General features: G+C 70.6%; 104 protein-coding genes (1 of these 104 only partly in view). 35 read left to right on the top strand and 69 right to left on the bottom strand.

Annotation, left to right across the window (positions count from 1 at the left end):
* Positions 1-179: 179 nt before the first annotated feature.
* From M2283_RS36815 to M2283_RS36840, 7 genes are all read right to left on the bottom strand, one after another.
* Positions 180-1,802, bottom strand: a complete 1,623-nt coding sequence (locus M2283_RS36815) for an ABC transporter ATP-binding protein (protein WP_348538951.1) — start codon at positions 1,800-1,802, stop codon at positions 180-182.
* On the bottom strand, positions 1,799-2,797 hold the full coding sequence (locus M2283_RS36820; RefSeq protein WP_280880841.1) for an ABC transporter permease: 999 nt from the start codon (positions 2,795-2,797) through the stop codon (positions 1,799-1,801). Before M2283_RS36820 ends, M2283_RS36815 begins: the two co-directional genes overlap by 4 nt.
* The gene (locus M2283_RS36825) at positions 2,794-3,891 is read right to left on the bottom strand and encodes an ABC transporter permease (RefSeq protein WP_280880842.1); all 1,098 of its coding nucleotides are present in this window, start codon (positions 3,889-3,891) and stop codon (positions 2,794-2,796) included. The genes M2283_RS36820 and M2283_RS36825 overlap by 4 nt, the downstream gene beginning before the upstream one ends.
* Positions 3,892-3,895: 4 nt before the next feature.
* Positions 3,896-5,614 (bottom strand): ABC transporter substrate-binding protein, encoded by a 1,719-nt coding sequence (locus tag M2283_RS36830; protein WP_280880843.1) that lies wholly within the window; start codon positions 5,612-5,614, stop codon positions 3,896-3,898.
* Between the two features lie 172 nt (positions 5,615-5,786).
* Entirely contained in the window at positions 5,787-5,882 is a 96-nt protein-coding gene (locus tag M2283_RS51750; RefSeq protein WP_348538952.1) for an Ms4533A family Cys-rich leader peptide, read from the bottom strand.
* Between the two features lie 68 nt (positions 5,883-5,950).
* Positions 5,951-7,279 (bottom strand): DUF3152 domain-containing protein, encoded by a 1,329-nt coding sequence (locus M2283_RS36835; RefSeq protein ID WP_280880844.1) that lies wholly within the window; start codon positions 7,277-7,279, stop codon positions 5,951-5,953.
* Between the two features lie 419 nt (positions 7,280-7,698).
* Complete coding sequence (locus tag M2283_RS36840) at positions 7,699-8,880, bottom strand: alpha/beta fold hydrolase (RefSeq protein WP_280880845.1); 1,182 nt, start codon at positions 8,878-8,880, stop codon at positions 7,699-7,701.
* 165 nt (positions 8,881-9,045) lie between these two features.
* On the opposite strand from M2283_RS36840, the gene M2283_RS36845 reads away from it, so the two are divergent.
* The 4 genes from M2283_RS36845 to M2283_RS36860 all read left to right on the top strand — a co-directional run bounded on the left by M2283_RS36845 (position 9,046) and on the right by M2283_RS36860 (position 10,930).
* Positions 9,046-9,270, top strand: coding sequence for a hypothetical protein (locus tag M2283_RS36845; protein WP_280880846.1), 225 nt, complete (start codon positions 9,046-9,048; stop codon positions 9,268-9,270).
* A gap of 171 nt (positions 9,271-9,441) precedes the next feature.
* The gene (locus tag M2283_RS36850) at positions 9,442-10,086 is read left to right on the top strand and encodes a TetR/AcrR family transcriptional regulator (protein WP_123997902.1); all 645 of its coding nucleotides are present in this window, start codon (positions 9,442-9,444) and stop codon (positions 10,084-10,086) included.
* A gap of 153 nt (positions 10,087-10,239) precedes the next feature.
* Positions 10,240-10,467 carry a DUF3107 domain-containing protein gene (locus tag M2283_RS36855; protein ID WP_123997903.1) on the top strand — a complete coding sequence of 76 codons (228 nt, stop codon included), beginning with the start codon at positions 10,240-10,242 and terminating at the stop codon, positions 10,465-10,467.
* 196 nt (positions 10,468-10,663) lie between these two features.
* The gene (locus M2283_RS36860) at positions 10,664-10,930 is read left to right on the top strand and encodes a hypothetical protein (protein ID WP_280880847.1); all 267 of its coding nucleotides are present in this window, start codon (positions 10,664-10,666) and stop codon (positions 10,928-10,930) included.
* A gap of 105 nt (positions 10,931-11,035) precedes the next feature.
* On the opposite strand, the gene M2283_RS36865 is transcribed toward M2283_RS36860, so the two are convergent.
* Positions 11,036-11,803, bottom strand: coding sequence for a ferritin-like fold-containing protein (locus M2283_RS36865; RefSeq protein ID WP_280881045.1), 768 nt, complete (start codon positions 11,801-11,803; stop codon positions 11,036-11,038).
* Positions 11,804-12,287: 484 nt separating this feature from the next.
* Here M2283_RS36865 and M2283_RS36870 point away from each other — a divergent pair, with 484 nt between their 5' ends.
* The 3 genes from M2283_RS36870 to M2283_RS36880 all read left to right on the top strand — a co-directional run bounded on the left by M2283_RS36870 (position 12,288) and on the right by M2283_RS36880 (position 15,931).
* Positions 12,288-14,744, top strand: coding sequence for a DEAD/DEAH box helicase (locus M2283_RS36870; protein WP_280880848.1), 2,457 nt, complete (start codon positions 12,288-12,290; stop codon positions 14,742-14,744).
* Positions 14,745-14,916: 172 nt separating this feature from the next.
* Positions 14,917-15,828, top strand: a complete 912-nt coding sequence (locus tag M2283_RS36875; protein ID WP_280880849.1) for an alpha/beta fold hydrolase — start codon at positions 14,917-14,919, stop codon at positions 15,826-15,828.
* Positions 15,815-15,931: a MerR family DNA-binding transcriptional regulator gene (locus M2283_RS36880; protein WP_432423177.1), complete on the top strand. Its 117-nt coding sequence runs from the start codon at positions 15,815-15,817 to the stop codon at positions 15,929-15,931. Before M2283_RS36875 ends, M2283_RS36880 begins: the two co-directional genes overlap by 14 nt.
* Before the next feature lie 187 nt (positions 15,932-16,118).
* Here M2283_RS36880 and M2283_RS36885 read toward each other — a convergent pair whose 3' ends face one another.
* Positions 16,119-17,024, bottom strand: coding sequence for an NYN domain-containing protein (locus tag M2283_RS36885; RefSeq protein WP_280881046.1), 906 nt, complete (start codon positions 17,022-17,024; stop codon positions 16,119-16,121).
* Between the two features lie 197 nt (positions 17,025-17,221).
* Between M2283_RS36885 and M2283_RS36890 the strand changes: the two genes are divergently transcribed.
* Entirely contained in the window at positions 17,222-17,374 is a 153-nt protein-coding gene (locus M2283_RS36890; RefSeq protein WP_019058373.1) for a hypothetical protein, read from the top strand.
* Between the two features lie 99 nt (positions 17,375-17,473).
* Here the strand turns inward: M2283_RS36890 and M2283_RS36895 are convergent, their stop codons facing one another.
* The 3 genes from M2283_RS36895 to M2283_RS36905 form a co-directional block, all read right to left on the bottom strand.
* Complete coding sequence (locus M2283_RS36895) at positions 17,474-18,079, bottom strand: MarC family protein (RefSeq protein ID WP_280880850.1); 606 nt, start codon at positions 18,077-18,079, stop codon at positions 17,474-17,476.
* 55 nt (positions 18,080-18,134) lie between these two features.
* Complete coding sequence (locus M2283_RS36900) at positions 18,135-18,992, bottom strand: PHP domain-containing protein (RefSeq protein WP_280880851.1); 858 nt, start codon at positions 18,990-18,992, stop codon at positions 18,135-18,137.
* A gap of 147 nt (positions 18,993-19,139) precedes the next feature.
* Entirely contained in the window at positions 19,140-19,781 is a 642-nt protein-coding gene (locus tag M2283_RS36905) for a DUF6758 family protein (protein WP_280880852.1), read from the bottom strand.
* A 148-nt stretch (positions 19,782-19,929) separates the two neighbouring features.
* Between M2283_RS36905 and M2283_RS36910 the strand changes: the two genes are divergently transcribed.
* Positions 19,930-21,162 carry an MFS transporter gene (locus M2283_RS36910; protein WP_280880853.1) on the top strand — a complete coding sequence of 411 codons (1,233 nt, stop codon included), beginning with the start codon at positions 19,930-19,932 and terminating at the stop codon, positions 21,160-21,162.
* Positions 21,163-21,192: 30 nt separating this feature from the next.
* On the opposite strand, the gene M2283_RS36915 is transcribed toward M2283_RS36910, so the two are convergent.
* Positions 21,193-21,777, bottom strand: coding sequence for a suppressor of fused domain protein (locus M2283_RS36915; RefSeq protein ID WP_280880854.1), 585 nt, complete (start codon positions 21,775-21,777; stop codon positions 21,193-21,195).
* Between the two features lie 489 nt (positions 21,778-22,266).
* Here M2283_RS36915 and M2283_RS36920 point away from each other — a divergent pair, with 489 nt between their 5' ends.
* Together M2283_RS36920 and M2283_RS36925 are read left to right on the top strand one after the other, a co-directional pair.
* A complete protein-coding gene (locus tag M2283_RS36920) occupies positions 22,267-23,382 on the top strand; it encodes a magnesium and cobalt transport protein CorA (RefSeq protein ID WP_280880855.1) in 1,116 nt (371 codons plus the stop codon).
* A gap of 34 nt (positions 23,383-23,416) precedes the next feature.
* The gene (locus M2283_RS36925; RefSeq protein ID WP_280880856.1) at positions 23,417-23,929 is read left to right on the top strand and encodes a hypothetical protein; all 513 of its coding nucleotides are present in this window, start codon (positions 23,417-23,419) and stop codon (positions 23,927-23,929) included.
* 27 nt (positions 23,930-23,956) lie between these two features.
* Here the strand turns inward: M2283_RS36925 and M2283_RS36930 are convergent, their stop codons facing one another.
* Positions 23,957-24,700 (bottom strand): hypothetical protein, encoded by a 744-nt coding sequence (locus M2283_RS36930; protein ID WP_280880857.1) that lies wholly within the window; start codon positions 24,698-24,700, stop codon positions 23,957-23,959.
* Positions 24,701-24,912: 212 nt separating this feature from the next.
* Between M2283_RS36930 and M2283_RS36935 the strand changes: the two genes are divergently transcribed.
* Genes M2283_RS36935 through M2283_RS36945 form a run of 3 tightly spaced genes read left to right on the top strand, consistent with a single transcriptional unit; the run spans position 24,913 to position 27,989 of the window.
* A complete protein-coding gene (locus tag M2283_RS36935) occupies positions 24,913-26,238 on the top strand; it encodes a magnesium transporter MgtE N-terminal domain-containing protein (RefSeq protein WP_280880858.1) in 1,326 nt (441 codons plus the stop codon).
* Positions 26,231-26,812 carry a DUF1003 domain-containing protein gene (locus M2283_RS36940; RefSeq protein WP_280880859.1) on the top strand — a complete coding sequence of 194 codons (582 nt, stop codon included), beginning with the start codon at positions 26,231-26,233 and terminating at the stop codon, positions 26,810-26,812. The genes M2283_RS36935 and M2283_RS36940 overlap by 8 nt, the downstream gene beginning before the upstream one ends.
* A 43-nt stretch (positions 26,813-26,855) precedes the next feature.
* Positions 26,856-27,989, top strand: coding sequence for an Mrp/NBP35 family ATP-binding protein (locus M2283_RS36945; protein WP_280880860.1), 1,134 nt, complete (start codon positions 26,856-26,858; stop codon positions 27,987-27,989).
* Between the two features lie 60 nt (positions 27,990-28,049).
* On the opposite strand, the gene M2283_RS36950 is transcribed toward M2283_RS36945, so the two are convergent.
* The 5 genes from M2283_RS36950 to sigE form a co-directional block, all read right to left on the bottom strand.
* Positions 28,050-28,721, bottom strand: a complete 672-nt coding sequence (locus M2283_RS36950) for a hypothetical protein (RefSeq protein ID WP_280880861.1) — start codon at positions 28,719-28,721, stop codon at positions 28,050-28,052.
* A gap of 236 nt (positions 28,722-28,957) precedes the next feature.
* Positions 28,958-29,416, bottom strand: coding sequence for a sec-independent translocase (locus M2283_RS36955; protein WP_280880862.1), 459 nt, complete (start codon positions 29,414-29,416; stop codon positions 28,958-28,960).
* A 187-nt stretch (positions 29,417-29,603) separates the two neighbouring features.
* Entirely contained in the window at positions 29,604-31,841 is a 2,238-nt protein-coding gene (locus tag M2283_RS36960; protein WP_280880863.1) for a S1C family serine protease, read from the bottom strand.
* Between the two features lie 134 nt (positions 31,842-31,975).
* Positions 31,976-33,013 (bottom strand): anti-sigma factor family protein, encoded by a 1,038-nt coding sequence (locus M2283_RS36965; protein ID WP_280880864.1) that lies wholly within the window; start codon positions 33,011-33,013, stop codon positions 31,976-31,978.
* Positions 33,010-33,717: an RNA polymerase sigma factor SigE gene (sigE, locus tag M2283_RS36970; RefSeq protein WP_280881047.1), complete on the bottom strand. Its 708-nt coding sequence runs from the start codon at positions 33,715-33,717 to the stop codon at positions 33,010-33,012. The genes M2283_RS36965 and sigE overlap by 4 nt, the downstream gene beginning before the upstream one ends.
* A 313-nt stretch (positions 33,718-34,030) precedes the next feature.
* On the opposite strand from sigE, the gene M2283_RS36975 reads away from it, so the two are divergent.
* Complete coding sequence (locus tag M2283_RS36975; protein ID WP_280881048.1) at positions 34,031-34,663, top strand: O-methyltransferase; 633 nt, start codon at positions 34,031-34,033, stop codon at positions 34,661-34,663.
* A 69-nt stretch (positions 34,664-34,732) separates the two neighbouring features.
* Here the strand turns inward: M2283_RS36975 and M2283_RS36980 are convergent, their stop codons facing one another.
* Positions 34,733-34,900 carry a DUF3117 domain-containing protein gene (locus M2283_RS36980; RefSeq protein ID WP_003966491.1) on the bottom strand — a complete coding sequence of 56 codons (168 nt, stop codon included), beginning with the start codon at positions 34,898-34,900 and terminating at the stop codon, positions 34,733-34,735.
* A 383-nt stretch (positions 34,901-35,283) separates the two neighbouring features.
* Here M2283_RS36980 and M2283_RS36985 point away from each other — a divergent pair, with 383 nt between their 5' ends.
* Entirely contained in the window at positions 35,284-36,087 is an 804-nt protein-coding gene (locus tag M2283_RS36985; RefSeq protein ID WP_280880865.1) for an enoyl-CoA hydratase/isomerase family protein, read from the top strand.
* Positions 36,088-36,153: 66 nt separating this feature from the next.
* On the opposite strand, the gene M2283_RS36990 is transcribed toward M2283_RS36985, so the two are convergent.
* Positions 36,154-36,741: a DNA-3-methyladenine glycosylase I gene (locus M2283_RS36990; RefSeq protein ID WP_280880866.1), complete on the bottom strand. Its 588-nt coding sequence runs from the start codon at positions 36,739-36,741 to the stop codon at positions 36,154-36,156.
* A complete protein-coding gene (locus M2283_RS36995) occupies positions 36,738-37,091 on the bottom strand; it encodes a DivIVA domain-containing protein (RefSeq protein WP_280881049.1) in 354 nt (117 codons plus the stop codon). The genes M2283_RS36990 and M2283_RS36995 overlap by 4 nt, the downstream gene beginning before the upstream one ends.
* A gap of 131 nt (positions 37,092-37,222) precedes the next feature.
* On the opposite strand from M2283_RS36995, the gene folP reads away from it, so the two are divergent.
* Positions 37,223-38,083, top strand: a complete 861-nt coding sequence (folP, locus tag M2283_RS37000) for a dihydropteroate synthase (protein ID WP_280880867.1) — start codon at positions 37,223-37,225, stop codon at positions 38,081-38,083.
* A 226-nt stretch (positions 38,084-38,309) separates the two neighbouring features.
* On the opposite strand, the gene M2283_RS37005 is transcribed toward folP, so the two are convergent.
* Positions 38,310-39,068: a TIGR00730 family Rossman fold protein gene (locus M2283_RS37005; protein WP_280880868.1), complete on the bottom strand. Its 759-nt coding sequence runs from the start codon at positions 39,066-39,068 to the stop codon at positions 38,310-38,312.
* Positions 39,069-39,203: 135 nt separating this feature from the next.
* Positions 39,204-40,283: a succinyl-diaminopimelate desuccinylase gene (dapE, locus tag M2283_RS37010; RefSeq protein ID WP_280880869.1), complete on the bottom strand. Its 1,080-nt coding sequence runs from the start codon at positions 40,281-40,283 to the stop codon at positions 39,204-39,206.
* Positions 40,284-40,366: 83 nt separating this feature from the next.
* Here dapE and M2283_RS37015 point away from each other — a divergent pair, with 83 nt between their 5' ends.
* A complete protein-coding gene (locus M2283_RS37015) occupies positions 40,367-41,356 on the top strand; it encodes a heavy metal transporter (RefSeq protein ID WP_280880870.1) in 990 nt (329 codons plus the stop codon).
* Between the two features lie 277 nt (positions 41,357-41,633).
* The gene (locus M2283_RS37020) at positions 41,634-42,089 is read left to right on the top strand and encodes an ATP-binding protein (protein ID WP_280880871.1); all 456 of its coding nucleotides are present in this window, start codon (positions 41,634-41,636) and stop codon (positions 42,087-42,089) included.
* A gap of 70 nt (positions 42,090-42,159) precedes the next feature.
* On the opposite strand, the gene M2283_RS37025 is transcribed toward M2283_RS37020, so the two are convergent.
* Both M2283_RS37025 and fdxA read right to left on the bottom strand, forming a co-directional pair.
* Positions 42,160-43,302 (bottom strand): bifunctional succinyldiaminopimelate transaminase/glutamate-prephenate aminotransferase, encoded by a 1,143-nt coding sequence (locus M2283_RS37025; RefSeq protein ID WP_280880872.1) that lies wholly within the window; start codon positions 43,300-43,302, stop codon positions 42,160-42,162.
* 113 nt (positions 43,303-43,415) lie between these two features.
* The gene (gene fdxA / locus M2283_RS37030; RefSeq protein ID WP_007495984.1) at positions 43,416-43,736 is read right to left on the bottom strand and encodes a ferredoxin; all 321 of its coding nucleotides are present in this window, start codon (positions 43,734-43,736) and stop codon (positions 43,416-43,418) included.
* Positions 43,737-43,876: 140 nt separating this feature from the next.
* Between fdxA and M2283_RS37035 the strand changes: the two genes are divergently transcribed.
* The gene (locus M2283_RS37035) at positions 43,877-44,896 is read left to right on the top strand and encodes a GNAT family N-acetyltransferase (RefSeq protein WP_280881050.1); all 1,020 of its coding nucleotides are present in this window, start codon (positions 43,877-43,879) and stop codon (positions 44,894-44,896) included.
* Between the two features lie 29 nt (positions 44,897-44,925).
* Positions 44,926-45,777, top strand: a complete 852-nt coding sequence (locus M2283_RS37040; protein ID WP_280880873.1) for a transglutaminase-like domain-containing protein — start codon at positions 44,926-44,928, stop codon at positions 45,775-45,777.
* Positions 45,778-45,883: 106 nt separating this feature from the next.
* Here the strand turns inward: M2283_RS37040 and M2283_RS37045 are convergent, their stop codons facing one another.
* From M2283_RS37045 to M2283_RS37080, 8 genes are all read right to left on the bottom strand, one after another.
* Positions 45,884-46,498: a response regulator transcription factor gene (locus tag M2283_RS37045; protein WP_280880874.1), complete on the bottom strand. Its 615-nt coding sequence runs from the start codon at positions 46,496-46,498 to the stop codon at positions 45,884-45,886.
* Positions 46,495-47,700 (bottom strand): sensor histidine kinase, encoded by a 1,206-nt coding sequence (locus tag M2283_RS37050; RefSeq protein WP_280881051.1) that lies wholly within the window; start codon positions 47,698-47,700, stop codon positions 46,495-46,497. The genes M2283_RS37045 and M2283_RS37050 overlap by 4 nt, the downstream gene beginning before the upstream one ends.
* A 5-nt stretch (positions 47,701-47,705) precedes the next feature.
* Positions 47,706-48,446 carry an ABC transporter permease gene (locus M2283_RS37055; RefSeq protein WP_280880875.1) on the bottom strand — a complete coding sequence of 247 codons (741 nt, stop codon included), beginning with the start codon at positions 48,444-48,446 and terminating at the stop codon, positions 47,706-47,708.
* On the bottom strand, positions 48,443-49,366 hold the full coding sequence (locus tag M2283_RS37060; protein WP_280880876.1) for an ABC transporter ATP-binding protein: 924 nt from the start codon (positions 49,364-49,366) through the stop codon (positions 48,443-48,445). The genes M2283_RS37055 and M2283_RS37060 overlap by 4 nt, the downstream gene beginning before the upstream one ends.
* A 163-nt stretch (positions 49,367-49,529) precedes the next feature.
* The gene (locus tag M2283_RS37065; RefSeq protein ID WP_280880877.1) at positions 49,530-51,872 is read right to left on the bottom strand and encodes a hypothetical protein; all 2,343 of its coding nucleotides are present in this window, start codon (positions 51,870-51,872) and stop codon (positions 49,530-49,532) included.
* Positions 51,873-52,027: 155 nt separating this feature from the next.
* Entirely contained in the window at positions 52,028-52,438 is a 411-nt protein-coding gene (locus tag M2283_RS37070) for a DUF6113 family protein (RefSeq protein ID WP_280880878.1), read from the bottom strand.
* Entirely contained in the window at positions 52,435-53,346 is a 912-nt protein-coding gene (mshB, locus tag M2283_RS37075; protein WP_280880879.1) for an N-acetyl-1-D-myo-inositol-2-amino-2-deoxy-alpha-D-glucopyranoside deacetylase, read from the bottom strand. The genes M2283_RS37070 and mshB overlap by 4 nt, the downstream gene beginning before the upstream one ends.
* Before the next feature lie 45 nt (positions 53,347-53,391).
* Positions 53,392-53,586: a hypothetical protein gene (locus M2283_RS37080; protein ID WP_123997939.1), complete on the bottom strand. Its 195-nt coding sequence runs from the start codon at positions 53,584-53,586 to the stop codon at positions 53,392-53,394.
* A 188-nt stretch (positions 53,587-53,774) separates the two neighbouring features.
* Between M2283_RS37080 and M2283_RS37085 the strand changes: the two genes are divergently transcribed.
* The gene (locus M2283_RS37085) at positions 53,775-55,889 is read left to right on the top strand and encodes a S9 family peptidase (protein ID WP_280880880.1); all 2,115 of its coding nucleotides are present in this window, start codon (positions 53,775-53,777) and stop codon (positions 55,887-55,889) included.
* A gap of 128 nt (positions 55,890-56,017) precedes the next feature.
* Here M2283_RS37085 and M2283_RS37090 read toward each other — a convergent pair whose 3' ends face one another.
* From M2283_RS37090 to M2283_RS37110, 5 genes are read right to left on the bottom strand one after another with little or no spacing between them, the layout of a single operon-like run.
* Complete coding sequence (locus M2283_RS37090; RefSeq protein ID WP_280880881.1) at positions 56,018-57,097, bottom strand: ABC transporter ATP-binding protein; 1,080 nt, start codon at positions 57,095-57,097, stop codon at positions 56,018-56,020.
* Entirely contained in the window at positions 57,090-58,064 is a 975-nt protein-coding gene (locus M2283_RS37095) for an ABC transporter ATP-binding protein (RefSeq protein WP_280880882.1), read from the bottom strand. Before M2283_RS37095 ends, M2283_RS37090 begins: the two co-directional genes overlap by 8 nt.
* 9 nt (positions 58,065-58,073) lie before the next feature.
* Entirely contained in the window at positions 58,074-59,051 is a 978-nt protein-coding gene (locus M2283_RS37100) for an ABC transporter permease (protein ID WP_280880883.1), read from the bottom strand.
* Entirely contained in the window at positions 59,044-59,967 is a 924-nt protein-coding gene (locus M2283_RS37105) for an ABC transporter permease (RefSeq protein ID WP_280880884.1), read from the bottom strand. The genes M2283_RS37100 and M2283_RS37105 overlap by 8 nt, the downstream gene beginning before the upstream one ends.
* 6 nt (positions 59,968-59,973) lie before the next feature.
* Positions 59,974-61,608 (bottom strand): peptide ABC transporter substrate-binding protein, encoded by a 1,635-nt coding sequence (locus M2283_RS37110; protein ID WP_280880885.1) that lies wholly within the window; start codon positions 61,606-61,608, stop codon positions 59,974-59,976.
* Between the two features lie 451 nt (positions 61,609-62,059).
* Here M2283_RS37110 and M2283_RS37115 point away from each other — a divergent pair, with 451 nt between their 5' ends.
* The 5 genes from M2283_RS37115 to M2283_RS37135 all read left to right on the top strand — a co-directional run bounded on the left by M2283_RS37115 (position 62,060) and on the right by M2283_RS37135 (position 68,171).
* A complete protein-coding gene (locus M2283_RS37115; RefSeq protein ID WP_280880886.1) occupies positions 62,060-63,088 on the top strand; it encodes an ABC transporter permease in 1,029 nt (342 codons plus the stop codon).
* A gap of 79 nt (positions 63,089-63,167) precedes the next feature.
* Positions 63,168-64,928: an ABC transporter substrate-binding protein gene (locus M2283_RS37120; protein WP_280880887.1), complete on the top strand. Its 1,761-nt coding sequence runs from the start codon at positions 63,168-63,170 to the stop codon at positions 64,926-64,928.
* A 96-nt stretch (positions 64,929-65,024) separates the two neighbouring features.
* Positions 65,025-66,005: an ABC transporter permease gene (locus M2283_RS37125; protein ID WP_280880888.1), complete on the top strand. Its 981-nt coding sequence runs from the start codon at positions 65,025-65,027 to the stop codon at positions 66,003-66,005.
* A gap of 55 nt (positions 66,006-66,060) precedes the next feature.
* Complete coding sequence (locus M2283_RS37130; protein ID WP_280880889.1) at positions 66,061-67,098, top strand: ABC transporter ATP-binding protein; 1,038 nt, start codon at positions 66,061-66,063, stop codon at positions 67,096-67,098.
* A gap of 26 nt (positions 67,099-67,124) precedes the next feature.
* Positions 67,125-68,171 (top strand): ABC transporter ATP-binding protein, encoded by a 1,047-nt coding sequence (locus tag M2283_RS37135; RefSeq protein ID WP_280880890.1) that lies wholly within the window; start codon positions 67,125-67,127, stop codon positions 68,169-68,171.
* Between the two features lie 871 nt (positions 68,172-69,042).
* Here M2283_RS37135 and M2283_RS37140 read toward each other — a convergent pair.
* On the bottom strand, positions 69,043-70,356 hold the full coding sequence (locus tag M2283_RS37140) for an MFS transporter (protein WP_280880891.1): 1,314 nt from the start codon (positions 70,354-70,356) through the stop codon (positions 69,043-69,045).
* A 138-nt stretch (positions 70,357-70,494) separates the two neighbouring features.
* Between M2283_RS37140 and M2283_RS37145 the strand changes: the two genes are divergently transcribed.
* Positions 70,495-71,235 carry a class I SAM-dependent methyltransferase gene (locus tag M2283_RS37145; protein WP_280880892.1) on the top strand — a complete coding sequence of 247 codons (741 nt, stop codon included), beginning with the start codon at positions 70,495-70,497 and terminating at the stop codon, positions 71,233-71,235.
* Here the strand turns inward: M2283_RS37145 and M2283_RS37150 are convergent.
* The 7 genes from M2283_RS37150 to M2283_RS37180 form a co-directional block, all read right to left on the bottom strand.
* Positions 71,229-72,356, bottom strand: coding sequence for an ABC transporter ATP-binding protein (locus M2283_RS37150; protein ID WP_280880893.1), 1,128 nt, complete (start codon positions 72,354-72,356; stop codon positions 71,229-71,231). The two genes, M2283_RS37145 and M2283_RS37150, sit on opposite strands and share 7 nt — an antisense overlap.
* 11 nt (positions 72,357-72,367) lie before the next feature.
* Positions 72,368-73,429 carry an ABC transporter ATP-binding protein gene (locus M2283_RS37155; protein WP_280880894.1) on the bottom strand — a complete coding sequence of 354 codons (1,062 nt, stop codon included), beginning with the start codon at positions 73,427-73,429 and terminating at the stop codon, positions 72,368-72,370.
* 22 nt (positions 73,430-73,451) lie between these two features.
* Complete coding sequence (locus M2283_RS37160) at positions 73,452-74,432, bottom strand: ABC transporter permease (RefSeq protein WP_280880895.1); 981 nt, start codon at positions 74,430-74,432, stop codon at positions 73,452-73,454.
* 90 nt (positions 74,433-74,522) lie between these two features.
* Entirely contained in the window at positions 74,523-76,331 is a 1,809-nt protein-coding gene (locus tag M2283_RS37165) for an ABC transporter substrate-binding protein (protein ID WP_280880896.1), read from the bottom strand.
* A gap of 87 nt (positions 76,332-76,418) precedes the next feature.
* Positions 76,419-77,456, bottom strand: a complete 1,038-nt coding sequence (locus M2283_RS37170; protein ID WP_280880897.1) for an ABC transporter permease — start codon at positions 77,454-77,456, stop codon at positions 76,419-76,421.
* A 655-nt stretch (positions 77,457-78,111) separates the two neighbouring features.
* Positions 78,112-80,019, bottom strand: a complete 1,908-nt coding sequence (gene typA, locus M2283_RS37175; protein ID WP_280880898.1) for a translational GTPase TypA — start codon at positions 80,017-80,019, stop codon at positions 78,112-78,114.
* Positions 80,020-80,404: 385 nt separating this feature from the next.
* On the bottom strand, positions 80,405-82,588 hold the full coding sequence (locus M2283_RS37180; protein WP_280880899.1) for an ABC transporter family substrate-binding protein: 2,184 nt from the start codon (positions 82,586-82,588) through the stop codon (positions 80,405-80,407).
* 426 nt (positions 82,589-83,014) lie between these two features.
* On the opposite strand from M2283_RS37180, the gene M2283_RS37185 reads away from it, so the two are divergent.
* Genes M2283_RS37185 through M2283_RS37200 form a run of 4 tightly spaced genes read left to right on the top strand, consistent with a single transcriptional unit; the run spans position 83,015 to position 86,862 of the window.
* Positions 83,015-83,305: a hypothetical protein gene (locus M2283_RS37185; protein WP_280880900.1), complete on the top strand. Its 291-nt coding sequence runs from the start codon at positions 83,015-83,017 to the stop codon at positions 83,303-83,305.
* Between the two features lie 19 nt (positions 83,306-83,324).
* A complete protein-coding gene (locus M2283_RS37190; RefSeq protein WP_280880901.1) occupies positions 83,325-84,146 on the top strand; it encodes a hypothetical protein in 822 nt (273 codons plus the stop codon).
* Positions 84,146-86,089, top strand: a complete 1,944-nt coding sequence (locus M2283_RS37195) for a fumarate reductase/succinate dehydrogenase flavoprotein subunit (RefSeq protein ID WP_280880902.1) — start codon at positions 84,146-84,148, stop codon at positions 86,087-86,089. Before M2283_RS37190 ends, M2283_RS37195 begins: the two co-directional genes overlap by 1 nt.
* Positions 86,086-86,862, top strand: coding sequence for a succinate dehydrogenase/fumarate reductase iron-sulfur subunit (locus M2283_RS37200; protein ID WP_280880903.1), 777 nt, complete (start codon positions 86,086-86,088; stop codon positions 86,860-86,862). The genes M2283_RS37195 and M2283_RS37200 overlap by 4 nt, the downstream gene beginning before the upstream one ends.
* On the opposite strand, the gene M2283_RS37205 is transcribed toward M2283_RS37200, so the two are convergent.
* Together M2283_RS37205 and M2283_RS37210 are read right to left on the bottom strand one after the other, a co-directional pair.
* Positions 86,837-87,856 (bottom strand): phosphotransferase family protein, encoded by a 1,020-nt coding sequence (locus M2283_RS37205; protein WP_280880904.1) that lies wholly within the window; start codon positions 87,854-87,856, stop codon positions 86,837-86,839. The genes M2283_RS37200 and M2283_RS37205 overlap by 26 nt on opposite strands.
* Positions 87,853-88,986 (bottom strand): hypothetical protein, encoded by a 1,134-nt coding sequence (locus tag M2283_RS37210; RefSeq protein WP_280880905.1) that lies wholly within the window; start codon positions 88,984-88,986, stop codon positions 87,853-87,855. The genes M2283_RS37205 and M2283_RS37210 overlap by 4 nt, the downstream gene beginning before the upstream one ends.
* Before the next feature lie 146 nt (positions 88,987-89,132).
* Between M2283_RS37210 and M2283_RS37215 the strand changes: the two genes are divergently transcribed.
* Positions 89,133-90,680, top strand: coding sequence for a hypothetical protein (locus M2283_RS37215; protein ID WP_348538953.1), 1,548 nt, complete (start codon positions 89,133-89,135; stop codon positions 90,678-90,680).
* A 55-nt stretch (positions 90,681-90,735) separates the two neighbouring features.
* Here M2283_RS37215 and M2283_RS37220 read toward each other — a convergent pair whose 3' ends face one another.
* The 8 genes from M2283_RS37220 to M2283_RS37255 all read right to left on the bottom strand — a co-directional run bounded on the left by M2283_RS37220 (position 90,736) and on the right by M2283_RS37255 (position 100,915).
* A complete protein-coding gene (locus tag M2283_RS37220) occupies positions 90,736-93,438 on the bottom strand; it encodes a SpoIIE family protein phosphatase (protein WP_280880906.1) in 2,703 nt (900 codons plus the stop codon).
* A 330-nt stretch (positions 93,439-93,768) separates the two neighbouring features.
* Positions 93,769-94,230 (bottom strand): ATP-binding protein, encoded by a 462-nt coding sequence (locus tag M2283_RS37225; RefSeq protein WP_432423178.1) that lies wholly within the window; start codon positions 94,228-94,230, stop codon positions 93,769-93,771.
* Between the two features lie 124 nt (positions 94,231-94,354).
* Positions 94,355-94,768, bottom strand: a complete 414-nt coding sequence (locus tag M2283_RS37230) for a (deoxy)nucleoside triphosphate pyrophosphohydrolase (RefSeq protein WP_280880908.1) — start codon at positions 94,766-94,768, stop codon at positions 94,355-94,357.
* 63 nt (positions 94,769-94,831) lie between these two features.
* Positions 94,832-95,032 (bottom strand): SPOR domain-containing protein, encoded by a 201-nt coding sequence (locus M2283_RS37235; RefSeq protein WP_280880909.1) that lies wholly within the window; start codon positions 95,030-95,032, stop codon positions 94,832-94,834.
* Positions 95,033-95,381: 349 nt separating this feature from the next.
* Positions 95,382-96,134 (bottom strand): GntR family transcriptional regulator, encoded by a 753-nt coding sequence (locus M2283_RS37240; protein ID WP_280880910.1) that lies wholly within the window; start codon positions 96,132-96,134, stop codon positions 95,382-95,384.
* A gap of 147 nt (positions 96,135-96,281) precedes the next feature.
* Positions 96,282-97,508 (bottom strand): DUF4190 domain-containing protein, encoded by a 1,227-nt coding sequence (locus M2283_RS37245; RefSeq protein WP_280880911.1) that lies wholly within the window; start codon positions 97,506-97,508, stop codon positions 96,282-96,284.
* Between the two features lie 137 nt (positions 97,509-97,645).
* Positions 97,646-99,862 carry a DEAD/DEAH box helicase gene (locus M2283_RS37250; protein ID WP_280880912.1) on the bottom strand — a complete coding sequence of 739 codons (2,217 nt, stop codon included), beginning with the start codon at positions 99,860-99,862 and terminating at the stop codon, positions 97,646-97,648.
* A 228-nt stretch (positions 99,863-100,090) separates the two neighbouring features.
* A complete protein-coding gene (locus M2283_RS37255) occupies positions 100,091-100,915 on the bottom strand; it encodes an SDR family NAD(P)-dependent oxidoreductase (protein ID WP_280880913.1) in 825 nt (274 codons plus the stop codon).
* Between the two features lie 81 nt (positions 100,916-100,996).
* Here M2283_RS37255 and M2283_RS37260 point away from each other — a divergent pair, with 81 nt between their 5' ends.
* Positions 100,997-101,905, top strand: a complete 909-nt coding sequence (locus M2283_RS37260) for a LysR family transcriptional regulator (protein ID WP_280880914.1) — start codon at positions 100,997-100,999, stop codon at positions 101,903-101,905.
* Positions 101,906-101,912: 7 nt separating this feature from the next.
* Here M2283_RS37260 and M2283_RS37265 read toward each other — a convergent pair whose 3' ends face one another.
* The 4 genes from M2283_RS37265 to M2283_RS37280 are packed head-to-tail and all read right to left on the bottom strand — an operon-like array spanning position 101,913 to position 105,733.
* Positions 101,913-102,581, bottom strand: coding sequence for a response regulator transcription factor (locus M2283_RS37265; RefSeq protein WP_280880915.1), 669 nt, complete (start codon positions 102,579-102,581; stop codon positions 101,913-101,915).
* A complete protein-coding gene (locus M2283_RS37270) occupies positions 102,578-103,933 on the bottom strand; it encodes a sensor histidine kinase (RefSeq protein WP_280880916.1) in 1,356 nt (451 codons plus the stop codon). Before M2283_RS37270 ends, M2283_RS37265 begins: the two co-directional genes overlap by 4 nt.
* Before the next feature lie 22 nt (positions 103,934-103,955).
* Positions 103,956-104,804: an ABC transporter permease gene (locus tag M2283_RS37275; protein WP_280881053.1), complete on the bottom strand. Its 849-nt coding sequence runs from the start codon at positions 104,802-104,804 to the stop codon at positions 103,956-103,958.
* Positions 104,804-105,733 carry an ABC transporter ATP-binding protein gene (locus M2283_RS37280; RefSeq protein WP_280880917.1) on the bottom strand — a complete coding sequence of 310 codons (930 nt, stop codon included), beginning with the start codon at positions 105,731-105,733 and terminating at the stop codon, positions 104,804-104,806. The genes M2283_RS37275 and M2283_RS37280 overlap by 1 nt, the downstream gene beginning before the upstream one ends.
* Positions 105,734-106,006: 273 nt before the next feature.
* Here M2283_RS37280 and M2283_RS37285 point away from each other — a divergent pair, with 273 nt between their 5' ends.
* Positions 106,007-106,819, top strand: coding sequence for an SDR family oxidoreductase (locus tag M2283_RS37285; protein ID WP_280880918.1), 813 nt, complete (start codon positions 106,007-106,009; stop codon positions 106,817-106,819).
* A gap of 134 nt (positions 106,820-106,953) precedes the next feature.
* Here the strand turns inward: M2283_RS37285 and M2283_RS37290 are convergent, their stop codons facing one another.
* The 8 genes in view from M2283_RS37290 to M2283_RS37325 are tightly spaced (at most 56 nt apart) and all read right to left on the bottom strand, a layout consistent with a single transcriptional unit that may run on beyond the window.
* Positions 106,954-107,844, bottom strand: a complete 891-nt coding sequence (locus M2283_RS37290) for a 4'-phosphopantetheinyl transferase family protein (protein WP_280880919.1) — start codon at positions 107,842-107,844, stop codon at positions 106,954-106,956.
* A complete protein-coding gene (locus M2283_RS37295) occupies positions 107,841-108,032 on the bottom strand; it encodes a hypothetical protein (protein ID WP_280880920.1) in 192 nt (63 codons plus the stop codon). The genes M2283_RS37290 and M2283_RS37295 overlap by 4 nt, the downstream gene beginning before the upstream one ends.
* A 46-nt stretch (positions 108,033-108,078) precedes the next feature.
* Positions 108,079-108,987, bottom strand: a complete 909-nt coding sequence (locus tag M2283_RS37300) for an alpha/beta hydrolase (protein WP_280880921.1) — start codon at positions 108,985-108,987, stop codon at positions 108,079-108,081.
* On the bottom strand, positions 108,984-109,949 hold the full coding sequence (locus M2283_RS37305) for an aromatase/cyclase (RefSeq protein WP_280880922.1): 966 nt from the start codon (positions 109,947-109,949) through the stop codon (positions 108,984-108,986). The genes M2283_RS37300 and M2283_RS37305 overlap by 4 nt, the downstream gene beginning before the upstream one ends.
* A gap of 34 nt (positions 109,950-109,983) precedes the next feature.
* Entirely contained in the window at positions 109,984-110,769 is a 786-nt protein-coding gene (gene fabG / locus M2283_RS37310) for a 3-oxoacyl-ACP reductase FabG (RefSeq protein WP_280880923.1), read from the bottom strand.
* 15 nt (positions 110,770-110,784) lie between these two features.
* The gene (locus tag M2283_RS37315; protein ID WP_280880924.1) at positions 110,785-111,051 is read right to left on the bottom strand and encodes an acyl carrier protein; all 267 of its coding nucleotides are present in this window, start codon (positions 111,049-111,051) and stop codon (positions 110,785-110,787) included.
* 56 nt (positions 111,052-111,107) lie between these two features.
* On the bottom strand, positions 111,108-112,301 hold the full coding sequence (locus M2283_RS37320) for a ketosynthase chain-length factor (protein ID WP_280880925.1): 1,194 nt from the start codon (positions 112,299-112,301) through the stop codon (positions 111,108-111,110).
* Positions 112,298-112,962, bottom strand: the 3' portion of a protein-coding gene (locus M2283_RS37325) for a beta-ketoacyl-[acyl-carrier-protein] synthase family protein (RefSeq protein WP_280880926.1). 607 nt of this gene lie beyond the right edge of the window; the window shows 665 of its 1,272 coding nt (coding positions 608-1,272); its start codon lies off the right edge, out of view — the gene reads right to left on this strand; the stop codon is at positions 112,298-112,300. Before M2283_RS37325 ends, M2283_RS37320 begins: the two co-directional genes overlap by 4 nt.

Consider the following 112,962-nt stretch of genomic DNA (forward strand, 5'->3'; position numbering starts at 1 on the left):
CTCCCCCGGGTGGGGGGGGCCGCGGTGGCCCGGGGGCTGCCGGGGGCCCCTCCGTTGGGGGCCATGGGGGGGGGCGGCCGGGCGGGGGGGCCGCCCCGCCACCAGAAGGGGTGAACGCTCGTAACTTTCCCGTGCGGATCGCGTTCGATCGCGCTAAGGGATCAAGCAGTTACGTTCCGTCAGGCAGCGGCCAGCTCTCGCCGTTCGGCCCGGCGCCGGGCCGCGACCTGCGGGTCGAGCGCCGGTACGGCGGCCAGGAGCTGCTTGGTATACGGGTCCCGCGGGTTGTCGTACACCTCGTCGGCGGGGCCTGACTCGACGATCCGGCCGCGGCGCATCACCGCGACCCGGTCGCTCACCTGCCGCACGACAGCGAGGTCGTGCGCGATGAAGACGAGCGCTAGTCCGAGTTCGCGCTGCAACTCCCCGAGCAGGGCCACCACCTGGGCCTGCGTGGTCACGTCCAGCGCGGAGACGGGCTCGTCGCAGACGATGACGCGCGGGTCGGCCGCGAGCGCCCGCGCGATGCCCACGCGCTGGCGCTGGCCCCCGCTGAACTCGTGCGGGTAGCGGTCGTAATGCGCCCCTTCGAGCCCCACGCGCTCCAGCAGTTCCGTCACGCGCCCCCTGATCTGCTTCTCGTCCCGTTCGCCACGCGCGCGTAGCGGGTCGGCTATCGACTCGCCCACGCTGCGGCGGGGGTTGAGGGAGGAGACGGGGTCCTGGAACACCATCTGAACGGCCGGTCGCACACCCACGCGCGCGTGGCCCTCGTAACGGACCTCCCCCGCCGTCGGCTCCAGCAGCCCGACCAGCATCCGCCCGAGCGTCGTCTTGCCGCTGCCGCTCTCGCCCACGACCCCGAGGGTCTCGCCCCGCCGGATCGCCAGCGACACGTCGTCCACGGCCGTGAACGCCCGCTTCCCGCGCCCGAATTCACGCCTGAGGCCAGTGGCCTCCAGGACGACGCTCTCGGACGCCTCGGAGCCCGGCGCTGCCTCGGAGCCCGCTGCCGCGGCGGCCCGTGGCGCGTCCACACGCGGGACCGCGGCCAGCAGTTCGCGCGTGTACGGCTGGACGGGCGCCCCCAGGACGTCGGCGATCGCCCCGTGTTCCACCACGCGCCCGTGCCGCATGACGAGCACGTCGTCGACGCTCTCCGCCGCCACGCCCACGTCGTGTGTGACGAGCAGCAGCCCCATGCCGGTCTCCTCGCGCAGCGTGTGCAGCAGGTCGAGGATCTGGGCCTGGACGGTGACGTCGAGCGCGGTGGTCGGCTCGTCGGCGATCAAGAGGTCGGGCTCGCAGGCGAGCGCCATCGCGATGAGCGCGCGCTGGCGCATGCCGCCGCTGAACTCGTGCGGGCGGGACCGGGACCGGCGTTGTGCGTCCGGAATTCCCACTCGGTCCAGCACCTCCACCGCACGCGCGCGTGCCGCTCGCCGTGACACGCGCGTGTGCACGCGGTACACCTCGGCGATCTGGTCGCCGATCGCGTAGTACGGGTCGAGCGAGGACAGCGGGTCCTGGAAGACCATCGCGGCCTTCGCACCGCGCAGCCGCCGCAGTTCGTCGTCGGACGCCTCCTGTACGTCGACGCCGGCGACCTCGATCGAGCCGCCGACCCGCGCGCCCGTGCCGCGGTGCAGCCCCAACAGGGCCGAGGCGACGGTGGACTTGCCGGAGCCGGACTCGCCGACCAGGGCGACGGCGGCCCCCTGCGCCAGGCTGAAGGAGAGGCCGTCGACGGCCCGCAGGTCGCCGAACTCGACGGACAGATCCGTGACTTGGACGAGACTCACGTCAGTACCACCCGTCGGTCGGCCAGCGCGTACAGCACGTCCGCGAGGGCGTTGGCGAGGACCACGAAGAACCCGATGACCAGGACCATCCCGACGACGACCGGCAGATCGACCACGTCGACGGCGTGGACGAGTTCCTGGCCGATGCCGGGGAGGCCGAAGAGGGTCTCGGTGAGGACCGCGCCGCCGATCGCCGAGCCGACGTTGTTGGCGTTCAGCGCGATGACGGGCGCCAGCGCGCCGCGCAGTGCGTGGCGTCCGACGATCGTCCGCTCGGCGACGCCGTACGCCCGGAAGGTGCGGATGTGGTCCTCGGCCAGCGTCTCCAGCATCGACGCCCTGGTCATCCGGGCGAAGGCCGCGGCCTCGATGAGGGCGAGCGAGAGCCAGGGCAGCAGGAGGTTCCACGCCCACTGCTCGGGATCGTCGGTGAAGTTCACGTACTGCGGGAAGGGCAGGAGTTGCAGTTCGCCGCAGACGACGATCATCAGGACGAGTCCGATGACGAAGACCGGGGTGGCCCAGCCGGCCAGGGTGAGGGCGGTCAGCAGCCGCTCGGTGAACCGGCCGCGCCGCCAGGCGGAGAGCACGCCGGTGCCGACGCCCAGGACGAGCCACAGGACCATCGCGCCGAGCACCAGCGAGAGGCTCACCGGGAGCTTCGTCAGGATGATGCTCATGACCTGCTGGTCGCTCTGGTACGAGAGCCCGAGGCAGGGCGCCGAGCAGTGCTCCACCGAGGTTCCCGTGGAGTAGTCCTGGCCGGCGACCAGGCCCACCAGGAATTGCCAGTAGCGCACGTACAGCGGGTCGTCGAGGCGCAGTTGCTGGGCGACCTGGTGCACCTGCTCCGGCGAGCAGCGCGGGCCGCAGGTGATCTGGGCGACGTTGCCGGGGGTGGCGTAGAAGACGACGTAGACGATCACCGAGATGGCCAGCAGGGTCACCACGGTGCCCACGGCGCGACGCAGGACGAAACCTCCGAAGCCGCTCATGCGGAGCCCTCCTTGCCGGCCTCGGTCGTGCCGTTGCCTGCCTCGGTCGCAGCCTTGCCGACCGCGGACGCGCTCTTGCCCGCTTCGGTCTCGCCCTTGGCCGCCTTCGCCTCGCGCTTGCGGCCCGTGCCGATGCTCAGGCGGGAGGCCGCGCGCGGGTCCAGGGCGGTGCGGACGCCGTCGCCGAGGACGGTGAGCGCGAGCACGGTGACGAACAGCGAGCCGGCCGGGAGCAGCAGGTACTGCGGGGCCGCCTGGTACCAGACGTCGGCCGCGGTGAGCATCTGCCCCCAGGACGGCGTCGGCGGCTTCACGCCGACGCCGAGGAAGGACAGGGCGGCCTCGATGCTGATGTTGACCGGCATGAGGATCGCGGCGTAGGTGATGATCGGCGCGGCGAGCCCGGGCAGCAGTTCCCTGCGGGCGATCCGCCAGGTGCCCCAGCCGCTGAGCCGGGCGGCGGAGACGTAGTCGAGCCCCTTGAGCGTGAGCGTCTGGGCGCGCACGATCTTCGCGATGTTGCCCCACGCGATGAACCCGATGACCAGGGTGACCAGGACGGGTCGCGGGAAGCTCGACGGGACGATCGCGAGCAGTGCCAATGCCATGATCATCAATGGCATGGCGACAAAGATGTCCGTGATCCGGCTCAACAGTTGATCAACCCATCCACTGCCGAGCGCGGACGCGATGCCCATCACCACACCCACGAGGAGCTGGATCACGGTCGCGGCGAACGCGACCCCCAGGGAGACGCGGGCCCCGTAGACCAGCCGCGCGAACAGATCACGCCCGGTCTGCGGTTCGACGCCCAGCCAGTGGTGGCCGCCGATGCCCCCGAACGAGCCGATCGGCACGCCCCCGCGCGCGGAGTCGATGAGGGAGGGGTGGTACGTGGTCGGGTCCTGGCCCTCGATCGCCGTGAGCAGCGGCGCACCGAGCGCGACCAGGATCAGCAGGGCGACGACGGCCGCCGCGACGAGGGCGGCACGCTGCGCTCGCAGCCGCCGCCAGAACTGACGGGCCCCCGAGACCCCCGGGACGGGTTCGATGCCCGTCCCGGGGGTCTCGGCGGCGACAAGTGCCTCGCTCACGGCGCTACTTCACCGCGACCTGCGAGATGTCCAGCACACCGGTCCAGTCGCTGATCACGACGTTCTTGATGTCCTGGCCGACCAGTCGCTTGTAGACGGGGTGGAACAGCGGGACGGTGAGCGCCTGCTCGCCGATCTTCTTGTCCAGTGCACCCCACCTCTTGGCGGCAGCGTCAAGATCGGTCAACTTGTTGATCGCGTCAATCTCGGCATTGACCGACTTGTCGTTCAACAGGCCGTTGTTGAAGTTCGAGCCGTCCTTGACGATCTGCCGGCCGTCGAAGATCGGGGCGAGGAAGGGACCGCCGGAGGGCCAGTCGGCACCCCAGTGGGCGAGGAAGAAGCCGGGCTCGGTCTTCACGTTGTGGATCTTGTCCCGGTAGTCGTTGTCCTCCAGGCCCTGCAGCTTGACCGTGATGCCGGCCTTCTTGAGCGCGTCCTGGATCGCGGTCGCGATCTCGGGGCTGGTCTCGAAGTCCTTGCTGTTGGAGTGGGTCAGCGTGACGGTGAGCCCCTTGGGGTAACCGGCCTCCTTCAGCAGCTCCTTGGCCTTCGCGGCGTTGCCGGTCGCCCCCGCCGGGAAGAGGTCGTAGGGCGTGTAGCCGAAGGACTTCTGGTTCGGCAGGAAGGTCGTCGCGGAGTCGGCCAGCGCGGAGCCACCGGCCGCGTTGATCACGGACGAGCGGTCGATGGCATACGAGACCGCCTCGCGCACCTTCGGGTCGTCGAACGGCTTCACCGTCGGGTTGAACGCGATGTAGTTCGTGTAGCCGAAGTGCCCGGTGCCCACGCGCGCGGCCAGCTTCTTGTCGCCCGACACCTTGGCGAGCTCGGCCGGACCGAGGTTGGTGTCCGTGGTGACCGCGGTCGCGTCCGCCCCCTGGGACGCCGACAGCCGCTGGTTGATCACGGACGAGTCGAGCCCCGACCGCACGTCGATCTTGTCCGGGTACGCCTTGCGCTCGTCGTCGACGGAGGCCGACCAGTAGGTGTTGCGCTCCAGGACGAGGTGCTCACCGTCGTTCTCGTTCTGGACGACCTTGTAGGGGCCGGACGAGACCGGGTGCTCCTCGTACTTCGTGCCGGTGTCCTTGGCCTTCGGGACGGGCGTGGTCTGCGTCTGCGTGGCCAGGTAGGGGAACTCGCCCTCGGGCTTGTTCAGGTGGAACACGATGGTCCGGCTGTCCGGCGTCTCGATCGCCGACAGGCCCTTCTTGTCCTTGTAGGGCCCCTGGTAGTCGGCCGCGCCGACCAGCCAGTCCCGCAGGTAGGGCGCGCCGCCGGACAGCTCGGGCGCGAAGGAGCGCTCGATGCCGTACTTGATGTCGGCGGACGTGATCGCCGTGCCGTCCTCGTACTTGAGGCCCTTCTTCAGGGTGTACGTCCACTCGGTCGCGTCCTTGTTGGGGCGCCCGGTGTCGGTGGCGAGGTCCGGGACGACCTTGGCACCGGCCGCGCCGTTCTCGCGGTTGCGGGTGGTGAGCGTACGGAAGACCAGGGACGGGACGTTGCCGCCGCCCGAGGTGTACAGGCGGGCCGGGTCGAAGTCCTGCTGCGGGTCGGAGTTCAGGACCGTGAGCGTGCCGCCCTTGTGGGGCGTGGAGTCGCCACCGGAGCCCTTGGCATCGTTGTCCTCAGGCCCGCAGGCGGCGACGCCCGCTGCCAGAACCAGGCCTACGGATGCCGCGGCCACTCGGCGCGCTGTGGCGGACGGTTGACGCATCGGAATGACGACCTCTCGGGTGGTTCGAGCCCCGCGGCTCGAATGGTGAGACGGATTGACGAGGAGTGAGACGAATGTGAACAGACGTCTGCCCGGGCGTCAGGTCGTCGAGAAGCCGTGACCGGTCACGGCGGAGAAGAGAGATCGCGACGCGAACGCCCGGAAGGGAGCGTCAGCGACAGTGGATGTCGGCCACACAGAGTGGGGTCACGCCGATGAGCGCCAGCTCGATGGGGGCGCTCTGCTCGACGGGATGACTAGACCACATGCGCAGCAATATGTATGACTGATCAACGCATGTCAATGTGACATGAGCGTCACCGGTCGACCCGTGCGTCAACTTCCGGGATACGGCCAGGGGTTGGGCAGACAGTGGATTCCGTCATGGTCCAGGAACTTGGTCTGCTGCTGCATCACCGGCGCGAGCTGGCCGTTCTTGTCACAGGTCACATGGTGATAGCCGAGACGGTGACCCACCTCGTGGTTGATCAACATCTGCCGGTAGGCGTGAATCTCGTCACCGTAGGTGGTCGACCCCTGTGCCCATCTGTATGCGTTGATCATCACTCGTTCGGTGGCGGCCGAGTCGCAGGACACGTTGTCCTCGGTGGTGTCCAGACCGGACCTGGCGCACCAGTCGGCGGTCGTGCCGGGACTGGCGAGCGTGATCACGAAGTCCGGCTGCCCGGAGTAGACACGCTCGAAGGTACGGGCGCCGTTGTGCGCCCAGCTCCGGTCGTCGTTGAGCGTCTTCTGCACGGCGGCGGCGAAGAGCTCCCCGTCCAGCCCGAGCCCCTTCTCCACGTCCACGCGGTACGTGTACTTCTGCCCCTTGCCGGGCGCCTTGGCGACCCCCGGGATCGCGTCGAACTTCCCCGACCCCTTGAGCTTGGCCCCCAGCGCGTACTTCTTGTCCATCTTCTGCGCGTACGTCAGCGTCGCCACGCTCGGCGACGAGGACGGCGTCGGCCGCCCGTCCCCGCGCGACGACGAGTCCCGGGCGTCCCGCCCCTGATCCGTGGCCGACTGCGTCCGTACGCCGTTGTCGTCACGTCCGTCCGCGACCTGGCCGGCGACGACGACGGCCAGCACGGTGACGACGGCGGCGGCCGCGATGCCGGTGAAGGCCCTGCCCTTGGCGCCCGTGGCCTGCGCGGGCACACCGGTCGGCGGCGCGTCGTCGTGGTCGGCGTCGGTCTCGGAGGGAACGCCCACGCCGGTACGGCGGTCCCACTCGGTGCCGGAGTCGTAGAGGTCGGTGGCGGTTCGGGCGCGCGGCGCGAAGACGTCGTCGTCCTCACCGAAGGCGTCGACATAGTCCTGCCGCGGACCACCTGAAGGCGCTTGTCGCCGCCGGGAAGGGGCAGCACCCGGCCCCGCCGGACCCGCGCCCCTCAACTCGCCCCACCCGCCACCGGATTCACGCTGCTGCGGGTGCCCACCACGTACCTGGGGGAAACCGTGGGCGGGGGTCCCGTCGGGAAGTCGAGGCACTCCACGCGCGGGCGTGCCGTCCGGCAGCCGCGGGAACCCGTGCGCGGGCGTGCCGTCGGGGAGGCGAGGGAAGCCGTGTGCGGGCGTGCCGTCGGGAAGTCGCGGTACCCCGCGCGCGGGCGTCCCGTCGGCAGGCCTGGGAAAGCCGTTCGCCGGCGTCCCGTCAGCCATCCGCCCGGCTCCACTCCGACCGCCCGAGCCCTGCCACTGTCCCTGCTGCTGTCCTTGCTGGGGCTGGGGCCAACCGCCACCCTGCTGAGGCCGGCCACCCTGCTGCCACGCCCCGGGAACCGCGCCGGAAGGCGGCCCGTCCCCACGCCGAGGCCCAGGTATGGGAGGCACCGCACCGGCAGGCCCTCGGCCAGAAGCCGCACCCGGCCGCTGCCGTTGCTGCCCCTGCCCCTGTTCCCGTTGCTGCCCCTGCTGCGCCTGTTGCCCCTGCCGGGACGCCGCACTCGGCCCCCCGCCCGCGGCCGCAGCGGGCCCGGCGCCGGACTCCGATCGCGCAGTCCGAGCACCCCGCCCCGCGCCTATGTCGGCGGCCTCGCCCTTGGCAAGACCGCGACGGCTGTGGCGTCCCACGTCCCCCCTCAGCTCCTCGCGCTCTCGCCGACTCCGTCACCCTCGCCGGCCACCTTCGCACGCCCCGTCCTCGAACCCACAGTCCTGGAGCGCTCCGGTTTCACGCTCTCGCCGCCCTCGTCGCCCTTGATGTCACCGTCACCGCGCCCGGCGACTGACGAGCCGTCGGCGACACCAGCACCGTAGGCACCACGGGCCCCACCGGCCAAGTCGCCCCGCGTGTCCGACGGCACCGACTCCCCCGAATCCGCGAGGAGTTCACAGAAACTCCGGGCCACCAGCTCCGGGTACTCCATCATCGCCACATGTCCCGCGTCCGGCAGGCTGAGCAGGCGGGAGTCGCGGAAGGTGCGGGCCGCCTTGCGGGCCATGCGGTAGCCGACGAGCTGGTCCCGGCCGCCGTAGATGAGCAGGGTCGGCGCGAGGACCCGTTCGGCCTGGCGCCACAGCCCGTGCTGGCCGCCCAGCGTGTACGCGTTGACGATCCCGCGCGCGGAGCGGGTCATCGCGTCCCAGAAGTACGGCAGTTGCAGCCGCCGCTCCATCTCCTCGACGGCGTCACTGAGACCTTCCGGCGTCACCATCCCGGGGTCGCCGTAACACAGCGTCAGAACGCCGCGGACGCGCTGCTCCGCCGTCCACTCCCGGGTGAGCCTGGTGAACAGCCCGGTCACTCCGGGCAGCGCCATCAGCACCGTGGGCACGGCGCTGCGCTGGACGCGGATCTCGGGCAGTGCCGGCGACACGAGCGTGAGTGTGCGCACCAGGTCGGGCCGCAGCGCCGCGACGCGTGTAGTGACCGCGCCGCCGAGCGAGTTGCCGAAGAGGTGCACGGGACCGCGCCCTGCCGCGTCGAGAAAACGGATCACCGCGCGCGCGTGCCCGGTGATCGAGTAGTCGCCGTCGTCCGGCGGCGGAGAGTCGCCGAAGCCCGGCAGATCGAGGGCCTCGCCGTCGACGACGCCCTCCAGCCGCTCCATCAGTACCGACCAGTTCTGCGAGGAACCGCCCAGGCCATGGACGTAGAGCGCGGGCGGCAGCCCCTCGCGGGACGGGGGTCGCGAACGGACCGTCAGCGTGATGCCCGGCAGCCCGACCGATCTGAGCCGCTCGCCGTCCGCGACCCTGACGGGGGACACCTTCGGGAGCACATTGGTCGCCGGCACGGACGGCGGCTCGGTCGAAGACATGCGGCAATGTTACGAGACGATCACGCAGGGGCTCGTGTGTTCGCCGTCACAGATCGCACGCACGCTCGCATAGCGTCCGGATCCGGTGTCTCCTAGGCTCGTGAAGAGGGCACCCGCTTGTAGCCCCCGTTTCTTCCGGGGACATTCGTAGGAAGGGAGCCCAACATGGCCATCGACCCCACCGATCCCGAGACATTCGAGGACGAGCGCGCCGAGGAAGCGACGGAGATCGACGTGGAGGCGCCGGAGGCGGACGCGGCGGAGCAGCACGCCGATGTCGTGCCCGACCGCGACGAGCCACTGGAGGACGTCGACCCGGCCCGAGCGGCCGAGGCCGACGTGATCGAGCAGCATCGGGTCGTCTCGCTCGACGAGGACGACTACCGCTGAGCGGGCGGAAGGCGCTCTTTTGCCCACATCGAAGCGGTCCGAAACCGCCTTTTCGGGTATCACCATGGTCCCGTCCGTGAAATTCTGCGCTCGCACCGCGCACACCACGGTTACCGAAAAGTACGATGGCGACGCGGCGCTCACCGCAAGAGGACGACTTTGGGAGGCGGCGTGACAGCCATCGAGCAGACAGAGGCGGCACGCCCGAGGGGTACGCGCCTGCCGCGCCGTGCCCGACGGAACCAGCTGCTGGGCGCCGCGCAGGAAGTGTTCGTGGCGCAGGGCTACCACGCGGCGGCGATGGACGACATCGCCGAGCGGGCGGGCGTCAGCAAGCCGGTGCTCTACCAGCACTTTCCCGGCAAGCTCGACCTCTACCTGGCACTTCTCGACCAGCACTGCGAGTCACTGATCCAGTCGGTGCGTGTGGCGCTCGCGTCGACGACCGACAACAAGCAGCGGGTCCGCGCGACGATGGACGCCTATTTCGCGTACGTCGAGGACGACGGCGGCGCCTTCCGCCTGGTCTTCGAGTCGGACCTGACCAACGAGCCCGCCGTGCGCGAGCGCGTGGACAAGGTCACGAACGAGTGCGCCGAGGCGATCTGCGAGGTCATCGCGGAGGACACCGGCCTCTCCCAGGCGGAGTCGATGCTGCTGGCCTCCGGGCTCGGCGGTCTCGCTCAGGTGGTGGCCCGTTCCTGGCTGCACAGCGACCGCAGCGTGCCCCGCGACCAGGCGGTGCAGCTGCTGACCTCACTGGCCTGGCGCGGTATCGCGGGCTTCCCGCTGCACGGCACCGACCAGCACCACTGACGCCACCGCGACCCCGGGCGACCGTTTGTTCCCGTCCGCTGTTCGCTCCTGGCGTTCCGGGGCGGAGCGTGTACGTCCCCTCACCGGGCTAATGTGTGCTGGGTAGGGCGCGGACAGGTCGCGCACTTCACTGACCGTCGGAGGGACATAGTCGTGGAGGTCAAGATCGGCGTGCAGCACGCGCCCCGCGAGATCGTTCTGGAGAGCGGTCAGAGTGCCGAGGAGGTCGAGCGGATCGTGGCCGAGGCACTGGCCGGGAAGTCGCAGCTGCTGACCCTCGTGGACGAGCACGGCCGCAAGGTCCTCGTCCCGGCCGAGCGACTCGCCTACGTCGAACTGGGTGAGGCGGCCCCGCGCAAGGTGGGCTTCGGCGCGCTCTAGGCACACGCGAACAGAGGGGCCCGGCAACGTCTCGTCGCCGGGCCCCTCTGTTGTTTTCCGCCACGTACCTCACCACCGTCTTCTCCACAAACGGAGCACAAGTCACGCACAGAGGAGGATTGCATTCCGCAGGTCACGGGTATGACCGCCTAAGACCGTGATGCGCAGGCAGGCCGTGTGGGAGGGACCCCTCGTGATGTTGTTGGAAGCGCTCGCCGCAGCCGTTCTCGGTCTGGCTCTGGCAGCCGTGACGGCCCATCGACTCGCGGACCGGCTCCCGGCCCGATCCCTGGTCCTCGCCACCGGAGTGGCCGGCGCCCTGTTCGGCGCCTTCGTCACCCACAGCGCCCTGGGCCCGGGCAGCCTCCTCCTGATCCTCCTGGGCGCGGCCGTCGTCTCCGCCGCCTCCCTCTCACTCCTCCTGCGCCCGTCTCGCAGACTCCGCCGCTCAGCACCGGCGTAGAGCACTGGGAGACAGGCGGCGCGGCCAACTTCCTCAGGGGCGCGGGGAACTGCGCGACCAGCCCCCACCGGGCCGCAGCCGAATCCCCCGCCCCCTCGCGGAGCGCTACGCCGCCAACCCCAGCGCAGCCATCCGCTTGGTGTGAGCCTCAGTAATCCGCGAGAACATCCGCCCGACCTCAGCAAGGTCGAACCCGTCGGCGACTCCACCGACAAGCATCGTCGACAACGCATCCCTGTCGGCGACAACCCGCTGGGACTGCGACAACGCCTCCCCCATCAACCGCCGAGCCCACAGCGCGAGCCGCCCGCCCACACGAGGCTCCGCGTCGATGGCGGCCCGCACCTTCTCGACCGCGAACCCGGCATGACCGGTGTCATCGAGAACCGCCAGCACCAGCTCCCGCGAATCCGTGTCGAGCCGCGCGGCGACCTCACGGTAGAAGTCGGACGCGATCGAGTCACCGACATACGCCTTGACGAGCCCCTCAAGCCAGTCCGAAGGCGCCGTCTGCCGGTGAAAACCGTCCAGCGCGGCAACGAACGGCTGCATCGCGTGCGTGGGCTCCTCGCCGATCTCCGTCAGCCGATCCCGCAGCCTCTCGAAGTGGTGGAACTCGGCCGAAGCCATCTTCGCCAGCTCCGCCTTGTCCGCCAGCGTCGGCGCCAGCTTCGCGTCCTCCGCGAGCCGCTCGAACGCCGCCAGCTCCCCGTACGCCAGCGCGCCGAGCAGGTCGACGACCGCGGCACGGTACTGCGGGTCGGCGGCGGCCGTCGCCCAGTCCTGGGCGGCGACCCCGGTCTGCTCGGCGGGGGCGTCGACAGTCGCGTCGGAGGCGTTGTCAGGCTTGTCGGAGGTCGTCATGAAGCGCACAATAGCCCGCTCGCCGCGAGGCGGAAGTCCCTGGTCAATCAGTGTGACGACGACTACGTGACCAATTCGGCCATCGCGTGTGCACGTTTCCGGGGTATGGTGGTAATGCGCCTGCTGAGTACGCACGTCCATAACGACGGCATACCTCGTGCGGCCGCACGTTTGAGGATGCCCGGTCGGTGGCCCGATCGGCTCCGACCCGACAGCCCTCTGGGTCGTACGCACTCTGCGTACGGAGTACGGAGGGAACCCTCAGCGGTACGAGCGCTAGAGCGTCGGCAGAGGTCCCGTGCCCTACGGCCCATGTCCGTAAGGCAGCCGACGTCCCCGGCACGGTCCGTCAACGACCCCTTCGCTCGCCTCGCGCCGCGCACACAGAAGAGGCAAAACCCTGACTACGACGTTCAGAGATCTCGGAATCCTTCCCGAGACCGCCGAGGCGCTTGAAGCCGTCGGCATCATCACCCCCTTCCCCATCCAGGAGATGACCCTCCCCGTCGCCCTCTCGGGCTCGGACGTCATCGGCCAGGCCAAGACCGGCACCGGCAAGACGCTGGGCTTCGGCCTCCCGCTCCTCGAGTGCGTCACCGTCCCGGCCGACGTAGAGGCCGGCCGCGCCAAGCCCGAGGCCCTCACCGACGCCCCGCAGGCGCTCGTCGTCGTCCCCACGCGCGAGCTCTGCACGCAGGTGACCAACGACCTGCTGACCGCGGGCAAGGTCCGCAACGTACGCGTGACGGCGATCTACGGCGGCCGGGCCTACGAGCCCCAGGTCGAGGCCCTCAAGAAGGGCACCGACGTCATCGTCGGCACCCCGGGCCGACTGCTGGACCTCGCGGGCCAGAAGAAGCTCAACCTCAAGCACATCAAGGCGCTCGTCCTCGACGAGGCCGACGAGATGCTCGACCTGGGCTTCCTGCCCGACGTCGAGAAGATCATCAACTTCCTGCCGGCCAAGCGTCAGACCATGCTGTTCTCGGCGACCATGCCGGGCGCGGTCATCGGCCTGGCCCGCCGCTACATGTCGCAGCCCACGCACATCCGCGCCACCGCGCCGGACGACGCGGGCGCGACGGTCGCGAACACCGCGCAGTACATCTACCGCGCGCACAACATGGACAAGCCCGAGCTGGTCTCACGCATACTGCAGGCCGACGGCCGGGCCCTGGCCATGGTCTTCTGCCGCACCAAGCGCACCGCGGCCGACCTCGCCGACCAGCTCAAGCAGCGCGGCTTCGCCGCCGGCGCGGTCCACGGCGACCTCGGCCAGGGCGCCCGCGAGCAGGCGCTGCGCGCCTTCCGCAACGGCAAGGTGGACGTCCTCGTCTGCACCGACGTCGCCGCCCGCGGCATCGACGTCGAGGGCGTGACGCACGTCATCAACTACCAGTCCCCCGAGGACGAGAAGACGTACCTGCACCGCATCGGCCGTACGGGCCGCGCGGGTGCCAAGGGCATCGCCGTCACCCTCGTCGACTGGGACGACATCCCGCGCTGGCAGCTCATCAACAAGGCGCTGGACCTCGGCTTCCCGGCCCCGCCGGAGACGTACTCCACGTCCCCGCACCTCTTCGAGGAACTGAACATCCCCGTGGGCACCAAGGGTGTCCTGCCCCGGGCCGAGCGCACCCGCGCCGGGCTGGAGGCGGAGGTGCTCGAGGACCTCGGCGAGACGGGCGGACGTGGCGGTCCGCGCGGCCGTGGCGGACGAGGCGACCGGGACAACCGGGGAGACCGCGACAACCGGGGTGACCGCGGAGACCGGAACGAGTCCCGCTCCGGCGACCGCGAGCGTCCCGCGCGTACGCCGCGCAGCCGCCGGCGGACGCGTAATGGAACCCCGCTGGACGGTACAGCCGCTCCGGCCGCTTCGGTGGCCGCAGTGCCCGAGGCCGAGGAGGCCACCGGCACGCGTACACCGCGCCGCCGGCGCCGTACCCGTAACGGCGCGTCGGAGCCGGTGACGGCTGCCGCAGCCGTACCGACCGAGGCCGCCGAGGCCGCGGTCACCACGGCTGAGGGCCCTGCGCTGGACGCCCCCGAGACCTCGTCGAAGTCGCGCCGCCGCCGGACCCGCCGGTCCGCGGAGGCACCGGTCGAGGCCACGGAGGCCGCTGCCGCACTGGCGGCTCCGCCGGTCGTCGTGGAGACCCCGGTCGCCGTGACCGAGCCGGAGGCTCCGGCCGCCCCGCGTCGTCGTACGCGCAAGGCGACGGCCGCCGCGGAGACGGTCGTGGACACGGCGGAAGCCGTGGAGACCAAGCCGAGGGCTCGCCGTACCCGCAAGGCCGCCGAGCCGGCTGTCGCCGCGGAGACCACCGAAATCGCCGAGGTCATCGAGCTGTCAGAGGCCAAGCCGCGCCGCGCCCGAAAGGCCGCCGCTGCCGCCGAGGCCGTCGTGGACACGGCGGAAGCGGTGGAGACCAAGCCGAGGGCTCGCCGTACCCGCAAGGTCGCCGAGCCCGTGGAAGCGGTCGCGGAGGTCACCGAGCTGGCCGAGGCGAAGCCGCGCCGTACCCGGAAGGCCGCCGCTGCCGCCGAGGCCGTCGTGGAGACGGCCGAGGCCACGGAAACCAAGCCCAAGGCCCGTCGCACCCGCAAGGCAGCGACCGCCGCCCCGGAGACCGCCGAGGTCACCGAGGCGCCGGCCGAGGCCAAGCCGCGTCGTACCCGCAAGGCCGCCGCCGCTGCCGAAACCGCCGTGGACACGGCGGAAGGCACGGAGGCCAAGCCCAAGGCTCGCCGCACCCGCAAGACCGCCGAGCCCGTCACCGCCGACATCCCGGCCCAGGCCGTGGAAGAGGCGGCGGCCAAGCCGCGCCGTACCCGGAAGGCCGCGGCAACCGCCGAGGCCCCCGCGGAGACGGCCGAGGCGAAGCCCAAGACGGTACGGCGTACGCGCAAGGCGACCGCCGCAGCCGCGGAGCCTGCCGAGAGCTGAGCGCTCACTCTCACCGACGGCCCCGGCCCACATCACGTGGGCCGGGCCGTCGGCGTTTCGCCCGCCCCGGCGTCCGGATCCGCGCCCTCCTCCCCCTCCCCCACCTTCCCGGACACACCCCGTGAACCGGCCCGACACCCTCCCCGCCACACCCGCCAGATAGCCTCGCCGTATGAGCAGGCCTCCGTCCTTCACCCCGCCCCCCGGCGCCCGCGTGTACTCGCTGCGTACCGCGCGTGGAGAGTTCGCCGCCGTCGACGCAGCCGTGGCTGCCGGTGTCGAGCCGAGGGGTGTGGCGCTGATGCTGCCCGGGTTCACCGGCAGCAAGGAGGACTTCAATCCGCTGCATGAGCGGCTCGCGGCCCGCGGGTACCGGACGGTCGCCGTGGACGGACGCGGACAGTACGAGTCCGACGGGCCGGTGGATGATGAATCGGCGTACGCGCAGGAGAAGTTGGCGCGGGATGTGCTCGCTCAGGTCGCGGCCCTCGACCACCACGGTCCCGTGCATCTGGTCGGGCACTCGCTCGGCGGGCAGATCGCCCGTGCCGCCGTTCTCCTGGACCACTCGCCCTTCCGGTCGCTGACCCTCATGGCCTCCGGGCCGGCCCAGATCTCCTCCTCGCAGCAGCAGCGCGTGAAGCTGTTGCGGGACGCGCTCGCCGTGATGACCCTGGCCGAGGTGTGGGAGGCGATCCAGGCCATGGAGCCGCAGCCGCCGGAGGAGACGGACGCGGGTGGGTTGGACGACGGGCTCGGGGACCAGGAAGACCTGCGGCGGCGCTGGTTGGGCAACAAGCCCGCCCAACTCCTCGCCACGGGACGCCAGTTGTGCGTCGAGCCGGACCGCGTGGCCGAACTGGCCGCCGTGCCACTGCCGTTCCACGTCCTGTCGGGCGCGCGCGACGACACCTGGCCGGTGACGTTGCTCGATGAGATGGCCCTGCGGCTGCGCGCCCATCGGACGGTCGTCCAGGGCGCCGAGCACTCCCCCAACACCGACCGTCCGGCGGAAACGGCCCGCGCCTTCGCGGACTTCTGGGACCGCGCCGACGACGAGCGTCGCCGTCATGCGGATCGGTGACCTGGCACGCCGTACGGAGGTGCCGACCCGACTGTTGCGCCACTACGAGAAGCAGGGGCTGCTGTACGCCCATCGCGACGGTAACGGCTACCGCGTGGCGTGATCCCCGAGCTGGAGGAGGGGCGGACGACCACGTCCGAGCTGTTCCAGGCGCATCGTCGCCGGTGACGACCCGGAGGCCCGGGCGACGGTGGCAAAGGTCCGCGAGGCCGAGCGCCACCACGCCCGCTGACCTCTCGACGGTCACCGGAACACCTGGTCACCCGGGCACCCGCTCCCGGTCACCGGCGCTAGTACTGCGTCTGCAGGTGCTCCCAGAACCCGTCCCGCAGCGCCCGCCGCAGGTCGGCCTGTCCGCGCAACGAGTACTGGAGAAGTCCCTCGGCCTCGACCAGCAGATCCTGGTCGACCGAGCCCGGCAGGTACGGGTGGCCCGGCAGCAGCTCCACCAACGCCTCGCGCCCCCTCGCGGCCAGCCACTTCGCCGCGATCTGGGCGCCGACGAAGCGGACGTCCTCGCGGGTGGGCCGGGTCGCCGCGGTCTCGAAGGCGAGGGCGGTGCGCCGGGCGACGTACGGCTTGAAGAAGTCGAGGTCGAAGGTGCGCTGGCTGTCGACCTCCCAGAGCAGCGGCTCCGCCTGGTTGCGGCCCTCGGGGGCCTCGATGCCCCACAGGTGGACCCGGGCCCCGTACCCCTGCGCCGCCTCGACCGCCGACACCAGGTCCTCGTCGCCGCCGAGCAGGGCCGCGTCGCTGATGGCGCGGTGCCGGGCGAGCGATTCGAGGTCGGTGCGGATGAGTGAGTCGACGCCCTTCTGCTGGTTGTTGGCGTTCAGATTGCCCAACCGGACCTTCACGTCCGGGAGTTCGGCGATGGACTGCTGCTCGGCGGTGTGGATGCGGCGCCTGGCGCCGTCGTACCAGTAGACCCGCAGCAGCCTGCTGTCAGCGAAGATCGTGCGCGCCTTGTCGATGAGCGCCTCGATCAGTCCCTCGGAGTCGAGGTCGAAGGCGCGACGGTCCTCGGTGCCGGCGACGAGACGTCCCGCGGCCGCGTACAGGTAGCCCGCGTCGACGAAGATCGCATGGGTCGAGGGCGTCTTCGCCACCTCGGCGAGCATGCGTCTCAGCAGCTCGTTCGTGCGGTCGATGCGGGCGCCGAGCGCCGTCAGGTCGTCGTCTCTCATCGCCTCCATTGTCTCGGCGGTCACGCTGCGAACACAACCGGTCCCGGTCAGTCTCCTGTGAACACCTTGCCGATCCCTTACCGGTCAGTAGTTAGTCGTTCGAAAAATTTCCTTAGCGTAGGGAATGTTTGTAACACGCATCCCGTTGACTACATCAGTAACCAAGTAGTTCTCCTCAGGAGGATGACCAGACGAAGGGAGAAGCCATGCGCTTCGAAATCATGCGTCTCGACGAGGTCGACGGCACCACCGTGGACAGCACCGTCGTGGACGCCGCCTCCGTCAACCGGATCGTGCAACAGGCCGCCGCCATAGGACAGCGTCTGTGGATCCGCCCCGCCGAGACCAAGGCCTCGTAACACTTACGCGGATCCTTAAACCACACTTCAGAGCCCCCGTACGGCACCGATGCCGCGCGGGGGCTCTGCGTATGAGCCAAGAGATACGCGGTACGAGGGTCAACTCCCCTTGATCACCTGCGTGATGCCGTTGATGATCTGTTGCACGGCGATCGCGGAGAGCATCATCCCGGCGAGCCGCGTCACCAGCACCACACCGCCGTCCTTGATGACCCGGATGATCAGCAGCGAGTACCGCATCACCAGCCACAGCACGACATGGATCGCGAGGATCGCCGCCCACACCGACACCTGCGAGGCGACCCCGTCGGCCTTCTGCACGGCCAGGATGACGGACACGATCGCGCCGGGCCCGGCCAGCAGCGGCATGCCCAGCGGTACCAGCGCCACGTTGACGTCCTTGGTCTGCTTCGGCTCGTCGGTCTTGCCGGTGAGCAGATCGAGGGCGATCAGCAGGAGCAGCAGGCCGCCCGCGATCATCAGCGCGGGCACGGAGACGTGCAGGTAGTCGAGAATCTGGTGTCCCAGAAGCCCGAAGACGGTGATCACCCCGCCCGCCACGCACACGGCCTGGAAGGCCATCCGCTTCTGCACCTTGCCGGGCCGGCCGGCGGTGAGGGCGAGAAAGATCGGTGTGATCCCGGGGGGATCCATGATGACGAACAGGGTCAGGAACAGGGAGCCGAAGACGGCGACGTCGAACATAGGTGAGCTACTGGCCTTGCGGGAGAAGAGAAAAAACGGGACGGGGGCGGGGGCGTCAGGCTCCGCCGGCCCCCGGCACCGGGAACGCACCCGTCGCCCGGCGCGTGATCTCCCCGTACACCTCGGGATCCGTGACGTACTCGCCGAGCACGCACGTCTTGCGGCTGCCGTGGTAGTCGCTGGACCCGGTGGTGAGCAGCCCCAGTTCCTTGGCCAGCCCCCGCAGCCGCGCCCGTGTCTCCAGGTCGTGGTCCATGTGGTCGACCTCGATGCCGTCGAGCCCGGCGGCGGCCATCTCGGCGATGGCGGACTCCGGCACGGTACGACCGCGCTTGCTGGCGCCCGGATGCGCGAACACGGTGACTCCGCCGGCGGCCTTGACCAGCCGGATCGCCTCGAAGGGATCGGTCTCGTGCTTCGGGACGTAGGCCCGGCCACCGTCGGCGAGCCACTCCGGCGTGAACGCGTCGTTCACCGTCGCCACCACGCCCAGTTCGACCAGCGCGGTCGCGACGTGCGGCCGCCCGACCGACCCGTCCCCGGCGATCCGCGCCACCTGCTCCCAGGTCACCGGCACCCCGGCCGCCTGAAGCCGCGCCACCATCGCCCGAGCCCGCGGCACCCGATCGTCGCGCACGAGTTCCCGCTCGGCGAGCAGGGCCGGCTCCTCCGGATCGAAGAGGTACGCCAGCATGTGCATGGAGATCCCGTCGATACGACAGGACAGCTCGGCCCCGGTGACGAGAGTGAGCCCCTCGGGCAACGCGGCAATCGCCTCGGCGTACCCACGGGTCGTGTCGTGATCGGTCAGCGCAACAACGTCCAGCCCGGCCGCGCCGGCATTGCGCACCAGCTCAGCGGGGGTGTCCGTACCGTCAGAGGCAGTGGAGTGGGCGTGCAGGTCAATACGCACTACGCGAACTCCAGGCGGTGACGGAAAGAAGGGGACCGCCCAAGAGTAACGGCTGCATGGACCCACCCAGGGGCGCGGGGAACTGCGCGACCAGCCACGCACAACCCGCACCCGCACCCAACCAGCCCCCCACCCCCCCCCTAGGCGCTACGGCTCAAGCAAGCGCGGCGCCAGCGCCCCACAGGGCACCAACTCCACTTCCGCCCCCGCATCCCGCAAATCCGTGAGCACCAACTCGTCATACATCAACAACCCAGACTGCTCAGGCCACACCACAGCCCACAGCCACAGCCCAAGCGCCTCACCAGCAAAAACAGCCCGGTCATCGGGACCACCGGCAACATGCCAAAGAGGGGTGGGGCGGCCAGCCGCGAGCACCTTCGCCTGAGGCGGCTTCTCCACGTTCATGTACGGCCCGGGGTCCGGCCCGTCGATCCCCGCGTACCGCGCACCGAGGCCGACACCGAGTTCCTCGGCGACAAGGATCAGCTCGCCGATCCCACCGAGCGGCCCCGGCCCGGAACACGCCACAGCCGTCGCACGACCCCCGCTGCGGTCGTCGCCCGCGCACGCCACGCCCGTGAACAGCCAGCCGACCGGCAGCGGCCACGGCATCCACACCGGTACCTGCGTGCGATGCACGACGACTTCGAGGGCCTCGACGCTGGGCGGGATCACGGGCTGCAGCGGATGCACCGTCCCGTGCACATCGCACTGCCAGGAATCGGCGAAGAGTCCGGGAGCCCTGACCCGGCCACCACACTTCGGGCAACTGGGTTCGCCCCTCATAGGGCCCCACGGTCCTACCCTCGCTCGCGCACGTCAAGGACGATCACCCGTCCGGACGGAACCGCTCACCGAGCGGAAATAGATGTAACTTGCATTCATTACCTTGCCTAACTTACTATGTGTATATACCAACTACTTGGGAGGAAGCATGGACGACCCCTTCGACGCGGGAGCCGGCGCCGGCAGCATCTTGCGGCAGCCGAAGGCCGTGTGGGCGACGGCCGGCGCGTCCGTCGTCGCCTTCATGGGCATCGGACTCGTCGACCCGATCCTGCCGTCCATCGCCAAGGGCCTGGACGCCACGACCAGTCAGGTCTCCCTGCTCTTCACCTCGTACTTCCTGATCACCGCAGTGGCGATGCTGGTCACCGGCTTCGTCTCCAGCCGTATCGGCGGCCGGAAGACCCTGCTGCTCGGCCTCGCGCTGGTGGTCGTCTTCGCCGGTCTCGCGGGCACCTCGAACTCGGTCGCCGAACTCGTCGGCTTCCGCGCGGGCTGGGGCCTGGGCAACGCGCTCTTCGTCTCGACGGCCCTCGCGGTCATCGTCGGCGCGGCGGCGGGCGGCAGCTCCGCAGCGATCCTGCTGTACGAGTCGGCGCTCGGCCTCGGCATGGCGTGCGGCCCGCTGCTGGGCGCGCTGCTCGGGGACGCCAGTTGGCGCTACCCCTTCTTCGGCACCGCGTTCCTGATGGCGATCGGCTTCCTGTGCATCACGGCGTTCCTGAAGGAGCAGCCGAAGCCGACGACGAAGACCTCACTGCTGGACCCGATCAGGGCGCTCGGCCACGGTGGACTCGCCTCCGCGGCGGCCTCGTCCTTCTTCTACAACTACACGTTCTTCACCGTGCTGGCCTTCACCCCGTTCGTGCTGGACATGACCCCGTACAAGTCGGGTGCCGTGTTCTTCGCCTGGGGCGTCCTGCTCGCCGTCTTCTCCGTGTTCGTGGCACCGCGGCTGCAGGAGCGGTTCGGTTCGCTGAAGGTGCTCGGCGGATCGCTGGTGCTGCTCGCGGCGGACGTCCTGGTCCTCGGCTACGGCGACCACACCACAGCCGTCGTCTGCACGATCCTGTCCGGCGCCTTCATCGGCGTGAACAACACCGTCTACACGGAGCTGGCGCTCGGTGTCTCGGACGCGCCGCGCCCGGTGGCGAGCGCGGGCTACAACTTCGTCCGCTGGTTCGCGGCCGCGGCGGCGCCGTTCTTCGCGCCGAAGATCGAGGAGTGGAGCGACATCCACATCCCGTTCGTGGTCGCGGCGGTCACGGCCCTGCTGGGCGCGGTCGTGGTCGTCGTACGGCGCAAGGCGCTCACGCACGACGCGGAGGTGCTGGAGACGCGGCACGCGGTCGAGGACAGTGTCACCGTCTTTGCCAACTGAAGCTTTTCGGCCACCGCCCGGTGAGCTTGCTCACTCCAACGGGACGGACCTGCGGGACGGATCCCGCAGGTCCGTCCCGTTCGTCAGCCAGCGCTCCTGGAGGGCCTGGGCGCCGTGGACGCGTTTCCAGGCCGCCTCGTTCGGGGTCATCGGGAGCAGTGGCAGGAAGAGGACCGGGGAGAGGGGGGCGTCCAGTTCGAGGTCCTCGACCAGTCCGCCCGGCTCGGCCACCAGGACCGAGGTGAACGGCGCTCCGGGCCACAGCGGCTCGCCCACGTCGAGAGAGGCGCCCGGCGCCACGACCACCCCCTCCACCTGCGGCGACGCCGCGAGTACGGCGAGCGGGCGGAGCACCTTGTCCGTCTCGGCGAGACCGGCGCGGACGGAGAGGACCAGTTCGGCGCGCGGTCCCTCGACCGGGTCGGCGAGCATCGCGGTGGGGTCGCTCATCGGCTGCGCGGACATGCCGAGCGTGGCGTAGCGGACGACGTCCCCCTCCTGGAAACGCAGCACCTCGACGCGGTCCGTGCCGAGGAAGGTGACCGCCGCGCGCGCGTCCGGCTCGCCCAGCGCGGTGCGCAACCGGGCCTCGACCAGAGGAAGAACATCAACCATGTCGCGAGCATAGAACTCGTCAGTACCGGGCAAAGCGGCGCCTTGACACTTCGGCCGACTGCTAGTCTTGCCCGGTGGTTCGGGGCAGCACGCAGAAGCGTCGCGATCAAGCCCCGGCGCCGACGCCACTCCCTTTCGAGGGATTGAGACTCCCTTACGAGGGACCGGCCGGAGGAGGTGGGGCTGTCATGGATCGAAGTCGACCGTGCAGTACCACTCGTTCTTCCGGCCGCTGATGCAGCTGCTGTGACTCCGGCAACCGCCGCCTCTCACACTCGCGTCTTCAGCACGGAAGAGCATTTCATTCCGTTTTGCCTGATCTGTCTGATCTGAAGCAGTAGCTGATCCAGCAACGAACCCCGCTGCCGCGATGATGCGGTGCTCCCCGCTTTGTGGACGTGCCAAACACACCCGCAGTAGGACGTCCCCATTCCGGGTAGTTCCACCCGTCGCCGCCGCCCTTTGTTGCCTGTCACGAAGGAGCCTGCCATGTCGATGATCCGTGACCTGCGTGCCGCAGTACGCCCGTCGCGTCCCTCGCTGCGCAAGGACACCGGCGCGTACGACACCACCCGCGACCCCGGCACCCCGTCGGCCGTCGTCGACTGCGCCGTCTACCGCGACGGCACCCGCGTCGTGACGCCCAAGCCGCTCACACCGCACGAGGCGATGCGTCAGGTGCGCCGCGACGGGGGCTTCGTGTGGATCGGTCTGCACGAGCCGACCGAGGCCGAATTCGCCGGTATCGCAAGCGAGTTCGGGCTGCACCCGCTGGCCGTGGAGGACGCCGTCCAGGCCCACCAGCGCCCCAAGCTGGAGCGCTACGACGACTCCCTGTTCACCGTCTTCAAGACCATCCACTACGTCGAGCACGACCAACTCACCGCCAACAGCGAGGTCGTGGAGACCGGCGAGGTCATGTGCTTCACCGGGCGGGACTTCTTCATCACCGTCCGGCACGGCGGCCAGGGCTCGTTGCGCGCGCTGCGGCACCGGCTGCAGGACGACCCCGAACTGCTCGCCAGGGGCCCCTCGGCCGTGCTGCACTCGATCGCCGACCACGTCGTCGACGGTTATGTCGCGGTCGCGGACGCCGTGCAGGACGACATCGACGAGGTGGAGACCGAGGTGTTCTCACCCGGGCGGGGCGGCATCTCGCGCGGTGTCGACTCGGCGCGGATCTACCAACTCAAGCGTGAGGTACTGGAGTTCAAGCGCGCGGTCTCGCCCCTGCTGCGGCCCATGCAGCTGCTGAGCGAGCGGCCGATGCGGCTGGTCGACCCGGACATCCAGAAGTACTTCCGGGACGTCGCCGACCACCTCGCCCGGGTTCAGGAACAGGTCATCGGCTTCGACGAACTGCTCAACTCGATCCTCCAGGCCAACCTCGCGCAGGCGTCCGTCGCGCAGAACGAGGACATGCGGAAGATCACCGCGTGGGCCGCGATCATCGCCGTACCGACGATGGTCTGCGGGGTGTACGGCATGAACTTCGAGCACATGCCCGAGCTGCACTGGCGCTACGGGTACCCGATGGTGATGACCTTCATCGTGGGTGTCTGTCTGACGATCCACCGCACCCTGAAGCGCAACGGCTGGCTGTGAGGGTGCCGGGAACGGCCCTGGATAGGCTGAGCCCATGACAAGCGAGCTGCTCGACCAGGCCCTCGTCGAGGAGGCCACGAAGAAGTCCGGCCTTGTCTGGGTCAACGGTCCCGGCGTCCCGCCGCGTGCCGTCTGGCACGTCTGGCACGAGGGCGCGGCCTGTCTGGTCGGCGACGGTCCCGGCGAGCAGCCGCTGCCGGGGCTGACCGACGGCGGCTTCGCCGACGTCACCGTGCGCAGCAAGGACAAGGGCGGGCGGCTGGTCTCCTGGTCGGCGAAGGTCGTCGAACTCGCGCCGGGCTCCGAGGCCTGGCAGGCGACGGTCGCCGAGCTGAAGGGCAAGCGGCTGAACGCCCCCGACGGCGAGGCGATGCCGGAGCGCTGGGGGCGCGAGTGCCGGGTGCTCCGCCTGGTTCCTACGGGTTCTGTGGCGCCGTTGCCCGATGGCAGCCTGGCCGAGGCGCCGTTGCCGTCACCGGCGACTACGCGTCAGCCGGTCCCGGCGGGGCTGCCGCGGTTGCTTTTTCGGAAGCGGCGACGGAAGTAGCCGACGGCGAGGGCGGGTTCGGCACCGCTACGACGTCGGCAGCTGCTTGCCGTAGTCCACCGTCTCGTCGTCCTTCGGTTCGGTCAGGGGGAAGGTCTTGCCCCAGGACGAGAAGGTGAGGGTGCCGGCGCCGCCGGCGCGTTCCAGGCGGAGGGGGTACGGCTCGCCCTTGAGGGAGACGTCCAGCTTGCCGCCGGAGCCGTCGTCGCCGGTGATGCGGATGGTGCGGGTGCCCGACTGCTCGTGGTGGCCGTCCGTCGCGACGGTGCCGTGCAGGGTCAGCAGTCCGTCGAGGAGGACGTCCTTCTCCGTGAAGCCACTGAACTTCTGGTAGGAGGGGTCACCCTTGGGCACCTTCACGTACTTGCCGTCGAGCTTGTCCCCGGCGCCCGCGTCCGAGCCGCCGTCGGCCTGGTTCCAGAACTCCGCGTTCGCCTTCAGGTACAGCTGCTCACCGACGCGCAGCAGCCCGAAGGCCACCCCCTTCGAGGTGACCGAACCGGTGCCGCCGTCGGACGACAGCCGCATGTCGAGCGTGTACGTCCGTCCGTTGGTGACGACGTTCCCGGCCAAGCGCACCGCCGCGGCGGACTCGGCGGCCGTCTTGGACTTGGACTGGATCGTGGCGGCCGGCAGTTTGCCGACCCCGTTCGTGCCCGCGTCCGGATCCTCGCTGCAGCCCGTGAGCACCCCCGTCCCCGTCACCACCAGAGCGCACACCGCGCTCACCAGCGTGACTCGGCGGGTACGGCCCTGGGGAATCGCGGTCACAGGTGGGGCTGCCTTTCTGTCGCGGGACGGAGGCAGCGTACCGGGGCCGCGCGGAGTGAACGGAGCCAGTCCGTCCGGACCCCCTACCAGGGCGGACCCGATCGGGACGGGCTAGCCTGAAGCCCATCCGAGCGGGCAATTCGGAAAAGGAACACCGTACGAAACACCCGTAAGAAGCAGCACGAGACACCCGTCGAAAAGGAGGCGCGGCCATGGCATCGGGCGCCCCTTCCCGGATCTTCGTCTCGCACCTCTCCGGCGTCCCCGTCTTCGATCCCAACGGCGACCAGGTGGGCCGCGTCCGCGATGTCGTCGTCATGCTGCGGGTGGCCCGGCGCCCTCCGCGCGTACTCGGGCTGGTCGTCGAACTCACCACGCGCCGCCGGATCTTCCTGCCCATGACCCGGGTGACCGGCATCGAGTCCGGCCAGGTCATCTCCACCGGCGTGCTCAACGTCCGCCGCTTCGAGCAACGGCCCACCGAGCGCCTCGTCTTCGGCGAGTTGCTGGACCGGCGCGTCACGCTCGCCGAGACCGGCGAGGAGGTCACCGTCCTCGACCTGTCGGTGCAGCAGTTGCCGGCCCGCCGGGACTGGGAGGTCGGCCGCGTCTTCGTGCGCAAGGGGCGCAAGGGCAGCACCTTCCGGCGAGCCAAGGGCGAGACGCTGACGGTGGAGTGGTCCGCGGTCACCGGCTTCTCCCTGGAGGAGCACGGACAGGGCGCCGAGAGCCTCCTGGCCACCTTCGAGCAGCTGCGTGCGGCCGACCTCGCCAACGTCCTGCACCATCTCGCCCCGAAACGGCGGGCCGAGGTCGCCGCCGCCCTCGACGACGACCGGCTGGCCGACGTACTCGAAGAGCTGCCGGAGGACGACCAGATCGAGATCCTCGGCAAGCTCAAGGAGGAGCGCGCCGCCGACGTCCTGGAGGCGATGGACCCGGACGACGCGGCCGACCTGCTCGGCGAGCTGCCTGAGGAGGACCAGGAGCGGCTGCTGAGCCTGATGGAGCCCGCCGACGCGGCCGACATGCGGCGCCTGATGTCGTACGAGGAGCACACGGCCGGCGGTCTGATGACCACCGAGCCGATCGTGCTGCGCCCCGACGCGACCGTCGCCGACGCCCTCGCGCGCGTGCGCAACGCCGACCTCTCCCCCGCGCTCGCCGCCCAGGTCTACGTCTGCCGGCCGCCCGACGACACCCCGACCGGCAAGTACCTGGGCACGGTCCACTTCCAGCGCCTGCTGCGCGACCCGCCCTACACGCTGGTCAGCTCGATCCTCGACGACAGCCTCCAGACCCTCGACCCGAAGGCCGCGCTGCCCGTCGTCGCCGGGTTCTTCGCGACGTACGACATGGTCGCGGCGCCCGTGGTCGACGAGGCCGGGTCGCTGCTGGGCGCGGTGACCGTGGACGACGTACTCGACCACATGCTGCCCGAGGACTGGCGGGAGACGGAGTTCCACCTGGACGAACCCGATGAACCGCATGAACCGGACGGACCGGTCGAAGGGGAGGAGGCGACGGCGCATGGCTGAGCGCGAGACCGCACGCGAGCGCACCCCGGCGGGGGCGACGGCGACCACGCGCGCGCGTGCCCGTCTGGACCAGCCCCGGCCGACGCGGCGCCGGTTCCTGCCCGAGTGGGACCCGGAGGCCTTCGGACGGTTCTCGGAGCGCATCGCGCGCTTCCTGGGCACCGGGCGGTTCATCGTCTGGATGACGGTCGTCATCATCGCGTGGGTGCTGTGGAACATCTTCGCGCCGCGTGATCTGCGCTTCGACAACTACCCGTTCATCTTCCTGACGTTGATGCTCTCCTTGCAGGCCTCCTACGCGGCCCCGCTGATCCTGCTCGCGCAGAACCGGCAGGACGACCGCGACCGCGTCAATCTCGAACAGGACCGCAAGCAGAACGAGCGGTCGATCGCCGACACCGAGTACCTGACCCGCGAGATCGCGGCCCTGCGCATCGGCCTCGGCGAGGTGGCGACCCGCGACTGGATCCGCTCCGAGCTGCAGGACCTCGTCAAGGAGATAGAGGGGCGGCGCGACGGGCATGTCGTATTCCCGGCAGAACGGTCTGCCGGGCGTGACGCAGACGACCGCTGAGGGGCTGGCCGAAGGTACCGCCCGGCGCCGTACCATCGACCCTATGGCTAGCGAAGACGCGGTGCGCGAAGCACTGGCGACGGTGAACGACCCCGAGATCAACCGGCCCATCACCGAGCTCGGGATGGTCAAGTCCGTGGAGATCGACGCGGACGGAGCGGTCGCGGTCACCGTGTACCTGACGGTCTCCGGCTGCCCGATGCGGGAGACGATCACGCAACGCGTGACCGATGCGGTCGCCGCCGTGGACGGTGTCAGCCGCGTCGACGTGACCCTCGACGTGATGAGCGACGAGCAGCGCAAGGAACTCGCGACCGCCCTGCGCGGTGGCCAGACCGAGCGCGAGGTCCCGTTCGCCAAGCCCGGCAACCTCACGCGGGTCTACGCGGTGGCGTCCGGCAAGGGCGGTGTCGGCAAGTCCTCGGTGACGGTGAACCTGGCGGCGGCGATGGCGGCCGACGGCCTCAAGGTGGGCGTCGTCGACGCCGACATCTACGGCCACTCGGTGCCGCGCATGCTGGGCGCCGAGGGGCGTCCGACCCAGGTCGAGAACATGATCATGCCGCCGTCGGCGAACGGCGTGAAGGTCATCTCCATCGGCATGTTCACCCCGGGCAACGCACCGGTGGTGTGGCGCGGCCCGATGCTGCACCGCGCACTCCAGCAGTTCCTGTCGGACGTGTACTGGGGCGACCTGGACGTCCTGCTCCTCGACCTTCCGCCGGGCACGGGTGACATCGCCATCTCCGTCGCCCAACTCGTCCCGAACGCCGAGATCCTGGTCGTGACGACCCCGCAGCAGGCGGCGGCCGAGGTCGCCGAGCGGGCCGGCTCCATCGCCGTACAGACCCACCAGAAGATCGTCGGCGTCGTCGAGAACATGTCCGGCCTGCCCTGTCCGCACTGCGGCGAGATGGTCGACGTCTTCGGCTCGGGCGGCGGCCAGTCGGTGGCCGACGGCCTGACGCGCACGACCGGCGCCTCCGTCCCCGTCCTCGGCTCCATCCCCATCGACGTCCGCCTCCGCGAGGGCGGCGACGAGGGCAAACCGGTCGTCCTGACGGACCCGGACTCCCCGGCGGGTGCGGCACTGCGAGCGATCGCGGGCAAGCTGGGGGGCAGGCAGCGGGGCCTTTCGGGACTGTCCCTGGGGATCACCCCGAAGAACAAGTTCTGAGAACTACGACAACGGGGGTGCCGTCCTGACAGGACGGCACCCCCGTTGTCATAGTCCCGACTAGGCGTAGGCCGAGATGTCCTTGATCATGGCGAAGCCGAGCCCGTACGCGCTCATGCCCCTCCCGTAGGCCCCCACATGCACGCCCGCCTGCGTCGACCCGGCAAGCACCCAGCCGAACTCCGACTCGCGGTAGTGGAAGGGCGTCGGGACGCCGTCCACCGGCAGGGACAGGGACGACCAGTCGGACCCGGCGAGATCGTCCGCCAGGGCCCACGCCGTCTCGGTCTGCTGATCCAGCCAGTCGTCCCGCAGCGAGTGGTCCATCTGCCCGGGCCAGGTGAAGGACAGCAGCCCCACGCCGGCAAGCCAAGCCGCCGAGGAGACCGACGTGGCCTCCAACAGCCCCGTACCGTCCGCACTCCGCCGGGACGGATTCGCGGCGACGGTCACGACGACCGCGAACTTCTCCTTCGGCTCACCGGCGGAGCCCACCGCGTACTCGTTCTTGACCGAAGGCTCGTCACCGTGCCCGATCGACCCGTGCTCGACGGCCCCGTCGGCCGCCGTTCCCACCTGCATCAACCAGCGCGGCCCCGTGAAGGCCTCGTCGAGGCCGTACCACGGGAAGGGCGCCTGCAGGTAGCCGTCGACCGTGCGCCGGGCGAAGGGGACCTGTTGTCCACCCTCCGCGGCCGGCGCCTGTGCGACCGCCTGACTCGTCGTCTCCATGTGCCCGGACGCCTCCTCGCTCTCGTCGGGCCGGAGCGGCCCGCCCCCCTTCGGGCGGCGTTGCTTGTTCGCCTCCGGCCCGCACAACAACTCGGCAGCATAGCCACCCCGCCGCGGACAGCCCGGAAATCGCCCGGCGCGTGGGTCGTACGGGAGGCCTGTTCAGGGCGCGCGAAGGCGTCGCCGGGTATGAAACGCGTCACGTACGACGCGGGTGAAGAGCCCGGGCGTACGGCTCAGGTGGCGTCCGCGTCGAAGGGCGGGCGGTCGTCGTCCTCGGGCTTCTTGGTCATGTCGACGCGACCACCGGAGGAACCGGACGAGGCGGAACCGGAGGACCCGGAAGAACCGGAGGAGCCCGATGTATCGGTGTCGCGGGTGTGCACCGCGTCCGTGACCTCGGCCATCTCCTTCTTCAGGTTGAAACCGTTGCGGATCTCCTTGAGCCCAAGTTCGTCATTGTCCAGCTGCTTGCGGATGAACGTCTTGGGGTTGAGGTCCTCAAGCTCGAAGTCCTTGAACTCCGGGCCGAGTTCCTGCCGGATGTCCTCCTTGGCGCTCTCCGAGAACTCGCGGATCTTGCGTACGGTCCGCATGACGTCCTGGATGACCTTGGGGAGCTTGTCCGGACCGAAGACGAGCACGGCGAGGACGATGAGCGTCACCAGCTCCAGCGGTCCTATGTCATTGAACACCTGATGCTCCTTGTGGTCCGGGCCGGATCCACGGTACCCGGCGATCCGGTTCGACCGGTACTGTCCCGAGCGCTCCGAGTGGGCCCGCATGCCGGTTTTTCCGGTTGTTTGCCTTGTGGACGAAGGGTCGTGACCTCACATGTGAGGTTCCTGTCAGTTGCAGTCGAGGGCCAGTGGTCGTCGGGGATCAGTCGCCGTCGGAGGATCCGAGCACCAGCGAGATAGCCAGCTCCTTGCCGTCGCGCCGCACGGTCAGCTCCAGCCGGTCGCCGGGGCGGTGGGCCCGGGTCTTGACGATCAGCTCCTCACCGGAGTGGACGCGCTGGCCGTCGACCTCGGTGATGACGTCGCCCGCCTTGAGGCCGGCCTTGTCGCCTGGGCCGCCCGCGTTGACGGCCGGGGCGCCGCCGCTGCCCTTGGTGCCGACGCGGGCGCCGTCGCCCGTGTAGTCCATGTCGAGGGTGACGCCGATGACCGGGTGGGTGGCCCGGCCGGTGTTGATCAGCTCCTCGGCGACGCGCTTGGCCTGGTTGACGGGGATGGCGAAGCCGAGCCCGATGGAACCGGCCTGGCCACTGCCGGAGTCCGAGCCGTCGTCGGCGGAACGGATGGCGGAGTTGATGCCGATGACCCGGGCCCGCGAGTCGAGCAGCGGTCCGCCGGAGTTCCCGGGGTTGATCGGCGCGTCGGTCTGCAGGGCGTCCACGTACGAGACGTCGCTGCCGTCGACGCTGTCGCCTGCCGTGATGGGCCGCGACTTGGCGCTGATGATGCCGGAGGTGACGGTGCCCTCCAGGTCGAAGGGGGCGCCGATGGCGACGACGGGGTCGCCGACCTGGACGTTGTCGGAGTTGCCGAGCGGCAGGGGGCTGAGCCCGCGCACGCCGGTCACCTTCACCACGGCGAGGTCGTACCCGCTGTCCCGCCCCACGACGGTGGCCTTGGCGGTGTCCCCGCTGTTGAAGGTCACCGATATCTCGCCGGAGGCACCGGCGGGTTCGACGACGTGGTTGTTGGTGAGGATGTGCCCGAGGTCGTCGAGCACGAACCCGGTGCCGGTGCCGGACTCCTCGGCGCCGGTCACATGCAGGGTCACCACACTGGGCAGGGCCCGCGCGGCGATCCCGGCCACACTGTCCGCGGCCCGCCCCACAGGCTCCTTACCGGCCTGCGGCAGCTCTACGCCGCCCACCCCGCCGTTGCGCTCCAGATACGCCCCGATGGCACCCCCGACGACCCCGGACAGCAACGCGAGCGACACGGCTCCGCCGACCAGGGCCCGCCGCACCCGCCGACGGAGCGACGCGACTCCACCGACCGCGGCACCGCTTTGCTGGAGGGGTGCGGCGGGGGCCGCCCAGGGGTCGTAGTTCTGCCAGGGGGTGGCGGGAGTGGAGGGCGTGGCAGGAGCACCGGGAGTGGGGGGTGGCTGGGTGGGCGGCGTGCCGTTTGTCGGGGGCGGCGGGGTCGCCGTGCCGTCTGCCGGGAACGGGGGTGGCGTGCCGTGCGCCGGGGGCGTGGCCTGCGTGCCGGCTGCCGGGGGCGGGGCTGCCATGGCGTCTGTCGTGAACGGCGCCTGCGTTCCGGCCGTCGGCAACGGCGCCTGCGCGGCGGGCGTCGGGAGGAGGGAGGCCCGCACGCCGGGGGCCTGAGACGGGTCCTGCGGGCGGTCTACCGAGGGCGTGGCCGACATGCCGGCAGTCGTGAACGGCGCCTGCGTGCCGGCTACCGGCAACGGCGCCTGCGCGGCGGGCGTCGGGAGGAGGGGAGCCTGCACGCCGGGCGTCGGGAGGAGGGGAGCCTGCACGCCGGGCGCCTGAGACGGGTCCTGCGGGCGGTCCACCGAGGGCGTGGCCGACATGCCGGCAGTCGTGAACGGCACCTGCGTGCTGGGGACTTGAGGCGTGGCCTGCGTTCCGGGGACCTGGGGCGGCGCCTGCACGCCGGAGGCCTGCGGCAGCGGCGGTATCGCCGTGCCCTGCTCGGGCGTGGTCGCGGGGTGCTGGACCGGCGGGGCGGAGGCCCAGGGGCCGGGCTCGCCGTAGGGCGGGGTGCTGTAGGGGTCGGGATCGTGCAGAGGCTTGGGGCGTTCATCGGACGCAGGGGCGGCGGAAACCTGGGCCGGCTCCTCCGTCGGGGCCTCGTCCTCTGGAAGCCGCAGCTCGAAGTCGCCGTCGGAAACGGTGCCGACCGAATCCGCGCTGGCCGAATCCGTGCCGACCGAATCCGCGCCGCTCACCCCCGTCGGCGGCGCCAGCGCGAAGTCGTCCTCGGCGGAAGCGGGGCGCGGGAAATCGCCCTCGGCGGAAACAGGCCGCGCCAACTCGAAATCACCGTCGGAGGAAACGTCCCCCGCCGCCCCCGAAGGGTCCTGCGGACGCACCCGGCTCCACCACTTCGCCTTCGTGGGCTTCCCCTCGTCCATGCTCTCCCCACAGCTGACCGCGGCACGGCTCGTCGTCGGCTGTCGCGGTTCGTCGACTCCGCGCCCGGCTGCCTGCCCAGGGCGCGGCCCTCACAGGATTCAACCAGGTTCGCGAGCTGAAGCGCAGGGGCCGGTCAGCGGGCCGTGCGCGAAGAGGTGGGGGAGGAAGGAGCGGAGGTCGTGTCGGGGACGGGTGCGGCGAGCAGGCTGCCGGGGGCCGTGACCTCCGGCGTGGTGGACCAGGAGGTCAGGGTGAACGGCGGGGTCGTGCCGAGCGGACGTATCAGCGGGGACACGGCGGCGACACCGGAGACCACCGGCGTGGCCAGCGTGTGCATGGTCTCCTCGCGTCCGGCGACCGCGGGGCTCGGTACGCCGGGCAGCAGGGGCGCGGACACCGAGGTCGGGGCGACCGGGGTGCCGAGCGAGCGCTGATTCTGGCCCTGGGCGAGCAGCGGGCCGACGCCACGGCGCCGCTGGCTCTCGGGGGCCGTCGAGGCTCCGGTGCCCTGCGTGCGCATCGGAGTCACATTGCTGCCCGTGCCGGTGCCGCCGCGGGCGTCCGCGGTGTCGGTCGGGATGCCGCTGGTGACGCCACCGAGCGCGATCGCGGCCAGCGACACCGCACCGGCGGCGACGAACGCGAACCGCATCCCGCGCGAGGCGGAGCGGTCGGCCTCGTGCCGGCTGACGTCGTGTATGCGGAACCCGCGGTCGGCCGCGGCGGGCATGGGTACGGGCGCGGCCGCGGCCACCGGGGTGTGCGGGCGGGCCGGCACGTAGCCGAACTCGAAGCGCTCACCGCGCCTCATCCCGAAGGCTCCGGACGTTCCTGCTCCGGCTCCGGCGGTGGGGCGTCCGGCGAAGCCGTCGGAGAATCCGCCCCCGCCGAACGGCGAGCCACCGCCGTCCGTGTCACCTCCTCCGGGGAGCCCCTGGAGACGGGCCAGGAAGCTCTCGGAGGGCGGCGGGGGTGCCGCCTCCGCGAAAACGTTCTTCAGGCGTCGCTGGGCGTCGGCCTCGGCCTTGCACTTGGCGCAGGTGGCCAGGTGGGCGAGGACGCGCTCGCGCGACTCGTGGCCGAGCTCTCCGTCCACCAGGGCGGAGAGTCGGTCTCCCAGATGCTGCTCGGAAAAGCGCCCTTCAGCGGGGCTGGGTCGTGATCCACTCACGCGGTCGCGCCCCCTCCCCCCAGTGCGGGCACCCGTGGCACGAAGGAGGAACGGCGCTCGGCCGCCCTGGCCTCCGGCGAACGGTGCGCCAGGGCCTTGCGCAGCTGGGAACGGCCACGATGGATCCGGGAGCGGACGGTGCCGAGCTTGACGCCGAGCGTCGCGGCGATCTCCTCGTACGACAGTCCTTCGATGTCGCACAGGACGACCGCGGCGCGGAACTCCGGGGCGAGCGTGTCGAGGGCCTGCTGGACGTCCGCGTCGAAGTGCGCGTCGTTGAAGACCTGCTGGGGCGACGGCTCACGGCTGGGCAGTCGCTCGGCCGCGTCCTCCCCCAGCGCGTCGAAACGGATGCGCTGCTTGCGACGGACCATGTCCAGGAAGAGGTTGGTCGTGATGCGGTGCAGCCAGCCCTCGAAGGTGCCGGGCGTGTAGGTGGACAGGGACCGGAAGACGCGGACGAAGACCTCCTGCGTGAGGTCCTCGGCGTCGTGCTGGTTCCCGGTCAGGCGGTATGCGAGCCGGTAGACGCGGCCGCTGTGGGTGCTGACGATCTCCTCCCACGTGGGCGGAGTCCACGCCTGCCCGTCCGCGTCGGTGGTGAAAGTCGCGGTCTGGGTCTGGTCAGCGGCGTGGCTGGGGTCAGCAGCGGTGTCGTTCACGGATTTCGGCCTGCCCGCCGATCCGAGGAAGCGCCGCAGCACTCCTCCCCGATCCATAGGCGCAGCCGCACCTCCCCTGTCGGCTCTGGTGGTGTCCAGTGGAGCCCCTACCATAGCCACCTCGCCCGTTAGCTCCGGATAAGCGGTTTTACGAGAATTTGATGAGGGCCGGCCCGGCTCGGGCGGCTGCGTCAGCAGTTGCCCGAGGCCCCGCTCGTCCCCCTGCTCGTCTTCGTGATCCAACTGTGTCCCCCCGCTCTGTCTTCCACCCCTCTAAACGCCTGGTCCCATCTGCGGGTTCCCGACCCCAACGGATACAGTCACGCCCAGGCAACCACGGGGACAGGAGAGGGTCATTACCGGCAACCGGCAGACGAGCTGGGCGTTCTCCGACGCCTACGTCGCCGAGGACGAAGTGCTGCGCTGGGCCCGGGACCGGGCCCGTGAGGCGGGCCTGCGCTCGGTGTCGCCCGGCACGGGCTCCGCGCTGCGTCTGCTGGCCGCCTCCGTGGACGCGAAGGCGGTCGCGGAGATCGGCACGGGCACCGGCGTCTCCGGTATCCATCTGCTGCACGGCATGCGCGCGGACGGCGTACTGACCACCGTGGACCCCGAGCCCGAGCACCAGAGCTTCGCCCGCCAGGCCTTCCGCGCCTCCGGGTTCGCGAGCAATCGCGCCCGCTTCATCCCGGGCCGCGCCCTGGACGTACTGCCCCGGCTCGCGGACGCCGGCTACGACCTCGTCTTCTGCGACGGCGACCGGCTGGAGTTCCTCGACTACCTCGCTGAATCGTTGCGCCTGCTCCGTCCGGGGGGCCTGGTGGTCTTCGAGGGCGTCTTCGCCAACGGCCGCACGGTCGACTCGGGCCCGCAGCCGACGGAGGTCCTGCGCCTGCGCGAGCTGCTGCGCGCGGTCCGCGAGACCCAGGAACTGGTGCCGTCCCTGCTGCCGGTGGGCGACGGCCTGCTCTGCGCGGTCAAGCGCTGAAGGGACGAAAACAGCTGCCCCGGCACCGAATACGGTGCCGGGGCAGTGACGGGTCTGGTCGCGTGCGCGTCAGCCGACGACCTTCTTGAGGGCGTCGCCGAGCGCGTCGGCCTCGTCAGGGGTCAGCTCGACGACGAGTCGACCGCCGCCTTCGAGCGGAACGCGCATGACGATGCCCCGCCCCTCCTTGGTCACCTCGAGCGGGCCATCGCCCGTTCGCGGCTTCATGGCCGCCATGCTCGTTCCCCTTCCTGAAACCAGCTCATCGTCAAAGCCGACGGCCCGGGAGGGCACGCGTGGCCACAGCGTGGAACTGGGACGCACGACACCGGCATCGAACATATTGCTTCCAGGCCATTATCCCGCATCTCAGGACCCGATGACCAACATCAGTCGGCATCGCTTGGGACACGCGCGCGAGCAAAACCACCCAATTCGGCGATGTGACTGCGATACTCCGCCGCCGCACGGACTTCCGCGGACCGGAATCCGTCCAGATTTCTTTGACGCAGGTCACACGTCCGCTCCGGTCCCCGGGCGGTGATCTCCGCCATGCTGTCCTTCGGACAGGGGCGTACCGGACGGTACGCCCGAGCCGCGACACCGGAGGGGACATCACCATGGCCGACACCGTGCTCTACGAGGTGGGCGACGGACTCGCGACGATCACGCTGAACCGCCCCGAGGCGATGAACGCGCTGAACATCGCGACGAAGGTCGCCCTGCGCGAGGCGGTCGAGTCCGCGGCGGCCGACGAGGCCGTGCGCGCGGTGCTGCTGACGTCCGCCGGCGACCGGGCGTTCTGCGTCGGGCAGGACCTCAAGGAACACATCACGCTGCTGGCATCGGACCGCGAGACCGGGTCCGGGCGGACCATGACCACGGTGAAAGAGCACTACAACCCCATCGTGCGGGCGCTGACGGAGATGCCGAAGCCCGTGGTGGCGGGGGTGAACGGGGTCGCGGCCGGTGCCGGTCTCGGGTTCGCGCTCGCCGCGGACTACCGGGTGGTGGCGGACACGGCGGCCTTCAACACCTCGTTCGCGGGGGTGGCTCTGACCGCCGACTCCGGGATCTCGTGGACGCTGCCGCGCGTGGTGGGCCCGAGCCGCGCCACCGACCTGCTGCTCTTCCCGCGCAGCATCAGCGCCCAAGACGCCTACGAGCTGGGCATCGCGAACCGGGTCGTCCCAGCCGGCGAGCTGCGGGCCGACGCCGAGAAGGTGGCCCGCGCGCTCGCCGTCGGTCCGACGGTGGCGTACGCGGCGATCAAGGAGGCGGTGGCCTACGGGCTCTCCCACTCCCTGACCGAGACCCTCGACAAGGAGGACGAGCTGCAGACGCGCGCCGGGCAGTCCGAGGACCACGCGATCGCGGTGCAGGCCTTCGTGAACAAGGAGAAGCCGAAGTACCTGGGCAGGTAGCGCCGATACGCGCTCCTGCCGGGCGTGTCGGCCCCCTGAGCGCGCACCGAGCGCCTACTGAGCGGCCTACAGGTCGCCTCTGGCCACGCAGTCCGCAAGGTGGTCGTCGACCAGACCGCACGCCTGCATCAGCGCGTACGCCGTCGTCGGGCCCACGAAGCGCAGGCCGCGCTTCTTCAGGTCCTTCGACAGGGCCGTCGACTCCGGGGTGACCGCCGGGACATCCGACAGCGACCTGGGGGCCGGACGGGTGGCGGGGTCCGGGGCGTGGGACCAGATGAGGGTGTCCAGGTCGTCCGGGGCCCAGTCGGCGAGCACGCGCGCGTTGGCGATGGTCGCGTCGATCTTGGCGCGATTTCGGATGATGCCCGCGTCGGCCAGCAGGCGCTCGCGGTCCTCGTCCGTGAAGGCGGCGACGGCGTCGATCTTGAAGTCGGCGAAGGCGGCGCGGAAGCCCGGGCGACGGCGCAGGATCGTGATCCAGGACAGGCCGGACTGGAAGGCCTCCAGGCTGAGCCGCTCGAAGAGGGCCTCGTCGCCGTGGACCGGGCGGCCCCACTCCTCGTCGTGGTACGCCACGTAGTCCTCGGTGGACAGCGCCCAGGGGCAGCGCAGCACGCCGTCGGGACCGGCGAGGGCGGCGCCGTCGCTCACTGCTGCTCCCCCGGGCCGTGCGCGGGCTTCTCCATGGAGACGTGGGCACCGGCCCGGGCGCCCGCCAGCGCGGACTCCAGGTCGACGATGCGCGCGTCGCGCTCCGCGAGTTCGGCGCCGATGCGGTTGAGGGCGTCGTCGACGTCCGCCATGCGGTAGCCGCGCGCGGCGAGGGGGAAGCGCAGGTCGTCCACGTCCGCGCGGCTGACCGGGCGGTCGGGCGGCAGCGGGTCCTGGAGGCGCTCGGGGATCGCGTCGGGCAGCGGGCCGTCGCTCTCGCCGCCGCCCACCACGGCCAGCGTCACCGCGGCCACCACGACGGCGAGGGCGACGACCAGGAACAAGAACATAACCATCGCTGTGGTCCCCAAACTCGATGTTCGGAAGCTGAATGTGTCAGGGTCCGATCGTGCCATGCGGGTCTGACAGTTAGGGTCGCAGGCGGTCGAAGACGGGCACGTACTAGGAGAGGTCACAGGGGATGCTCAGGCTGGGCAGGCGCGAATTCGAGGCGCACGAGCCGGTGATCATGGCGATCGTGAACCGGACCCCGGACTCCTTCTACGACCAAGGGGCGACGTTCCGCGACGAGCCCGCCCTCGCGCGCGTGGAGCAGGCCGTGGCCGAGGGCGCGGCGATCGTCGACATCGGTGGGGTCAAGGCCGGGCCGGGTGACGAGGTGACGGCCGAGGAGGAGGCGCGGCGGACCGTCGGGTTCGTGGCGGAGGTGCGGCGGCGGTTCCCTGATGTCGTCATCAGCGTCGACACGTGGCGGGCCGATGTCGGTGAAGCCGTGTGCGAGGTCGGGGCGGATCTGCTGAACGACGCGTGGGGTGGCGTCGATGCGCGGCTCGCGGAGGTCGCCGCGCGGTACGGGGTGGGCCTTGTGTGTACGCACGCGGGTGGGGCGGAGCCTCGGACTCGGCCGCATCGGGTGGCGTACGACGATGTCATGGCCGACATTTTGCGGGTGACGGTCGGACTTGCCGAGCGGGCGGCCGAGTTGGGGGTGCCTCGGGAGTCGATCCTCATCGACCCTGGGCACGACTTCGGTAAGAGCACGCGGCACAGCCTGGAGGCGACTCGACGGCTTGGGGAGATGGTCGAGACCGGGTGGCCTGTGCTGGTGTCGCTGTCCAACAAGGACTTCGTTGGCGAGACGTTGGACAAGCCGGTGAAGGAGCGGGTGGTGGGGACGCTCGCGACGACCGCCGTGTCGGCGTGGTTGGGGGCGCAGGTGTATCGGGTGCACGAAGTGGCGGAGACGCGGCAGGTGTTGGACATGGTGGCGTCGATTGCCGGGTGGCGTCCGCCGGCTGTCGCGCGACGCGGGTTGGCGTAGGGCTTTCCTCGCCCCCGCCGCCCATACCCGTCCCGTCCTTCTGGGGCTCCGCCCCAGACCCCGCTCCTCAAACGCCGGAGGGGCTGATTTTTTCGCTGGCCAGCTCTTGATCTTTTTAGCCCGTCCGGCGTCTGAGGACGAGGCCGTTCAGGCCGAAGCGGGGGTCTGGGGGCGGCAGCCCCCAGGGGACACGCCGGCCGCATCAACCCCCGCTCAAGCCCCGCGCCTAGCGGCCCGCTTCCTTCGACACCAACGCCACCGCCTCGTCCACGTCGTCCGTCACGTGGAACAGGAGGAGGTCCTTCTCTGAGGCCTTGCCCTGGGCTACCAAGGTGTTGCGGAGCCAGTCGATCAGGCCGCCCCAGTACTCGCTCCCGAAGAGGACGATCGGGAAGCGGGTGACCTTCTGGGTCTGGACGAGGGTGAGGGCCTCGAAGAGTTCGTCGAGGGTGCCGAGGCCGCCGGGGAGGACCACGAAGCCCTGGGCGTACTTGACGAACATCATCTTGCGGACGAAGAAGTACCGGAAGTTGAGGCCGATGTCGACGTAGGGGTTGAGGCCCTGCTCGAAGGGCAGCTCGATGCCGAGGCCGACCGAGATGCCCTTGGCCTCGCCTGCGCCCTTGTTGGCCGCCTCCATGGCGCCGGGGCCGCCGCCGGTGATCACCGCCCAGCCCGCTTCCACCAGGGCCCGGCCGAGCCGTACGCCCGCCTCGTACTCCGGCGAGTCCGCCTTGGTCCGCGCCGAGCCGAACACGCTGATCGCGGGCGGGAGTTCGGCGAGCGTGCCGAAGCCCTCGATGAACTCCGACTGGATGCGCAGGACCCGCCAGGGGTCGGTGTGGACCCAGTCCGAGGGGCCGCCCGCGTCCAGCAGGCGCTGGTCGGTCGTGCTCGCCGTCACCTGGTCGCGCCGCCGGAGTACCGGCCCCAGGCGCTGCTCCTCCGGTGGCTGCTGCTTGCCCTCGGGGTTCCCGGTAGCCATGTGCGCTCCCTCCGCTTGCAGGTGTTTCCACCTCAGCGTAGATCTCCGCTGGTTACGGACGGGGGACGTCGGCATGTCCGCCATGCAGCGCCACCCCGCCGATCGGTCGGACCGGGCCGAGGACCAGGCTGGGGATCAGGCCGAGAGCCACGCCCTCAGCCGCTTCTCGCCCGCCAGGATCTTTGCCGTTTCCACCCGTTCGTCCCGCTTGTGCGCCAAGTGCGGGTTCCCGGGGCCGTAGTTGACCGCAGGGACGCCGAGCGCGGAGAAGCGGGAGACGTCCGTCCAGCCGTACTTGGGCCGGGGCTCGCCGCCGACCGCCTCGATGAAGGCGACCGCGGCCGGGTGGGAGAGGCCGGGCAGCGCGCCGCCGCTGTGGTCGTCGACCACGAACTCCTCGACCCCGCAGTCCGCGAACACCTCGCGCACGTGGGCGATCGCCTCCTCCTCCGTACGGTCGGGCGCGTAGCGGAAGTTGACCGTCACCACGCACTCGTCGGGGATGACGTTCCCGGCGACCCCGCCGGAGATGCCGACCGCGTTGAGGCCCTCCCGGTACTCCAGGCCGTCGATGACCGGATAGCGGGGTTCGTAGACGGCGAGGCGGGCGAGGATCGGGGACGCCGCGTGGATCGCGTTGGAGCCCATCCAGGAGCGTGCGGAGTGGGCCCGCTCGCCCTTGGTCTTCAGCAGCACGCGCAGGGTGCCCTGGCAGCCGCCCTCGACCTCGCCGTCCGACGGTTCGAGCAGCACCGCGAAGTCGCCCTCCAGCCAGTCCGGATGGGCCTCGGCGACATGGCGCAGGCCGTTGAGCTCGGCGGCGACCTCTTCGTTGTCGTAGAAGATGAAGGAGATGTCCCGGTTGGGGGCGGGAACGGTTGCCGCGATGCGGAGTTGGACCGCCACCCCGGACTTCATGTCGCAGGTGCCGCAGCCCCACAGGACGCCCTCGTCGTCGAGGCGGGAGGGGACGTTGTCGGCGATCGGGACCGTGTCGATGTGGCCGGCCAGGATCACGCGCTCCGCGCGGCCCAGGTTCGTACGGGCGATCACGTTGTTGCCGTACCGGTCGACCGTCAGGTGCGGAAGGGCGCGCAGGGCGGCCTCGATCGCGTCGGCGAGCGGCTTCTCGGTGCCGCTCTCCGAGGGGAAGTCGACGAGCCGGGCGGTCAACAGAGCGGCGTCCAGCGTGAGGTCAAGGGGGGTGTCGGCCATGCCGTCGACCCTAACGCGCCGAGGTCGGGACCTCCGTCCACACCCGGCTCGGCAGCCACAGCGGCCTCCGCTACCTTGTACGCGTGCCAGAGCCGTCACCTCACTCCCCCAAGCGTCGTGGTCGCTTCCTCCGCTTCTCGGCGGCCTTCGTGGTCCTGCTCGGTGTCGCGGGGTATCTCGTCGTGCAGTACGAGACGGGAGGCAGAGGGCCGGGGTGCGAGGTCGTCTCCGGCAAAAGCGACGGAACGGCCTACGAGTTCACGCCCGAGCAGGCCGTGAACGCGGCGACGATCGCCGCCGTCGGCACCGGGCGCGGTATGCCCGAGCGGGCCGTGGCCATCGCGCTGGCGACCTCCATCCAGGAGTCGGGCCTGGTCAACATCGAGCACGGCGACCGGGATTCACTCGGCCTGTTCCAGCAGCGCCCCTCGCAGGGCTGGGGCACCGAGAAGGAGATCCTGGACCCGACGTACGCGGCGGGCGTCTTCTACGAGCACCTGGCCAAGGTGCCCGACTACACCAAGTTGCCGCTGACCGTGGCCGCGCAGCGCGTGCAGCGCAGCGGCTTCCCCGAGGCGTACGCCAAGCACGAGCCGGACGCCACGCTGCTGGCCGCCGCCCTCACCGGCTCCTCGCCGGCCACGCTGACCTGCCAGGGCCGCCCGGACACCACCGTGACCGAGGCGGGCCCCGACGCCGTACGGGCCGCGCTGGTACGGGACTTCGGGCGCGACGCGCTGCAGACGACCGCCGCCGAGGTGAGCGACGCCTCGACGACTCCCACCCCGACGCCGACGCCGACGGTGAGCACGACCGCGGGTTCGCGGACCGTGACCCTGCCGGTGACCAAGGACACCGGCACCGGCAAGGGCCGGGACGTGCGCGAGCGCGGCTGGCAGCTGGCCCACTGGGCCGTGGCCAACGCCTCCGCGCTGCACATCGAGCGCGTCTCCTACGGCGGGCGCGAGTGGAGCGCCGGGAACACCGACAGCAAGTGGCGTACGGCGGGCGCGCAGAGCACCGGCGGGGCGAAGCAGGCCGCGAACGCGGTCCGGATCGTCACCGGGCAGTAGTGCGAGTGATCACCCACGAGGGTTAGCCGAAGCCCCCTCGCGGCAGGGTGTGCGCAGGTTTTCGCGCAGTCACTCCCGAAACCGCGAAAACCCTTGAGAACAAAGGGCTGTAAGGATTCGGCACACTTTCGGACCAGGCACTCTTTGCCCGTTTTTATCCGCAGCCGATTATGCGACGCATTGCCAACTCTTTACGTTGCCGCTGCGCAACCTCCGAGGGGCTTCGAGCGGTAGTCACGACGTCCGAGCAACGTTTCCTCCCGTCACAAGGAGCATCATGTCCCTCCCCCTGACCCGTCGGATTGCCCGTGCCGCGCTGCTCGTCGCGGCGGGAGCGGCTGCCGGGGTCGGTGCGGCCGGCGCCGCGAGCGCGGCCCCCGAGCTGCCCGCCACCCCCAACCTCGGCGGCCTGACCGCCCTGGACGGGGCGAACGTGGGCAACACCGTCGACGGAGCGGCACAGAACGTCACCGGGCTCGCGGGCGAGGCCGGCGGCAAGGCGATCAAGAAGGCGGTGCCGGCCGCGGGCAAGACCGGCGGCAAGGCGGTCAAGAAGGCCGCGCCGGCCGCGCAGAAGACCGCGGGAGAGGCGGCGGGCTCCGCCGGGGACCTCGTCGGTGACACCACGAAGACCGCCACCAAGGGCGGGCTGCCGACGGACTCCCTCACCAAGGGCGGCGGTCTCCCCTCCACGGACACCCTGCCGCTGAAGGGCCTGCCGCTCGGCGGCTGATCACCACGCCTACGACGAAGGGGCCCGGGATCGTCTCCCGGGCCCCTTCGTCATGCACGCACGCGTAGGACTACGCCAGCCGCTCCACGGCCGCCCGCACCCGCTCGTCCGTCGCCGTCAGGGCCACGCGTACGAACGTCTCGCCGGCCGTGCCGTAGAAGTCGCCGGGCGCGACCAGGATGCCCAGGCCGGCCAGGTGGGCCACGGTGTCCCAGCAGGACTCGCCCCGGGTCGCCCACAGGTAGAGGCTGGCCTCGCTGTGCTCGATCCGGAAGCCGTGCCCGACCAGCGCCTCGCGCAGGGCGCTACGGCGGGCGAGGTACCGCTCCCGCTGCTCGCGCACATGGCCGTCGTCGCCGAGGGCCGCGACCACGGCCGCCTGGGTCGGCGCGGAGGTCATCATGCCGCCGTGCTTGCGGATCTCCAGGAGCGGGCCGAGGACGGCCGGGTCGCCGGCCAGGAAGGCCGCGCGGTAGCCCGCCAGGTTCGAGCGCTTGGAGAGCGAGTGGACGGCCACGATGCCGTCGTACGAGCCGCCGTTGACGTCCGGGTGCAGCACCGAGACCGGGTCGGCGTCCCAGCCCAGTTCGAGGTAGCACTCGTCGGAGAAGATCAGGACGCCGTGCTCGCGGGCCCAGGCGACGATCCGGGTCAGCTCGTCCTTCGACAGCACCTGGCCGGTCGGGTTGGAGGGCGAGTTGAGCCAGAGGAGCTTCAGGCCGTCGGGGTCGAGGGCCGTCGGGTCGTCGTAGGTCTCGTACTCGGCGCGGGCCAGGCGGGCGCCCACCTCGTACGTCGGGTAGGCCAGGCGCGGGTACGCGACCCGGTCCCCGGGGCCGAGGCCCAGCTGGGTCGGGAGCCAGGCGACGAGTTCCTTGGAGCCGACGATCGGCAGGACGTGCCGGTGGGTGACGTCCCGGGCGCCGAGCCGTCGCTCGACCCAGCCGGTGATCGCGTCACGCAGCGCCGGGGTGCCCCAGACCGTCGGATAGCCCGGCGAGTCGGCCGCGTCGACGAGCGCCTTCTGGATCAGGTCGGGGACCGGATCGACCGGGGTGCCGACGGACAGGTCGACGATGCCGCCGGGATGCGCCGCGGCCGTCTTCTTGTACGGCTCCAGCTTGTCCCAGGGGAAGACGGGGAGGCGGTCGCGTAGTGACTCGCTGGAAGGGCGGCGGTGGGCGACGGGCGGGCGGTCGGAGACTGCGGACACGTGCTCGCTCACTTTCTTCGGTACGGCAAACGCCTCGGCCCCGTACGGTCGCGATCAGGACGATCAGGCCGTACGGGACCGAGGCGGCGCGATGTGCGGGCCGCGGGCGGCGGCTACTCGGCCTGCGGGGGCAGCGCGGCGACGAACGGGTGGTCGCGCTCGATCAGACCCAGCTTGCTGGCACCGCCCGGGGACCCGAGCTCGTCGAAGAACTCGACGTTCGCCTTGTAGTAGTCCTTCCACTCCTCGGGAGTGTCGTCCTCGTAGAAGATCGCCTCGACCGGGCACACCGGCTCACAGGCTCCACAGTCGACGCATTCGTCCGGGTGGATGTACAAGGACCGCTGGCCCTCGTAGATGCAGTCGACCGGGCACTCCTCGATGCACGCCTTGTCTTTGACGTCGACACAAGGCTGCGCGATGACGTAGGTCACGCTGTCGTTCCTCCTCGATAGGGCGCCGGCGGGCCTCCTCAGGCTCCGCCGCCTGGCGCGCGGAAGCGCGGCGTCGTCGATGCCCGCCCCTAGTATCTCCGTTCTTGGGCATGATCCGAACAGGAGGGGTGAACCGACCTGTGGAAATCTCGGCCTCCGGGCGACTCGAGGTCCGCATCACCGCAGCTGACGTGGGGAAACGAGTATCCGTACGGCGGCTGAACGAACCTGGGACAACTCAGGAGAAGTTCACCGACACGGTGGGTGTTCTCACATCATGGGACGACGGTGTGCTGCTGATCACACGGAAGAGCGGCGAGAGCGTCCACATCGCGGAATCCTCGCTGGTCGCGGGCAAGGTGGTGCCCTCCGCACCGGCCCGCCGCCGGGGCCCCGCCACCTCCTACGAGGAGCTCGCGCACGTCTCCTCGCGCGCGTGGCGGCCGGTGGAGAGCGAGCGGCTCGGGGACTGGGAGCTGCGGGCCGCGAGCGGCTTTACGCGGCGCGCGAACTCCGTGCTCCCGCTGGGCGATCCGGGCCTGCCGCTCGACGAGGCGCTGGATGTCGTACGACGGTGGTACGGCGACCGGGGGCTGCCCGCGTACATCCAGACCGCGACCGGGGCCGAGGGCACGCAGGAGCTGTTGTGCGCGGAGCTGGAGCGGCGGGGCTGGGTGCGTGAGGTGAGCGCCGCGCTGTGGATCGGGGCGCTCGCGCCGGTCGCGGACCGGGTCGAGGGCGCGGACGTCGTGCTCTCCCGGGAGGCCGACGAGGCGTGGCTGTCCCGGTACCAGCGCAAGGGGGTGAGCGAGGTGGCGCTGAAGGTGCTCGGCAGCGGTCCTTCGGTGTGGTTCGCGACGGTTCCCGGCGAGGAGTCTCCCGCTGCCATCGGGCGGTGCGTGGTCGACGGGCGGTGGGCTTCGTTCGCCGCCGTGGAGGTGGACCCGGCGATGCGGCGGCGGGGGCTGGCGACCGTCGTGATGGCCGCGTTGGCCCGGCGGGCGCTGGACGAGGGGGCCTCGGCCGCGTGGTTGCAGGTCGAGGCGGAGAACGTGGGCGCGCGGGCGCTGTATGCCGGGATGGGGTTCGGGGCGCATCACGCGTATCACCACTATCGGGAACCGGCGGCTGTCGGCGGCGCCGGCGAAAGTGAACGGTAGCGATCGCCGGGAAAGGGCACGAGCCTGCTATGCGTCACCCCACTCCCCCGCCGCCCGAGCGGGCCGCCGAAGTACGGCGGCGGTTCGCCGAAGAGGCCCGGTCCGAGCGGCCCGATCTGTCCGCGCTGTGCCTGTTGGTGGGCGCGGCGGCGGACGGCACGCTGGACGACGCCGGTCTGGATGCCGCGCAGCTGGAACTCGACCGGCTGGCCGGGCAGTTGCCCTTCCGGCCCGGTGGGCCGTTGTCCTGGGCGACCGCGTTGCATCATCTGCTGGGCGTTCAGGAGGGATTCCGCGGCTTCCCTGTCGACTACCAGCGGCTGGAGTCGTCCCTGCTGCACGAGGTGCTTCGGCGGCGGCGCGGGCTTCCGATCCTGTTGTCCGTGGTGTGGATGGAGGTCGCGCGGCGGGCGGGGGGCCCGGTGTACGGGGTCGCTCTGCCGGGGCATTTCGTCGTCGGGTTCGGGCCTCCTGAGCAGCAGGTGCTCGCCGATCCGTTCGACGGGGGGCGGGTGCTCGGTGGGGGCGACGCGGAGGTGTTGGTCGCGGGGGCGACGGGGGCTCCGCTGGATGCCTCGATGTTGACGCCGGCCGATCCGTTGGAGGTGGTTCTGCGGATTCTCAACAACGTGCGGGCGTGGGCGGCGGCTCGGCCTGAGCGGTCGGATGTGGCGTTGTGGGCGGTTGATCTGTCGTTGCTGCTGCCGTCGCATCCGGCGCGGTTGCGATACGAGCGGGCTCAACTCCTTGTACAGCGGGGTGACTTCGTCGAGGGGGCGGTGGAGTTGGAGGAGTACGCCGGGTTGATCAGCGCGGTGGATGAAGGGGCGGCTGAGCGGGTGCGGGGGCAGGCTCGGGCGGCTCGGGCGTTGCTCAACTGAATTGCGCCGGGGCGCCGTAGGGGTGGCGGTGCGATTGCGTGTGCACGTGCGTCGTGGCTGGTCGCACAGTTCCCCGCGCCCCCAAGGCCGCTGCCCTGAACGGCAACTACAGCCAGCCCTTCTCCCTCGCGATCCGTACCGCCTCCGCCCTGTTCCGTACTGCCAGTTTCTGGATTGCCGTGGAGAGGTAGTTGCGGACCGTGCCCTGGGACAGGTGCAGGGTGGCTGCCAGTTCCGCGTTGGTGGAGCCGTCGGCTGCGGCACGGAGCACTTCTCGCTCTCGGTCGGTCAGCGGGTTCGCTCCGTCGGCCAAGGCGGCGGCCGCCAGCGTGGGGTCGATCACCCGGTCGCCGGCGAGGACCTTGCGTACCGCTTGGGCGAGTTGGGCCGCGGGGGCGTCCTTGACGAGGAAGGCGTCGGCGCCGGCCTCCATGGCGCTGCGGAGGTAGCCGGGGCGGCCGAAGGTGGTGAGGACGACCAGCTTCACGGACGGGAGTTCCCTGCGCACGGCGGCCGCCGCCTCGATGCCGGTGCAGCCGGGCATCTCGATGTCCAACAGGGCCACGTCCACGGCGTGTTCGCGGACCGCGGCCAGAACCTCGTCGCCGCGCGCCACTTGGGCGACCACCTCGATGTCGTCCTCTAGGCCGAGCAGGGCGGCCAGTGCCTCGCGGACCATCGACTGGTCCTCGGCGAGCAGCACCTTGATCGTTCGGCTCATGCCCCGGATCCTACGTCCGCCGGGGTGGCGGCGGGCACGCGGACGACCAGTCGGAAGCCCTGCTTGGTGCCGCCCGCGTCCAGGGTGCCGCCCGCCTTCTCCAAGCGTTCGGTGAGGCCGGTCAGGCCGTTGCCGGGTCCCTTGCCCGAGCCGCCGCAGCCGTTGTCCTCGACGGTGAGTTCCAGCACCGGGCCGCCCAGGGTCTGGCGGGCGAGCAGCTCCACCGTGCAGCGCCGGGCGCCGCTGTGCCGTACGACGTTGGTGATCGCCTCGCGCAGCGCCCAGGCCAGGGCCGACTGGCTCTCCTCGGGTACGCCGGTGAGGTCGAGGGCTGTTTCGTCGGGGAGTTCGGCGGTGACTCCCGCCGCGGTCAACGCGACCTGGGCGCCCGCCAGTTCGGCGGCCAGGCGGGGGCGGCGGTAGCCGGTGACGGCCTCCCGGACGTCGACCAGGGCCTGCCGGCTGACCTGTTCGATGTCGGCGACCTGCTGGGCCGCCTTGTCGGGCTGGCCGGGGAGCATCCGGCCGGCGAGTTCGCTCTTCAGCGTGATCAGCGAGAGGGAGTGGCCGAGCAGGTCGTGCAGGTCCCGGGCCAGGCGCAACCGCTCCTCGTTGGCGGCGAGTTGGGCGACGGTGGCGCGTGCCTTGCGCAACTCCACCGTCGTACGCACCAGTTGGCGTACGCCCGTCATGGAGTAGCCGACAAGGAGCACGATCAGGAACAGGCCCCAGGCGTCGTCCAGGTCGTCGACGAACCAGCCCGCCAGCATCATCGCGGCGGTGGTCAGCGGGATCGTCCAGTAGGCGGCGCGCAGGGGGAGGGTGATCCCGCAGGTGACGGAGACGTAGACGTAGAGGCCCAGCCAGGGGCTGCCGAGGGAGAAGGACAGCGTGACGGCCAGGACCCACAGGACGGCCACCAGAGCCGCGACGACCCAGCCCGCGTACGGGCGGCCCATGGTGCGGAAGACGAGGGCCAGATAGGTCGCGGTGAAGGTCACCAGGCCCACCCAGCCGGCTGTCGTGGCCGAGGTGGTGTGGTGGTCGGCCGCCAGGTCCTGCACGGGCCCGCTGAGGAAGACCAGCCAGGGCAGGATCCACACCAGCTTGCGGATCGCCTCGCCCCGGTTGCGGGGCGGCCGGCCGATCCGCACCAGCCGCTCCGCCCGGGCTTCCTCGTCGGGCCGCAGATCTTCCGTCATCGCGCTCACGCCTTCAGCGTGTCCTTCCGGTACAGCCACGCCGCGCCGCCCGCGAACAGGGCGAAGTAGACGACGAGGAGGGCGACGTCCTTCGAGCTCGGGGACTGGCTCTGCTCGATGGCCTGCCCCAGGGCAGCGTACGCGTGCGTGGGCAGCCACTTGGCGATGTCCTGCAGCCACTGCGGGAACGTCGTCGCGGGCATCCACAGGCCGCCCAGCAGGGACAGCCCGAAGTAGGTGATCATCGTGATCGGACGGACCGCGTCACCGGTGGCCAGGTAGCCGATGGCCACGCCGAGCGCGGCGAAGACGAGGCTGCCGGCCCAGATCGCGCCGGTGAGCGCGAGCCACTGCCAGGCGTCCAGGCGTACGTCCTTCACCGTGGCGGCGACCAGGAAGACGATCACGATCGACGGCAGGCTGACCACGGCCGCGCTCGCGGTCTTCGCGATCACATAGCCGCGCCCCGGCAGCGGGGTCAGCCGCAGCTGGCGCACCCAGCCGCTCTCCCGCTCCTTGGCGATGCGCTCGCTGTTGCCCATCAGGACGGCGGTCAGGGCGCCGAAGGAGGCCATGGAGACCATCATGTACGTCGCGACCGTCAGACCGGTGCCGTCGATCTTGTCCGTGGCGCCGGCGCTGCCCGCGATCAGCAGGAACAGGGTCGAGGGGTAGATCACCGAGAAGAACAGGAACTTGCGGTTGCGCAGGGCGCGGGTGAGTTCCAGCTTGATCAGGCTGTTCACTTCGACTTCGCCTCCTCGGCGGCGGTGATGGCCACGAACGCCTGCTCCAGGCCGAGCCCGGCGACTTCGAGATTGCGGGGGTAGACGCCGAGGCCGTAGAGGGCGTGGACGGTCGCATCGGCGTCGGTGGACTGGATGCGGATCGTCTGGCCGCTTATGTCGACGGAGGTGAGGAACGGCAGCTCCCGGATCGGGGCCTCGTCGATCTCGCCGTCCAGGTCGAAGGCGACCTTGCGTGCACCGGCCTTCGCCTTGATCTCGGCGGCGGTGCCGTCGGCGAGGAGGCGGCCGCGGTGCAGGACCAGCACGCGGTCCGCGATCGCGTCGGCCTCCTCCAGGTAGTGCGTGGCGAACAGGACCGTGCGGCCCTGGTCGGCCTGCTCGCGCATGGTGGCCCAGAAGGACTGGCGGGCGGAGACGTCCATGCCGGTGGTCGGCTCGTCCAGGACGATCAGGTCGCTGTCGCCCGCGGTGGCGAGGGCGAAGCGGACGCGCTGGGCCTGGCCGCCGGAGAGCTTGTTGACCTTGCGGTCGGCGATCTGCGCGATGTCGGCGCGGGCCAGCACCTCGGTCAGCGGATACGCCTTGGGGTGCAGATCGCAGGCGAGCCGGACCAGCTCGGCGACCGTCACCTCGTCCATCAGCCCACCGCTCTGCAGCATCGCGCCCACCCGCCCGGCGACGATGGCCTCGCGCGGGCTGGACCCGAACACCCGGACCGTGCCGCTGTCGGCCTGCCGCAGACCCAGCAGCAGGTCGAGGGCGGTCGACTTGCCGGCCCCGTTGGGCCCCAGCAGGGCCACCGTCTCCCCCGGGTGCAGAGCGAGCGTCAGCCCGTCCACGGCCCGTACGTCCCCGTAGGTCTTGCTCACCTGGTCGAACCCGACCACCGGGGTGGTGGTCGTCGCTGTCGTCGTCATGAGCACCATGGTGGCCGCGGGGTGCTCCCGCCCGTCAGTGTCGGCGGTCCTGACTGCCGGATGACAGATGTCATACGCCGACGGGGAGCACCCGGCGGACGGCATACGCCGAGGGGGGCACCCGACGGATGCCGGACGCCCCCCTCGGAGGTGCTGGAGCCCGCTAGCTGGGGTCGGTGTCGATGACCCCGACGCGCTCCGCCGCCGTCTTGCCGACCAGCGCCCCGCGCAGCGCGCCGGCGACGTCCTGCGGGGTGACGGCCGTCTTCTGGCCGGTGCCCCGGGTGATCAGCACGCCGTCGAAGGTGGTGCCGTACGCCTCCTTGAGCGCGTCGAGGTCGTACGTCTCCACCAGCTTGCCGTCCACGGCCTTGAAGCCGAGGATCTTCGGCAGGGACAGGGAACCGAACGGGATGCTGTGCACCGCGTCGGTCTGCACGGTGACCTGTGCGGACATCGCCGGCTTCGCGAAGTCCTTCATCTCTCGGTCGACCTCGGCGTTGGAGACCGTCGGCTGCTGGGTCGTGGTCGCGACCGTGACCGGCGTGGTCGTGCCGGTCTGCACCTGGGTGCGGTAGGCCTCCACGACGGCGTCGGTCGACCCGGCGGCGTCGATGCCCTTGCCCGCCTTGCCGTAGACGGCGACCGGCTTGCCGGACTTGAACTCGATCGTGCCCTCGGTCACCGAACCGGAGCCGCCGGCCGAGTCCTTCAGGGCCGCCGTCAGCTTCTCCTCGTCGACCGGCATGACCGGGTCGATGATCCGGTGGTTGCCGAAGAGCGAGCCGACCACGGAGACCGGGTTGTAGTCGCTCTGCGCGGCCGCGGCGACCGTGGCCTGCTCGTCGAACTGCAGGCCCGCCTGGTCCGGCGTGAGCGAGACCGTGCTGCCGCCGACCGAGAGCTTCAGCGGCTTGTTGACGCGGTCGCCGAAGGCCTCGTCGAGCTTCTTGACGGCGTCGTCGCGGGTGCCGCCGCCGATGTCGACGCCCAGCACGGTGGAGCCCTTGGGCACGTCGGTGTGGTTCATCAGCAGACCGGCGCCGTAGGCACCGCCGCCGATGACGAACACGGCGACGACGAGGAGCACCAGCTTGCTGCGCCCCTTCTTCTTCTTTTTCTTGCTCGACGCCGCGGCCGGCACGTCCTGCGAGACCGGCTCGGGCAGCTTGGGGGGCGTGTGCGGCAGCGGTCCGTCGGTGTGGGCGCCCGGTCCGAAGGGCGCGCCCTGGCCGGACGGGACGACCGGGATGCCGCTGGTGACGGTGTGCCCGGAGACGTTGTCGGGGTTCGGGTGGTAGCCCGGTGTACCCGGCTCGGGGGCGGGCTTCTGCGGGGTGAGGATCGCGGTGTCGTCGCTCAGACCGCCGCCGGGACCGAGCCCGTGCGGTCCGGCGCCGGGACCCGTGCCGGGTCCGCCCACGCCCGGGCCACCGGGGCCGTTCGGTCCGCTCATGCCGCCGGGCGCCGAGAAGCCGGGCGGGCCGCCCTGGCCTCCGGGACCGCCGAAGCCGCCCTGGCCATTGGGTCCACCCGGACCGCCGCCCAGCTGCGGGGCCATCGGCCCGTCGCCGGTGACCGGACCGCCGGTCGGGCCGGCGGGGCCGTGCGGGCCGCCGCCCTGGCCGCCGTGGCCGCCCGGTCCGTTGAAGCCGCTCGCACCGCCGGGGCCGCCGTAGCCGCCCTGGATTCCCGGGCCGCCCTGTTCCCCTCGCTCGCCCTCGGCGAAGTACGGCAGCTCGGCACGTCGCGGTTCGCCGCCGCCGGGACGCGAGCCGGGGCCCAGCGGTCCCGCGGCCAGCGCCTCGGTGACGTCGAAGGATCCGGTGCCGCCGCCGTGCCCGGGGGCCACCGGGCCGCCGGTCGCGCCGGTGAGCCCCGCGCCGTTCGTCCCGCCGGGCCGGGCACCGCTCGCGCCGCCGGGACGGGAGCCGCCCGGCACGCTCATGGAGCCGACGACACCGCCGGGGCGTCCCGCGCCGGGACGGGCGCCGGGGGCCGGTGTGCCCGCGGGGGGCGTGGCGGGGGTGGCCGAACCGCCCGGGATTCCGGCGCCGTTGGTGGCACCGCCGCCCGAATCGGGCTTGCCCGCCGAGGACTTGCGGGGCGCGAACCAGTCGCTCGTCTTCTCCCCGCCGGGGCCGCCCGGTCCGCCCGGTCCACCAGGTCCGCCCTGTCCGGCGGGCGGCTCGGCGGAACCCATGGACGGCGTGACGGGCGGCGCCGGAGCCTCGGCCTCCGCAGCACTGCCGTCGGAGCCCTCGGCGTCCGCGACGGGCGTCCGTACGACGACCGGCGGAATGGGCCGCGACCCGGGGATGTTGATCCGGATCCGGGTCGTCAGCGTGGTCTCGGTCTTGCGTTCCTCCGGCTGCGCGGCCGAACGACCCGCGTCCGTACCGGCGTCCGGAACCGCAGGGGTTCCGTACGGCGGCGTACCCGACGGGTAGGCGGCCCCGCCGCGCCCGTTGGGCCCGGAGGACGAAGTGTCAGTTTCACGACTCAAGGCAGGTTCTCCCGGTTGGCTCCGCCGCCCGACACAACCTCAGCGGGCGGCTCGGCGGCGCGCACCACCATACTGGCCACGTCTGGCGCGTATCCCGCGACCGCCGAGGAAACCCACACGGCACGTGCACGCGCCCTTAACGGCGAAGCGGTACGTCACTTCCCAAGTCGGACGTCACGGGCGACTGGTTGCCGCCCTTGCCCAAGGGTGGCGCAGATCACAGCGACAGCCATCCCTCCGAGCAGGAAGAGATAAGAGCCACCTCCTGCGGCGAAGAGGAAGTCGCCCTCCGGTCTGCTGGCGGTGAGCAGGATGACGGAGACCATCCAGCCGGCGGCGGGCGCGATCGCCCCACCCCGGCCGCCGGCCGCCCGACCACCGCCGAGACAGAGCCCGGCCTCGCCCACGAGCGCGAGCAGCAGCCCGCCCGGGAACCAGCCGGACTGCACCAGCGCCCCGGCTCCCCCGACGACCGCGCCGAGCACGAAGAGCCCCGAGTAGAGGAGCGCCCGCCCGAGGGAGGGCCGCTGCAAGGGCTGGGCGAGCATGGAACCCCGGTCGCTCATGACGCCTCCTCGATCCCGGCGAACAGATCGGTCTCGCGCCCACCGGAGTCCCGCGCCGCGCCGCCGGCCCCCCGCACGAGTTCGTAGTACTCGGTCGTGAACAGCGGCTGCGCGAGCTCGTTGGAGAGTGCGAAGTACGGCTCCGCGACCGCGATCTGTGTCGCGTGCGCCCGCATCGCGGCGGCCTTGGCGGCTGCATACGCGGTGCCGTCGATCTCGGTGGTGACGAGGTCGTCGGCCACCACACCCGGCACGTCGTCGACGGCGGCGGACTTGGCGAAGGGCAGACCGAGCAGGTCGGCCGACAGGCGGGCGAAGGCTGTCTCGGCGACCGTGCGCGGCACCCGGTTCCAGTACACCTTGGGGATCCGCCACCCGGCGTCGGCGGCCAGCTCGGCGGCGCGCATGGCGACGCGGTGGGCCTGGATGTGGTCGGGGTGGCCGTACCCGCCGTCCTCGTCGTAGGTGACGAGGACCTGGGGGCGTACCTCCAGGATCACCTCGACGAGAGGCGCGGCGGCTTCGTCGACGTCGGCCTGCCAGAAGGCGGCGGGGTCGTCGTTGTCGGCGAGGCCCATCATCCCGGAGTCCCGGTAGCGTCCCGGGCCGCCGAGCTGACGGAAGTCCTCGACGCCGAGCGCGCGCAGGGCCGCCGCGAGCTCACCCTGTCGGTACTCGCCCAGGGCGGTGCCGGTCAGGTGCCGCAGCCGCGGCGGGATGACCTCGCCGAGCTCGCCGAGGGTGCAGGTGACCAGGGTCACGCGGGCACCCTCGGCCGCGTACCGGGCCATGGTCGCGCCGTTGTTGATCGACTCGTCGTCCGGGTGCGCGTGCACCAGGAGCAGACGCCGAGCGAAGCGAGATGGGGGACCCCCCGCCCGAAGGGTGGGGGAGGGCAGTTCCGTCATGGAACCACCCTACGAGGCGCCACCGAGAGCCCGGCGCAGCCCGGGTCAGAACTTGAGGCTGCCGATCATCCCCGCGATGTTCGTCGTCAGCTCACTGATGGTGGGAGCGACGGTCGAGGAGGCGAGGTAGAAGCCGAGAAGGACGCACACTACGGCGTGCCCGCCCTTCAGACCTGACTTCTTGACCAGCAGGAAGACGACGATCGCCAGCAGCACCACCGCCGAAATCGAGAGTGCCACGGCGGCTCACCTCCAAAGATCCCAAGTACGCGGGGGGGGTCGGACCAGATCAGACCAAGGAGCAGATAAATCCATAGGACAGCCAGCGGATTCATACCCACCATGCGTCAGTGATCATAACTATTCGCACGCGCGCATCGATCGGCGCACGGCCGCACAAGGGGGCGCATGGCCAATATGGTCGGGGCATGACGACGACGTCCGACTCTTTCCCCCGCCGGCACGCCCGCACCCAGCGCTTCACGCTCGGCGCACCGCGCGCGTTCTCGGTGGCGCCCGACGGTTCGCGGGTCGTGTTCCTGCGCTCCACCTCCGGTACGGACAGGGCGAATTCACTGTGGGTGCTGGATCCGGCGGACGGCGGGGAGCGCATGGCGGCGGACCCGCGCGCCCTGCTCGGCGGGGCCGCGGAGGACCTCTCGCCGCAGGAGCGGGCCCGTCGCGAACGCAGCCGCGAGGGCGGCGCCGGCATCGTCGGCTACGCCACCGACGCGACCGTCGAGCTGGCCTCTTTCGCCTTGTCGGGGCGGCTGTTCACGGCCGAGCTGCGGGCCGGCACGGCACGTGAACTCCGGGTCCCCGGACCGGTGATCGACCCGCGCCCGGCCCCCGACGGACGGCATGTCGCCTACGTGGCCGAGGGCGCCCTGCGGATCGTGGGCGCCGAGGGGGAGGGTGAACGGGCCCTCGCCGAGCCGGAGTCGGCGAACGTCACCTATGGACTGGCCGAGTTCATCGCGGCCGAGGAGATGCAGCGCCAGCGCGGCTTCTGGTGGTCGCCCGAGTCCGACCGGCTGCTGGTCGCGCGCGTGGACGACACGCCCGTACAGCGCTGGTGGATCTCCGACCCGGCGCATCCCGAACGTGATCCACAGCACGTCCCTTATCCGGCTGCGGGCACCGACAACGCGGACGTGCGGCTGTTCGTGATCGGCCTGGACGGGGCCCGTACGGAGGTCGTCTGGGACTGGGCGCGCTATCCGTATCTGGCGCATGTGCACTGGTCAGACGCGGGTGCGCCGCTGCTGCTCGTACAGGCGCGCGACCAGCGCAGTCAGCTGTATCTGGCGGTGGATCCGGAGACGGGCGCGACCCGTCTGGTGCACGCGGACGAAGATCCAATTTGGCTTGATCTTTTCCCCGGGGTGCCCTGCTGGAGCCCCTCGGGACGGCTCGTGCGGATCGCCGACGAGGGTGGCGCGCGCGTGCTGGCGGTCGGTGAACGCCCGCTGACCGGACCGCAGTTGCACGTGCGCGCGGTGCTGGCCGTCGGGGACGACGACGCGCTGGTCTCGGCGTCGGCGGGCGCGGAGGCCGAGGCGCCCGAGACCGGCGAGGTGCACGTCTACCGCGTCAGCGAACTCGGCATGGAGCGGCTGTCGCAGGAACCCGGCGTGCACACGGCGGTCCGCGCGGGGGGCGTGACCGTGCTGGTGTCCGCCTCGCTCGACCACCCGGGCGCCCAGGTGCGGTTGCTGCGCGACGGCAAGCAGACGGCGAGTGTCACGTCGTACGCCGAAGATCCTGGTTTGTCCCCGCGCGTGACGCTCATCGAGGGGGGCGCACGGCGAATCCCGTGCGCCGTGCTCTTGCCGCGTGACTACGCCGGTGACACCTCCCTGCCGGTCCTGCTGGACCCCTACGGCGGTCCGCACGGGCAGCGGGTGGTCGCCGCGCGCAATCCGTATCTGACCTCGCAGTGGTTCGCCGACCAGGGGTTCGCGGTGGTCGTGGCCGACGGGCGGGGCACACCGGGGCGCTCGCCCGCGTGGGAGAAGGCGGTGCGGGACGATCTCGCGGCGGTCGTGGTGCAGGACCAGGTCGACGCGCTCCAGGCGCTCGCCGCCGACTTCCCGCTCGACCTGAGCCGGGTCGCGATCCGCGGCTGGTCCTTCGGCGGTTATCTGGCGGCGCTCGCGGTGCTGCGCCGACCGGACGTCTTCCACGCGGCGGTGGTGGGCGCACCCGTCACCGATCTGCGCCTGTACGACACCCACTACCAGGAGCGCTACCTCGGCCACCCGGGCGAGCAGCCGGACGTCTACCGCCGCAACTCGGTGATCGACGACGAGGGTCTGGTCGACGCGGCCGAGCCGCACCGCCCGATGATGGTCATTCACGGCCTGGTGGACGACAACGTGGTGGTCGCCCACTCGCTGCGGCTCTCCTCGGCCCTGCTGGCCGCCGGCCGCCCGCACGAGGTGCTGCCGCTGTCCGGGGTGACCCACATGACCCCGCAGGAAGCGGTAGCCGAGAATCTGCTCCGGCTTCAGCTGGACTTCCTCAAACGATCATTGAAATAACCGCACAAACGCCCGCGAATCGCGTTTACACGCAGGCAACTTCGCGGAAGCGGTACCGATATACGGACGGGCCAGGCTGAACAGCGTACGGCCGTGCGGGTGCCGTAAACGGGCCGGGATGCGCCATGTCATCCCGGCCCGTTGCCATGCTCCCCCGCCTCCTCCTGCTGCCGACCGGGCTCCTCCGGCGGCACCACCTGCTTCTCCTCCGCGAAGTGACAGGCCGAGTCGTGCGCGGCCGGCCCGCTCATGAGCCGGAACTCCGCCGGCACCGCGAGCAGCGGCACCTCCAACTCGCAGCGCTCCTGCGCCTTCCAGCACCGGGTGCGGAAGCGGCAGCCGGACGGCACGTTGGTCGGTGACGGCACGTCACCCGACAGAATGATCCGCTCCCGGTGCTCGCGCGCCTCCGGGTCGGGCACGGGGACGGCGGACAGCAGCGCCTGGGTGTAGGGGTGCGTCGGATGGTCGTAGATCTCCGCGTCCCTGCCGATCTCCACGATCCGGCCGAGGTACATCACGCCGACCCGGTCCGAGATGTGCCGGACGATCGACAGGTCGTGCGCGATGAAGAGGTACGACAGCTCGAACTCGGTCTGCAGCCGGTCGAGCAGGTTGATCACCTGGGCCTGCACGGAGACGTCGAGGGCGGAGACCGGTTCGTCGGCCACGATGATCTCCGGGCGCAGCGCCAACCCCCGCGCGATGCCGATGCGTTGGCGCTGGCCGCCGGAGAACTGGTGCGGATAGCGGTTGATGTACTCGGGGTTGAGCCCGACCACGTCCAGCAGATCCTGGACCTTCCTGCGCCGGTCGCCCTTGGGGGCCACCTCGGGGTGGATCTCGTAGGGCTCCCCGATGATGTCGCCCACCGTCATCCGGGGGTTGAGGGAGGTGTACGGGTCCTGGAAGACCATCTGGATGTTGCGGCGTACGGTCCGCAGGGCCCGGCCGGACAGTGCGGTGATGTCCTCGCCCTTGTACTTGATCGAACCGGCCGTCGGCTTCTCCAGGTTGACCAGCATCTTGGCGACCGTCGACTTGCCACAGCCGGACTCGCCGACGATGCCGAGGGTCTCCCCCTTGTCGAGCGCGAAGTCGACACCGTCGACCGCCTTGACGGCACCGATCTGCTTCTTGAACACGATGCCCTGGGTCAACGGGTAGTGCTTGACCAGTCCACTCACTTCCAGGATCGGCTCAGCCATTGAGGCACTCCCTCCAGAAGTGACAGGCGCTCACCCGCTGGTCGTCCACCTCGTGCAGGGGCGGTACGTCCGTGCGGCACACGTCCTGGGCCATCGGGCAGCGGGGGTTGAAGGCACAACCGGGCGGGATGTTCATGAGGTTGGGCGGCAGTCCCTTGATGGCGTAGAGCTCCTGGCCCTTCTGGTCGAGCCGCGGGATCGACTCCAACAGGCCCTTGGTGTACGGGTGTGCGGGCGCCTTGTAGATGTCGTGCACCGGCGCCTGCTCGACGATCCGGCCCGCGTACATCACCGCGATCCGGTCGGCGACGTCGGCGACCACGCCGAGGTCGTGGGTGATGAGGATGAGCCCCATCCGCAGCTCGCGCTGCAACTCCGCGAGCAGGTCCATGACCTGGGCCTGGACGGTGACGTCGAGGGCGGTGGTCGGTTCGTCGGCGATGATCAGGGCCGGCTCCAGGGCGAGCGCCATCGCGATCATGATGCGCTGGCGCATTCCGCCGGAGAACTGGTGCGGGAACTGCCGTACGCGCTCCTTGGCGGCCGGGATGCGTACCCGGTCCATCAGCTCGATCGCCTTGGTGCGCGCGTCCTTTCGCGACATCCCGCGGTGCACGGTGAACATCTCGCCGAGCTGGTCGCCCACGGAGAGCACGGGGTTTAGGGAGGACAGCGCGTCCTGGAAGATCATCGCCATCTCGGCGCCGCGGACCTTCCTGCGCTCCTCCTCCTTGAGCTTGAGCAGGTCCTTGCCCTGGAAGAGGATCTCGCCGCCGGTGATCTTCCCGGGCGGCATGTCGAGGATGCCCATCACGGCCTGCGCGGTGACGGACTTGCCCGAGCCGGACTCGCCGAGCACGGCGAGGGTCTCGCCCGCGTCCACCCCGTAGTTGACTCCGTTGACGGCCTTGGCGACACCGTCCCTGGTCCTGAACTCCACGTGCAGGTCACGCACTTCGAGCAGCATGACGGCGGCTCACCTCAGCTTCGGGTCGAGGGCGTCGCGGACCGCGTCGCCGAGCATGATGAACGCGAGCACGGTGATCGCCAGCGCTCCCGAGGGCCACAGGAGCGCGTGCGGGGCGTTGCGGACGTAGGTGGAGGCGGAGGAGATGTCGATGCCCCAGGACACGGTGGGCGGTTTGAGGCCGACGCCGAGGTAGGACAGGGTCGCCTCCAGCGAGATGTACGTGCCGAGCGCGATGGTCGCCACGACGATCACCGGGGCGACCGCATTGGGCGCGATGTGCCGCAGCAGGAGCCGGGAGTTGGAGGCGCCGAGCGCGCGGGCGGCCTGCACGTAGTCGTTCTGCTTGGCGGTGATGACCGAGCCCCGGGCGATGCGGGAGATCTGCGGCCAGCCCAGCAGCACCATGAAGCCGATCACCGGCCAGACGGTGTTGCTGGTGACGACGGAGAGCAGGACCAGACCGCCGAGGACGACCGGGATCGCGAAGAAGATGTCGGTGATCCGGGACAGGACCGAGTCCCACACCCCGCTGAAGAACCCGGCGAGCCCGCCCAGCACCGACCCGAGGAGGGAGACCCCGAGCGTGGCGAGGACGCCGACCGTGACGGACGTACGGGCGCCGTAGACCGTGCGCGTGTAGACGTCGCAGCCCTGGCCGTCGTAGCCGAAGGGGTGGCCCGGCTGGGAGCCCTCCTGGGCCTTGGAGAGGTTGCACTTGAGGGGGTTGCCCGAGGCGATCAGGGAGGGCCAGATGGAGATGACGACGAGGAAGAGGATGACCAGGGCCGAGATGATGAAGACGGGGTTGCGGCGCAGGTCGCGCCAGGCGTCGGACCACAACGAGCGGGGTCGGTCCTGCGGGCCGCCGCCGTCCGGGCCCGGGGTCTTGTCCAGCGTCGCCGCCTCGCTCGTAGCGAGGTCCATCGGACCGCCCATGCCGGTGCCGGCGATCGCGAGTTCGGGATCGTTCGGCTGCTCAGGCATAGCGGATCCTCGGGTCGAGTACGGCGTACAGGAGGTCGACGAGCAGATTGGCCACCAGGAAGACGAGGACGAGGACGGTCACGAAGCCCACGACGGTCTGGGTGTTCTGCCGGAGGATGCCCTGGTAGAGCTGGAAGCCGACGCCGTGGATGTTGAAGATCCGCTCGGTGACGATGGCGCCGCCCATCAGGGCGCCGATGTCGGTGCCGATGAAGGTGACGACGGGGATGAGTGAGTTGCGCAGCAGGTGCCGGATGATCACCCGGCGCCTGGGCAGCCCCTTGGCGACGGCCGTGCGGACGTAGTCGGAGCGCCGGTTCTCCGCGATGGAGGTGCGGGTCAGCCGGGTCACGTAGGCCAGGGACACGGAGGCCAACACCAGGCCCGGCACGATCAGTTCGCCGAAGGTCGCCTCCGTGGAGACCGACGGTTTGATCCATCCCCACTCGACGCCGAGCAGCAGTTGGAGCAGCAGACCGGTGACGAAGGTGGGGACGGAGATCACCACGAGGGTGAGCAGCAGGACCGTGGTGTCGACGGGCCGGCCCCGCTTGAGGCCGGTGACGACCCCGAGCGAGATGCCGATGACGATCTCGAAGAGGATCGCCACGATCGTCAGCCGGATGGTGACCGGGAACGCCGTCGACATCAGGTCGGTGACCTTCTGGCCGTTGAACGCCGTACCGAAGTCACCGGTGAAGACGTTCCCCATGTAGGTCAGGTACTGCTGCCAGACCGGCTTGTCGAGGCCGAACTCCTTCTTGAGCTGGGCCGCCGTCGCCGGGTCGCACTGCTTGTCGCCGCACAGGCCCGCGATGGGGTCGCCCATCACGTTCACCATCAGGAAGATCAGCAGCGTGGCCCCGATGAACACCGGGATCATCTGGAGCAGCCGCCTCGCGACGTAGCGCCCCACGGCGGGTCAGCCGACCTTGATCTCGTTGTAGACGGGGACGCTGAACGGGTTGAGCGCGACGTTGGAGAGCCGGTCCGACCAGCCGGCGCTGCCGTTCTGGTACCAGAGCGGGATGGCCGCCATGTTGTCGCGGACGACCTTCTCGGCGTCCTGGAAGAGCGAGATCGCCTTGGCGGTGTCGGTCTCGGTGTTGGCCTGGTTGACGAGCTTGTCGAAGTCCTTGTTGGACCACTTGCCGTCGTTGGAGGAGGCGTTGGTGTAGTAGAGCGGCTGGAGGAAGTTCTGGATCAGCGGGTAGTCCATCTGCCAGCCGGCCCGGAACGGCCCCGACATCTTCTTCTGGGTGATCTGGCTGCGGAAGTCGGCGAAGGTGCCGACCGGGTTGCCGACGCAGGCCTTGTCGTTGCCGAGCGCGTTGTTGATGGAGTTGCACACCGCGTCCACCCACTCCTTGTGCGAGCCCGTGTCCGCGTTGTAGGAGATCTTGACCTGGCCGTTGGGCAGCCCGCCGCCCTCCTGGATCAGCTTCTTGGCCTCGGTCGGGTCGTAGTCGCAGCCGTCCCCGCACAGCCCGTCCTGGAAGCCGCCCTCCTTGCCGAGGACCGGTGAGGTCCAGTCGGTGGCCGGGGTGCGGGTCTTCTGGAAGATCGTGTCGGTGATCTGCTTGCGGTTGATCGCCATCGACAGGCCCTTGCGGACCTTGTCCGAGTCGCTCTTGTTCCAGTCCTTGTCGTAGAACGGGAACGCGAGGGTCTGGATGATGCCGGCGGGGGTGTTCAGATAGCGGTCGCCGAGGTCGCTCTTGACGTTCTTGAGCTGGGCGGCGGGGACGTCGTCGACCAGGTCGAGGTTGCCGGCCATCAGGTCGGTGTAGGCGGTGTTGTTGTCGGTGTAGACCTTGAGGTCGACGCCGCCGTTCTCGGCCTTGTCGGTGCCCGGGTAGTCGGCCCGGGTCCGCAGGGACATCTGTGAGCCCTTGGTGTACGACTTCACCGTGTACGGCCCGTTGCCGATCGGCTTCTTCACCCAGGCCGCGTGGTTGTCGTAGAAGGCCTTGGGCAGCGGCGCGAAGGCCGGGTAGCCGAGGGTGTCGGGGAACGTCGAGAACTTCTGCGTCAGCTTGACGGTGAAGGTCTTGTCGCCGGTGGCCTTGAGGCCGCTGAGGGTGTCCGCGGTCTGCTTGGAGCCGTCGTCGGGGTGGGTCTTGTCGTAGCCCTCGATGTACTGGAAGAAGTACGCGTTCTTCTGGTTGTTCTTCAGGCTCGCGCCGTAGTTCCAGGCGTCGACGAAGGACTTGGCGGTGACCGCCTCGCCGTTGCTGAAGGTCCAGCCGTCCTTGATCGTGACCGTGAAGTTCTGCGAGTCCGACGTGTCGATCTTGTCGGCGAGCATGTCCTCGGCGGCGCCCGTCTTCGGGTTGTACCGCTTCAGCCCGCGGAAGATCATGTCGAGCACCTTGCCGCCCTGCACCTCATTGGTGTTGGCCGGCTCCAGCGGGTTCTGCGGGTCCCCCCACGAGGAGCTGAGCACCGCGCTGCCGTCACCGCCGCCGCTGTCACTGCCCCCGCCCCCGCAGCCCGTCACGGCGAGTGCGACCGCCGCCGCGCCTGCGGCCCATTTGGCGTGCGTGGCTCCACGCATGGAGTGCCTCCTCAAGACTGCCAATCCGTTACCGGCCAATATCGACACAAAAAGGACGCACCGCACACCCATCCGGACCGTTCGGGGGACGCGCCATCCGGATGGCCGCCCTCCGCAAAGGATCTTCGCGGCAGGGCGCAAGGGATCTTCACCGGCCGATGCGGAACCGTTGGATCAAGACGACACGGTGTACACATTTCGACACACGGGCGTCCGCATATCGAACTCATTGCCCGTTTCGCGTAGTTGGCCGGAATTCAGACACGGATCCATCACGGGGTGCTACGCGCGTAGTATCGGCTTGGTCAATCACGGGTAAATAATACAAAGAGAAACCCAAGTCGACCGAGAATTTATTGACCTTGAATGAATTACGTTGAAAAAGTCCGGCGTAGCCCGTAGGGGAGCGCCCTGCGGAGTCACTCAGACCCTCCCTCGGGCCAGGAGCACCATGACCCCCCCAACTCCATCGGCGGCCGCCCCGCTCGAGGTGACCGACGACAGCATCGTCGCGTCACCTCCGCCCTCCACCCACAAGGGCAGCGAGAGCCGCTCCCCCGGCCGTCTGGCCTGGACCCGTTTCAAGCGCGATCGCACGGGCGTTATATCCGCGTACATCGTGATCTTCTTCTTCGTGGTCGCGATCGCCGCCCCGCTGATCGCCAAGCTCTACGGCAAGGATCCGTACACCACGTACGCGAGCCAGCGCCCGGACCTGCTGAACGCCTTCTCGTACCCGGCAGGGCCCAACGGCGGCATGAGCTCGGAGTTCTGGTTCGGGATCGAGCCCCAGCTGGGCCGGGACGTCTTCACCTTCCTGCTGTACGCCATCCGCAACTCGCTCGGGATCGCGGTGGCGGCCTCGCTGCTCACCATGTTCTTCGGCATCGTGATCGGTGTCACGGCGGGCTATCTGGGCGGCAAGACGGACTACCTCGTGGGCCGGGTCATCGACATCCTGCTGTCGTTCCCCTCCACGCTCTTCTTCATCGCCTTCATGCCGGTCGTCTACTCCTTCTTCGTCGCCGACGACGACAACATCCCCACCGGGCTGCGGGCCGCCTCCCTGATCATCGTCCTGTCCTTCTTCGGCTGGGCGACCATCGCGCGTCTGCTGCGCGGTCAGGTACTGGGTCTGCGCGTACGGGAGTTCGTCGAGGCGGCCAAGGTCACGGGCGCGTCCCCCAGGCGGATCGTGTTCAAGGAACTGCTGCCCAACCTGTGGACGCCGATCATCATCCAGTTCACGTTGCTGCTCCCCGCCTACGTGACCGCGGAGGCCGGGCTCTCCTTCCTCGGTGTCGGCATGATCGACCCGACCCCGGACTGGGGCGTCATGATCGCCCGCGGCGCCCAGTTCTACACCGAGGACTTCACCTTCATGCTCTTCCCGGGCCTGTCGATGGTGATCTTCGTCCTCGCCTTCAACCTCCTCGGCGACTCGGTGCGTGACGCACTCGACCCGAAGTCCAAGCGATAGCCCTCCGTCCCACTCCGGCCCGGTTCGACGACGTCCGGCCGGCCCCGCCGTTCCGATCACTCCTTGAGGCAGGCGCAGCATGTCCTTTTCCCGCAGAAACTTCCTGATAGCCACCGGTGTGGCCGCGGCCGGCACCACCGTGCTGAGCGCCTGTGGCAGCGGCAGTGGCAGCGGCTCGTCCAGCGACAAGATCCCCTCGGTCAGCGGCGCCAAGACCATGAACATCCCGGTCGGCACCAAGGCCGACTCCACCGGCCCGGCGCCGGAGGTCAAGGGCGCGGTCACCGGCGGGACGATCTACTCGCTCGACCAGTTCGACATGGACCACCTGGACCCGGCGCAGATCTACGTCTCCACCGAGGGCGCCATCACCCGCCCGATCCTGCGCGGCCTCACCGGCTACAAGATCGACGAGAAGGGCGGCGCCACGCTCGTCGGCGATGTCGCCACGGACGCCGGCACCTCGAAGGACGGCGGCAAGACCTGGTCGTTCACGATCAAGGACGGCATCAAGTGGGAGGACGGCACCGCCCTCTCCATGGACGACGTCCGCCACACCTTCGAGCGCCTCTTCGCGTCCTTCGTGACCGAGGGCCCGCGCTATGTGCAGCAGTGGCTGGTCGGCGGCGACAAGTACAAGGGCCCCTACGAGGGCAAGAGCCTGGCCTCCATCGCGGTCGACGGCCAGACCATCACCTTCAGCCTCACCGAGGCCCGCGCGGACTTCAACTACACGCTCGGCATGCCGGGTTACGGCCTGGTGTCCAAGAAGCAGGACACCAAGGAGAAGTACGACAAGCGTCCGTACTCGCTGGGCCCGTACAAGATCGGCAGCCGTCAGGTCGGCAAGTCGCTGACGTTCGTGCGCAACGAGCACTGGGACGCGAAGACGGACGCGATCCGCAACGCGTACCCGGACCAGTTCGTCTTCCAGTTCGGCTTCGAGCCGATCGCCTCCACCGACCGCTACATCGCGGACAAGGGCAACGACCAGTACGCGATGTCGATCTTCAACGAGGTCGCGGCCGAGCGCATCGCCCAGGTGCTCACCAACACCAAGCTGACCAAGCGCGTCCTGACCCAGGTCGACACGGTCACCTACTACTGGCCGATCAACACCACCCGGATCACGGACGTCAAGGTCCGTCAGGCCATCAACTGGGCCTGGCCGCACCAGCAGCTGCAGACCATCCGCGGCGGCAAGGCGACCAGCGAGCTGGCCACCACGATCCTGTCCCCGGTGACCCCCGGCTACGAGAAGTTCGACCTGTACGGCACGGACAAGAAGCCCGGCGGCGACCCGGTCAAGGCCAAGGCGCTGCTGAAGGAGGCCGGCAAGCTCGGCCAGAAGCTGGTCATCGCCTACCAGCAGTCGGACAACGCGGTGAAGCAGGCCGTCGCGATCAAGAACGCCCTGGAGGCGGCCGGCTTCACGGTCGTCAACAAGCAGATCGACAAGTCGACCTTCTACACCCAGATCGGCAAGATCGACAACGACTACGACCTGTTCGCGGCCGGCTGGAGCCCGGACTGGCCGGGCGGTTACTCGGTCTTCTATCCCTGCTGGAGCGGCAAGAACATCGGCGACGGCCGCAGCAACTACGCCCAGCTGGACGACGCGAGCGTGAACAAGGCGATCGACACCGCCTCCACGATCGCGGACACGGACAAGGCCAACAAGGCCTGGGGCGCCATCGACAAGCAGATCATGGAGCTCGCGCCGGTCGTCCCGGACTACCACTCCATCCGCAACTGGATGCACGGGTCCAAGGTCGGCAACGTGGTGTACGACGCCGGCAACACCTGCGTCGCGCTCACCAAGCTGTACGCCATCAAGTAACCCTGCCGGGGGCGGCCGTCTCGACGGCCGCCCCTCCGCGGTCCACCCCCCTCTCAACTCCCCGGCGACGGCGCCCCGTCCGGAAAGTCGCACCCCATGTTCCGCTTCCTTGTCCGCCGAGTATTCGGCGCGCTGGTCATCCTGTTGATCATCAGCGCCGTCACCTTCTGGCTCTTCTACGCCGTTCCGCGTGACCCCGCCACGATGTCCTGCGGCAAGAACTGCACGCCCGACATGCTCGCGCAGATCCGGCACAACCTGGGCATCGACCACCCGATCCCGGTCCAGTACTGGGACTGGCTCAAGGGCATCTTCGTCGGACGCGACTACGCCGGCTTCGGGCACTGCGACGCGCCCTGCCTCGGCTACTCCTTCGCCAACCGCGAGCCGGTCCTCGGCACCATCCTCGACCGGCTGCCGCTGACCCTCTCCCTGGCCTTCGGCTCGGCCGCCGTCTTCCTCGTGTTCGGCATCGGCACCGGCATGCTGGCCGCCGTCAAGCAGGGCAAGTGGCAGGACAAGGTGGCCAGTTCGGCCTCGCTGGTCGCCTCCTCGATGCAGATCTACTTCGTCGGCTACCTCGCGATGTACCTGCTGGTCGCCAAGCTCGGCATCCTGGACAACCCGTCCTACACGCCGCTCACCGAGAACCCCGGCGCCTGGGCCTCCGGACTGCTGCTGCCCTGGCTGGTGCTGGCCCTGATCTGGACCGCCAACTACACCCGTATGACGCGCTCCCAGCTGGTGGAGACGCTCAGCGAGGACTACGTCCGCACGGCCCGGGCCAAGGGGCTGTCGCGGGCCAACGTGTTCTTCCGGTTCGCGTGGCGCGGCGCGATGGGCCCGATCGTCACCATCTTCGGCATCGACCTCGCCACCCTCATCGGCGGCGCGATCATCACCGAGTCCGTCTTCAGCCTCCAGGGTGTGGGCCGGCTCGCGGTGCAGTCCGTGGACAAGAGCGATCTGCCCATGCTGCTCGGCGTCACCGTGCTGTCGGCGGGCGCGATCGTGATCTTCAACATCGTCGTCGACGCCGTCTACGCCCTCATCGACCCGCGGATCCGGCTCGCCTGACCTCCGCCCCGGCCCTGCCCCCGACCCCCGCATCACCCCCCTCAGGAGCGTCCCCGTGACGAGCACCGATCAGCAGCCCTTCCTCTCCGTCAAGGACCTCAAGGTCCACTTCTCCACCGAGGACGGCACCGTCAAGGCCGTCGACGGGCTCTCCTTCGACGTGGCCAAGGGCAAGACGCTCGGCATCGTGGGCGAGTCGGGGTCCGGCAAGTCCGTCACCAACCTGACGATCCTGGGTCTGCACGACCCCGCCCACACGACGATCGAGGGCGAGATCCTGCTGGACGGCGAGAACCTGCTCACCTCCTCCCCACGGGAGTTGGAGCGGCTGCGCGGCAACAAGATGTCCATGATCTTCCAGGACGCGCTGGCCTCGCTGTCCCCGTATCACACGGTGGGCCGGCAGATCGGCGAGACCTACCGCAAGCACACCGGCGCCTCCAAGAAGGAGTCCCGGGACCGGGCGATCGAGATGCTGCGGCGGGTCGGGATCCCGCAGCCGGACATGCGGGTGGACGACTATCCGCACCAGTTCTCCGGCGGTATGCGCCAGCGCGCGATGATCGCCATGGCGCTGGTCTGCGACCCCGAGCTGCTGATCGCCGACGAGCCGACCACCGCGCTCGACGTGACGGTCCAGGCGCAGATCATGGACCTGCTCAAGGACCTCCAGCAGGAGTTCGGCACCGCGATCATCTTCATCACGCACGACCTCGGCGTCATCGCCGACATCGCGGACGACGTGCTGGTGATGTACGGCGGCCGGTGCGTGGAGCGCGGTACCAAGCGCGAGGTGCTGCGCTCGCCGCAACACCCTTACACCCTAGGGCTGTTGAGCTCGATGCCGAGCCTCGAAGGGCCGGTCGACGTGCCGCTGTCGCCGATCCCGGGCTCGCCGCCCTCGCTGCTCAACCCGCCGTCCGGCTGCCGCTTCCACCCGCGCTGCGCCTTCGCCGACAAGGTCTCGGGCGGACTGTGCTCCACCGCGCAGCCGGCGCTGGACGTGGTGGACGGCCGCGGTTCGGCCTGCCACCTCACGCTGGACCAGCGGGACGAGTTCTTCGCCGACTTCGCCGTGTCGCGGCACAACTGACGGACACGAGACGGGATTTCACGACCATGAGCAACGCCACCCCCCTCCTGGACGTCTCCGGGCTGACCAAACACTTCCCGATCAAGGGCGGTTTCCCGATCCGCCGCACGGTCGGCGCCGTCCAGGCCGTCGACGGGCTGGACTTCCAGGTCGCCGAGGGCGAGAGCCTGGGCCTGGTCGGCGAGTCGGGCTGCGGCAAGTCGACGACGGGCCGCCTGATCACCCGCCTCCTGGAGCCGACGGCCGGCACGATCTCCTACCGCGGTGAGGACATCACCCACGCGGGCCGCAGGCAGCTGGCGCCCATCCGCTCCGAGATCCAGATGATCTTCCAGGACCCCTACGCGTCCCTGAACCCCCGCCAGACGGTGGGCAAGATCGTGTCGGGCCCGATGGAGATCAACGACATCAACCCGGCGGGCGGCCGCGAGAACCGCGTGCGCGAGCTCCTGGAGATCGTCGGCCTGAACCCCGAGCACTACAACCGCTTCCCGCACGAGTTCTCCGGCGGCCAGCGCCAACGCATCGGCGTGGCAAGGGCGTTGGCGCTGGAACCGAAACTGATCGTGGCGGACGAGCCGGTCTCGGCGCTGGACGTCTCGATCCAGGCGCAGGTGGTGAACCTCCTCCAGAAGGTCCAGCAGGAACTCGGCATAGCCTTCGTCTTCATCGCCCACGACCTGGCGGTGGTACGGCACTTCTCGCAGCGCGTGGCGGTCATGTACCTCGGCAAGATCGTGGAGATAGCCGACCGCGACGACCTCTACGGCAACCCGCGCCACCCCTACACACGGGCCCTGCTGTCCGCCGTACCCGAGGCGACGGTGGACGACGACGGGCCGGTCCGCGAGCGCATCCGACTGGTCGGCGACGTCCCCTCCCCCATCTCCCCGCCCTCCGGCTGCCGCTTCCGCACCCGCTGCTGGAAGGCCACGGACAAGTGCGCGAACGAGGCCCCTCCGCTGGTCCAGGTCGAGGGCAACAAGCCCGGCCACCTCACCGCCTGCCACTACCCGGAGACGGAGGCCCTCATCCCGGCCCGTCTCTCCAAGAACCCCGGGGCGGCGGCCTGACAACACCCCAAACCCGTCAGCCGCCACCCTTCACGGAACGGACTTTCCAGGCCCATTGACCCGAGCCCACGATCGTCCGCTTCCCGGGGAGAAGAAGACCCGTGTCACACGTTTCCGCGTGAGACACGGGTCTTCGCTCTGTACGGGGTTGTCGTGGGCCCCGGCTCTGGACGCTGCCACTCGACTCCGAAGCCTGCGCCTGCGGCGGCGGTTCACCAGGGGGGTGCTTTGGCGGGGCGTGCTTTGCCGGAGGGCGCGTTGTCAGGGCGTGCCTTGACGGAGGACGCCTTGCCGGGACGGACCTTGCCGGAGGCGCCTCGCCCTGAGGTGCCTTGCTGGAGGGCCCGTTGTCGCGCTGTATCTCGTCCGCGACGGCCGCGCGCTCGCCGGCACGGTTCTTTCGCTCTGAACCCGGCCCCTTCGCTCTGCGCACAGCGGCCTCCGCCCTTTCCACGGCCGCTCGACTCCAGAGCCTGCGCCGCAGGCGGGGCCTCGCGGGAGGGCGACTCGCCGGGAGGTGCCGTGCCGGGGCCGCACCGCCCGGACGGGCCTCGCCGGAGGGCGCCGTGTCGAGACGTATCTCGCCCGCACATGCCCGCCCTCGCAGGCACGCGCCGTCCCTCCACGCATGGCGGCCTCCGCTTCATGCACGGCCGCTCGACTCCGAAGTCCGCTCCCCAGACGGGGCCTCGCCGGAGGACACCCCGCCGGGCCATGCTTTGTCCGACGACACCTCGCCCGAACGTGCCTTGCCGGCAGACGCCTCGCCCGGACGCGCCTTGCCGGCGGACGCCTTGTCGAGATGCACCTCGTCCGCGCATGGCGCGCGCTCGCGGGCACGGGCCTTCCTTCTACGCGCAGCGGCCTCCGCCTACGCACGGCCACTCGACTCCGAAGCCTGCTCCCCCGGCGGAGCCCCGTCAGGGGACGCCTGTTCCGGAAGCACCCCGCCCTCACTCGCCTCGTCCCCGCCGCCCAGCGTCCGTACCTGTGGTGACAGCAGTGCCGCCGCCGTCGCTACGACGATCAGGGCCGCGCAGCCCGCCAGGGCCGTGTCCGTGCCTGTCGTCGCCGCGATGGGGCCGGCGATCAGGAGGCCCAGCGGGGCGAAGCTGAGGGAGCCGAACCAGTCGTAGGAGCTGACGCGGGACAGGGCCTGTTCGGGGATCCGGCGTTGGATCGTGGTGGTCCACAGGACGCCGTAGACGTCGCTCGCGATGCCCGCGCCGAACATCGTCGTGGCGATCAGCCAGACCGGTGCCCGCAGGCTGAGCAGCGCGATCGGCAGCGCGGCCGGGAAGGTGCAGAGCACGGCCACCAGGATGGGGCGGCTCACGCGTACGCGGGCGGCCAGGCCGGCGCCGGCGATCGTGCCCAGGGCCTGCGCGGCCACGATGATCGACCACGCCCGTGGGCCGCCGAGATGCTGGTCCGCCGCCAGGGGGCCCAGAACACCCACCGTGGCATTGCGCGCGGCTACGACCACCGCGTACTGGGCGACGACGACCCACAGCCACTGCCGGGAGGCGAACTCGTGCCAGCCCTCCCGGAGATCGGCCCAGCCGGACGCCTTCGACCGCACCGGCGTGGTCACTCGCAGGCGGCTCGTCAGCGCCGCGCTGGCCACGAACGACGCCGCGTTCAGCGCGAGCGCCCAGCCCGCGCCGACCAGGGCCACGGTCACCCCGGAGAGGGCCAGGCCCAGGAGCATCGAGCCGTTGATGCCCATCCGCAGGAGGCCGTTGGCGCGCTGGAGGCGGCTCGCGGGGACCAGTAGCGGTACGAGTCCGTCCAGCGCGGGTGCGAACAGTGCCGTCGCCGTTCCGGCGGCCACCGCGAACAGACACATGACCGGCAGGGGTGCGTGGCCGGTCAGCACCATGATCGCCAGGCCCGCGTACGCCCCGGCGCCCAGCACATCCGCCATGGCCATCAGCCTCGACCGGGACATGCGGTCCGCGATGACCCCGCCGACCAGGATGAACACCAGTTGCGGCACCGCCTGACAGGCCAGCACCAGCGACAGCCGGCCCGCGCCCGCCCCCGGCAGGGACAGCACCGCGAACGCGAGTGCCACCCGCGCGAAGCCGTTGCCCAGCACGGAGATCACCCGCGCCCCGGCCAGCACCACGAACTGTCGATCACGCCACAGCGGCACCCCGCCGGAGGACTCTGTCACCGTCACGAGCAGGCACCCTACGACTCCATCCTGAGTCGGGCACGCACCTCGCCGTGCGGTGTCGCGCCAACTCCTGTCCTGTTCCCGCCAGTTGAATCCACGATCTTGTCATGTCCCACCCCGCAGGTGTGCCACACTGCCCCGGTGGTCGACCGCTCCTTCGCCGATCCATCGCTCGCCGCGCTCTACGACGTCCTCAACCCCTGGGGCCCGGGCGACGACTTCTATCTCGGGCTGGTGATGTCCGCACAGGCAGTGCTCGACGTCGGCTGTGGCACAGGACGGCTGCTGACGAGGGCCCGGGCCGAGGGACACCCTGGACGCCTCGTGGGCCTCGATCCGGCGGCCGCCATGCTCGTACGGGCCCGCGGTGGTGAGCGGGGCGTCGAGTGGGTGCTCGGCGATCTGCGCAGCCGGGCCTGGTTCGGGGAGTTCGACCTGGTCGTGATGACCGGCCACGCCTTCCAAGTGCTCCTCGGCGACGAGGAATTACGCCTCGCCCTGCACGCCGTGCGGGCCGCCCTGTGCGACGGCGGGCACTTCGTCTTCGAGACCCGCAACCCGGCCGCACGGCCCTGGGAGACGTGGACCCCGAAGGCCGTGCGCGAAGTCGGCTACGGGGACGGAACCGTACGGGTGTGGCACGAGGTCGAGGAGCCGGTCCTCGGGGAACGCGTGACGTTCACGGAGACGTTCGACCGCGGGCACCCGCAGGGGCCGTGGACCAGCCGCACGACCCTGCGCTTCCTCGCCCCCGACACCCTCTCCCGCTTCCTCGCCGAGGCCGGCCTCACCGTCGTCGAGCAGTACGGCGACTGGGGGCGGGGGCCACTCGCCCCCGCCAGCCCCGAGATCGTCACCGTGGCACGGGCCACCGCCTACTGACCCTCGATCCCCTCCTCCAGCGCCGCCAACGCCGGGTCCAGCACGATGTCCTCGTCCCGGCCCTCGATCGTCGGCTCCTCCGGGAAGTGGCAGGCCGTCAGATGGCCCTCGTGGTTGCCGGAGATCTGGATCAGCGGCGGCTCCTCGGCCGCGCACTTGTCCTGGGCCTTCCAGCAGCGGGTGCGGAAACGGCAGCCGGAGGGCGGGGAGATCGGGGACGGCACATCGCCGGCCAGGCGGATGCGCTCGCGCCTGCCGCCGTCCGTCTCGTCGGAGAGGTTCACCTCGGGCACCGCGGAGAGCAGGGCGTGGGTGTAGGGGTGGCGGGGACGCGTGTAGATGGACTCGCGGTCGCCGACCTCGATGATCTTGCCGAGGTACATCACGGCCACGCGCTGCGAGAAGTGCCGTACCACCGCCAGGTCGTGGGCGATGAACAGGAACGCGATGCCGAGTTCCGCCTGGACCTTCTGGAGCAGGTTGACGACCTGCGCCTGGATCGAGACGTCCAGCGCCGAGACCGGCTCGTCCGCCACGATCAGCTTCGGCTCCAGGGCCAACGCCCTTGCCACACCGATACGTTGGCGCTGGCCGCCGGAGAACTCGTGCGGGAAACGGTTGTAGTGCTCGGGGTTGAGACCGACGATCTCCAGGAGTTCGCGGACGCGTTTCTCCCGGCCGCCCTCGGGCACGATGTCGTTGATCTCCATCGGACCGGAGATGATCTTTCCGACCGTCTGCCGTGGGTTGAGCGACGAGTACGGGTCCTGGAAGATCATCTGGATCTCGGAGCGGATGGGTGCCAGCTGCTTGCGGCTGGCGTGGGTGATGTCCTTGCCCCGGTACGAGATCGTGCCGGCCGTCGGCTCCATGAGCCGCGTGATCAGCCGGCCCGTCGTCGACTTGCCGCAGCCCGACTCGCCGACCAGGCCGAAGCTCTCGCCGACGTGCACGGTCAGGTCGATGCCGTCGACCGCCTGCACGGCGCCGACCGTACGGCGGATCGGAAAGCCGCCCTTGACCGGGAAGTGCTTGGTGAGTCCTGCCACTTGGAGCAGGGGTTCGCCGGCCGAATCGGCGGCGGCTTCCCGCGGGGCGGGAAGGACGAGGTCCTCTTTCATGACGTCTCCTCCTAGCCCAGACGGGGCTTGATCTCTTCGATGAAGATGGTGCGTTTCTGCTCCGCCGTGAGGTGGCACGCGGAGGCCCGGTCCGGGGCCAGGAGCGGTCGTTCGGTGACACAGCGGGTACCGCCGACCCGGTCCTGGAAGGTGCAGCGCGGGTGGAAGCGGCAGCCGGACGGCGGGGTCAGCAGCGAGGGCGGGGTGCCGGGGATCGGGTTGAGCGGCTCGTCGAGGTCCGAGTCCAGCCGCGGCATGGAGTTCAACAGGCCCCAGGTGTAGGGGTGTTGCGGCGAGCGCAGCACCTCGTTCATGGTGCCCCGCTCCACCGCGCCGCCGGCGTACATCACCATGATGTCGTCGGCCATGTCGGCGATCACGCCGAGGTCGTGGGTGATGAAGACGATCGCGGTGCCGAACTCCTGCTGGAGGTCCCGCAGCAGGTCGAGGATCTGGGCCTGGACGGTGACGTCGAGGGCCGTGGTCGGCTCGTCGGCGATCAGCAGGTCGGGGTCGCAGACCAGGGCCATGGCGATCATCGCGCGCTGGCGCATACCGCCGGAGAACTGGTGCGGGTAGTCCTTCGCCCGCTCCTTGGGGTTGGGGATGCCGACCTTGCCGAGCATCTCCACCGCCCGCTCCCAGGCCGCCCGCTTGGAGGCCCCGGTGTGCTTCATGAAGGGCTCGGCGATCTGCCGGCCCACCGTGTAGTACGGGGACAGCGCGGTCAGCGGATCCTGGAAGATCATCGCGGCCTTGTTGCCGCGTACCTTCTCCAGGTCCGACTCGCGGGCGGTGGTCAACTCCTGGCCGTCCAGGAGGATCTCGCCCTCGACGGTGGTGAACTTCGGGTCGTGCAGGCCGAGGATCGTCAGGTTGGTGACGGACTTGCCGGAGCCCGACTCGCCCACGATGCCCAGCGTTCTGCCGCGCTCCAGGTCGAAGGAGAGCCCGTCGACGGCCTTCACGATGCCGTCCTCGGTCTTGAAGCTGACGTGCAGGTCCCGCACCGAGAGGAAGGCGTCCGCGTCGGCCGGTACGGGTGCCCCGGCTTCCTTGGTCAGAGTGGTCACGACAGTGCTCCTATTACCCGGCCTAGGACAGCCGCACGCGCGGGTCGATGAACGCGTAGCAGGCATCGACGATGATGTTGAACAGCAGGATCATGGTGGCGGAGAACAGCATCACGCCCAGCAGCAGCGGCAGATCGCTGAAGGACACGGCGTCCACGGCGAGATGGCCCAGGCCCGGCAGGCCGAAGGTGTACTCCGTGATGATGGCACCGCCGAGCAGCGAGCCGAGGTCGATGCCGAAGATGGTGACGATCGGGATCAGCGAGCCGCGCCAGGCGTACCGGAAGAAGACGTACTTGCGGGACATGCCCTTGGCGCGGGCGGTGCGTACGTGTTCCTCCTGGAGCTGCTCGATCATCGACGAGCGCGCCATACGGGTGTACTGCGAGGCGAAGATCGTGGACAGCACCACCCAGGGGATCAGCAGCCCGTCGAACCAGGCCACCGGATCGGAGGTGAAGTCGGTGTAGGCGGGCTTGCTGAAGAGGTGTGTCTGGAAGACGAGGATCGCCAGTGCCAACGGTCCCAGGAAGTAGATCTGCATCGAACTGAGCACCATCGAGGCGGCGGTGACCATCTTGTCGATCAGACTGCCGCGCTTCCAGGCCGCGATCATGCCGGTGCCCAGACCCACGATCAGGAAGACCACCGCGCCGCCCAGGGTGAGCGAGACGGTGATCGGCAGCCGGTCCAGCAGGGTCGACCAGACCTGGTCGTTGGTGTGGTACGAGTACCCGAAGCAGGGGGCGGGGCACGGACCTTGGGCGAACTGGTTGCTGCCGAAGAAGAGGTTGTGCAGGAAGATCCCGTACTGCTCGGGCACCGACTTGTCGAGGCCGAGCACATGGTGGATGTTCGCGAGGCTGGCGGGGTTGCAGGTCTTGCCGCACATCAACAGCGCCGGGTCACGCGGCATCCCGAAGAACAGCAGAAACGTCACGATGCTCAACAGGAAGAGAATGACGACGGCACCGAGGAACCGGCGGAAGAGGAAGCGCAGCATGACAGGGGCAGCTCTCTGACGTCGACGGGTGGGGCGGTACCCGGTGCGCCGCCCTGTGGGGCCGCGCACCGGGTACCGGTCCGACGGTGGTTACTTGATGAAGAGACGACGGGGGTCGACGCCGCCGATCACGTCGTCGTAGACGAAGCCGCCGACCTTGGAACCGGCGATCTGGATCTGCTTGTAGTACGCGGTCGGGACCACGTTGACCACCTTGGTCAGGAGGTACTGGTCGAGCTTCTCCCACGCGGCCGCGGACTTGACCGGGTCGGTGATCTTGTTGATGCGGTCGATCTCGCTGTTCACGTGCTCGTCGTTGACCTGCGAGTAGTTCTGCGAGCCGTCGGCGATCAGGCGGCCGTCGTACAGCGGGGGCAGAACGGTCGAGGCGGACGGCCAGTCGGCACCCCACGCGGTGTGGAAGATGTCGTAGTTGTTGTCCAGCTTGCTGACCTGGTCGTAGTAGGTCTCGGCCGGGATCTCCTGGCGCTGGACGTCGAAGCCGGCCTTCTTCAGGCCCGCCGCCATCGCGGTGGAGTACTGCTGGCCCTCAGGGGTGTTGATGTAGCCGAAGGTCAGCTTCATGTTGAGCTTGCCGGCCTCTTCGAGCAGCTTCTTGGCCTTGGCCGGGTCGCCCGCGGGCTTCTTCTTCTTGCCGAACGGGTCGAAGTTCGGGTCGTAGCCGCTGACGGTCGGGCTGAGCAGACCGCCGGCCACCTCCATGGCGTCGGTGCCGCCGAAGGCGCGGACGAACGGCGTGACGGGCAGCGCGTACGCGATGGCCTCACGGACCTTGATGTCCTTGAGCTCCGGCTTGCTCATGTTGATGTTCATCTGGCCCACGTAGGGCTGGTAGCCGGAGATCGTGCGGGACTTCATCTTCGGGTCCTTGAGCACGTTCGACAGGTTGCCCGCGTCGACCTGGTTGCTCAGGCTGATGCCGGTCTGGTCGGCACCGCTGTCGGCCAGCAGGGCCTTGGTCGACTGCTCGAACTGCTGGTTGAACGTGAAGTCCCACTGGTCCACGTACTGGCTGCGGATCGGGTCCGACTTCGGGTCCCAGTTGGTGTTCTTGACGAGCACCATCGACTTGCCGGACTTGAACGACTGGATCTTGTAAGGACCGGTCGTCACCGGGCTCTTGTCGTACTTCTCCTTGGTGTCGCCCTTCTGCGACACGACGGAGTAGCCCGCCATGGCGAGCGCGTACGGCAGGTCAGGGTGCGGCGACTTGAACTTGAAGACGACGGTCTTGTCGTCCGGCGTCTCCAGGACGTTGGAGGCCAGGTGCTTGCCCTTGTAGGGGCCGTCCGGGAGCAGCTTGCGGTAGTCGGCGCCGGAGGCGTCGGCCAGCCACTGCTGGATGTAGGTCGGGCCCTGGTTGATGAAGGGCGCGAACAGCCGCTCGAAGGTCTGCCGGACGTCCTTGGACGTGATCGGCGTGCCGTTGTCGAACTTTATGCCGTCCTTGAGCGTGTACTTCCAGGTCTTGCCGCCGTCCGTGGTGGTACCGGAGTCGGTGGCGAGGTCGCCGACCACCTCGTGCTGCTTGCCGTCGGTGCTGGTCGCCTTGTAGCCGGTCAGGCCTCTGTGGATGAGCTGCGAGAGCGCCATCTCGTCGGAGACGTAGATCTGCCCGGGGTCGAGGTGGGCGAAGCTGTCGCGCTGCAGCACCTCCATCGTGCCGCCGCTCTTGGCGCCGGCCACCGCGGTCGCGGGTCCGGTCGAGTCCGCCGCGTCGCCGAACTTGATCGACGACTGCTGCCGCTTGGCGTTCTCCTGGTCCTTCTTGTTGTTGTCGCTCGCGTCGCTGCCGCCCTTGCTGCAACCGGTGAGCACGAGTGCCCCGGCCGCGAACACTGACAAAGCGGCGTATGCGTGGCGTCCGCCCCTACTCATCACTGAAGTTTCCACCCATCTGTGTGTCACCAGTGCAATCAGGAATTGCCGTGCGGTATCCGGGCGAGGACGCCCACAAACTGCCGGTCAGCGCGCCGACTTGGGGTCGAAGGCATCCCGGACCGAGTCCCCGAGCAGGTTGAACGCGACGACGAAGATGATCATCGAGACGCCGGGGAAGAACATGTAGGTGATGTCGTTCTGGAGCACGAGCTCGGTCGACGCCTTGGAGAACATCTGGCCCCAGTCGGGCGTCGGTTCGACGATCCCGACGCCGAGGAACGACAGACCGGCCTCGATCGTCACGAAGTTCGGCAGCAGGTAGGTGGACTGCACCAGCAGCGGGGTCACCACGTTGGGCAGGATCTCCCGGCGGATGATCCGCCACGGAGAGGCCCCGCTCACCTTCGCCGCTTCGATGAACTCCCGTTCTCGCAGGGCGAGTGTGGTGCCGCGCAGGATGCGCGCGAGGCTCATCCAGCCGAGCACCCACTGCACCACGATCAGCGCGACCACCCGGACATACGTCGGGGTCTCGTCCGTCGGGCTCACGAAGAGGGAGACCACGACGGGCATGCTGGCGATGAAGAACAGCTGGGAGGGGAAGGCGAGCAGGAAGTCGATCACGCGACCGATCGAGTAGTCGGTCTTGCCGCCGACGTAGCCCGCGGTCACGCCGAGCAGGATGCCGGTGATGACCACGGCGAGGGTGACGGCGATCGAGATCATCAGCGAGGTGCGGATGCCGTAGATCAACTTGGTGAACACGTCGTAGCCGTTGCCCGGTTCGAGACCGAACCAGAACTCGCCGCTGATCCCGCCGTTGGGCTGTATCGGCACGCCCGCGCTGTCGAACAGCTCGGGGCGCTCGTCCGCGTAGACGGTGTACGGGTTCTTGCCGTACGCCTTCGCGATCAGGGGCGCCGCGGCCGCGATCGCGAAGAAGATGAGCACGATGAAAGCCGAGATCACGCCGGTGCGGTCGCGCTTGAAGCGGATCCACATCAGCTGGCCGGGAGACCGGCCCTCGAGTTTCTCGGCCTCGGGCTGCGCCGGAGGCTGTGGGGAGCCGTCGACGACGACCGACGTACCGCCGCCGCCTTCAACGTCGAGAGGACTTGTCACAGTTCGCCCATTTCACAGGTGTGGGTGTGCCGAGCCGGCGACCGGCGCAGGGTGTGCGCGATCGCGGAACGGATCATGAAGAAGCGTGGGGGGAACCCCGAGGAGGCCGGGAAACCCGCAGCCGGACGCGCGTAGGCGTCGGCCCGCGTTAAACGGCCGCAAGCATCCTCAGACTGAACCGCCGTATGCGCGAGGGCAATTGACGACGACGGACGGCGTGGCCCACCTGGTGTTCGTGACACCGCGCATGGGGCTCCTCCTCATGACTCCACGTATTCACCGAACGGGAGGGGGCACACGTCTGTCCTCCGACACCCCTGACGGAGGGTCAGACACCCCCATGGTGCTCGCGAGTCGGTGCTGTCCCCACAGCACGAGACCCATTGACCCGAGCGCTACGCGGCTAACTATCTGCCATGAGCCATGCACCGACCACTGTCTTCAAATCTCAATTCGGTCACAGCTGACGCGTACATCTTCCAAAATATGGACAAACTGTTCGGCCGGAGAAGGCCACGAAACGGACGTGTTACATGGGTATCGGGCGGGGATCTCCGCAATACGGACACCGGTCGCCGAAAAATCGGTTGCAAAAAGCCCGGGCGACCCCAAGATGGGGGCACCCGGGCTCCGTTTGGCCGATAGTCGACCTTCGTCAGCCGTGCTTGGCGCGGCTCGCGGTGCGACCGCGCTCCTTCTGGTCGAGGACGACCTTGCGGATGCGAACGGACTCCGGGGTCACCTCGACGCACTCGTCGTCGCGGCAGAACTCCAGGGACTGCTCCAGGGAGAGCTTGCGCGGCGGCACGATCGCCTCGAACGAGTCGGCGGCGGCCGAGCGCATGTTGGTGAGCTTCTTCTCCTTGGTGATGTTCACGTCCATGTCGTCGGCGCGCGAGTTCTCGCCGACGATCATGCCCTCGTACACCTCGGTGCCGGGGTCGGTGAACAGCACGCCGCGCTCCTGGAGGTTCGTCATCGCGAACGCGGTGACGGCGCCGGCGCGGTCGGCGACCAGCGAGCCGTTGTTACGGGTCGTCAGCACACCGAACCACGGCTCGTGGCCCTCGTGGATGGAGTGGGCGATGCCCGTGCCGCGCGTACCGGTCAGGAACTCGGTACGGAAGCCGATGAGACCGCGGGACGGAACGACGAACTCCAGGCGGACCCAGCCCGAGCCGTGGTTGGACATGTTGTCCATCCGGCCCTTGCGGACGCCCATGAGCTGCGTGACCGCGCCCATGTGCTCCTCGGGCACGTCGATCGTCATGCGCTCGACAGGCTCGTACGTCTTGCCGTCGACCTGCTGGGTGACCACCTGCGGCTTGCCGATGGTCAGCTCGAAGCCCTCGCGGCGCATCTGCTCCACCAGGATGGCCAGCGCCAGCTCACCGCGGCCCTGCACCTCCCAGGCGTCGGGGCGCTCGGTGTCGAGCACGCGGAGCGAGACGTTGCCGATCAGCTCGCGGTCGAGGCGGTCCTTGACCTGACGGGCGGTGACCTTGCGGTCCTTGACCGCGGCCTTCGCGCTGGCGCCCTTGCCGGTGCCGCCGCGGCCGACCAGCGGCGAGGTGTTGGTCCCGATGGTCATCGAGATCGCCGGCTCGTCGACCGTGATCAGCGGCAGCGGGATCGGGTTCTCGGGGTCGGCGAGCGTCTCGCCGATCATGATGTCCGGGATACCGGCCACGGCGCAGATGTCACCGGGGCCCGCCATCTCGGCGGGCTTGCGGGTGAGCGCCTCGGTCATCAGCAGCTCGGTGATGCGCACGTTGGACATCGTGCCGTCGCGCTTGATCCACGTGACGGTCTGGCCCTTGCGCAGCTCGCCCTGCTCGACGCGGAGCAGCGCGATACGGCCGAGGAAGTTGTCGGCGTCCAGGTTGGTGACGTGCGCCTGGAGCGGGGCGGCCTCGTCGAACTCGGGGGCCGGGACGTGCGACAGGATCGTGGTGAAGAAGGGCTCCAGGCTGTCGCTGTCCTGCGGGACGGTGCCGTCCTCGGGCTTGGTCAGCGAGGCCACGCCGTCACGCGCACACGCGTAGACGATGGGGAACTCGATCTGCTCCTCGTCCGCGTCCAGGTCCAGGAAGAGGTCGTAGGTCTCGTTGACGACCTCGTCGATCCGGGAGTCCGGGCGGTCCGTCTTGTTGATGCACAGGATGACCGGCAGGCGCTGCTGGAGCGCCTTGCGCAGCACGAAGCGGGTCTGGGGCAGCGGGCCCTCGGAGGCGTCCACGAGCAGCACCACCGCGTCCACCATCGACAGACCGCGCTCGACCTCGCCGCCGAAGTCGGCGTGGCCCGGGGTGTCGATGATGTTGATGGTGATGACATCGCTGCCACCCTTCGGGTGGTACTTGACGGCCGTGTTCTTGGCCAGGATCGTGATGCCCTTCTCACGCTCCAGGTCGTTCGAGTCCATCATGCGGTCGTCGAGCGACTCGGCGGCATGCGCGGCGAAGGCACCGGCCTGCTTGAGCATGGCGTCGACCAAGGTGGTCTTGCCATGGTCGACGTGGGCGACGATGGCTACGTTGCGGATGTCGTGGCGCGTGGCCATGGTGTGGCGTACTCCCGGAGTGTGAGGAAGGCCTACGCGTACATCTGTGTTACGCGGACCCTGCCGGGCTGGACACGCCACGGCCTCACCCCATCCTACGGGCCCCAGCCAGGGGTGGCCTCCGCGGGCCGCTCCGCGGGCTCGGCGGACCCTGCTCTGCGCCCTCCGTCCCACCGGGCGCGGGCAGGGGGCCGCGGTGCGCTCGTCAGGCACGGAACAGGGCGGGAACCCCGCGCCGGCTGTCTCCTCGGGCACCCTGCCGAAGTCGCGAAAGTGACCGGCTCCATGAGCGCCGCGTCTCCCGCCCTCTCCCCCCGTACGACGGCCGCCGCCCCGCTGGGTTGCGGGGCGGCGGCCGTGTTCGCGCTCGTCGGACGCGTGCCGGCTAGTCCTTCGACGCGCTCGCCGAAGGCGTCTTCGCGCCCTTCTTCAAGAAGCCCATGTCCTCGTAGACCGGCGTCTGGAAGCCGAAGGCGCCGGCGTTCACCAGATCCTTCCTGGTGGCCGTCAGCTGGGGCCGCTGGTAGAGCGGGATGGATCCGGCGGCGGCCCAGATGCGGGAGTCGGCCTTGCGGAGCAGGTCGGTGCTCTCGTCGCCGTCCAGGGTGCCGACGGCCTGGTCGAAGAGCTGGTCGACCTGGTCGGTGCCGACGCGGGTGTAGTTCTGCTCGACGTTGAGGGAGCCGTCCGCGGCCGGCACCGGCTTGGCGTAGACGGGCCGGGCGTCGGTGGCGGGGAAGGCGGAGGCGGGCCAGGAGTACAGCGCGAGGTCGTACTGGCCGGACGCGATGTGGTCCTTGAAGTAGCTGTCGTCGGAGACCCTGGTGATCTCGGTCCGGATGCCGACCCAGTCCAGCATCCCGCTGATCCGGTCCGCGACCGTGCGCAGGGTGGCCGAGCCGGCCCCCGACGGGAGCACGAAGCGGAGCGTGAGCGGCTTGCCGTTCTTGACCAGCGGCGCCGCCGCGGCACCCGGCGCGGGGGTGCCCTTGGGCGCGTACGCCCCGGGTGCGCCACCCTGCTTCAGCTGCTTGTCGGCGTACTGCTTGCCGTCGGCGAGGTGCGTGCCGCCCTGCTCCCCGCTGCTCTTCTTCTCGTGCTTGCCCTGATGGTCCTTGGGGTCCGTCCTGCGCTCCCACTCGGGCTCCTGGAGCGCTTTGTCGTCCTCACCGACGATGTACGTCCCCTCGTCGCCGCCCGCGGACTCGTCGTCGGCCTTCTTCCCCTTCTTCTTCTCCTTCTCCTCCTTGACCGGCCCGCCGGACACCCACCCGGCGTCCGCGAGCAGCGCCTGCGCCTCGCCCGTGTCCTGCCCGCCGAGCGCACCGCTGTTGTCTGCGTAGGCGGCCTGTCCGGAGAGCGCGAGGTGACTGCCGACGGGTACGGCCGGCAGCCCCAGCGGCCCGAGGACGACCTTGGCGAGCGCCTCCCGGTCCAGGGCACGGGCCACGGCCCGGCGCACCCGCTCGTCGGCGAGCGGCCCCTCCGAACCATTGAGGGCGAGCTGAGTGAAGGCGGGCTCCAGCGACTTGCGCACCTCGAACCCGCGCAGCGCCTCCTGCTGCCTCGCGTACCTGGCGCCCTTCCTGCCCTGCTTCTTGAGGTCACGCAGCGACTTCGCGGCGGCACGGCCGGAGCCGGGCTGCGCCATCGGCGAGGCCCCCCGCAACGGCGTGCCCGTCCCGCCGGTCCGCCCGGCCAGGGTGATCCGGTCGGCCGCCGAGGGGTCGATCTCGGCCAGGTCGATCTTCCCGTCGGCCAGCGCGGCGGCCCGCTCGTCCCGCGGCACGGCCTTCAGGACGATCTCGGAGAGCTTGGCCGGGTGACCCCACCAGCGCGGGTTGCGGGCGAGGGTGACCTGGTCGTCCTTGCGGTCGACCTTCTTGACGGCGAAGGGCCCGGCCGTGACCTTGAGCTTCCGCCGGGCCCCGTCGTTGAACGAATCCGGGGTGCCCATGACGCCCTTGGGGTACAGCGGCGAGAACAGCGACTTCCAGTCCGCGTACGCCCGCCCGAAGGTGACCCGGACCTCCAGGTCGTTCGCCCCGCGCTCGATCTTCTCGATGCGGTCGTACCCGGCGTTGCGCGCGGTCCAGTAGGCGCTGTCCTTGCCGGACAGGGCCCGCCACTGGGCGGCGAAGTCGGCGGCCCCGATCTCCCGGCCGTCGCTCCACACCGCCTGCTGGTTCAGCTTGTACAGCACGACCTGCTTGGGCTCGGTCTCGACGACCTTGGCGGACTCCAGGTAGTCGCCGTCGACCTGCGGACGCCCGTCCGCGTCCAGCCGGTACATCGTCGGCAGGGTGGCCTGGGCGATCCGCCCGCTGACCGCGTCGGCGTCCGACTGGAACGTGTTCAGCGTCTCCGGCACGTCGTCCACGGCCCACCGCAGCGTGCCGCCGTCGGCGACCAGCTCGCGGCCCGCCGGCGCGATCTCCTGCCCGGCGAGCGGCCTGCCCGCCGAATCCTCGGAACTGCACCCGGCAACTGCCGGCACCGCGAGCACGCCCGCGGTCAGGAAGGCGACCGAGCGCATGACCGCGCGCAGTCCGACGCCGTCGTGGGCCATCTCGTCTACCTCCGGGGGTGGGCCGCCGGTAATGATCACGTTTGGCGGTATATGGAGCTGATCAGATCTATGCGGCCACTGAAGAGGAAAGGGTTCAGCAGGGGAGGGCGACACGGCGGGAGGCCCCCTGAAGCCCACCCATGCGGCGCAACGGACACCTCTCGCCCCACCCTTCTCAGCTCGTGCCGAGACCTCTCAGCCCACCTCTTTCAGCCCGTCCGGCGCTTGAGGACAAGGCCCCCGGGCCGAAGGGGGGTCTGGGGGCACAGCCCCCAGGGCCGCGCACCCCCACGCACCCCCAGACACCAACGCACCGAAGGCAATACGTGCACACCGCTTCCCACCGGCAGGTGTGACGCGCAACACTCGCAGGCGCATGAACGTTGCCGTCCAGGGCACAGCCGCCCACGGAAGTGAGGAAACGTCATGTCCGTGCACGACGAACTGACGCATGCCCAGCGCAGTCTCGACGAGCTCTTCCGGGCGGTGGGCCGACTGGAGAAACAGCTCGGCACCGCAGGCCTGGAGATGCGCCGCGTCCGCGCCGACGCCAACCACCTGCGGGAGAGCGTCGCGCTGCTGCGCGACGCGGCCTCCGCCCCGACCGCGCCCAAACGCCCCGATCTCCTCCCCATGTCCGACACCCCGTACGACAACAGCCTGTGGACGGACTCGGACGACGAGGGACTCGGCGCCCGCGACCGCCACGCCCCCTGAACCCGACCGGAGTCATGAGTTGGCCACTGGTACGGAACCCCATCCGAACAGCGGCGGCGTACACACCGGTACGCGCGCCGCCATCGACGCGAACCACCTGCGCACCGACCGGTGGTGGCTGGCCCCCGCCGTCACCGCCGCGGGACTGCTGGCGTTCATCGTGTACTCGACGTGGCGGGCCTTCGCCGACACGAACTACTACTCGGCGCCGTACGTCTCGCCGTTCTACTCGCCCTGTCTGGCCGACCGCTGCGCGACCATGCACAGCGGCCCCAACGCGGATCTCTTCGGCAGCTGGTGGGGCATCTCCCCCGCGATCATCATCCTGATCTTCCCGCTGGGCTTCCGGCTGACCTGCTACTACTACCGCAAGGCCTACTACCGGGGCTTCTGGGCGTCCCCGCCGGCCTGCGCGGTGGCCGAGCCGCACAAGAAGTACTCGGGCGAGACCCGCTTCCCGCTGATCCTGCAGAACGTCCACCGGTACTTCTTCTACGCGGCGCTGCTGGTCGCGGGCACGCTGACGTACGACACCGTGCTGACCTTCCGGGACGAGAACCACCACTGGGGCCACATGGGCCTTGGCACGCTGGTCTTCCTGGCCAACATCGTGCTGATCTGGGCGTACACCCTGTCCTGCCACTCCTGCCGGCACATCGTCGGCGGCAAGCTCAAGCACTTCTCCAAGCATCCCGTGCGCTACAAGGCGTGGAAGTTCGTGGGGAAGCTGAACAACCGTCATATGCAGCTCGCCTGGGCGTCGTTGATCAGCGTGGCGCTCGCCGACTTCTACGTGTACCTGGTCGCCTCCGGCGCTTTCGATGATCCGAGGTTCTTCTGATGTCCGTGGTCGACCGACAGGATTGGGACGTCGTCGTGGTCGGCGCCGGTGGCGCGGGCCTGCGGGCCGCCATCGAGGCGCGCGAGCGCGGCGCCCGTACGGCCGTGATCTGCAAGTCGCTGTTCGGCAAGGCGCACACGGTGATGGCCGAGGGCGGCATCGCGGCGGCGATGGGCAACGTCAACTCCGGTGACAACTGGGAGGTCCACTTCCGCGACACCATGCGCGGCGGCAAGTTCCTCAACCAGTGGCGGATGGCGGAGCTGCACGCCAACGAAGCCCCGGACCGCGTATGGGAGTTGGAGACCTGGGGCGCGCTCTTCGACCGCACCAAGGACGGCCGCATCTCCCAGCGCAACTTCGGCGGTCACGAGTACCCGCGCCTCGCGCACGTCGGCGACCGCACCGGCCTGGAGCTGATCCGCACCCTCCAGCAGAAGATCGTCTCCCTGCAGCAGGAGGACTTCCGCGAGACGGGTGACTACGAGTCCCGCCTGAAGGTCTTTCAGGAGTGCACGGTCACACGGGTGTTGAAGGACGGCGACAAGGTCTCGGGCGTCTTCGGCTACGAGCGTGAGTCCGGCCGTTTCTTCGTCCTGGAAGCGCCCGCCGTGGTGATCGCGACCGGTGGCATCGGCAAGTCGTTCAAGGTGACGTCGAACTCGTGGGAGTACACGGGCGACGGCCACGCGCTGGCGCTGCTGGCCGGGGCGCCGCTGCTGAACATGGAGTTCGTGCAGTTCCACCCGACGGGCATGGTCTGGCCGCCGTCCGTCAAGGGCATCCTGGTCACCGAGTCGGTCCGCGGTGACGGCGGGGTGCTGCGCAACTCCGAGGGCAAGCGGTTCATGTTCGACTACATCCCCGACGTCTTCAAGGAGAAGTACGCCCAGTCGGAGGAGGAGGGCGACCGCTGGTACGAGGACCCGGACCACAACCGGCGCCCACCGGAGCTGCTCCCGCGTGACGAGGTCGCCCGGGCCATCAACTCCGAGGTGAAGGCGGGCCGCGGCTCCCCGCACGGCGGTGTCTTCCTCGACGTGTCCACCCGGATGCCGGCCGAGGTCATCCGGCGCCGACTGCCGTCCATGTACCACCAGTTCAAGGAGCTGGCGGACGTCGACATCACGGCGGAGGCGATGGAGGTCGGGCCCACCTGCCACTACGTGATGGGCGGTATCGCGGTCGAGTCCGACACGGCCGCCGCACGCGGGGTGCCGGGGCTGTTCGCGGCCGGCGAGGTGGCCGGCGGCATGCACGGTTCCAACCGCCTGGGCGGCAACTCCCTCTCCGACCTGCTGGTGTTCGGGCGCCGGGCGGGCTGGCACGCGGCCGAGTACGCGGCGGGCCTGACCGACACCCGGCCACCGGTCGACGAGGACCAGATCGACACGGCGGCGGCGGAAGCCCTGCGCCCCTTCTCCGCCGAAGGCCCCGCCCCGGGCGCGGACGACGGACGCCCGCCGGAGAACCCGTACACCCTCCACCAGGAGCTCCAGCAGGCCATGAACGACCTCGTCGGCATCATCCGCCGCGAGGGCGAGATGGAGCGAGCACTGGAGAAACTGGCGGATCTTCGGGTACGGGCCCGTCGGGCCGGCGTCGAGGGGCACCGGCAGTTCAACCCCGGCTGGCACCTCTCCCTGGACCTGCGCAACATGCTGCTGGTCAGCGAGTGCGTGGCCCGGGCCGCACTGGAGCGCACGGAGTCGCGCGGCGGCCACACCCGCGAGGACCACCCGGCGATGGACCGCAAGTGGCGCAACGTCAATCTCCTGTGCGCACTCACCGACCCCACGGGCGGCCTGCTCGCGACGGACCCCGTCAGCGGCCAGATCACCCTCACCCGCGAGATCACCGAACCCATCCGCGCCGACCTGCTCGCTCTCTTCGAGAAGGAAGAGCTGGTCAAGTACCTCGCCGAAGAGGAGCTGTACGAGTGAGCAGCTATGAGGCCGCCTTCAAGGTGTGGCGGGGTGACATCAAGGGCGGGGGCCTGGAGGACTTCAAGATCGAGGTCAACGACGGTGAGGTGGTGCTGGACATCATCCACCGCATCCAGGCGACCCAGGCCCCCGACCTCGCCGTGCGCTGGAACTGCAAGGCGGGCAAGTGCGGTTCGTGCTCCGCGGAGATCAACGGGCGTCCGCGGCTGATGTGCATGACCCGGATGTCGGTCTTCACGCGGGACGAGACGATCACGGTGACGCCCCTGCGCGCCTTCCCGGTCATCCGCGACCTGGTCACGGACGTCGGCTTCAACTACCAGAAGGCCAGGGAGGTTCCGTCCTTCGTACCGCCCGCCGACCTCGGTCCCGGCGAGTACCGCATGTTCCAGGAGGACGTGGACCGCTCGCAGGAGTTCCGCAAGTGCATCGAGTGCTTCCTGTGCCAGGACACCTGCCATGTGGTCCGCGACCACGAGGAGAACAAAACAGCCTTCGCCGGCCCGCGCTTCCTGATGCGGGTCGCGGAACTGGACATGCACCCCCTGGACGCGGCCGAGTCCACCGGCCTGGACCGCAAGGCCACCGCCCAGGAGGAACACGGCCTCGGCTACTGCAACATCACCAAGTGCTGCAGCGAGGTGTGCCCCGAGGGCATCCACATCACGGACAACGCGCTGATCCCCTTGAAGGAAAGGGCGGTTGACCGCAAGTACGACCCACTGGTGTGGCTGGGCTCGAAGATCAGGAGGCGGCCGACAGAAGGCTGAGCGCCTGCCCGAGGTTGTACTGCGCGATGCCCCGCATGAACTCCGCGTCCGGGAAGTCGCCGTCGAGCAGCCGGAGCGGACCCGCGACCAGGGAGAGGTGCATGGCGAGGCGGTAGAGCCGGAGCCGGTCCTCGTCCAGGTCGGGGGTGCGCAGCACGTCGTAGTGCGGGCCGAAGCGGAGCCGCAGGAAGACGTGCTCCCACTCCAGGTCGAAGTACATCAGGCCCTCGATGTCGATCAGGGCCGGGTGCCCGTCGGCGGTCACCAGGACGTGGTCCGGGCCGAGTTCGCCGTGGATGAGGGTGTGGCGGTCACGGGGACGGACGGCGGCGGCCAGCTTCCGTACGGCGTCGGCCAGTTGATCGCGGACGGCGGCCGCCCTCGGCTCCCGTACGGCGATCTCCGCGATGTCGCGCAGGGCACCGTCCGTGACCCGCCCCTCGCACGAACTCCCGGACGGCACACCGCCGTTGTCGACCAGGGCGACCTTGCCGAAGGTCGGGCCCTGCCGGGCGTGCAGGGTGGTGAGCAGTTCGGCGAGCCGCTCCAACGTCTCGGCCGCCGCGCGGGGTTCGTCGCGCAGCGCCTCCTCCAGGCTGCCGCCGCGCACGTCCTCGACGATCGCCGCGTCGGCCGGGAGGTGGGTGTGCGTGGCGTCGGCGTGCAGGAGGGCGGGGGTGCGGACGCCGGCTGCCGCGAGGCGGTCGTGCGCCGCGGTGAACAGGCCGAGGCCGGTGCCGTGGGAGAAGGGATCGCGCGGGTCGGGGGGCGCGGCGTCCCAGTAGTCCTCGTCGGGCGACCAGACGTAGGCGACGGCCGTGGAGTCGTCGTCGAGGGTGAGCCGGTAGACGCCCTTCTTGGAACCGCCGCGCAGGCGGGTGACCGCGGTGAGGGTGCGGTTGCCGTCGAGGGCGGCGCGGGTGAGGGGGGCGAGGTCGGCGCGGGTGAGGGGGGTGCGGGGTTGCTGCGCGGGCTGTGGGTTCGGGCGGCTCACGACGTGTGTACCCAGTCCTTCCGGTAGGCCGTCCAGTCATCCTCCGTGGCGGCGAAGTCGACGTACAGGGCGACGCCGAAGCGGGCGCGGTCCGCGTCCGTGCGGGACAGGCCCAGGCGGACGCCCCGGACGGCGGCGGGGACCGTCTCGGCGGCGGCGCGGTGGCCGAACTTGTTCTCGTGGAAGAACGGCAGGCCCATCAGCAGGTCGGTGGAGGCCGGGGTCACTTCGAGGGCGAGCGAGGTCTGCTGGGCGACGTAACCGCCGTACAGGCTCTCCAACGGCTGCGAGGTGTCGTACGACATCACCGCGATCTGGTCGACCCGGCGCGCGACCTGCCCGAAGTACGCCTGCGACCACCACTTGGGGTGTCCGGTGAGGGCGCCGGCGACGGAGTTCAGCGCCGGGAGCGGGTCGATCTGGTGGGCGGCGACGGAGAGCGGGACGCCGGCCGCGGCGGTGACCCGGTGCAGGGCGTCGAGCAGGGCGAGGTAGTCGCGGTCACCGGAGTGCAGGGGTTCCAGGTCGAAGTGGGCGCCGTCGAAACCGGCGGCCAGGATCTGCCGGGTGGACGTGACGACGGCCGCACGGGTCGCCGCGCGGCCGAGACGGAGACCGTCGGGGGACTCGGTGGCCAGCTTGTCGCCGAGCCAGGCCTGGACGCGGACGCCGGGGGCGGCGGCATGCATGGCCCTGATCAGCCAACGCGCCTTGGGGTAGGCCGAGTTGGAGAGCGTGCCGTCGTGCTCCAGGGGGCCGGCGTGGACGTACAGGTCTCGGATGCCCGTGGTTTCGAGGCGGCGGGCGAGGGCGGTGACATCCGCGTCCGTCTTCCGGCCGTCGACCCAGGCGTGGCCCAGCCAGATCGCGTCGCGGTTCCGGGTGTACGTACCGGGGGCCGGGTCGCCGGTGTAGTTGAGGCGGAGGGCGGTCGCGGCGGCGAGGACGGGGAGGAGGAGGGCCACGAGCAGGGCGAGGGCGACGAGTCTCAGACGGCGACGCCACGGCCTGCCCGGCCGTTCTGGCCGTTCCGGCGCCGCAGCCCCCTCGACTTCCTCCGCTCCGGCGTCCCCGACCGTCTCCTCCTTCTGTTCCCGCTCCTGCTCCTGCACGTCGTCCCCCTCGGTCATCGCCCTCGCCCTCCCCCTCCCCGGCCCCCACCCTTGCCCCACCCCGGTCGCGCGCCCGCATTCCTGCTCATACGCTCCGAAATGTGACGTCATCCATGATTCGGGGTCGGCCGCGGCGGGCCGGTCGGGCCCACATATCCGTGCGGGTGGTGCACACCTTGGTGGGCGGGCTGGCCGGGGTGGTGTGGCTGGTGCTGCCGGGGATGACGATCAACGCCGCCGTCCCGGTTCCGGTGGCCCGCCAGGCCCCCGGCACGGAGACCGCGACCGTGGCCGACGCGGCGGAGGAGGACGAGAAGGCCACCGTCGACCTGGTGCTGCCGCTCGTCGCCGTGGGAGCCGCGGCCGTGCTCGCCGGGTACGGATACGTACGGCGCACCCGCCGGGCGAAGAACCGAACCACCCCCGGACGAATATCCACCCTCCCCTCCCCCACCGCGCCCCCGCTCCCCGAACTCGACGAACGCGCACGGGCGTTGCTCACCGAGGCCGACGACTGGGTGCGCACCAGCCGCGAGGAACTCGGCTTCGCGACGGCACGCTTCGCAACAGCGGCCGTCGAACCCTCCGCGAAGGTCCTGGCGGACGCCGAGGCAGAGCTCTCGGCCGCGTTCCGGATGCGCCAGCAGTACGACGACGGCGTCCCGGAGGACGAGACGGCCCGGCGCCACGCGCTCGCGGGCATCGTCGGACGGTGCCAGGAGGCGGGGCGGGTACTGGACTCCGAGGCCCCTGCGTTCGACCGGCTGCGGGGACTGGAGCGGAGCGTGGGCGAGGCGCTGGAGATCGCGGAGACCCGGTTCCGGGAACTGGCCGGGCGCACCGGCACGGCCGAGACGACACTCACCGAGCTGCGCGATCGGTACGGCCCGGCAGCGATCGACTGCGTCACGGGCTACGTGGAACACGCCAAGGACCGCCTCGTCTTCACCACCTCCCGCCTCAACGAGTCCCGCCAGACGGCCGACCGCGGCGAGAGCCGACGAGCCATCCGCCACCTGCGCGAGGCCGAGGGCGCGGTCACCCAGGCGGCCGAGTTCGTCACCGCCGTCGACCACCTGGCCACCGACCTGTCGACGGCCGCGAACCTGCTCCCGACGGCGCTGACGGGCGCGGAGGCGGAACTGGCGGAGGCGCGGGTCGCTGAGCGGGCAGCGGGGGGCCAGGAACGTCCGCGGAAGCCCCTGCCCCCCGCCGACCTCCATGCCCGTCTCGCCCAGGCCGACCTCGTCCTGGCCGCCGTACGGGAAGAGCTGACCGGTGGGCCGTACGACTCGCTCGACGCCCTGCGCAGGGTCGTGCGGGCGGTGTTGCCGGTCGCCGGGGGGCGGGCCGGGGTGCTGGCGGTGGCCGCGTCGCTCGTGGCGGAGTCGAGCCTGCGGGGCGCGGACGGTTTCGTCGCGACGCACCGGGGTGTCGTCGGCGCCACCGCGCGGACCCGGCTCGCGGAGGCGGTGCGGCTGCTCGGCGCGGAGCCGGCCGACCCGCTCGCCGCCGACGCCCTGGCCGGCGAGGCCCGTGCGCTCGCGGAGCGGGACGTGCGGGTGCACGGCAATCCGGTCGCGGGCGCGGCCGAGCACGCGAGCGGGCTCGCGGGGGCAGTCCTCGGCGAAGTCCTGCTGAGCGAGGGCATTCCGCCCAGCTTCGGCGGGCCGCGTACCAGGGGTCGGCACGACGGCGACGACCCCTCCTGAGCCCGTCTCTCTTGCCCGTCCGGCTCGACCTGCCCGGTCCTGCTCGTCCTGCCCGTCAGAACAGGCTCAGCAACGCCTCCGCCGGATCCGTGAGCCCCGTCTCCCCGTCCGGCAGCGGCAGTTCGAACCACACCGTCTTGCCGCGAGGCGTCCGGCGCGAACCCCACGCCGCGCTCAGCAGACCCACCAGCTGAAGACCACGCCCGCCCTCGTCCGTGTCGCGGGCGCGGCGGCGGCGGGGTTGGACCAGGCCGGAGTCCCAGACCTCGCAGACGAGGGTGCGGTCGAGGAGGAGGCGGAGTCTGATGTCGCCCTCGCCGTAGCGCAGGGCGTTGGTGACCAGCTCGCTGACGAGCAGTTCGGTCGTGTCGACCAGGGGCTCCAGGTCCCAGGAGAGCAGCTGTCCGCGGGCGTACTCGCGGGCCTTGCCGACGCTGCGGGGCTCGCGCGGGAGCGTCCAGTCGCCGACCGAGTCGGCGGGCAGGCCCTGGACGCGGGCCATGAGGAGGGCGATGTCGTCCTCGCCGTGGTGGCTGTCGAGGGTGTTGAGGACGTGGTCGCAGACGTCCTCCAGCGGGAGGGTGGGGTCCGTGAGCGCGCCGACGAAGGCCTGGAGGCCCTCGTCGAGGGGGTGGTCGCGGGACTCGACCAGTCCATCCGTGTAGAGCGCCAGCAGCGCGCCCTCGGGCAGCTCGACCTCCACCTCCTCGAACGGCTCCCCGCCGACCCCGAGCGGCATGCCCGGCGGCACGTCGAGCATCAGCGCGTCCTCGCCGGGTTCGACCAGGACGGGCGGCAGATGGCCCGCGTTGGCGAAGGTGCAGCGGCGGGTGACGGAGTCGTAGACGGCGTAGACGCAGGTCGCCAGGTACACCTCGGAGAGGTCGGCCTCGCGGGGGCGGCGCGCGGCGCGGGTGGCCTGCTGGACGCCGCCGGGGGCGCCGAGGCCGCGGGCGATCTCGTCCAACGCGCTGAGCACCTCGGCCGGTTCGAGGTCCAGCAGGGCCAGCGTGCGGACGGCGGAGCGGAGTTCACCCATCGCCACCGCCGCGCGCAGCCCGCGGCCCATGACGTCGCCGACCACCAACGCCGTGCGGTGACCGGGCAGTTCGATGACGTCGAACCAGTCGCCGCCGACCTCGCTGGGCCGGTCGGCGTAGGAGTTGCCCGGCAGATAGCGACACGCGATGTCCAGACCGGACGCCACCGGGTCGCCGGGCGGCAGCAACGACCGTTGCAGCATCAGCGCGCGCTCGTGCTCACGCCGGTACAGCCGGGCGTTGTCGATACAGACCGCGGCCCGCGCCGCCAGCTCGACGGCGAGATCCCGGTCCCGGTCCCCGAACGGCTCGCTCCCCTTGGTCCGGGCGAACTGCGCGAGTCCTACGACGGTGTCGTGGGCGACCATCGGCACGGCCAGCGTGGACTGGACGAGGCCGCCCTCCTCGGGCGGGATGCTCTGCGTGCGCGCGGTGCGCAGGGCGTCCGCGCACAGCGAGTTGAACGAGAAGTGGTGCACGGCGCCGACCGCGACGGGATCGCCGGAGCCGGGCAGCGGCGCGTCCGAGACGGCGCTGGCGAAGGCGACCCGGCGCAGCTCGGCACTGCCGTCGGCGAGGCCGGGCGGGGTCTCGTCGCCGGCCAGCAGGCCCTGGTAGAGGTCGACGGTGGCGAGGTCGCAGAAGCCGGGGACGACGACGTCGAGGAGTTCGCGGGCCGTGGTCTCCAGGTCGAGGGAGTTGCCGATGCGGGCGCCGGCCTCGTTCAGAAGGGCGAGATTGCGCCGTGCGGCGGCCGCTTCCCGGGCGGCGGCGCGACGGGCGGTGATGTCGGTTCCGAGCCAGGCGATGCCGATGGGGCGGCCGCTGCCGCTGTGCACGCGGTAGAGGTTGATGGACCAGTGCCGACGTTCGTCGGAGCCCGGCAGGAAGCCGGTGACGTGCATGTCCGTGATGGAGTCGCCGGTCTCCAGGACGCGGCGCAGGGTCGCGGCGACGCGCTCGGCCTCGGGGCGCGGCAGATAGTCGGTCACGCCCTTGCCGCGGTGGTCGTCGGGTGTGCCGCCGAAGAGGGAGGCGAACCGCATGTTGGCGCGGCGGACCCGCAGGTCGGGGTCGATCAGCAGAAACCCGAACGGAGATTGACCGAAAATCGACTGCGAGGCGGCGAGGTCGGTCTCGATGCTGCGCAGGGTGCGCACGTCCACGACGATGCAGACGGCGGCCTTCTCGCCTTCCTCGGTCCGGGTCGGCATGACGTAGACCTCGGCGAGGCCCTCGCGTCCGCCCTCGCCGTCGGCGCCCGGCGGCACCCGGAACGGGACCACTCCGGTCCACTCGCGCCCGTCGAGGATCTCGGCCATCTTCCGCTGGCCCTGCTCGCGCAGGTCGGAGTCGATGAACGCCTCGATGGGGTCCATGCCCACGGCGTGCTCGGCGGGAATCCCGAAGAGCTGCTCGGCGCGCAGGCTCCACTGGTCGACCAGCCCGTCGGGGCCGATGGAGAAGGACGCGACCTTGATGTAGTCGTAGATCGAGCCGGGCGGGCTGCTCTGCCAGATGGCGTCGCCGGGCGGCGCCTCGTCGGAGCCGAACCCGATGTCGCGCCGGCCCGCGCCGAAGAAGGACCCGGAGGAGGACAGCGCCGAGCCACCCGTGGCCCCACGCGTCACGTCGGCCGCGGCATCACCCGCGGCCTCCGTCCTCGCGCCGTCCGACGGGTCCTCGGACTCCGTGGCCTTCGCTGGTATCTCGCTCACGCGAACCGTCCCCTCCAGCTCACCGCGTCCGGCACCGGTCACCGGGGGCGGCTGCCCGCAGTATCCAGCACTACGGCGCCGCACAACACGGTGTTCACGATCACAGCACGGTCCCGACGGTTTTCGGTCCGGACCGTGACAACACTTCCAGTCTTCTAACCAGCCCACACGTCGTCGAATCACGCTCGACGACAACTGCCACTGGCCTGAACCAGCCACTGGACAGCGCGAAGGCCCGCGTACAGGGTCCCGCTGGACGGTTCCGGCCCGTGCGTACAGGGCCGACGCGCGCGATCCGCAGGGAAACACGGTCCCGGAGCGGTGCGCGGTTCACCCGGGCACCGCCAGTTCGAACCACACCGTCTTGCCCGCCTCGCCGGGGCGGGTGCCCCAGCGACGCGAGGAGAGGGCTACCAGCTGCAGACCCCGGCCGCTCTCGTCCTCGGCGCGGGCCACGCGCTCGCGGGGCGGGTCCGGGAGCGGGTCGGAGACCTCCACGAGGAGTACGTCGCCGAGCCGCTCGGGACGGACCAGGCGGACGCCGATGGGGCCGGTGGCGTGCCGCAGGGAGTTGGTCACCAGCTCGCTGACCAGCAGCGCGGCGAGGTCACCCAGGGCGTCGAGGTCCCATTCGTGCAGCTGACGGCGGACAGCGGCACGGGCACTGCGGACGGCGCCCGGCTCCGCGGGAAAGCTCCACTCGGCACCCTCGCCTTCGGTGTCGCTCACGCCGATCACTTCCCAGGCCGACAAGACCACCCATGTCCGGTTTCGTGGGGTTAATGGGCACATACCCGATATTCGACGCCCGGTACCGCGCGCAGCGGCGCACTGTGGCACGAACGGCGTAGGGGGCGCCCCGACCCGCGCCCCGGTATCGGCGCGCGCCCGCCTCTCACCCCACCCTCTTCCCCCACTACTCGGACGCGTACCCCGTCACGAGCCGGGCAGCCACTTCCCGGACGGCGGGCACGTCGGGGTCGAGCCAGTCCACGTCCCAGAGCTCGCCGGGGCTCAGCCAGCGCAGCTCGTCGTGATCTTCGAGGGGCTTCGGGCCGGCGGAGCCGGGGAGCAGGCGGGCGGTCCACACCTGGAGGGCGTACGGCGGGCGCAGGGGCCACTGTCCGGGGACGCGCTCGACGGGTTCGGCGTCCACGCCGAGTTCCTCGCGCAGCTCGCGCACCAGGGCCGCCTCGGGCGCCTCGCCCTCCTCGACCTTGCCGCCGGGAAGCTCCCAGCGTCCGGCGAGTTCGGGGGGCGCGCTGCGGCGCGCGGCGAGCAGGCGACCGCCGTCGAGCAGGGCGGCCCCCACCACGATCCGTTCCGTCATGCGCGGGAGCCTACGGGAGCCCGGAGGCCGGGACTGCCCGGGAGATCGGCCCGGTGATGGGCCTCAGTTGGCGGTGCTGGTGCCGCTCTGTCCGTTCTGGCCGACCTGCTCGACCCAGTAGAGCTGCTTGTGGCCGCGGTCGTCGAGGCTGTCCGCGATCTTCTGGGCCTCGGCCCGGGTCGCGTACCTGCCGACGCGGTAGCGATTGCCGTTGTCGTCCTGCCGTATGACGAGCCAAGGAAGAGTGATCGTGCCGTCGTTCATCAAGCCCCACCCCTCCTTCCCACCCCAGCAGCTCCGCCGCCCGCCCGCGGCTCGTGCCGTGCCCCGCCCGCTAAGGAAACCGCAATCTGCATATGCCCGAGCCTACGCCTAACCTTCACGCAGCGAATACGGCTTTTCACAAAGAGGTACGCAACCGGCCAGAGCGAAGGGGGCGCGCGACACCGTACGCGCCGCCCACAGCCGCTGACGCATCCGGTCAGCGGCATATCGGGCGGCCGTGATCGACCTGCGAGAACGACCGGATTCCACCGGCGGCCACCGGGGTCGCACCGGCGCGCGAAGGGGGTACGGGCCGGGCCCGCGGGGGCGGGCCCCGCAAGGGTGTGCGCTACTTCACCGGCAGGTGGTACGCGATCCGGTAGCGATCGGCCGGGACCACCACGTCCGCGGTCTCGACGGGGCGGCCCGAGGCGTAGAACGTGCGCTGGATGACCAGGACGACATGTCCGGGCACGCCCCCCAGGGTGTGCAGCTCCTCGGCGAGGCCGGGGCGGGCGCCGACCTCCTCGGTGACGTTGTCCACGATCACGTCGATCGCCGCCATGCGCTCGACGACACCCATGCCGCCGAGCGGGCCCTCCTCGGGGAGCATCACCGGGGTGCGGCCGGTGACCGCGAGGGGCTCCCAGGAGGTGGACAGCATCATCACCTCGCCGGCCTCCCGGAACACGTAGCGCGTGCACATCACGCGGTCGCCGGGGTGCAGCCCGAGCCGCTCGGCGACGGAGCCGCTCGCCTCGGCCTGCTCGCTGCGGGACTCCCAGGTCCCGCGGGTCTCGCCGTCGGCCTGCTCCTGGCGGAACGGTGTGGCCCCGCCGTCCGGGCGGTAGCCGGAGCGGGAGACGCTGCGCGGCACGGGACGCTCGCGCACGTACGTCCCCGAGCCGGAGCGGCCCTCGACCAGGCCCTCGGCCATCAGCACCTTGCGGGCCTCCAGCGCGACCGTGTCCGAGACGCCGTACTCCTCGCGGATCCGGGCCTGGGACGGCAGGCGGGTGTGCGGTGGCAGCGAACCGTCGGTGATCTTCTTGCGGAGATCACCCGCGACGCGCAGGTACGCCGGCTGCTCACCGAAAGTCACTGGCCGCTCCCATCAGGTTGTACAGACAGCAACAGCGTGGCAACCGTGGGTTCGACCATGCAAGCAAAGGCCAGAGAATCACCCGATGTGATGACTTGTTCCGGGTGAAGCCTTTACGCAGGCACTTTCTCCCCGCTATAGGAGCCGTCACACCTCAAGGCCGGAGTCGCCTTCCCCGTCGCCCCCGCCGCCGCCCGCGTCCCCGTACGAGGGCGGGGTGGTGGCCAGGCCCAGAGCTTCGCGGGCGGTGAGGGAGCGGTCGGTGGTGGAGAGCGTCAGGATCCGGTCGTAGGACACGTAGAAGGCGTCCGCGTCCTCGGCCGTCGCGGCCCGGGCCCACTCCTTCTGGATCGTCCCGAGCTCCGCGGCGACCTTCCCGACCGGCTTGTCCACCCCGGCCGGCCAGCGGTGACCTCGCAGTTGCCGCGTCTCCTGGGTGAGCGCGGTCGCCATCCGGTCCGCCCACTTCCGGTTGGCCGCGAGGTCGTCGTCGGGGCTGTCCACGGGCTGTGTGTCCATGGCCCTGTTCCCGATGTTGACGGCCGCGAGATAGGCGTGCTGGTCGGCGTCCAGGCTCGCCGCGTCGTTGCGCAGCGAGCCGGTCAGGCTCGCCGTCTCGTCGGTGTTGCCGAACACGCAGGTGATCTCGCGGTCGCCCAGCCGCCAGCTGTCCCGGGTCGGGGTCAGGTAGTAGATGTCGACGTAGTCCGGCACTGCCCAGAGGTCCATGGCGTAGTCGTAGCGGAGCGCGTAGCAGCGGGTGTCGGCGGTGTCGGTGACCTTGTCGTCCCCGGGGTAGGCGTCGGAGTCCGCGTACCCGGTCATCCGGACGGCGGCGAAGACCTCGCCGTCGTGCTCGCCCGCGCAGGTCACCTCGTCGACGTCGTAGGCGAAGCCCTCCAGGGAGCCGCTGGGGGCGTCGAAGCACTCGCCCTTCGTCAGCGTGTAGACGCTGCCGTTGTCGCGGGCGGTGTCCTTGAGGCCGCCCCACGCGTCGGTCAGACCGCCGGTGGCCAGTGCCAGCACCCACAGTGTGAGGCCGAAGGCCGACAGCGCGGACCCGGCGACGGCCATCCCCCTGCCCCGCTCGCCCTTCCGCCGCATCTGCGCGAGCGCGACCAGCCCCAGCACGAGCCCGACGCCCGGGACGCAGCAGAGGATGCCGAGCACCAGGGAGGCGATGGCCACGCCGTTGACCGGGGGCGGCTGCCCGTACGGGGTGTAGCCGTGGCCCCAGGGCTGGTACGGGTAGCCGGGCGGGCTCTGGGGGTACGCCCCGGGGGCCGCGTACGGATACTGCCCGTACTGCCCCTGCGGGTACGGCCCTTGGGGGTCCTGGGGCTGCTGGGGCCCGGGGGGCGGGGGTATGGACAAAGGTGCCGCGCTCCTGGAGTGGGCTGTGCGGATGGAGGGCCGGGCCGATGGGGGCCGTACTGAACGGTCTTACGACTGGCGCATGGTAAGCGGGAGGTGGGCGGGGCGGAATGGGGCCCGGCCCTGGTCCGCACAGGTCAGTCCGTCGGCTCCGGCTCCGGGACCGGCTCGCCCGCCAGTCGGCGTTGCTCCTCCTCGACGATCCGGCGGGCGATGCCGCCGTCGGTGACGTCGATGGCGTCCGGGGTGGACTCGGCGGTGTCGCTGCGGCGGGCGTAGGCGTCGAAGAGGCGGGTCTTGTTCTCCAGGATGCGCAGCAGGCGTTCGTCCACGCTGTCGGTCGCGAGCAGGCGGTGCACCTGGACCGGGCGGACCTGGCCCATGCGGTGGGCACGGGCCACGGCCTGGTGTTCCAGGGTGGGTTTGACCTGCGGCTCGCACAGGATGACCACGGACGCGGCCTGGAGGTTGAGCCCGACGCCGCCGGCCTCGATCTGTGACAGCAGCACCGCGTGTCCGTCGGCGGCCGTGAACTCGTCGACCATCCGCTGCCGGCGGGCGGCCGGGACGGAGCCGGAGACCGGCCCGAACTGCGGCTCCGGCAGGGCCTGTCGGACCGTTTCCAGGACATCGCGGAAGTACGAGAACACGACCACCTTCAGGTCGTTCGCCGCGGCCTCCGCGACGAGTTCGCGCAGCCGCTGGAGCTTCGCGGACTTCTCGCCGCCGACGTACGCGGCCCTGCGCATCGCCATGAAGTTCCCCTCGGCGACGGCCGCGCGGTAGGCCGCCCGGTCCGCGGCGCCGAACGCCTCCCACTCGTCGACCTGGAGCAGCGCGGGAAGTTCGGTGAGCACGTCCTGCTGGTTGCGGCGCAGGTAGGCGGGGGCGACGGACCTGCGGAAGGCGTACGGGCCGGCCACGGCGGCGCTGTCGCGTATCTGGGGGACCAGCTCGGGCCGCAGGTAGCGAACGAGGGTGCGGAACTCCTCGACGCGGTTCTCCATGGGGGTGCCGGTGAGGAACAGGACGCGGTCGCAGTGGCCGGTCCAGCCGGCGATCGCGCGGGCGCGGCGGGTGTCGGGGTTCTTCACGTAGTGCGCCTCGTCGACGACGAGCATCGCGGGCTTGGTGCCGTTCGGAGCCGGCAGGGTGTGCAGCACGTCGAAGGTCGTGAGGGCGACGCCGCCGCGCTCGCGCCACTCGGCGTAGGCGTCCTGGCGGTCCGGGCCGTGCACCGGCAGGGCCCTGAGCGTGCTGCGGGACCGGATCTCGCGGGTCCAGTTGATCAGCACGCTGGCCGGGCAGACCACGAGGAAGTGGCTGTCCCCGCGCGCGGCGAGGTGGGCCAGCGCGGCGATGGCCTGGACGGTCTTGCCCAGGCCCATCTCGTCGCCGAGGACGACCCGGCGCTGGGCGAGCGCGAAGCGGGCGCCGAAGGACTGGTAGCCGCGCAGCGAGACCCTGCGGTGGGTGTCGTCGAGCGGCTGGGAGCGCACCCGCTCGGCCACGTCCGCCGGCAGGAAGCCCTCGGCGGCGGCCTCGTCGGTGCGGTGCTCGCCGGTCTCGGCGAGCTGGCTGTAGTACTCGGCGGAGCGCAGTTCGAAGTCGACCCAGGCCTCGATGTCGGCGGCCGGGCCGCGCAGCAGGTCGGTGGAGGCCTGGGCCAGTTGGAGGCCGGTGCTTCTTGCGGCGGGCCCGCTGGTCAGCTCGCGCAGCTCCGCCGTCGCCGCGAGGGCGGCCTCCCTGCGGCGGCGGCCGGCGAGCGCGAGGCGCACTCTGCTCGTCGCCGGGCGGGCGGCGGGCAGCAGTTCGCGGAGTCTGCGGTCGAGGCGAGCAGCGGTGTCCACGGCCCGGCGCAGCTCGGGTCCGGCCTCGACCAGCCGGTGCAGGGCGACGACGAGGGCGGTGGTGCGGGGTTCGGGATGATCGACGTCGACCCGGACCGCGACGGTCTGCTCGACCTCACGGGCGATCTGGCGTGCGGCGGCGAGTACTTGGTCGGCGGTCTGCGCGCCGACCCCTGGGATCTGGCGCAGGTCGTAACGGCTCGCCTCGTGCACCGCGCGCACGGAGGTCAGCCCGGCCGCCTCGACGGCCGCCAGCCGCAGCCGGCCCTCGGTGGCGTCCTTGAGCCGGGCGACCGGGATGGACCCGAGCGCCTCGGCGACGAGCTCGTCCCGGAGCGGCGCCAGCGCGGAACGGACCGCCTCCAGCGCGCGGGCGTGATCGTCGAGCACGGCACGAGCGGCCCCGTACAGCCGCGTACCCTCCGCGAACACCCCCCGGGCCCGCCGCCCCACCGGCGCCTCCGCCCCCACCACCTCCTCGCCCCGCGCCATTCCGCCCCTCATCCGCCGTCCACCCCGATACGCCCATCTTGACACCGGGGACTGACAACGGGGATGGGTTGGGGACGAGGGGGTTGCGCGGTGGTTGGAGGGTGGGGATGGGGGCCGACCACCGACACCACCACGATCCGCCCCCTCCAGTCTCACCCCGGAAGCGACAGCGCGAGTCGGACCAGTGGTGGCAGTCTCAGTGGGCGCCCGGCAGTGTGGGGCCGCCCGTCCGCGGAGCCCTCAATCGCGAAATCCCGTCGCCCTGGTGCGCTTCTGCCAGGTCTCGACCTCCTCGCGCACCTGGTCGAGGTGGTCGAGGACCGCGCTGACGCCGTCCTCGCCGAGAGGCAGGTGGAGAGGGGTACTGCCCGATTCCAGGGCGGCCAGGATCAGGGTCGCCGCCCTGGCCGGGTCGCCGGCCTCGTTGTCGAAGCCGGCCTTCACCATCGCGCGCGTGCCGCCCACCGTGGCGTACGTGCCGCTGTCGGCGCTGGCCCGCGTCCCTTCGTACAACGACGTACGGAAGGAACCCGGCTCCACGACGAGGACCTTGATGCCGTACTCCGCGACCTCGCCCGCGAGCGCCTCGGACATGCCCTCCAGGGCGAACTTGCTGCCGCTGTACGCCGAGAAGCCGGGGTAGGAGGTCTGGCCGCCCAGGCTGCTCATCTGCACGATCGCGCCCGAGCGCCGCTCGCGCATGTGGGGCAGGACCGCGCGGACCAGGGCCGCGGGGCCGAACACGTGCACGTCGAAGAGGTCGCGCAGTTCCTCGTCGGTGGTCTCCTCGAAGGCGCCGACGTGACCGCGGCCCGCGTTGTTGACCAGGACGTCGATCCGTCCGTGCCGTGCCACCACGTCCCGTACGGCGGGCTCCGCGGCGGCCGTGTCGGCGACGTCCAGCCGTAGCGCCTCCACCTGGTCGGGATGGGCGGCCACGAGGTCGGCCATGGCCTCGGGCCGTCGCGCCGCGCCGATCACCACATCGCCGTCGGCCACGGCCGTCTCCACGAGCGCCCGTCCGAGCCCGCTGCTCGCGCCGGTCACCAGCCACACCTTGTTCATGTCGCTCTCCGTCCCTGGGTTGTCCGTGAACCACCGTGCCGCCCAGGGGAGTTGCCCGTCCAAGACCTTCGGTGATAACCGATGGACATGACCACGGACGTCCATGTGCGGGACCTGCGCTACTTCGTCACGGTGGCCGAGGAACTGCACTTCACGCGCGCGGCCGAGCTGCTGTACGTCTCCCAGCCCGCGCTGAGCAAGCAGATCCGGGCCCTGGAACGGCAGTTGGGCGTCGAGCTGCTGCGCCGCGACCGGCACGGGGTCGCGCTCACCGCCGCCGGTGCCGCGCTACTGCCGTACGCCCGGCGGGTGTTGGCCGACTGGGCCGAGGGCGCGGTCGCGGTGGCCGAGGCGCGGGCCGCGCAGCGCAGCACGCTGGTGGTGGGCATGAGCACCAGTCCGGGCCGGGGCGGCCTGCTCCCCGCGATCCGCTCCCGTTTCACGGCCGCGCACCCCGAGGCGGTGGTCCGGCTGCGCCAGGTGAGTTGGGACGACCCGACCGCGGGCCTGGCGGCCGGGGACGCCGATGTCGCCTTCGTCTGGCTGCCGTTGCCGGACGAGGCACGCTACGCGTGGACGGTCGTCGCCGAGGAGCCCCGCCTGGTCGCCCTCCCCCGCGCCCACCCGCTGGCCGCCCGCGACGAGATCGACTTCGCCGACCTGGCCGACGAACCCTTCCTCGCCCTCCCGCACAGCGCCGGCCCGCTGCGCGACTACTGGCTCGCCCTGCCCGACCGCGGCGACCGCCCGCCCCGGATCGGCGCGGAGGTGGCCGGCACGGAGGAGACGTACGAGGCCCTCGTCGCGGGCCTGGGCATCTGCCTCGTCGCGACGGGCAACGCCCCGCTGATCACCCTGGGCGACGTCGTCACCCGCCCGGTCCGCGGCATCTCCCCCAGCCACTACGCCCTCGCCTGGCGCAGGGACGACGACAGAGCGCTGGTACGGGCGTACGCGGAGGCCTGTCGGCGGGTGACGGGTGACGGGTGACGCGCGGCTACGGCTTGGCCCGCACCAGCCCGGCGTCGTACGCCATGATCACCGCCTGGATGCGGTCGCGGGCGCCGATCTTGGCGAGGACCCGGCCGACGTGCTTCTTGACCGTGGACTCGGTGAGGACCAGGTGGTCGGCGATCTCCGTGTTGGTCCAGCCCTGGGCGATGGCGACGAGGACCTCGCGTTCGCGGTCGCTGAGGGTGCGCAGCACGGGGTGGTCCGGGGCGGGCGGGTCGGCGGGGGCGAGGACCTGGTGGGCGTAGGCGTCCAGGAGGCGGCGGGTCAGGCGGGGGGCCACGACGGCGTCGCCGGTGGCGACCGCGCGGATGCCGGCGACGAGTTCCTCGGGGCGGGCGTCCTTGAGCAGGAAGCCGCTGGCGCCGGCCCGCAGGCCCTCGTAGGCGTACTCGTCGAGGTCGAAGGTGGTCACGATGAGGATGCGGGTGCGGCCGCCCGCGGCGACGATCCGGCGGGTGGCCTCCAGGCCGTCCATGCCGGGCATGCGGATGTCCATGAGGACGACGTCGGGGCGGAGTTCGGCGGCCATCCGGACGGCCTCGGCGCCGTGCTCGGACTCCCCGACCGCGTACAGGCCCGGGGTCCCCTCGATGAGCATGCGGACGCCCATGCGCTGGAGCGGCTGGTCGTCGGCGATGAGCACGGTGGTCATGGCAGTTGCTCTCCTGGCGGTACGTCGAGCACGACCTCCACCGTCCAGCCGTGGCCGGTGTCGCCCGGGCCGACGACGACGGTCCCGCCGTACATGGCGGCCCGCTGGCGGATGCCGACGAGCCCGTGACCGGGGTTGTCCTCGTGCCCGGCCTGCTTCGCGCGCAGCGGCGCCCCCGGTGGTACGCCGGTGTCGGCGACCCTGATCCTGGCCTGTCCCGCCTCGACCGCGACCGTGACCTCCGCGCACGCGCCGGTCCCCGCGTGCTTGAGGGTGTTAGTCAGGGACTCCTGGACGACCCGGTACACGGTCAGCTGCACGCCGCTACCCAGGGCGTCGAGTTCGCCCACGGTCCGGTAGGTGACGGAGAGGCCTGCCGCGCGCACCCGCGCGATGAGGGGATCCAGGTCGGCGATCCCGGGCTGCGGGCCGAGCAGGCGTTCGTCCTCCTGGCCCTCGCGCAGGACGCCCAGCACCCGGCGCAGTTCGTTCATGGCCTGGCGGCCGGTGTCGCCGAGGACGCGCAGTGCCTCGGCGGAGCGCTCGCCGCGGTTGGCGGCGAGGGTCGCGGCGCCGTCGGCGACGCTGACCATGACGGAGAGGTTGTGGCCGACGATGTCGTGCATCTCGCGGGCGACCCGGGAGCGCTCGGCGGCGGCGGTGAGCCGCACGCGCTGCTCCTGCTCGATCTCGACCCGTCTGGCCCGGTCCTCAAGGGCCGCCAGATACATCTGCTGGATGCGCAGCGCCAGGCCGACGGCGACGGACGCGGTCACCGTGCCCAGCAGGAGGAAGCCGCTGAGCACGGGGTGGTCCCCCCTGCCGGGGACCAGCACGAAGGCGGCCAGCAGCAGTTCGCCCGCCGTCAGCGCGACGGCCCAGCCCAGCATCCGCAGGGAACCGTGGCGGGCCAGGGTGTACAGGGCGACGAGCCCGGCGAGCCCGGTGGGCAGCCACGCCTCCAGCGACCACTGGACGATCGACACGAGCGCGATCACGAAGAACGTGATCGTCGGGGCCTTGCGGCGCCACCACAGGGGAGTGACGTGCGCGGCGACGAAGAGGCACAGGACGCCGACCGGCAGCTGGGTGCGGGGGTCGGCGTCGCCGAAGGGAGACGTCGCCGCTCTGTCGTCGCGCAGCAGGACGGGCAGCGTGATGAGCACGATGACCAGCGCCAGCGCGGTGTCGACCAGCCACGGGTGCCGGGCGCCCAGCCACGGCCGGCGCCCCCGGTCGCCCAGCAGCCGGTCCAGCAGCGAGTGCGTCCACACGCTGTCGGACCCGGGGAGCGGCGGCCGGGCCGTCCCCGGGCCGATGTCCGGGGCGGCGGCCGCGCGGTGCGGACTCATGACCACCATTGTCCGGTACCGATCAGGCGTCCGTGCTGATGAGCCGCCCGGCCGCCCCGACCAGCGCCAGGGCCACCCAGCCCGCGAAGACCGCGAGCCCCGCTCCCGGGGAGAGGGAGCCGGAGGACTGGTGCAGGGCGTAGACGGCCTGGCCCGCGTTGCTGGGGAAGTACGGGCTGAGTGTGTCGTTCCACGAGTCGGGCAGCAGGGAGGCCAGTCCGGGCAGGATCAGCAGGATGCCGACCAGGGCCGCGATGGCCCCGGCGGAGGAGCGGATCAGCATGCCGAGGGCCACGCCGAACACGGCGACCAGGGCGAGGTAGAGGCCGGCACCGGCCAGGCTGCGCAGCACCCCGTCGTCGCCCAGGGACAGGGCGATGTCGGTGCCGTCCAGACCCGGCGCCCCGAACTCGAAGGCGGCCAAGGCGCCGACGGCGGTGAGCACCAGGGCGACCGGCCCGATCACGGCGGCCTTGGCCCACAGCACTGGCAGCCGGCGCGGGACCGCGGTGAGCGTGGAGCGGATCATGCCGGTGGTGTACTCGCCGGCGGAGAGCAGTACGCCGAGCACCCCCATGGCGAGCGAGGCGAAGGTCACGCCGGTCAGGGCCAGGCTCACGGCGTCGCTGTCGCCGCTGTCGCCCCCGGGGCCGGGCCGTCCGCCAGCGACGGCGTCGGGACTGTAGGTGTGGGAGGCGATCGTGCCGAACAGGATCAGCAGGAACACGGCGACGCCCAGGGTGATCCAACTGGAGCGCAGGGACCAGAACTTGGCCCACTCCGAGCGCAGCACGCGCGGTCCGGTCACCTTGTGCACGGTCGTGCGGGGCGGGGCCGGGGCCGGCGTCGTGGACAGGTCGGTGACGGTCATCATGCAGCCTTTCGTGCGGCGCCGGCCGGAGCACTCTGGTACTCGACGGAGTCGCGGGTGAGGTCCATGAACGCCGATTCCAAGGAGGCGGCCTGCGGGGTGAGTTCGTACAGCGCCACCCCGTGCTCGGCCGCGATCGCGCCGATCTCCCGGGCGTCGCGCCCGCGGACCATGAGCTCCTCGGCGGACGACGAGGTGATCGTGACGTCGGGGCCGACCAGCAGCGAGCGCAGCTTGGCGGTGTCGGCGGTGGCGACCTTCACCGCTCCGCTGCCCGCGTCCCGGGTGAAGTCGTCGACCGTGGTGTCCGCGAGCAGCCGGCCGCGGCCGATGATCACCAGGTGGTCGGCGATCTGCGCGGTCTCGCTCATCAGGTGCGAGGAGAGCATCACGGCCCGTCCCTCGTCGGCCAGTTGGCGCAGCAGGTTGCGCACCCACAGCACGCCCTCGGGGTCGAGGCCGTTGACCGGTTCGTCGAGCATGACGATCGACGGGTCACCGAGCAGGGCGGCGGCGATACCGAGCCGCTGACCCATGCCGAGCGAGAAGGCGCCCACGCGCTTTCCGGCCACGCTGGTCAGTCCGGCAAGCTCGATGACCTCGTCGACCCGGCTGCGGGCGATGCCATGGGTGTAGGCGAGGGCCATCAGGTGGTTGAGCGCGGTGCGGCCCGGGTGCACCGACTTGGCCTCCAGCAGGGCGCCGACCTCGTGCAGGGGCGCCGAATGGCGGGCGTAGGTATGGCCGTTGACGGTGACCGAGCCGTCGGTGGGCGAGTCCAGGCCGACGACCATGCGCATGGTCGTGGACTTGCCCGCGCCGTTGGGACCGAGGAATCCGGTCACCTCACCGGCCTTGGCGGTGAAGCTCAGATTGTCGACGACCGTCTTGTCCCCGTACCGCTTCGTCAGTTGACGTACCTCGATCATGGGGGCCTTTCCTGCCTGAACTCGGTCGCGGATACGCCGCGGTGTCCGAGTTCGACGCTATGGGCGCGGCAGGCCGAGGCCGTGGGCCCCAGGGGGAATCTTCGCGGGGCGAGTGGTACCGCGGTACCACGACGAGGTACGCCCTCGCGGCGGTCCGGACCCTCCTCAGAGGGCCGCCCATCACCGCCCGGCGAGCAGCGCGGCCACCCCGAACTCGAACCGCTCGTCGAAGGACGCCGGCGCGAGATGCCCGGCCACGCGGTGGAGCGAGGGATGGGTGGTCTCGGAGATCGCCCGCGCCAGGATGTCGCCCAGGGGCCGGTGGTCGACCGCCTGCTCCTCCTGGGTGAGGCCGAGTACATCCTCACCGGCGCCACCCGCGGGCTGGGTTACGCCGTCGCCCGTGAACTGGTCGCCGACGGCGCCAAGGTGGTCGTCACCGGCCGCGACGAGAAGCGCGCCACCGAGGCGGCGGCCGAGCTGGGCCCGAACGCGGCCGGAGTCGCCGTCGACAACTCCGACCCCCAGGCACCGCACCAACTGATCGCCACCGCACGGGAGTTGTTCGGCGCTTTCGACGGCATCCTCATCAGCGTGGGCGGCCCGCCCGCGGGCAACGTGGCGGCCACGACCGACGAACAGTGGCAGGCGGCCTTCGAGTCGGTGTTCCTGGGCGCGGTACGGCTGGCCCGAGCGGCAGCCGCGGAGTTGGAGGCCGGGGGTTCGATCGGCTTCGTCCTGTCCGGCACGGCACACGAACCGGCCCCCGGGATGGCCATCTCCAACGGCCTGCGCCCCGGCCTCGCCGGCTTCGCCAAGTCCCTCGCGGACGAACTCGGCCCGCGCGGAATCCGCGTCTTCGGGTTGCTGCCGGGGCGCATCGGCACGGATCGCATGCGCGAGCCGGACGGGTCGGCGCCCGATCCCGAGTCCAGGCGGGCCACCAACGAGGCCGCGATTCCGCTACGGCGGTACGGGGCGCCGGAGGAGTTCGGGCGCGCGGGGGCGTTCGTGATGTCGCCGGCGGCTTCTTATGTGACCGGGGTGATGGTGTCGGTGGATGGTGGGGCGCGGCGTGGGTTCTGACCGTTGCCGCGGCCGGCCGGGGTCCGACGGCCCGCGCTCGTCGCGTCAGGGCCGGTGTGCTGCGGTGATCGGGGGATTTTCACGCGCATACCGGTAGCACCTGAACGAACTGACGACCGCGGGCCGTCGGGGTCTCAGTTGACGCTGAGCCAGATGTGCGCGTCGGGCTCTTCCGCGTCCTGTTCCGATCGGGGTGCCGTAGCGAGGCCGTCCGGGTCGGCCGTGCCGTCGGGTTCCGGGCCGCCGTTCTCGGGTTCGGGATACATGAAGAAGTCGCTCCTCTCGGTTTCCAGGAACAGCGGGGCCGAGGGCGGTGTGCTCGCCGACATCCCCACCGCGCAGACGTAACCGCCGGGAAGACGGCACACCGTGAACTCGCCCGCGGTGTACGGGGTTCGGGCGGCGGACAGCCCCCGCGTTCCGCTCCGCCAGCGGAACCCGACGCGCTTCATGCCCGCGCGCAGGCCCTCGCCGGTCAGCTTCGTCGCGGCTTCCTTCAGCGCCCACAGCATCGCCCTGGGCTCCCCGCCCTGCCGCACCGGGGGCAGGGCGGAGATCTCCGCGGGGGTGAGGAAGGCGCTGTCCGGCAGCGCGGCCACCCGGGAGATCTCCTCCACGTCCACGCCCACCCGTCCGCCGAGCGCCACGGCCGCGACCGCGTAACGTCCGCTGTGCGCCATGCTCACGGACAGGTGCGGCTGCGCCACGACGTACGGGGTCCCCAGGCGGCGCCGCCCGAGCCCGAGGGCGGTCCAGGGTGTGCCGAGCAGTTGGGAAGCGGCCTGGAGGGCGAGCCACCGGGCCAACACCGAGCGGGTCCGGTCGGCGGGACGGCCCAGGCGGGCGATCCGTTCCTGGTCGCCGGTGGAGAGCCGGGGCAGGATCGCCCGGGCCGCCGCCTCGCTCCCCGGTGCCTGGAGGTCGCAGGCGAGAACAAGACTCTTCGGGGCCGGGGCCCGGGGTGGCGTCAGGGCCGAGGCCGGTGCCAGGGTCCGGGCCGGTGCCGGTTCCGCCCTCGCGGTCATGCCGGCCCCAGCCGTACGAAGGGCCGGGCCAGGGCTTCGAAGAGGTCCGCGTCGCCCTCCGCCTCGCTCTCCGTACGTGCGGCAGTGGCATTGATGCCCGGGGCGAAGATGCTCAGCGCCGCGACCAAAGGGTGTTCTGCGTCCGCGAGGGGCAGCGGCGGCGGGGGCGTGTTCGTCGCGCCGGCCATCAGCGTTCTCCCTGCCGCTGCCCGGCGGCCTCGTAGCGACTCCCCGTCATGTCCGTCGCCCCTCTCCCTCTCCCGCTCGTCGCCTGCCACGCAGGCATTCCTCCGCGAAGCCGAGTGCCCGCAGGTGGTAGGCCCGGGCCGCCCAACCGAGGCTGATGTTGTGGCCCGCGTCGGGCTGGTGGTCGATCAGGACGCGGGGTGCCGCTCCCAGTCGGCCGCGCAGCCGGGCGAGCGCCGACGGGTCCCGGCGCCACCAGGCCTCGTACTCGGCGAAGGTGAACCGGACGGGCACGCGGACCCGGCCCGCCAGCGCGGCGAACACCTCGGGCCACCGGGCGGCGTCGTCGAGTTCACGCGGCGGCGCCGGGGCGACGACATCGACGCTGGACTGAAATGTTCCCGGCGGATACAGCCTCAGCGGCCCCCAGTTGAGCTTCCAGCTCCCGGCCCGCGTGCTCGGCGCGGTGGGCGGGACCACGTATTCGTCACCGCAGCCGGACACGTCCAGGCCGAACAGTCCGGGAACCGTGCCGTCCGCCGCCATCCGCAGCGCCGGCTTGCTGCCGAAGGAGTGGGCCACGAGGAAGATCCCCGCGCCTGTCTCGTAGTGCGCCGCCAGTCCGCGCAGCGCCACGGCCAGGGTGGCGGCCTGCTCCACGACCCCTTGTCCGTAAGGGAGTTGCCCGGCCGACGCCCCGTAACCGGGACGGTCCACGGCCACGACCGCGAAACCCAGTTCCGCGGCGACGGCCAGCAGCGAGGTCTCCGGGTGGGCCGGTCCGTCGAAGTACGCCGAACTCATCCCGGCCCCGTGCAGGGCGACGATCATCGCCCTGGGCGGGACGTGTGCCGGCCGGGCCAGTCGGGCGGAGAGCGTGATGCCGTCCGCGTCCAGGGTGATGTGCCGCTGGTCGACCACCCGCTCCGGGAGCCGGACCGGGGGTGCCGTGGTCATGTCCGGCCTTCCCCGACAGGTCCTTCCCCGGCGAGTCCTTCCGCGTACGCCTTCGCGATGGTGAGCGTCGCCACGCTGTTGGTGCTGAGCGCGATGCGCACGTACTCGATCGCGTCCTGCACCGTCGCCCGCTCGCCCAACACCTCCGAAATCGTGGCCGTGTTGACCGTGAAGGTGTGCTGCGAGGAGGCCGCGACCCCGTCGTCGGTCGGCGTGAAGGTCCAGCGGCCCGTGTGCAGGGTGATCAGCGCGGGCAGCGTGATCTGCTTGTAGACGATCCGGTCGGGAGCCAGTCCCACGCGGTACGACTTCGTGGTGTGCGTGGTGCCGTCCTTGGACAGCGTGTCCATCTCCAACGTCTGCAGGCCCGGCGCGGGTTGGTCGAGGCGGACCGTCACCACGTGGGGCAGCCGCTCGGTCCACAGATCGGCTTGGTAGACGAAGTCGTAGACGTCCTGGGCCCGGCCCCTGATCCGGACCGTGTCCTCGAAGGAGCAGGTCAGTTCGTCGGTCGCGGCCTTCGACTCGGCGAGCGCCTTGAGGGAGTCGAGTTCGGCGCGGGAGTTGCGGTCCACGACCTCCTCCAGCCAGGTCAGACCGCTGTCGTCCACGGCCCGGAAGTCGTGGCCGAGCCGCACCAGCGCCTCCCCGGACGGCAGGTCCTCGATCTGCCAGGTTCCGCCCATGGCGGCGACCGGGGGCGAACTGACCTCCTGCCGGAACTCGATACGGCGCCTCTCCGGGTCCAGGGTGCGGTGCGAGGTCCAGTTCTTGACGGTGTCGCCGGCCGTCGCCCAGATGCGGATACGTTCCTCGCGCTCACCACGCTCCACCTGGTCGACGTGGATGTTCGGCGGGAACAGCTGAGGCCAGTTCTCCGCCCGCGCCAGCAGACGGTAGATGTCCTCGGCGGCTGCCGCGATCTTGATCTCGTGCTCGGACGTGCGCGGTTGGGACGGCATGGGGGCTCCTCGGGTGGGGACGGGCGCGGTGGGGTCAGAAGTTGCCGAGTCCGCCGCAGACGTTCAGGGCCTGGGAGGTGATGGACGCCGCCGGGTCGGAGGCCAGGTAACCGACCAGACCGGCCACTTCCTCGGGGGTCGAGTAGCGGCCCAGCGGGATCTTGGCCTGGAACTTCTCCAGGATGTCGGTCTCCGAAGCGCCGGACAGCAGGGCGTAATTCTGACGGACGCGCTCGGCCATCGGCGTCTCGACGTACCCGGGGCAGACCGCGTTGACGGTGATGCCGGTGGGGGCGAGCTCGTTGCCCAGCGCCTTGGTGAAGCCGACGACGCCGTGTTTGGAGGCGGAGTACGGCGCCCCGAGGACGACCCCCTGCTTGCCCGCGGTGGAGGCGATGTTGATGATGCGGCCCCGGCTCTTGTCGCGCATGCCGCCCGCGGTGAGGACCTCCCGGGTCAGCCGGAACACGCTGTTGAGATTGGTGTCGACGATGTCGTCCCACAGTTCGTCGGTGATGCCGGCGGTGACCCCGCCGCCGCTGATGCCCGCGTTGTTGACGAGTACGTCCACCGTCCCGAACCGGTCGACGGCGGCCCGGACGTACCCGCGTATCGAGTCCACCGAGCGCACGTCGAGGACCGCGCCGTCGACGTCGAGCTGCTCCTCCTGAAGCCGCTTGACCGTGGTCAGCACCTTGTCCTCGGTCCGTGAACCGATGAACACCCGGTGGCCCTGCCCGGCCAGCAACCGGGCCACGGCCAGGCCGATCCCGCTCGTCGCGCCGGTCACCAGGGCGACCCGCTGCTCCTGCTGTGTCATCTCTCCCTGTTCCTTTCAGGCGGCCGAAACGGCGAGGTGGTCGCCGACGGCTCCGATGAAGGCGCGGGGTGTCGTGGCGTCGCCGATGACGGACTCGTCGAGGGTGATGCCGTACTCCCGCTCGATGCGGCTGGCCGTCTCCAGCAGTGCGAGGGAGTCGTAGCCGATGTCGCTGAACTCGGTGTCGAGGGCGTCTCCTTCGAGACCGCCGCCCTCCGGGGCGCCGGAACCTTCGAGGAGGATGCGCTGGAGGTCGTCGAGAGTGAACGTGGGCTGGGACATGAGGGTTCTGCCTTTCGTGGGTGAGGGTGCTCTCGTGGGTGAAGGTGCCGAAGAGCTCAGGAACGCAGGACCATCGCCGAGTTGAAGCCGCCGTGACCGCGGGCGAGCACGAGTGCCGTGCGTATCTCCGCGGTCCGGGCCTGCGCGCCGACGAGGTCGAGGCCGTACCGGTCGGCGGGCTCGGTGTGGACGGTCGGAGGGATCAGCCCCTCCGCCATCGAGAGGAAGGCGGTGGCGAGGTCCAGAGCGGCCGAACCGGCGTACAGGCGGCCCGTCATGGTCTTGGGAGCGGTGACCGGGACACCCCGGTGGCCGAACACGTCGACCAGCGCCTCGGCCTCGATCCGGTCGAGTTCGCGCTCGGCCGCCGCGTCCGCGAACACCACGTCCACGTCCGAGGGCGCCATGTCGGCGTCGGCGAGGGCCAGTTCCACCGCCTTGCGCAGTCCCGGCTCACGGCCGTCGAAGGTGGCCGCGTAGCCGGCGATCTCGCCGTACACCCTGGCTCCGCGGGCGCGGGCGGAGTCGGCCGACTCCAGGATGAGCAGGGCGCCGCCCTCCCCCGCCACATGACCGGCCGCCCGGTCGTCGAACGGCAGGTAGGCGAGGCCGGGTTCGTTCACCGTGCTGAGCCGGCCGCTGGTGTGCAGTCCCACCCAGCCCCAGGAGCACAGCAGGGCGTCGACGGCGCCCGCGACCACGAGCGAGGTGCCCTTGCGGATCTGGCGCCTTGCCTGCGCCACCGCGTCCAGCCCGCCGGCGTCGTCGGTGACGACGACACCGCTGGGGCCCTTCATCCCGTTGCGGATGGAGATCTGGCCGGTGTTGACGGCATAGAACCAGGCGAAGGACTGGTACGCGCTCACGTACTCGCCGCCCTTGCTCCACAGGCTGCGCAGTTCGTTCTGGCTGAACTCGAAGCCGCCGGCGGAGCTGGCCGTGATGACGCCCATGTCGAAGGCGGGCAGGTCGGCGGGGCTGACCCCGGCGTCGGCGAGCGCCCAGTCCGCGGCGACCAGCGAGAGCCGGGTGACCCGGTCGGTCTGCGGCAGCAGGCGGCTGGGCAGGTGCTCCGCCGGTGTGAAGCCGTCGATCTCGCCGGCGAGCTTCGCCGGGTAGAGGGTCGCGTCGAAGCGGGTGAGCGGACCGATGCCGCTCTTGCCGACGCGGGTCGCACTCCAGTAGTCCTTCGTGCCGAGCCCGTTGGGGGCGGTGATCCCCAGGCCGGTCACCACCACTGAGGCCGTCATGCCGTCTTCCTCTCCGGTTGGGCCAGCACCATCGCGCTCTGGAATCCGCCGAATCCGCTGCCGACCGTGAGGACCGAGTCGACGAGCTGGTCACGGGCCGTCAACGGCACGTAGTCGAGGTCGCACTCGGGGTCGGGCGTGTGCAGGTTCGCCGTCGGCGGGACGACGTTGTGCCGGATCGCCAGGACGGAGGCCGCGATCTCGATCGACCCGATGGCGCCCAGCGAGTGCCCGACCATGGACTTGATGGAGCTCACGGGGGTGCGGTACGCGTGGTCGCCGAGGCTGCGCTTGAAGGCGGCGGTCTCGTGCCGGTCGTTCTGCTTGGTGCCCGAGCCGTGCGCGTTGATGTAGTCGATCGCCGTGGGGTCCATCCGGGCCTCGTCCAGCGCGACCGTGATCGCCTCGGACATCTCTACGCCGTCGGGGCGCAGGCCGGTCATGTGGTACGCGTTGCTGCGGGTCGCGTATCCCGCGATCTCGGCGTGGATCCGCGCACCGCGCCGCCGTGCGCTCTCCAGCTCCTCCAGGACGAACACCGCGGCGCCCTCACCCAGCACGAAGCCGTTGCGCGTGCCGTCGAAGGGCCGGGAGGCGTGCTCCGGTTCGTCGAAGCGGGGTGTGGTCGCCTTGATCGCGTCGAAGCAGGCCATCGTGATGG

It is taken from the genome of Streptomyces pseudovenezuelae (assembly GCF_029892565.1).
GTDB classification, from domain to species: domain Bacteria; phylum Actinomycetota; class Actinomycetes; order Streptomycetales; family Streptomycetaceae; genus Streptomyces; species Streptomyces pseudovenezuelae_A.

Coding starts and splice junctions, on each gene's coding strand:
- M2283_RS37070 (WP_280880878.1), bottom strand. CDS start 52,438: ATGAGCGACCGGGGTTCCATGCTCGCCCAGCCCTTGCAGCGGCCCTCC.
- M2283_RS37305 (WP_280880922.1), bottom strand. CDS start 109,949: ATGCCGTCCCAACCGCGCACGTCCGAGCACGAGATCAAGATCGCGGCA.
- M2283_RS36890 (WP_019058373.1), top strand. CDS start 17,222: ATGCGCTTCGAAATCATGCGTCTCGACGAGGTCGACGGCACCACCGTG.
- M2283_RS36945 (WP_280880860.1), top strand. CDS start 26,856: ATGGCTAGCGAAGACGCGGTGCGCGAAGCACTGGCGACGGTGAACGAC.
- M2283_RS37050 (WP_280881051.1), bottom strand. CDS start 47,700: ATGACGGAAGATCTGCGGCCCGACGAGGAAGCCCGGGCGGAGCGGCTG.
- M2283_RS36980 (WP_003966491.1), bottom strand. CDS start 34,900: ATGGCGGCCATGAAGCCGCGAACGGGCGATGGCCCGCTCGAGGTGACC.
- folP (WP_280880867.1), top strand. CDS start 37,223: ATGCTCAGGCTGGGCAGGCGCGAATTCGAGGCGCACGAGCCGGTGATC.
- M2283_RS36915 (WP_280880854.1), bottom strand. CDS start 21,777: ATGGTTGATGTTCTTCCTCTGGTCGAGGCCCGGTTGCGCACCGCGCTG.
- M2283_RS37250 (WP_280880912.1), bottom strand. CDS start 99,862: ATGAGGGGCGGAATGGCGCGGGGCGAGGAGGTGGTGGGGGCGGAGGCG.
- M2283_RS37270 (WP_280880916.1), bottom strand. CDS start 103,933: ATGAGTCCGCACCGCGCGGCCGCCGCCCCGGACATCGGCCCGGGGACG.
- M2283_RS36950 (WP_280880861.1), bottom strand. CDS start 28,721: ATGGAGACGACGAGTCAGGCGGTCGCACAGGCGCCGGCCGCGGAGGGT.
- M2283_RS37185 (WP_280880900.1), top strand. CDS start 83,015: ATGTCCGTGCACGACGAACTGACGCATGCCCAGCGCAGTCTCGACGAG.
- M2283_RS37265 (WP_280880915.1), bottom strand. CDS start 102,581: ATGACCACCGTGCTCATCGCCGACGACCAGCCGCTCCAGCGCATGGGC.
- M2283_RS37300 (WP_280880921.1), bottom strand. CDS start 108,987: ATGACCACGGCACCCCCGGTCCGGCTCCCGGAGCGGGTGGTCGACCAG.
- M2283_RS36940 (WP_280880859.1), top strand. CDS start 26,231: ATGGCTGAGCGCGAGACCGCACGCGAGCGCACCCCGGCGGGGGCGACG.
- M2283_RS36985 (WP_280880865.1), top strand. CDS start 35,284: ATGGCCGACACCGTGCTCTACGAGGTGGGCGACGGACTCGCGACGATC.
- M2283_RS36835 (WP_280880844.1), bottom strand. CDS start 7,279: ATGGCTGACGGGACGCCGGCGAACGGCTTTCCCAGGCCTGCCGACGGG.
- M2283_RS37290 (WP_280880919.1), bottom strand. CDS start 107,844: ATGACCGCGAGGGCGGAACCGGCACCGGCCCGGACCCTGGCACCGGCC.
- M2283_RS37150 (WP_280880893.1), bottom strand. CDS start 72,356: ATGAAAGAGGACCTCGTCCTTCCCGCCCCGCGGGAAGCCGCCGCCGAT.
- M2283_RS36935 (WP_280880858.1), top strand. CDS start 24,913: ATGGCATCGGGCGCCCCTTCCCGGATCTTCGTCTCGCACCTCTCCGGC.
- M2283_RS37275 (WP_280881053.1), bottom strand. CDS start 104,804: ATGACCGTCACCGACCTGTCCACGACGCCGGCCCCGGCCCCGCCCCGC.
- M2283_RS37115 (WP_280880886.1), top strand. CDS start 62,060: ATGACCCCCCCAACTCCATCGGCGGCCGCCCCGCTCGAGGTGACCGAC.
- M2283_RS36870 (WP_280880848.1), top strand. CDS start 12,288: ATGACCCTCCCCGTCGCCCTCTCGGGCTCGGACGTCATCGGCCAGGCC.
- M2283_RS36925 (WP_280880856.1), top strand. CDS start 23,417: ATGACAAGCGAGCTGCTCGACCAGGCCCTCGTCGAGGAGGCCACGAAG.
- M2283_RS37060 (WP_280880876.1), bottom strand. CDS start 49,366: ATGACGACGACAGCGACGACCACCACCCCGGTGGTCGGGTTCGACCAG.
- M2283_RS37255 (WP_280880913.1), bottom strand. CDS start 100,915: ATGAACAAGGTGTGGCTGGTGACCGGCGCGAGCAGCGGGCTCGGACGG.
- M2283_RS37100 (WP_280880883.1), bottom strand. CDS start 59,051: ATGCCTGAGCAGCCGAACGATCCCGAACTCGCGATCGCCGGCACCGGC.
- M2283_RS37005 (WP_280880868.1), bottom strand. CDS start 39,068: ATGGCTACCGGGAACCCCGAGGGCAAGCAGCAGCCACCGGAGGAGCAG.
- M2283_RS37020 (WP_280880871.1), top strand. CDS start 41,634: ATGTCCCTCCCCCTGACCCGTCGGATTGCCCGTGCCGCGCTGCTCGTC.
- M2283_RS37260 (WP_280880914.1), top strand. CDS start 100,997: ATGGACATGACCACGGACGTCCATGTGCGGGACCTGCGCTACTTCGTC.
- M2283_RS36840 (WP_280880845.1), bottom strand. CDS start 8,880: ATGTCTTCGACCGAGCCGCCGTCCGTGCCGGCGACCAATGTGCTCCCG.
- M2283_RS36875 (WP_280880849.1), top strand. CDS start 14,917: ATGAGCAGGCCTCCGTCCTTCACCCCGCCCCCCGGCGCCCGCGTGTAC.
- M2283_RS37120 (WP_280880887.1), top strand. CDS start 63,168: ATGTCCTTTTCCCGCAGAAACTTCCTGATAGCCACCGGTGTGGCCGCG.
- dapE (WP_280880869.1), bottom strand. CDS start 40,283: ATGGCCGACACCCCCCTTGACCTCACGCTGGACGCCGCTCTGTTGACC.
- M2283_RS37320 (WP_280880925.1), bottom strand. CDS start 112,301: ATGACGGCCTCAGTGGTGGTGACCGGCCTGGGGATCACCGCCCCCAAC.
- M2283_RS37230 (WP_280880908.1), bottom strand. CDS start 94,768: ATGACGGAACGGATCGTGGTGGGGGCCGCCCTGCTCGACGGCGGTCGC.
- M2283_RS37135 (WP_280880890.1), top strand. CDS start 67,125: ATGAGCAACGCCACCCCCCTCCTGGACGTCTCCGGGCTGACCAAACAC.
- M2283_RS51750 (WP_348538952.1), bottom strand. CDS start 5,882: ATGTGGTCTAGTCATCCCGTCGAGCAGAGCGCCCCCATCGAGCTGGCG.
- typA (WP_280880898.1), bottom strand. CDS start 80,019: ATGGCCACGCGCCACGACATCCGCAACGTAGCCATCGTCGCCCACGTC.
- M2283_RS36845 (WP_280880846.1), top strand. CDS start 9,046: ATGGCCATCGACCCCACCGATCCCGAGACATTCGAGGACGAGCGCGCC.
- M2283_RS37285 (WP_280880918.1), top strand. CDS start 106,007: ATGGGTGGTCTCGGAGATCGCCCGCGCCAGGATGTCGCCCAGGGGCCG.
- M2283_RS37085 (WP_280880880.1), top strand. CDS start 53,775: ATGACGACGACGTCCGACTCTTTCCCCCGCCGGCACGCCCGCACCCAG.
- M2283_RS37195 (WP_280880902.1), top strand. CDS start 84,146: ATGTCCGTGGTCGACCGACAGGATTGGGACGTCGTCGTGGTCGGCGCC.
- M2283_RS37040 (WP_280880873.1), top strand. CDS start 44,926: ATGCGTCACCCCACTCCCCCGCCGCCCGAGCGGGCCGCCGAAGTACGG.
- M2283_RS36960 (WP_280880863.1), bottom strand. CDS start 31,841: ATGGACGAGGGGAAGCCCACGAAGGCGAAGTGGTGGAGCCGGGTGCGT.
- M2283_RS37235 (WP_280880909.1), bottom strand. CDS start 95,032: ATGAACGACGGCACGATCACTCTTCCTTGGCTCGTCATACGGCAGGAC.
- M2283_RS37125 (WP_280880888.1), top strand. CDS start 65,025: ATGTTCCGCTTCCTTGTCCGCCGAGTATTCGGCGCGCTGGTCATCCTG.
- M2283_RS36905 (WP_280880852.1), bottom strand. CDS start 19,781: ATGAGGGGCGAACCCAGTTGCCCGAAGTGTGGTGGCCGGGTCAGGGCT.
- M2283_RS36885 (WP_280881046.1), bottom strand. CDS start 17,024: ATGGAGGCGATGAGAGACGACGACCTGACGGCGCTCGGCGCCCGCATC.
- M2283_RS36910 (WP_280880853.1), top strand. CDS start 19,930: ATGGACGACCCCTTCGACGCGGGAGCCGGCGCCGGCAGCATCTTGCGG.
- fabG (WP_280880923.1), bottom strand. CDS start 110,769: ATGACACAGCAGGAGCAGCGGGTCGCCCTGGTGACCGGCGCGACGAGC.
- M2283_RS37295 (WP_280880920.1), bottom strand. CDS start 108,032: ATGGCCGGCGCGACGAACACGCCCCCGCCGCCGCTGCCCCTCGCGGAC.
- M2283_RS36880 (WP_432423177.1), top strand. CDS start 15,815: ATGCGGATCGGTGACCTGGCACGCCGTACGGAGGTGCCGACCCGACTG.
- M2283_RS37180 (WP_280880899.1), bottom strand. CDS start 82,588: ATGGCCCACGACGGCGTCGGACTGCGCGCGGTCATGCGCTCGGTCGCC.
- M2283_RS36920 (WP_280880855.1), top strand. CDS start 22,267: ATGTCGATGATCCGTGACCTGCGTGCCGCAGTACGCCCGTCGCGTCCC.
- M2283_RS37165 (WP_280880896.1), bottom strand. CDS start 76,331: ATGAGTAGGGGCGGACGCCACGCATACGCCGCTTTGTCAGTGTTCGCG.
- M2283_RS37160 (WP_280880895.1), bottom strand. CDS start 74,432: ATGCTGCGCTTCCTCTTCCGCCGGTTCCTCGGTGCCGTCGTCATTCTC.
- M2283_RS36830 (WP_280880843.1), bottom strand. CDS start 5,614: ATGCGTCAACCGTCCGCCACAGCGCGCCGAGTGGCCGCGGCATCCGTA.
- M2283_RS37095 (WP_280880882.1), bottom strand. CDS start 58,064: ATGCTGCTCGAAGTGCGTGACCTGCACGTGGAGTTCAGGACCAGGGAC.
- M2283_RS36995 (WP_280881049.1), bottom strand. CDS start 37,091: ATGTTCTTGTTCCTGGTCGTCGCCCTCGCCGTCGTGGTGGCCGCGGTG.
- M2283_RS37045 (WP_280880874.1), bottom strand. CDS start 46,498: ATGAGCCGAACGATCAAGGTGCTGCTCGCCGAGGACCAGTCGATGGTC.
- mshB (WP_280880879.1), bottom strand. CDS start 53,346: ATGACGGAACTGCCCTCCCCCACCCTTCGGGCGGGGGGTCCCCCATCT.
- M2283_RS36895 (WP_280880850.1), bottom strand. CDS start 18,079: ATGTTCGACGTCGCCGTCTTCGGCTCCCTGTTCCTGACCCTGTTCGTC.
- M2283_RS37090 (WP_280880881.1), bottom strand. CDS start 57,097: ATGGCTGAGCCGATCCTGGAAGTGAGTGGACTGGTCAAGCACTACCCG.
- M2283_RS37280 (WP_280880917.1), bottom strand. CDS start 105,733: ATGATCGAGGTACGTCAACTGACGAAGCGGTACGGGGACAAGACGGTC.
- M2283_RS36860 (WP_280880847.1), top strand. CDS start 10,664: ATGTTGTTGGAAGCGCTCGCCGCAGCCGTTCTCGGTCTGGCTCTGGCA.
- M2283_RS37315 (WP_280880924.1), bottom strand. CDS start 111,051: ATGTCCCAGCCCACGTTCACTCTCGACGACCTCCAGCGCATCCTCCTC.
- M2283_RS37225 (WP_432423178.1), bottom strand. CDS start 94,230: ATGTGCCCATTAACCCCACGAAACCGGACATGGGTGGTCTTGTCGGCC.
- M2283_RS36820 (WP_280880841.1), bottom strand. CDS start 2,797: ATGAGCGGCTTCGGAGGTTTCGTCCTGCGTCGCGCCGTGGGCACCGTG.
- M2283_RS37110 (WP_280880885.1), bottom strand. CDS start 61,608: ATGCGTGGAGCCACGCACGCCAAATGGGCCGCAGGCGCGGCGGCGGTC.
- M2283_RS37210 (WP_280880905.1), bottom strand. CDS start 88,986: ATGACCGAGGGGGACGACGTGCAGGAGCAGGAGCGGGAACAGAAGGAG.